Consider the following 113,697-nt stretch of genomic DNA (forward strand, 5'->3'; position numbering starts at 1 on the left):
GCTTCGCCGTTCTCCCCGGCGGGACCGCCGATCATCGCGGTGTTCATGCCGCCCTTGGCATCCGGGCCGGCATAGGTCGCTTCGAGATCGATGATGTCGCGGAGGAAGATCTTGCCTTCGTTGAGCTCGTCGCGCCAGATGATGATGGCCTGGAAGGTCAGCGGGCTTTCGCAGAGGCCAGCGATCATCGCCTCGCGGCCGGCCTCGATGCGTTTTGCAATTGCGATTTCGCCCTCACGCGAGAGCAATTCGACCGTGCCCATCTCGCGCAGATACATGCGCACGGGATCGTCGGTGCGCTCGCCCGGCTCGCTCTTCTTGACCTCGGTGACGGCCTTCTGGGTGACCTCGACGAGCTCGTTGTCGGTCTCGTCCTCGCCGCCCTCGTCCTTGTCCTCCTCGCCTTCGCTGTCGTCGGCTTCGGTGACGTTGATGCCCATGTCCGAGAGCATGGACATGATGTCCTCGATCTGCTCGGGCGAGGTCTGGTCGGACGGCAAGACTTCGTTAAGTTGATCAAAGGTCACGAAGCCGCGCTTCTTGGCCTGCTTGATCATCTTCTTCACTGCCGCGTCGGACAGGTCGAGCAACGGCGAGGGCGCGTCCTGGGAATCCTTCTCCGGAGCGTCCGCTGCCTTGTCGTCCTTTTCCTTGTCCTTCGCCTGCAGCGTCTTTGCCTTGGTGGCCATCCATTGCTCCTAAACGCGCTTCATACAGGCGGCTCGCACGGCGCCTGCCTGAATTCACTTGAACTTGTTTCGACGCTCTCGCTTCGTCAGATCTCGACACGGAAAGGGCGGCGCAAACCTCTATCGCCACCCTAGAACTTCTCTCGCCGGATTTGCCTAACGCTTCGTAAGCACCTTTGTCGCCGGCGAATGCAGGTAGAGTGCCAACAGCGAATGCGCGGATTTATTCCTGACGCGTCTGTTTTGCCTGCGGCCGCCTGTTGGCCAAAGTGCTACAAGACCGTTAAGCCTCGATTAACCCTGTTTCTGCCGCCAAACCTTGGATTTGGCGAGTCTTTTTGCGGTTCCGGCCCCGGCCGTCCGCATGATTCTTCGTTTCACACGCTCTTCTGAAACCGGCCCGACAGCTCGCCAAAACCCTCGATCAGGGCCTCGGTACCGTCGACCTCGGCCATCCTGGCCTTGACGTCACGCAGCCACGCCAAATTGGCCTCGCTGGGGTCTTCCCCCAAGGCCAGCTCGGCATCCTTCAGCTCCCTAAGTAGTGAATGCCACTGCCGATGCAAGGCGACGAGCTGATTCCATGTGGCAAGAACGTCATCCCGCGCCGCGCCCTCACGGGCCCCGAACACGGCCTGGGTCGTGATGGCTCGCTCAACCCTTTGAAGTAGCGGAGAAAATCCACTCCGATCGAGGTCGGCACGCATCTTCTCGGCCTGCTCCGAGGGGTCCGGGCTGTGGTGATGGTCGTTGGCGAAGGCCGCGATAATACCGGCGCGGAGCTTGTGGGCCTCGGGGTGGGCAAGCTCCAGCGCGGCCACCTCCTCCAGATGGTCGTGCAGCAGCCAGGGGTGGTTGATCAGGCTTTGCAGGATCAGCGCTTCCCGCCGGGAGATGGCGCTGCGCTGTCCTCGCATGATCGGGCTTGCCGCAAGCTGCGGGCTCGCCGCCTGGTAGGGGCCGGAGGGGAGCGAGGTGGGAATCGGGCCGCCGCGGCGCCCCTGGCCGGCGAATCGATTCGCACCGCTCCCGCCGCGAGGCTGGAAGGAGCGGCCGGGTTGCGAGCGGAAATTACCGCGACCGGCGAAGCCGCCGCGGCCACCGCCTTCAGGCGCAAAGGTGCGCTGGAGGCGCTCGGCCAGATCCTGGCGATAATAGCGGCGCACGACCTCGTCGCGGATGCCGTTGCTGAGTTCATTGATGCGCGCCTCCAGCGCAGCGCGGCGCTCGGGCGTGACAAAGCTGCCGCCTTCGAGCTCGCGCGACCAGATCACGTCCGCAAGCGGGCGCGCCGCCGCGATCACTTCCTCGACCGCGCCGCGGCCGCCGGAGCGCACCAGATCGTCTGGGTCCTGCCCCTCCGGCAGCAGCGCGAAGCGCAGGCTCTTTCCGGGCGCGAGGAATGGCAAGGCGAGGTCCGCAGCACGATAGGCCGCCTTCTGCCCGGCCTTGTCGCCATCGAAGCAAAGGATCGGCTCGTCCGCCATCTTCCAGAGCAGAGCGAGCTGGCTTTCGGTCAGCGCGGTGCCGAGCGGGGCGACACTGCCTGCAAAGCCCGCGGTGACCATGGCGATGACGTCGACATAGCCTTCGACCACGATCAGCGCCGCACCGTCATGCGCAGCTTTCCGCGCGGTGGCGTGGTTGTAGAGATTGTCGCCCTTGTGAAAGAGCGGCGTCTCCGGCGAATTCAGGTATTTGGCCGGGACGTCCTTCTCCAGCGCCCGCCCGCCGAAGGCGATGACGCGGCCGCGCAAGTCCGTGATTGGAAACATCACGCGATCGCGGAAGCGGTCGTACGGCACGGGGATATCGTTGCCTGCCACGAGCAGGCCGGTCTCGACCATGTCGTCGACGGAAACGCCCTGCTTGCCGAGATACTCCTTCAACGCGAAGCGCTCGGGTGGCGGCGGCGCATAGCCGAGGCGGAATTGCAACTGCGTCGCAGGCGAGATGGCGCGATCGGCGAGATAGCCCCGCGCCTTGGCGCCGAGGCGCGAGGCCAGCGTCTCGGCAAAGAACTTTGCGGCGAGCTCCATGACGTCATGCAGTGTCCGGCGCCGCTGCTCGTGCCGCGCGGCATCCGGGGTTGCCGCCGGCAGCGGCAGGCCGGCCATGTTGGCAAGCCGCTCGACCGCTTCGCCGAACGGCAGGCCGTCGGTCTCCATCACGAAGTTGATGATGTCGCCGTGCTTGCCGGAGGAGAAGTCGTGGTAAAAACCCTTCTGGTCGTTGACGTAGAAGGACGGCGTCTTCTCCTGCTGGAACGGCGACAGCCCCTTCCACTCGCGCCCCGCCTTCTTCAGCTTCACGCGCTTGCCCACGACCTCGGAGACCGAAAGCCGGGCACGCAGCTCGTCGAGGAATTGGGGCGTGAAGCGCATAAGGTGATTCTAGACGTGAGTCGGGGCCCTGTACCAGCCGGCTAGGCATATAGGGCTGGCTCACGGAAATACGACGGTCGTGGGGTTTCTCCCGGATATTCACAGGGGCTTTCCCGCCACGTCGCGCTTGAACCCCGCAGTGTTCCGCGCTTCCATGCTCCCATGTTCACGACCTTTCGAGGCGGCCACAGCGGGGGTTGGCGCGTCACCTCGATCTCACCCGTGAAGGGTGATCCCCTGCCATTCATGCCGGCGCTGTCGGTGGTCGACAGCGAGGCGGCCGCGCTGCCGCTTGTGCCCTCGCGCAATTCGTGGCGGCTGGTCGGCGTCGCAAGCTATCTCCGCTACACCGAGCGCGCCGAGAAGGAGCAGCTCGTCGCGGTGCAGGCCGGGCTCGGCCGCCCCGAGGCGACTTGCGCCGCGCTGATCCCGATCCGCAAATCGCAGGCCTGGTGGGACCTCACGGCCGAAGAGCGGCGCAGGATCTTCGAGGACAAGTCACACCATATCGCCAGCAGCCTGCGCTTTTTGCCGGCGGTCGCGCGGCAGCTCTATCACTGCCGCGATCTCGGCGAGCCCTTCGACTTCCTGACCTGGTTCGAATTCGCACCGGCACACGCCTCGCTGTTCGAGGAGCTGGTCGCAATGCTGCGCACGACCGAGGAGTGGTCCTACGTCGAGCGCGAGGTCGACGTGCGCGTGGTGCGCGAGGTGCTGGCGGGCTAGTCCTCGAGGAATCTGCCGGACGCGATGCGGGGCAGGTCCGTGACCGGCCAGTTGTAGACGTAGGTCCAGGCGTTCCCGGTTGCGCCATCTGCGAGCGTGACGTCGATGAGCGCGCGCAGATATTCGGTCGGCTCGGGAAAGCCCTCGCCGCAGGCCTCATACATGTCGAGCTCGCGCAGCAACTCGTCAGGCGCGCGGAGGCGAAAGAGTTCGCCGTGCACGAGGTCGGACGGTGTGTCCGATAGCAGGAGCCCCGGATAATGCTTCACGAGAACGAGCCGGCCGCGGCAGGTCGCATCCCCAAGGAAATCAGCATGCGCCGCCAAGAGCCGCGCCATCGGATGGTCGAAGCCGCGCATCAAGGTGCCGTAGACGAAGAGACGATCGGTCATGGGGTGTCTATAGCCGTCAATTCTACGGAACAACAGCGCCACCCCCTCAATGTCGTCCTGACGAAAGCCAGGACGACATTGGGAGGCATTGCCTATCACCGACGGTGGCGCGACGGCTCACGCCGCCTTCACCACCTCATCGCTGACCACCTCGAACTTCTTCAACTCCATCCGGCCAAAGCTCGTCGACAGCGCGACGTCGGCAGCGTCGCGTCCCGTCGCCATCAGGATGCGGCCGATGCGCGGGACATTGTGGCGGGCATCGAAGGTGAGCCACTTGCCAGAAAGATAGACCTGAAACCAACCGGAAAAATCCATCGGGAACGGCTCGGCCGGAATGCCGATGTCGCCCATGTACCCGGTGCAGTAGCGCGCCGGAATGCCCATGCAGCGGCAGAAGGCGACCGCGAGATGCGCAAAGTCGCGACAGACGCCGGAACGGCTTTCATAGACGTCGTGCGCTGACTTCATGTGATGGGCGTGCTCATAACCGAAGGTGACGTGCTGGTGCACGAACTCGGTGATCGCGCAGACGCGCTTCCAACCAGGTTCACTTTTGGCGAACAGCGACCAGGCGATGTCGGTGAGCTTGTCGGTCTCGCAATAGCGGCTCGGCATCAGATAGAGCAGCAGCTCGTTGGGCAGCTGCTCGATCGGCAATTGCTGCGCGGTCGGCATCACCTCGTCCGCCAGGCCGGTGTCGCGCACCAGCGCGCCGCCTTTCAGCGTGACGCCACCCGCGGGTGCAACCAGGCGGCCGCAAACATTGCCAAAGCTGTCATGATAGAAGCGGATCGGCACATCTGGCTCGGCCACCACCGTCTCCTTGCCGATGATGTCGGCCTGGCGCGAGGGGTGGATGTTGAGCATGATCACCATCGGCGTCGACTGTGGCGCAGCGTAAGCAATCTCGAAGCCGACCTTGATGTCCATCTACAATACCTCTGGCTCCAGCTCTTCGTCGGTCTCTTGGTCGTCCGAGACCACCTTGATGTTCACCTCCATGGCCTCGAACGCCTCGGCCGAGCCGAGATAGACCCCATGCAGCGGGATCGCCTGGCGCGGACGCGGGCCACCGCGACGCGGATCAGATCGCGCGTGCCGACGATGCCGTTGGTCGGGTCGAACTCGATCCAGCCCGCGCTCGGCAGGTACACCTGCACCCAGGCATGCGTCGAGCCGCCGCCGACATGGCGCGTCTCGAGATCCTCCGGCACGAAGATGTAGCCGGATACGAATCGCGCGGCGATGCCGAGCCGGCGCAGCGCCTCGATCATGAATAGCGCATAGTCGCGGCAGGTGCCGGTGCCCCTTTGCAGCGTATCGAGCGGATGCTGCGTGCCCTGCTCGTGACGCTTGCGATACTTGAAGGCCTTGCGGATGCCGTGCGTCATGCCGCTCAGGATCTTGAACGTCGGCGTCGGCGCCTCCTCGTCGAGGAAGCTGCGCGCCCATTCCGACAGCCCGCCGTCGGCATCGGCATATTGCGGCGTGATGTAGTGGCCGAGATCGGGGAATTCCTCGTCGTCATAGACGAAGGGATAGAAATAGGCCGGATCGTCCGGCGTCAGCGCGAACTCCTCGACCGGATTGTGCTCGACGGTGACGTGCCAGTCGAACGTCAAGACGTCCGCGCGCTCGTCGAAATTCGCGATCGCGACCGAGTTGCCGAACACGTCATGGATCCAGTGCAGCGACATCGGCTGAGGCGAGATGTCGAGCCGGCTGTCGAGCACGCGCAGATCATGACTGTCGCGCGGGCGCAGCATGATGCGATGCTCGCCGAACGCCACGGGGCGGTTGTAGCGATATTCGGTCTTGTGATGAATCGTGAGCAGCGGCATCGTAAGGCAATCATGGTGATTCTGGGCCGGCTAATCTATAGCGTTGGCTGCTCAATTTTAAGAGCGGGGTGCATTTTCCATAGGCAATCAGGATGGTTTTAGAGGCGGCCGGCACGACGAATCAGCTTCTCGGCAAAGGCGATAGTCCGCCGGTGCACGAGACGAATGCGGCAGGAGGCGCGCCCTTCCTGCTCACTTGCGATCATTACGGGCGCGCGCTGCCGCACGCGCTCGGCGATCTCGGCGTCGCCGAAAGCGAGCTGACACGACACATCGCCTGGGACATCGGGATTGCCGGCGTCGCCGAGCGGCTCGCTGGGATGCTTGATGCGCACCTTATCGCACAGCGCTACTCGCGGCTCGTGATCGACTGCAACCGCCCGCCGGGCGTCGCAAGCTCGATCCCCGTGATCTCGGAGGCAACGGCGATCCCGCGCAATGAGGGGATTTCGGAAGGAGAGCGCGAGGCGCGACGCCGCGAGATTTTCGATCCCTATCACGGCCGTATCAATGCGGTGATCGACGCGCGCGTTCATGCCAAGCGCCCGACCGTGCTGGTCGCGCTGCACAGCTTCACGCCGGTCTACGCCGGCGTTGCGCGCCCCTGGCACATCGGCACGCTCTATCACCGCGACACCGTGCTGCCGCACCTCCTGCTCAAACATCTACGCAGCGAGAGCGATCTCGTCGTCGGCGACAACGAGCCTTATGCGGTGAGCGACCTAACCGACTACGCCATCCCCGTCCACGGCGAGGCCCGCGGCCTCCTGAACACCGGCATCGAGATCCGCCAGGATTTGATCAACGACCAATCCGGCCAGCAGCGATGGGCGGAACGGCTGGCGAGGATTTTTGCCGAGGTCGAAGCGGAGCTGCGGGCGGAGAGGTTGGTGTAGCCCTCACTTCGCCCTTGTCAGCGCCAGCCAGATACCGCCACCGATCATGAAGCCGCCGGAGACGCGCGACATCATCCGCGTGCGGCGCGCCGAGAAGAATTTTCGCGCGCGGCCGGCAGCCGTGGCATAGAGCGCGTCCGTCATCGCTGCCGTCACCATAAACGTTGCACCCAGCAGCGCGACCTGCGGGAAGTGATCGCGGTTCATGTCCATGAACTGCGGAATGAAGGCGCCGAAAAACACCAGCACCTTGGGGTTCGACAGCAGCACCAAGAAGCCTTGCAGGAAGAAACCGCCGCGCGGCGGCGCCGGCGGCTCGTCGACCTTGACGCCCTCGACCGGCGCCCAGATCAGCTTGATGCCGAGCCAGATCAGATAGGCGGCACCGGCAAAGCGTACCCAGTCGAACCAGTAGCCCATGGTCGCCATCAGTGAGGTCAGCCCGATCGCGACGACGCCGATCACGATCGCCAGCCCCGCCTGCGCGCCCGCAACGTTGGTCAGCGCCGCCCGGGTTCCATGCCTGAGGCCATTGGCGATGACGAGCGTGACGATCGGACCAGGCAACAGCGCCAGCGCAATGCAGGCAGCGACGAAGGCGAGATAGGCTTGCAAGGACATCATGGGGCGGACTCGCTGAGGGAGTTGTCGTCGAATTAATGCACGTTTGGTGCGGCGGCGAAAGCTCGACGTGTGTCGCACGCAGAATCCACAAACGCCATCGTCATACCCCGCGCAGGCGGGGTATCCGGTACGCCGCGGCCCCTCCGTATCCCGTGACCGTCTCTACACTACTGGATCATCCGCTTTCGCGAAAGCGGGTGATGACGGCGGTGCGAGCGGCACGATCGTGCGCCTCTCACCTTCCGTCCAGTGCCGCAATCATCCATCGCTTCATCTCCTGCGTCTCCAAGAACTCAATCGCGGCGCGCTGCATCGCGCGCACCTCGCCTGCGCCCTGCACCACCGCGACCAGCAGATCGCAGCGACGCGACAGGGCAATGCCGATCGCCGCATGGCGCGCACCGTCCGACATGTCGAGATCGTAATGCCCGGCGCGGCCGTACAACTTGCCGACGCGCACCGCTTCGCCCGGCGCTGTCGCTGCAAAATGCGGGTTGATCAAGTCGAGATCGGCCACGCGATCGACCTCGTCATCATCGACGACGCCACGGTCGCAATTGCAGAAGCCGAGCTTTGCGCGGACGTAGAGCTCGGTGCCCGCGCAAGCCCCACCGCAGCGAAACGCACGGCCCGCAGGCCAGCCATCACGCGGGAACGGCCAGGCGGTCTCCCGCCAATGGACCGATGTCTCGGCCGGCACCGGCGCGAGTTGATACGCGCCGACCCCGGACGCGCCGAGCGCGATTGCGGAGGCCAATATGATCGCCGCGCGCCGCATCGTCAGTTCTTCGGCAGGCCGGCGACGGCGCGTGCGGAGCCCGTCAGCTCCAGAATGTGCAGGCCGGTGTTGGCGCGATCGACGATGTAGATGTAGCCGCGGTCATCGGTCTCGACATTGTTGGTCTGGATCGCGACCTTGCAGCGCTCGCCGCCTTCGATCGGGATGCAGCGCTTGTCGGTTGCCTGTGTGATCGCCGGGATGAAATAGCCGACCTCCTTGGGGTGGTAGGGATCGCGGATATCGAGCGCGCGTACGCCGGCATTGAAGAAGGCAATGAAGGCCATCCTCTTGTAGTAGACCGGCGCCATGCTCTCATTCGACGAATGTGAGCCGAAACGGCCCCCGCGCTGGCAGAACTGCCCGCTCGCCTCGGGCACCGTGTAGCTCGAAACGATCATCGGCCGCACTTCGGTCGTAACGTCGGCGAACCACACCATCTGCCGCGCCTCACCGCATTCGTTCAATATCGCCTCGTCGACGATCATCACGATATCACGCGTCTTGCCGTCCTTGTCCTCGGCGAACTCGGCGACGGGCATGTCGAGCATCGGGAACGTCGTATGCGCGCCGTTGAAGGCGGACATCGGCAGGCGCGCGATTTCGGGATAGCGCAGGTTCTCCGGCGTCGGCTCCTTGCCGCCGTTCAAGAGCTTCTCGCGATCGACGATCTGCAAGATGCCGCCCTTATTGGTGCCGTAGCCGAAATAGACGCGGTTGCCCGTGGGCCCGGTCGAAATCGGTCCGTGCAATTCGGTCGGCACCGCGCCGGTCGCGCCGGGCTCCTGGCCAGGCAAGCCGAAGTCGCGGACCTTTTGCGGATGTGCGGGATCGCTGAGATCATAGACCTGTGTCATGCGGCGCGTGCGCCAGTCCGGCGCACCCGAGACGAGATAGGCAATGCCGGTGTCGCATTCCCACCAGCTCTTGTGCGTGTCCTTCAGGCCGCCAAGGCGCGTGACGAGCACAGGATTGGCGGGATCGGCGACGTTCCAGATCTCATGCGCCTCGCTGCCGAAGGTGCGGAGCATGTAGACGGCATTGGCATCGCCCTTGGGCAACGACTTGCCGTCGCACACCCGCACCATCTGCGCGCCACCGGATTCGTACTTGCCCTCCTGACCCGGCAAATGGCGCAGATACTTGGGATGCGCGGGGTCCGTGACGTCGACGATCGAGGTGCCGTTCGGCTCGGCCTGACCCGTCAGCGGATTGACGGGATTGGGCACGTCGTCCGTGCCGCCGTGATGTCCGATATAGGCGATCCAGCGATCGCCCTGGTGATGAATGGTCGGCTGATAGGCGCTGCGCGCCTGGAGGTCGTTATACCCGACCAGCTTCATGTTGGAGGCTTCGGGCGGGGCGCCGATCATCTGCTGCTTCTGGGCGTGGACGGTGCTGCAAGCAAAAAGGACGAGGCAGGCAGCGAGTTGGACGCGACGAAACATGTTTCCCCCCGGAACCAATCTCCGTTGGCTGAGACAGAACGCTAACACAGGGACCGTGCCGAAAACATGATCTCGAGATCAAGGCAGTCATTCCGGAAACCATGCAGCGGTTATCCGGAATTGCGAGATTCCGGGTTCATCGCTGCGATGCCCCGGAATGACGACGCTTGACATGCAACTATTTGGTTGCCTATTATCCCGCCATGGATGAGGTCTTCAAAGCGCTGGCCGACGCCTCGAGACGGTCGCTCTTGGACAGGCTTCACGCCAAAAACGGCCAGACGCTGAACGAGCTCTGCGAGGGCCTGGAGATGACGCGCCAGGCCGTCACCAAGCACCTTGCCATTCTCGAAGAGGCCAACCTGGTCACCACCTTCAGGCATGGCCGCGAGAAGCTGCACTACCTCAACCCGGTACCGATCCATCAGATCGGCGAACGCTGGATCAAAAAATTCGAGCGCGGGAAACTCGCCGCGCTCAGCGAGTTGAAACGTCAACTGGAGAAGCGCGATGAGTAAGCCGAGTTATGAGTACGTGACCTATATCGAGACCTCGCTCGAGGCGCTGTGGCAGGCGTTGACCGATGGCGATTTCACCGAACGCTACTGGTTCGGCCATCGCATCACCTCGGACTGGAAGCAAGGCGCGCCCTACCGTTTGACCAACAACGGCAATCCGACGGTGGAGGGCGAGGTCATCACCTTCGATCCAACAAGGCGGCTCGCCTATAGCTGGCACAATCGCAAGCCCGAAGCCGCGGGCGAAGGGATCTCGCGCGTCACCTTCGATCTCGAACCACGCGGCAAGGTCGTCAAGCTGACGGTCACGCATGACCAGCTCGGTGAGGACGGCAAGACCCTGCGCGACATCTCCGGCGGCTGGCCGATGGTGCTGTCGAACCTGAAGAGCTTGCTCGAGAGCGGCCGCACCATCGAGATCGTGCCGCCAAGCTATTCAAAGAAGGACGTCGCGTAATGCCGCGGCCCGAATTCGTCTATGTCACTTATATCGGGACCACGCCGCCGGTGGGCATCGAGGGATTTGAATAATGAACATCGATCAGTTCAAACCGCTCACGGTCTACACCATTTACATCGCATCCACGCCTGAGAAAGTGTGGGAGGCGCTGACCTCGGCCGAGTTCAGCCGGATGTATTTCTTCGGCAATGCGGTCGAGGTCGAGCCACGGCTCGGCGGCGCGTTCACCGTGCGCACGCCGGACGGCGCGTTGCATATCAGCGGCGAGGTCCTCGCATACGAGCCGCCGCGAAAGCTCTCGGTCACCTTCAACGTCAACTGGCCCGAACTGATCGAGAAGCTCGGGCCGACGCTCGTCACCTACGAGATCGAAGAGGCCGGCGACGCCGTCCGGCTCACCATGAGCGAAGGCCACGACCGGCCGCTCAGCGACGACATTCTTGCGGGCGGACGGCAGGGCTGGCCCGCGATCCTGTCGAGCCTCAAGAGCCTGCTCGAGACCGGCAAGCCGCTGGTGGTCAAGATGGGCCCGCCGCAACGAATGCTGGACGCGCTGAAGGCGATGGGCATCAAGACGCCGTAGTGGCCGCAAGCTCCGCCGTCGTCCTGGACAAGCGAAGCAAAGCGGAGCGCTGATCCAGGACCCATTACCCCAGGGAGATATTTGGCGAAGACTCGTTGTTACGACGCGCCACGACTCCTTCCTGGGGTAATGGGTCCTGGCGTTCGCCAGGACGACAGCATGACTACGGCACCGGCGCGACGATGCGGCGGTAGAGATGCCAGGTCGCATGTCCGAGCACCGGCAGCGTCACGACCAGTCCAAGAAAGTACGGCAGCGCCGACACGATCAGGAGCATCACGATCACGGCGGCCCAGCCGATCATCGGCAAGGGGCTGGTGACGACCGCACGCACGCTCGTCACCATCGCGGTGACGAAATCGACATCGCGATCGAGCAGCAGCGGAAACGACACCACCGTTAGCGAGAACAGGATCAACGACAGCGCAGCACCGACCGCATTGCCAATGGCGAGGAACAACAGGCCCTCATTGGTGGTGAGCACTACCGTCATGAATTCCTGCAAGCTCGAGAAGGAAGCGTGCAGCCCGAGCAGCAGCGCGATCAACAGCCGCACCTGGTACATCCAGACCACAAACATGAACAGCGTGACGAAGGCCATCCACCCGATCTCGCTGCGCGAGCGTATCGTCGACCAGATCGCACCGAAAGAAACGGGCTCACCTCGCTCGCGGCGCCGGCTGACTTCGTAAAGACCGATGGCGACGAACGGTCCGATCAGCGCAAAACCTGCTGCAAGCGGATAGACGAGATAGATCAGCCCGAACGCGGTGAGGCAGAGCAGGATGGCGACGCCGCCGGCGGCATAGAGCACGCCGAAGCAAAGCCCGTACAGCGGCAGCGCCTGAAAATCTCGCAGGCCTTCGGCCAGCGCCTCCGCGATGTCGGTCGCGGCCACAGGGCGCACCACCGGATCGACTTTGCCCGAGATGGACATCGGCTTCCTCCGCGAATCCCCCTCGCGCGATCTTTGCCGCGCGCGGTATTCTTGGCGCCAATGATAGTCCGCTCTCGAAGAGCGTGCACGGGAGAGTTGAGCGGTCAGCAGATACCGCAATTGTCTTTCGGGCACTGTGCCGCTTGATCTTCGCCCTTGGTCAGGGGTGCGCCGCGAGCAGGAGCGCCACAGCGAGATTGGCCACGAACAACGCCGCGTCGATGACGAAGATCCTGAGCATCGGCCCCTTCAACACGGGCCAGTAAGCTACCCCGACGCGACCGCCGCGCATCAGGACCGGAAGATTATAAGCGAACTGGCTAAAGTGGCAGGCGGCGAAGAACAGGAACAAGACCAGTTGCGCTTCGATCGGCTGGAAGAACGGCGGCCGAACGACAAGATAGAGCGAAAGAATTCCGATCGGCAGATTGATCCCGCCCAAAAACGCCACGCTGGCCGACAAGGTCGGCGCGATCGGATTGCCCCGCTCCTCGCGCGGCACGAGAATCTTCAGTGTATTGCGCTGCGCTATGCTGAACTGGATGAAGGCACCGCCGAACCAGAGCGCGTTGAAGAGCAGAACGAAATCCGAAAATCGCATGGTTACTTTCCGTACCAATTCGCGCCCATGCCTCGACAGACTCTTCGGCGGCCGCGCGATCCATTGTCTGTCCGCTCTTGGCGCCGCCCTCCCCTGGTTCGCGACCAGGAGATTGGCAAAGGCCGCTTTTCATGTCAACTAAGTTGACTTGATATCAGTTGCTGTCGGCGATCGTCTCCATGACAGCCATCCATGCGGCAGCACCAGGCGCCCCGACGCGCTCGAACGCCTGGCGCAGTACCTTGCGCTCATGGTCCGATGCCCTTTGCTCGATGCGTTGCCCCGCCAGCGTCAGGCGCAACAGTTTGGAGCGATGCTGCTCGGGCGAGCGCTTCGCGGTCAGGAGCTTACGCTCCATCAACAGCTTGAGCGGCCGGTTCAAGGCCTGCTTGGAAATGCCGAGCGTCTCGATCAGCGAGCCGATTGCGATATCGGGCTGGCGGGCCACCACGTAGAGGATACGATGGTGCGGGCGCGACAGGCCCTGCTTCGCAAGATATTCGTCGGCCAGGAGCGTCATTCCGCGCCAGCCGTAATACATGAGCTCAAGCGCCGCATCCAGATCGTGCAGCTTCTCGAGTGAAGCGCGGTGAAGACCCGCGGCATGAGACATCTTTGGCATCATCTGACTGCGTCGATTGAACGAGTTCATCCCCGCATCCGCACCGTCGCGAAGAATTTTCGCACGTCGCGCACGAACAGGTCCGGTTGCTCGAAGGCGGCGAAATGGCCGCCCTTCTCCATCTCGCTCCAGTGCGTGATGTTGTGGAAATTGGGCTCCATCCAGCGGCGCACGGGCGCGATGATCTCCTTGGGGAACACCGCAACGCCCGTCGGCACCTTGACGACCGGCGTCGTGCGGCGCCTGCCAAAGCTCTCCCAATAGAGCCGCGCCGAGGAGGTCGCCGTTTCCGTCGCCCAATAGAGCATGACGTTGTCGAGCAGCTCGTCCTTACTGAAGATGTTTTCGGGATGGCCGTTGCAATCGGTCCAGGCCCAGAACTTTTCGAGGATCCAGGCCGCCTGCCCGCTTGGCGAATCCGTGAGGCCATAGCCGAGCGTCTGCGGCCGCGTCGATTGCTGCTTCGCGTAGCCGGCGTCGAGATCGACATAGTGCTTCAGCCCGGCGAGCGCCCGCTTCTCCTCGGCCGTCGGCTCGCCCTCGACCTTCGGCGCCGAATTGAAGGCGAGCGTGATGTGGATGCCGGCGCAATGCTCACCGTCCTGCGCGCCGAGAGAAGTCGTCACTGCCGAGCCCCAATCGCCGCCCTGCGCGCCGTAACGTGTGTACCCGAGGCGGTCCATCAGTTTCACCCAGGTCGCCGCGATGCGGTCAACGCCCCAGCCGGTCGCCTTGGGTTTCGCCGAGAAGCCGAAGCCCGGCAGCGACGGGCACACCACGTGGAAAGCATCAGCCGGATTGCCGCCGTGTGCGGCGGGATCAACCAACGGCGCTATCACCTTCTGGAATTCGACGATCGAGCCAGGCCAGCCATGCGTGATGATCAGCGGCAGCGCGGCCGGCTCTTTCGAGCGCGCATGGATAAAGTGGATGTCGAGCCCGTCGATCTCGGTGGTGAACTGATCGAAGCGATTGAGCTTTGCCTCCCGCGCACGCCAGTCATAATCGTTGGCCCAGTACCCGCAGATCTCCTTGATCCACGTCAGCGGCGCACCCTGGCTCCAATCGTCGACCAGTTCCGCCTCTGGCCACCGCGTGCGCGCAAGGCGCGATCTGAGGTCGGCGAGGATATCGTCGCTGATAGCGATGCGAAACGGCTTGATCGCGCTGATCATCGGTTGCCTCCCCCAGTTTTTTCATCATTCCGGGCGCGCCTCTTGGCGCGAACCCGGAATCCATTGATCAACGGATTCGGTGGCACGATGGATTCCGGGCTCGACGCTTGGCGTCGCCCCGGGATAACGGTCCTATCCAGTCAGCGCCGCCTTCACGAGTCCACTCGCCTTCGCGAAATCCATCTGCCCGGTGTACTTCGCCTTCAACGCGGCGATCACCTTGCCCATGTCCTTCATGCCGACGGCGCCGGTCTCGGCGATTGCATCGGAAATCGCCCTCTTCACGTCATCATCCGACATCTGCTTGGGCAGATAGGCCGAGATGACGGCGATCTCCTCGCGCTCCTGCGCGGCGAGTTCTGCGCGGCCGCCTTTTTCATAAAGTTCGACCGCCTCCTGACGCTGCTTGATCATCTTCTGGAGCACGCCGAGCAACTCGGCATCGCTAAGCGGCGGCTTGCCGTTGCCGCGCGCCTCGATGTCGGCGTTCTTGATGGTCGAATTGACCATGCGCAGCGTGCCGAGCTTGCGCTCGTCCTTGGCCTTCATGGCCTCTTTCACCGCAGCGTTGATGTCGTCGCGCATCATGGTCCTGGTTCCTTCAATTGTGTCGCGCCTGATTTAGGCCGTTCGCCCCGGGGAGGCCAGACCGGAAGATGAGAGGTTTCGGTCCATTATTTCCCCAGTCGGCGCCAATTTGGCGCAAAATTGCGGTTCGGACGCCGCTCCCGCCCGAGCGGGCCTGCCAAATATGCAAAAACGCATGTGAATCAGCGCTTCTCCGCTTTGACGGCAGCGCCGCGCCGGACTATGTAGCGGGCTCATGACACAATCCGAAAACGATCCCGCCTGGCCGGACCATAAACCGACCGCGCTCCTCGTGCTTGCCGATGGCACGGTGCTCGAAGGCTTTGGCCTCGGCGCCGAAGGACACGCCGTCGGCGAGGTCTGCTTCAACACCGCGATGACCGGCTATGAGGAGATCTTGACCGATCCGTCCTATGCCGGGCAGCTCATCACCTTCACCTTCCCGCATATCGGCAATGTCGGGACCAACGAGGAAGACATCGAGACGGTGAACATGGCCGCGACGCCCGGCGCGCGCGGCGTGATCCTGCGCACCGCCATCACCGATCCCTCGAACTACCGCGCCACCCGCCATCTCGACCAGTGGCTGAAGGCGCGCGGCATCATCGGCCTGTCCGGCATCGACACGCGCGCGCTGACCGCGCTGATCCGCAGCAAGGGCATGCCGAACGCCGTGATCGCGCACGCGAAGAACGGCGAGTTCGACCTGCACGGCCTGAAGGAAGAAGCGCGCGAATGGCCCGGCCTTGAGGGCATGGACCTCGTGCCCATGGTCACCTCGGGTCAGCGCTTCACCTGGGACGAGACGCCCTGGGAATGGAATCAAGGTTTCGGCCGCCTGGACAATCCTGCGTACAACGTCGTCGCCATCGACTACGGCATCAAGCGCAACATCCTGCGCCTGCTCGCCGGCGTCGGCTGCAAGGTGACTGTTGTGCCGGCGACCACATCGGCCGAAGACATCCTGGCGATGAAGCCGGATGGCGTATTCCTGTCGAACGGCCCGGGCGATCCGGCCGCGACCGGCAAATACGCCGTGCCGGTGATCCGGGAAGTGATCAAATCGGGCACGCCGACGTTCGGCATCTGCCTCGGGCACCAGATGCTCGGTCTCGCCGTCGGCGCCAAGACCAAGAAGATGCATCAGGGCCATCACGGCGCCAACCATCCCGTGAAAGACGAGACCACGGGTAAGGTCGAGATCACCTCGATGAACCACGGCTTTGCCGTGGACGAGAAGACGCTGCCGAAGGGCGCGACGCAGACGCACGTGTCGCTGTTCGATGGCTCCAATTGCGGCATCCAGCTCGACGGCAAGCCGGTGTTCTCGGTGCAGTACCACCCCGAGGCCTCACCCGGCCCACGCGACTCGCACTATCTGTTCCAGCGCTTTGCCGATCTGATGCGCGAGAGAAAACGGGCGTAAGCCCTTCGCGCAATCGCTGCCACGACATCATGCCCGGGCTGGTCCCGGGCATCTTTGTTCCGCCATTCCTCGGCGCACGAAGCGCGAGCCCGGAATGACGAGGGAACGTCAATTCACGAGGGTCGTTGAACCCTGCTATCCCAATGCAGGAGCCCGCGATGTCCGTCGTCCACGACAATGCCGAGCCGCTAGCGATCGTCTTCGAAGACGACGGCCTCGTACCGAACAACATCCTGCCGTTCCTGGTCTATCAGGACGCGGTCAAGCTCGATCCGAAGCGCCCCGAGGAAACCATCGAAGGCCTGTTCGCGGAGAACGGCTGGGGCGGCACGTGGCGTAACGGCGTCTACGATTATCTCCACTATCATTCGACCGTGCATGAGGTGCTCGGCGTCGCGCGCGGCCACGCCCGCGTGCGCTTCGGCGGCGATCACGGTCGCGCGCTGGAGATTTCCGCCGGGGACGTTGCGATCCTGCCGGCCGGCACGGGCCATCAGCGGCTCACCGCGAGCAACGATTTCTGCGTGGTCGGCGCCTATCCGCCGGGGCCGCCGATGGATCTGGTGCGGCCGACGCTGGAGGCGCATGCCAAGGCGCTGAAGACGATTCCGGTGGTCACGGTGCCGAAGACCGATCCGGTGATGGGCGCGAACGGGCCGTTGGTGCGGTTGTGGCAGCGGTGAGCGATCGGGCGTAGAATTACGCCTAGATTGTTCGCGCTGTGACGAGGAACCACCCATGGCCACGACCTTCACTCCGATCGCCGCGCTGATCGGCGGCGTACTGATCGGTCTCTCCGCGGTGATGCTGATGGCGGTCAGCGGCCGGATCGCCGGCGTCAGCGGCATCGCGGCGCGGCTGTTGCCGCCGGTGATCGATCGCGACTGGGCGGGACGCCTCGCGTTCCTAGCCGGTCTCGTCGCCGCGCCCATGCTTTGGCAGCTCGGGACCGGCGCGCTGCCGGCGCAGGCGATCGCGGCGGGCGGCATCATGCTCGCCAGTGCAGGCTTCCTGGTCGGCTTCGGCTCGGTCTGGGGCAATGGCTGCACCTCGGGCCACGGCGTTTGCGGCATCTCGCGGCTGTCGGTGCGCTCCATCGTCGCGACGCTCACCTTCATGGCCACGGGCGTTGCGACCACCTTCGTTGTCCGGCACCTGTTCTGAGGCGCGCACATGTCGATCCTGATCCAGTTCATCATCGGTCTCGTGTTCGGCGGCGGGCTCCTGATTTCCGGCATGGCCAATCCAGCCAAGGTCCTCAACTTTCTCGATCTCGCAGCCATCGCTGATGGCACGTGGGATCCGAGCCTGATGTTCGTGATGCTTGGCGCGGTCGCGACCGCCTTCATCGGCTTCCGCCTGGTACTGAAGCGGCCGCGGCCGCTGCTCGCCGACAGCTTTCAGCTGCCGACGAAAGCCGATCTCGACCAGCGCATCATCGCCGGTCCGGCGATCTTCGGCATCGGCTGGGGCTTTGCCGGCTTCTGTCCGGGCCCAGCCTTCGTCGCACTCGGCTACGGCACGCGCGCGTCCATGCTGTTCATGATCGGGATGCTGGTCGGCATGGCCGCCGCACGCATGCTCGCCGAGCGACAGCCGACACTTGCAACGCCATCCTACGAGTGAAAGACAGCGGAGCAATCGTCACGGGCTGTCATGCCACGAACCAATCAGCCACGCGTCGCTACCTCTCGATATCCGAGACCGACATCGCGGCCTTGCGGACATCGGACGGCGTCGCGCCGTGGAGGCGGCGAAACGTCCGATTGAAATAAGACAGGTCGCTGAAACCCGCCTCATAGGCGATCTGCGTGATACTCAGTCGCTTATGTCGCCGGTCGGTCAACATGCGAAGGGCCTTTGCCAATCGTTGGGCAAGGACGAAGGCCGAGAACGAACTGCCGGCCTGCTCGAACAACCTGCGCAAATGACGCGGCGAAATTCCCTGGTTTGCGGCGATCATGCTGGCCGACAGGTCGTGGCGGCCGAGCGCCAACGTGATGTCCGCCCGGATCGCGCTCAAGCGGACGTCCTCCTCGCTGCGTCGCCTTGCGGCGTCCGCGCGATCCCCCCGCGCGCCGATCGCGAGCGCTGCGAGGTCCGTGATGTGGGCGGACACACTGTCGGCAAGTTGCGGCGACACGAGATCGCCGCTGGCCTGCAGCAGTTCGACATATCGGCCCAGCAGCCGAAGTGCGGCATTGCCGGCCGGAATGGATCGGCCCAACGTCGACGAGAAATGCGGGACGATCGCTGCGATCAGCGGCCGCGACAGCGCCAATGTGATGAAGCTGCCGCGGTTGTGCAGGGTGCTTGTCGAGGCATCAGTTGAGGTCAGCAGACAGGCGCTGCCGACCCCAATGGCCGTCTCCTTGCCGAACTGCGTGACGGTGGCCGATCCGCCGCGCAGCATCGAGAGAACGATGCTATCCCTGCCCCTGCCCGCCAGCGCCCGTGTGACCTGGTAATGCGCCGCAGAGCGCGAGCCAACGGCGATTCCGACGCCCGGCAACGAATGAAACGTTACGTCGGCGTGGAACGGCCTATTGCCAATCGGCTCGATGTCGAAATTGCCGATATTGCGCCCGTAGATCTCGCGCCACATCGCGAGGCGCTTGTCCTGAGGAAATTCCAGCGTCGAAATGTGGACGGGCCGGAACGGCACCGGATTCGTCAAATCCCTCTCCTGCGATCGATGGTTGTTCCGTTGGGTCGACAGCCAACCGAATTTGGTTCGAACAATCCGTTGGTTGCCGTCTGGTCCGTATTGTCAGGGCCGCACAGTCCAAGCTGAGCGGCACTCGCGCCCCTAATGTCGGACATGCATCCATTTGCGGATGAAAAGGGGTGGGCATGATTGCAAATCGTATGGTCGCAGCGCTGGTTCTGGCCGGCGTCATTGGCGTTGAGGCCGAGGCATTTTCTGCCGATCTGCCGCCGGGGGCGCTGGTGACCAAGGCGCCTGCCGGTGTCGCCTACCGCTGGACCGGTTGTTATGTCGGCGCCAATGTCGGCGGCGGCTCCGGCCGTACGAGCTTCACCGACGTAAGGCCGCACCTTGCATCGCCGCTCGACCTCGGTAGCGAGCGCACCAGCGGCGCGCTCGGCGGCGGCCAGGTCGGTTGCGATTATCAGGCGGGCGGCTGGGTGTTCGGCGTTCAGGGCCTGTACGACGCCGCCGACCTGAAAGGCAGCCATCAGTTCGTCCCCGGACCGGCTCATCCGCTATTTCCCAATGTCTACGATCTCAGCTCGCGAATGTCGTGGTTCGCAACGGCGACCGCACGCATCGGCTACGCCATTCAGCCGCAACTCCTGATCTATGCCAAGGGCGGCGCCGCCTGGACGCAATCGACCGTCGACTATGCCGTTAACGGGATGGGCATCACCAGTCCATATGCGGGGGCCGGATCGCACGCCGGCTGGACGGCGGGAGGCGGGATCGAATACCTGCTCGCGCCGAACTGGTCACTGTTCGCCGAGTATAACTATCTGGATTTCGGATCGACGACGCCCACTCTGCAAGGTACCGGAGCGGCGACTGGCTTCACGACGCCGATCCAGCTGACCCGCCGGATCGACACCGCGATGTTCGGCGTCAACTACCGCTTCGGTCCGTTAGGGCCGTAGCGGGGGTCTACGCCGCGTTGCTGCCCTCCTGACGGCTCGCCTCGAACAGGAACCAGGTGCGGCGCTCGGTCTCATCGATGAAGACTTCGAGCAAGCTCGCGCTTGCGACGTCGCCGGCTTCGTCGCACACCTCGTGGGCTTTGCGCATAGCGGCTGCGACGTGCTTGTTGTCCTGCATCAGCTCGCGCAGCATCTCGCGGGGCGGGACGTAATCCTCGTCGTTGTCCTTGATGGTCTTGAGCTTGGCAACCTGGCCGATCGACTTCAGCGTGGCGCCGCCGATCTTGCGGACGCGCTCGGCGAGTTGGTCAGTGGTGGCGAAGATCGCATCCGACTGCTCGTCCAGCATCAGGTGATAATCGCGGAAGTGGCGGCCGCTGATGTGCCAGTGGAAATTCTTGGTCTTCAGGTACAGCGCGAAGGCATCGGCAAGCAGCACGTTGAGCGCTTCCGAAACCTTGTCGACCGAGGCGGATGCCAAATCGGTCGGGGTGTCGAGATCGGATGAGATCTTGTGGTTATCTGGCTTTTTGCTCACGGGAGACCTTCCTGTTAGGACGCGGACATTGACGACGTGTCGTCGCACCCCTAACGCAGGCGAGCAGCGCCGGTTCCTGCCCCGGGAACCGCTTTGCCGGGACCTTCGAAGACCATGGACGATTGGATCGACTACTACGACTCCACGCACACGATCTATGTCAGCAAGCTGCATCGCGATTTGCACTTCCAGATCATCGCGCGGGACATCGTCGGCTATATCTCCTCGCCCGACGCGACGGTGCTGGACTATGCCTGCGGCGAGGCTCTGTCGGCGAGCGAGGTCGCGAATGCCTGCGGCAAGCTGATCCTGGCGGAGCCCGCGCCGGGCGTGCGTGGCCGGCTGATCGCGCGCTTTGCGCCGAACACCAAGATCCGTGTCCGCTCGCTTGAAGACGTGCGCAAGATGGCCGAGCAGTCAATCGACCTCGTGGTGATGAACTCGGTCGTCCAATACATGACGCCGGCGGAGCTGGACTCCGCGCTCTCTGTGATCCGCCGGCTCCTGAAACCTTCAGGCAAGCTGGTGCTCGGCGATATCCTGCAGCCCGAGGTCGGCATGTTCAGAGACGTGCTAGCCCTGCTGAGCTTTGGCGCGCGCCACGGCTTTCTGAAGGATGCCCTGGTCGGACTGGTCTCGACCGCGCTGTCCGACTACCGCCACCTGCGCTCGCGCATTGGACTCCAGCGCTACAGCGAGGACGAGATCACCGCCAAGCTTACGGCGGCGGGGTTTTCCGTGCAGCGCGCGCACGCCAATATCGGTCACAACCGTTGGCGCATGACCTTCATCGCGCGCCCACCCTTTGCACGCAGTTAGGGTTAACAAGGAGTGGAGGTGGCCTGCCCGACTACGATCGGTAATGATCAGGTCGGCCCGGTGGCGGAAGCGTCAACGCGAGGGCGGTGCATCGCTCTTTATCCTGGTTCAAATCCAGGCCGGGTCTCCAGCCTTCGCTGGTTCGGCCAGCTTCGGCTCGGCAAGCCCCATCGTAGCGAAGGCTGCCTCGACGAAGCCCGAAGGCGGGCACGCTTCGACGGACCGTGCCAAACTCAAAATCTCGAAAACAACCCCATGCACAGTAGCCGGCGACTGCCGAGCGATGCCTCGCTGGATTTTGCGAAGGCTTTGACTCGTCGGGCAAATTGGGCGCTCTCGCGCGATCGGCTCAATTTTGGTCCGCGTCGACCACTTCGCACGCAGAGAGCAGCTGAAGCCGATCGGCATCCTTGGCGGCCGAGTTGATCACGGCATCGAGCAGGCCCGGGAAACGCGCTTCCAGATCCTCGCGGCGCAGCCGCATGAATCGGCTGGTCCCCACCACACGGGTCTGCATCAGCCCGCATTCGCGCAGCCTGGCGAAGTGATAGGCGAGATTCGACTTGGCCCCGAGGCCGCTGAAGTCGCCGCAGCGCAGTTCGCTGCTGACACGTTCCTGCTGTGCGAGCTGGTAGACGATCGCCAGCCGGATCGGATCGCTCAAGCAATCGAGAACCATCGGCAGTTCGATCTGCTCGCGCGTGGGATGCAAGGGCGTGCGGCTCATGGCAAGATCATAACCATGCGGCCGATTTGTTCAATAGTTCTTGAACCAATTGACATCGGAATTGTGTCAGCGAATAGTTCAATAAGCATTGAACTTAGGACCGAGAATAGGAAGATCTGGGTATGAGCATCTTCTGGCTGGCGCTTGCCGCATTTGCGATCGGGACGGAAGCTTTTGTTATTGCGGGACTTTTGCCGACCATCGCGACGGACCTGTCGATCTCGGTATCGGCGGCCGGGCAGTTGGTCACCGTGTACGCCCTTACCTATGCCGTGGGATCGCCGATCCTGGCGGTGACGCTGAACAATGTCGACCGCCGCACCGTGCTGACGCTGGCGCTCTCGACCTTCATTGCCGGCAATCTGCTGGCGGTGGTCGCCACCGGCTTCCCGTTGCTGCTGGCCTCGCGGATGCTGATGGCGCTCGGCGCCGGCCTTTGCATGCCCACCGCGCTCGGCGTTTCTGTCGCAGTTGCCTCTCCTGAGCGCCGCGGACGCGCGGTCGCGCTCGTCACCTCGGGCCTCACGGTCGCGACCGTCGTCGGTGTCCCCCTCGGCAATTTCATCGGCAGCCTGTTCGGCTGGCGCGCGACCTTTGCGATGGTCGCCCTGCTCGGCGCCATCGCGCTTGCAGGCCTGCTGTTCGGCCTGCCGCGGGGCCTGCCGCGAAACACGGCTTCGCTAGCCGATCGGCTGGCGGTGGCGCGTCACAGCAATGTCTTGATCGCCCTTCTGATCACGATTTTATGGGCGCTCGGCGGCTTCACCGTGTTCACCTATTTCGCAGTCCCGTTGCGCGGCCTCGGCTTCGATGCGTCGCAAATCAGCCTTGCGCTGCTGGTTTTCGGCGGGGCGGCCGCGATCGGGAACATGCTCGGCGGCATCCTAGCAGACCGGCTCGGCACGCTGACCACTGCAGCGCTCGGGCTCGCGGGCATGGCGACGGCGCTGATCCTGCATTCGGTGGTGCTGAAGCTGATGCCGGACCAGGCGCATTATGCGGTGCTCGGCGCGATCTTCCTCTGGGGCATTTCGGGCTGGGCGTTCTACCCGGCGCAGGTTGCCAGCATCATCCGGATCGAGCCGCAGGCCTCCATGATCGCGCTCTCGCTCAACGCGTCCGCCATGTATCTCGGCTTCGCCATTGGTGGTGCCTTGGGCGGGGCGGTGCTCGCGGCACTCTCGCCGACCGATCTCGGCTGGGTCGGCGGATCGAGCGTTGCGGCATCGCTTCTGGTGCATCTCGCCCGGGGTTGGCAGGCCCGGCCAAAACCCGTGAAAATTGCCGGTTGATGGGCATTTTTCGGGGTTTCGCCGCCCCGAAAACTGGTCTAAGACCCACCCGCGCGCGAGGGAAACCCGCGCTCTCGGCTCAGGGGACGCGCGACCAGCGCGCCCTTTTTTTGTGCCTAAATTCCAGCCCGCGAGCGGTGATGCCCAAACGAACCGACATCTCGACCATCCTGATCATCGGCGCCGGTCCCATCGTGATTGGCCAGGCCTGCGAGTTCGACTATTCCGGTACCCAAGCCTGCAAGACGCTGAAGGAAGAGGGCTACCGCATCGTCCTCGTCAATTCCAATCCGGCCACCATCATGACCGACCCGGAATTGGCCGATGCGACCTATATCGAGCCGATCACGCCTGAGATCGTTGCAAAAATCATCGAGAAGGAACGTCACGTCATTCCCGGCGGCTTCGCGCTGCTGCCGACCATGGGCGGCCAGACCGCGCTGAACTGCGCGCTCTCGCTGCGCCGGCAGGGCACGCTCGACAAGTTCGACATCGAGATGATCGGCGCGACTGCTGACGCCATCGACAAGGCCGAGGATCGCCAGCTATTCCGCAATGCCATGGAGAAGATCGGGCTCCAGACACCGAAGTCGCGGCTTGCCAACGCCTCCGAGCTGAAGAAGTCCTTCCGCGACAAGTATCTCGCCGAGCGCGAGAAGCTGTCCGGCGCAGCGCTGGAACAACTCGACCAGCAGTGGACGCTCGGCGAGAACGAGCGTCGCAAGCGCTACCAGGAATACGCGCTGGGCCAGGCGATGATGGCGCTGTCCGAGATCGGACTGCCCGCGATCATCCGGCCCTCCTTTACGCTGGGCGGCACCGGCGGCGGCATCGCCTACAACAAGGAAGAGTTCCTCGACATCATCGAGCGCGGCCTCGATGCGTCCCCCACCAACGAGGTCCTGATCGAGGAATCCGTTCTCGGCTGGAAAGAGTTCGAGATGGAGGTGGTGCGCGACAAGAAGGACAATTGCATCATCGTCTGCTCGATCGAGAATTTCGATCCGATGGGCGTGCACACCGGCGACTCCATCACGGTGGCGCCGGCGCTGACGCTGACCGACAAGGAATACCAGATCATGCGCGACGCCTCGCTGGCGGTGCTGCGCGAGATCGGGGTCGAGACCGGCGGCTCGAACGTTCAGTTCGGCATCAACCCGGCCGACGGCCGCATGGTCGTGATCGAGATGAACCCGCGTGTTTCTCGTTCTTCGGCGTTGGCGTCGAAGGCGACGGGCTTCCCGATCGCCAAGGTCGCAGCCAAGCTCGCGATCGGCTACACGTTGGACGAGATCGCCAACGACATCACCGGCGGCGCGACGCCGGCCTCGTTCGAGCCGACCATCGACTACGTCGTGACCAAGATCCCACGTTTCGCCTTCGAGAAATTCCCCGGCGCCTCCCACACGCTGACGACCTCGATGAAGTCGGTCGGCGAGGTCATGGCGATCGGCCGCACCTTCCAGGAAAGCCTGCAAAAGGCACTGCGCGGGCTCGAGACCGGGCTGACCGGCCTCGACGAGATCGAGATCGAAGGGCTCGGCCAGGGCGACGACAAGAACGCAATCCGCGCCGCACTCGGCACGCCGACGCCGAACCGGCTGCTCCAGGTCGCGCAGGCGATGCGGCTCGGCTGGTCCAACGACGAGATCTTCAACTCCTGCAAGATCGACCCCTGGTTCCTCGCCGAGATGCGCTGCATCGTCGACATGGAGGACAAGGTTCGCAAGAACGGCCTGCCGCAAAATGCCTTCGGCATGCGCACGCTGAAGGCCATGGGCTTCTCGGACGCGCGACTGGCGGTGCTCTCGGAGAGCACGGAAGCCGACGTGACGGCAAAGCGCCACGCGCTCGGCGTCCGCCCGGTGTTCAAGCGCATCGACACCTGCGCCGCCGAGTTCGCCTCGCCCACCGCCTATATGTATTCGACCTACGAGGCGCCGTTCGCGGGCGCAGTTGCGGACGAAAGCGAGCCGTCGGATCGCAAGAAGGTCATCATCCTCGGCGGCGGCCCGAATCGCATCGGCCAGGGCATCGAGTTCGACTACTGCTGCTGTCACGCCTGCTTCGCGCTGCATGACGCCGGCTACGAATCCATCATGGTCAACTGCAATCCGGAGACGGTGTCGACCGACTACGACACCGCCGACCGGCTGTATTTCGAGCCGCTTACGGCCGAAGACGTGCTTGAGATCATTGCGACCGAGCGCAGCAAGGGAACGCTGCATGGCGTGATCGTGCAGTTCGGCGGCCAGACCCCGCTGAAGCTCGCGCGTGCGCTGGAGGCCGCCGAAGTGCCGATCCTCGGCACCTCGCCCGACGCCATCGATCTCGCCGAGGACCGCGACCGCTTCAAGCGCGTGCTCGACAAGCTTCGTCTCAAGCAGCCGAAGAACGGCATTGCCTATTCGGTCGAGCAGGCGCGGCTCGTCTCCGCCGATCTCGGGCTGCCGCTGGTGGTGCGTCCGTCGTACGTGCTCGGCGGCCGCGCGATGCAGATCATCCGCGAGGAGAACCAGCTCAACGACTATCTGCTCGGCACGCTGCCCGAGCTCGTGCCGTCCGATGTCAAGGCGCGCTACCCGAACGACAAGACCGGGCAGATCAACACCGTGCTCGGCAAGAACCCGCTGCTGTTCGACCGCTACCTCTCCGACGCCACCGAGGTCGATGTCGACTGCCTCTGCGACGGCAAGGACGTCTTCATCGTCGGCATCATGGAGCACATCGAGGAAGCCGGCATCCACTCCGGCGACTCCGCCTGCACGCTGCCGCCCTACTCGCTCGATGCGAAGATGATCGAAGAGCTGGAGCGACAGACCCGCGAGCTCGCGCTCGGCCTCGACGTCGTCGGCCTGATGAACGTGCAATACGCCATCAAGGACGGCGAGATCTACGTGCTCGAGGTCAATCCGCGCGCCTCGCGCACGGTGCCGTTCGTCGCCAAGGTGATCGGCACGCCGGTCGCCAAGATTGCCGCTCGCATCATGGCCGGCGAGAAGCTCGCCGACTTCAACCTGAAGAAGGCCCAGCTCAAGCACGTCGGCGTCAAGGAGTCGGTCTTCCCCTTTGCGCGCTTCCCCGGCGTCGACACGGTGCTCGGCCCTGAGATGCGCTCGACCGGCGAGGTCATGGGCATCGACCGCTCCTTCGAGGTCGCGTTCGCCAAGAGCCAGCTCGGCGGCGGCACCCGCGTGCCACGCAAGGGCACGGTGTTCGTCTCGGTGCGCGACAGCGACAAGAACCGCATCGCAGAGGCGGTGCGGCTGTTGCAGTCCGTCGGCTTCAAGGTGCTGGCGACGTCGGGCACGCAGCGCTTCCTGGCCGACCAGGGCATTCCGACCGAGAAGGTGAACAAGGTGCTGGAGGGCCGGCCGCACATCGTCGACGCCATCACCAATGGCGACATCCAGCTGGTCTTCAACACGACGGAAGGTCCGCAGGCGCTGGCCGACAGCCGTTCGCTGCGGCGCGCGGCCCTCTTGCATAAAGTGCCGTATTACACCACTCTTTCCGGGGCCGTGGCGGCCGCGCAGGGCATCCGCGCTTATCTGGGCGGGGACCTTGAGGTTCGTACCCTGCAGAGCTACTTTTCGGAAACCTGATCGTTAGCGGGGGCGAGACCCTCGCTAAGTGATTGGCAATGAAGCTACAATGACCGGAGGAACTGTCCGGCCATGTGGTTGTTCTGTTCCGGCGCCAGCCCCACATAACGTTCCGGTGGCCGCATGTTCAGCCCCGGGATCACCGACGAATCAAGGTTGCTGCGCCTCACTTTTTTTGGGGGCGCGGGGCCGAAGGACGAGAGAAGAGATGGAAAAGGTTCCGATGACTTCGGCCGGATTTGCCGCGCTCGGAGAAGAATTGAAGCATCGCCAGTCCGTGGATCGTCCGCGGATCATCGAGCATATCGCCGAGGCGCGCTCACACGGAGACCTGTCGGAGAACGCGGAATATCATGCCGCGAAGGAAGAGCAGTCCCATAATGAGGGCCGCATCGCCGAGCTCGAGGACAAGCTCGCGCGCGCCGACATCATCGACATCTCCAAACTGTCCGGCGATACCATCAAGTTTGGCGCCACCGTGACGTTGGTCGACGAGGACACCGAGAAGAAGACGGTGTGGCAGATCGTCGGCGAGGTCGAGGCTGATGCCAAGAAGGGCCGCATCTCCATCACCTCACCGCTCGCCCGCGCGCTGATCGGCAAGAAGAAGGGCGCCTCCGTCGAGGTCAACACGCCAGGCGGCGCCAAGGCCTACGAGATCACCAAGGTCGAGTGGCGGTAACCCGTGCCGCAATAGATACCGAATGCAAAAGCCGCGCGGCCAGCGCGGCTTTTTTGTCTCGCGCTCGTTATGCGATTGTGAACGGCCGCGATTGTGAACGATGACGTCCTCCGTCATGCTCTCTTGGCTGCATCAAGGGAGGACACGATGGACGTCGATCGTATCGCCGCGCAGAGCCAGCCCTATCTGCTCAGCCTGTTCCGCTTCATCACCGGACTTCTGCTGTTCCAGTTCGGCGTGGCAAAACTGTTCAAGTTTCCGCCCGTCGAGATGTTCGCCGACGTCACGCCGCTGTCGCTCTGGGGCATCGCCGGCATGATCGAACTGGTGTTCGGCGGGCTGTTGATGCTGGGCCTCTTCACACGCCTCGTCGCCTTCATTCTGTCGGGCGAGATGGCGTTCGCCTATTTCATCGAGCATCTGCCGCACAGCTTCTTCCCGCTCGTCAATGAGGGGACGCTGGCGATCCTGTTCTGCTTTGCCTGCCTTTATCTTGCGTCAGCCGGCGGCGGTCCGATCAGCGTGGATGCGATGCGGCGAGGATGAGTCTCGCTTCAGCGCCGCCCCTTCACCTCCAGCGGCACGGCGGCTTCGTATTTCGAATTGTGCAGCACCAATGAGGTCCGGACGTTGCGCACATGCGGAGCCGCGGTGAGATGCGTGACGAAATCCTGGAACGTCGCCATGTCCGGCGCGACGCATTTCAGGATGAAATCGACCTCGCCCGACAGCATCCAGCATTCGCGCACCAGCGGTTCGGCGCGCACGAACTGCTCGAAGGCGCGCAAGTCCGCCTCCGCCTGGCTCGACAAATGAACGGCAGCGAACACCGTCACGTCGAAGCCGAGCTTTCGCGAATCGAGCAGCCCGCGATAGCCGTGGATATAGCCCTCCTCCTCGAGCGCCCGGACACGCCGCAGGCAGGGCGGCGGCGAAATGCCGACACGCTTGGCCAGTTCGACATTGGTGATTCGACCGTCGGCCTGGATTTCGGCGAGAATTTTGAGATCGATCTCGTCTAGGTTCCGCGACACGTGATTGGAACTCCTGGCCTTGTCTGCGGTATCGGGTGGGTTCGTCGCAATCCTCATACCCAGTCCCGCCGAGATGCGCAATTTTATTGCGCGTGCAGCGCAATGATCTTTTGTTCCCGGGGGGAAAAATCCGCCGACATGGGCTGCAATTCTTGCATAGCTCGCCAGAAGGCTTAGATTAGTACTGACATTTCAGCGCCTCCGCGGCGCCTTCCCAGGCACTATCCGCGCCCGCGCTGCAACTCCCCCAAGAGAGAGGCACCGGTCCACATGCGCGCGCCCATCCATGCCAAGGTCGTCATCATCGGCTCCGGCCCCGCCGGCTACACCGCGGCGATCTACGCCGCGCGTGCGATGCTTGAGCCGATCCTGATCCAGGGCATCCAGCCGGGCGGCCAGCTCACCATCACGACCGACGTCGAGAACTATCCCGGCTTTGCCGACGTGATCCAGGGCCCCTGGTTGATGGAGCAGATGGAGAAGCAGGCGGTCCATGTCGGCACCAGGATCGTCACCGACCTGGTCACCAAGCTGGAAACCGCGCAGCGGCCGTTCCGCCTTACCTGCGACAGCGGCGACGTCTACCTCGCCGACACCGTGATCCTCGCCACAGGCGCGCAAGCGCGCTGGCTCGGGCTGCCCTCCGAAGGGAAATTCCAGGGCGGCGGCGTGTCGGCCTGCGCCACCTGCGACGGCTTCTTCTACCGCGGCAAGGAAGTCGTGGTCGTCGGCGGCGGCAATACCGCGGTCGAGGAAGCGTTATACCTGACCAACCATGCCTCGCAGGTCACCATCGTGCATCGTCGCGACCACTTCCGCGCCGAGCGCATCCTGCAGGAGCGTCTGTTCAAGCACCCGAAGATCAAGGTGGTCTGGGACTCGGCTGTCGACGAGATCTGCGGCACCGAGAACCCGAACAAGGTCACGCATGTCCGTCTCAAGAACGTCAAGACCGGCGCGCTCACGGAACTGAAGGCCGACGGCATCTTCATCGCCATCGGCCACGCGCCGGCGACCGAGCTCGTGAAGGGCCAGGTGAAACTCAAACCGTCGGGCTATGTCGAGGTCGCCCCGAACTCGACCGCCACCTCGGTGCCCGGCCTGTTCGCGGCCGGCGACGTCGCCGATGAAACCTATCGCCAGGCCGTCACGGCCGCAGGCCTCGGCTGCATGGCCGCACTCGAAGCCGAACGTTTCTTGGCCCTGCGCGCCAGCGAGCGCGCGGCAGCGGAATAACGACCATGCCTCGAACACGCGACGGATTTACCGATATGGACTGGGACAAGCTGAAGGTCTTTCACGCGGCAGCGGAAGCGGGCAGCTTCACGCATGCGGGCGAGCAGCTCGGCCTGTCGCAGTCGGCGGTGTCACGCCAGGTCTCGGCGCTGGAGCAGGAGCTCTCGGTCTCGCTCTTCCACCGCCATGCCCGCGGCCTGATCCTCACCGAGCAGGGCGACCTGTTGTTCCGCACCGCGCATGACGTGTTCATGCAGCTCCAGGCGGCGCGCGCGAAACTGACCGACAGCCGCGAGCGGCCGAGCGGCGACCTCAAGATCACGACCACGCCCGGCGTCGGCATCAACTGGCTGATCCCGCGGCTCGGTGAGTTCACCTCGCTCTATCCGGAGATCCGCATCTCCCTGATCGTCACCGACGAGGAGCTCGACCTGTCGATGCGCGAGGCTGACGTTGCGATCCGCACCCGCAAGCCGACGCAGCCGGATCTCATCCAGCGCAAGCTTTTTGCGATGGGCTTCCACGCCTATTGCTCGCCGGAATACATCAAGCGCTTCGGTACGCCGCGTACGCTGGAGGAGCTCGACTCCCACCGCATCATCACGCTCAGCGACGGCAACTTCGCCCCGCATTTGCAGAACCGCAACTGGCTTGTCGAAGCTGCGCGTAACGGTTCGGGCCCGCGCGAGGCTTACTTCAAGGTCAACAACATCCTCGGTCTCGTGCGCGCGTGTCAGCAGGGCCTCGGGATTGCGGCGCTGCCGGATTATCTCGTCGAAGAAAACAGCCGTCTCGTGCAGCTGTTCGGCGAATCGGACTCGATTCAACTCGATACGTATTTCGTCTATCCCGAGGAGTTGAAGACGGTCGCGCGCGTGCAGGTGTTCCGCGACTTCGTGGTGAGCAAGGCGCAACGCTGGCCGTCCTGATTTCCGCATGACTGACATGCGACCTCGGCTGTTGCTGCAGGGCGCTCGGCAAGCCCATACTGTTTGCACGCTGAGCCTTCGCGTTGCGCATTTGTCCCCCTCCTCCAGTGGCGCGGGAGTTCAGTAATCCCTCTTGGAAGGTGATTGTGTCGGCCTCACGTGGCCAATACCTAAGCCGGGCCCTTCGGGTCCGGCTTTTTTTCTGCCAATTTGGTCTTCGCTTTCCGCGTGTATTGACAGTTCCACATATCCCACGCATCATTTGCACACCATGATCACGAATTCGTGCGCAATCCTCTCGAAGGCGATCGCCTCGAAAAAAGCCCCCCACCCGGGGCCAAGGGATATTTGCGCGCGCTAGACCTTCTCGTCGTCGCGATCCCGAAAAACCCCGCCGTCTGGACGGGGTTTTTTCATGTGCCTCCGTCTCAGACCTCAACTGAAGGAGATGGAACATGACCGACCTAAGACAACGATTGCAGGGCCTCTGGCTGCCTCTGGTGACGCCGTTTCGCGACGGCCATCTCGACGAGCGCTCGCTCCGGCAGCTCGCGCGACACTACGCGTGCGAGGCCATCGACGGCTTCATCCTCGGCGCGACCTCCGGTGAAGGCATGACGCTGAAGGGCGCCGAGCTCGAGCGCCTCGTCGCAACCGTGCGCGAGGAGCTCGCCGCGCAACGTCGCAGCGTTCCGATCGTTCTTGGCCTCTCCGGCGCGGACACCGCGCGGCTGAAGGAAAGCCTGGATGAAACCGCGGACTGGCCGATCGACGGTTATCTGATCGCGAGCCCCTACTACCTGCGGCCATCGCAGCGCGGCCTATGTGCGCATTTCGAGGCGCTCGCCGATCACGCTGCCTGGCCGATCGTGCTCTACAACATTCCCTATCGCACCTCGGTCAATCTCACCAACCAGACGCTGCTCCGCCTTGCCGAGCATCCGAACATCGTTGGCCTGAAGGATTGCTCCGCGAACCGCGAGCAATCGATCGCGCTGCTCCGCGACAAGCCGGACCACTTTCGTGTGCTGACCGGCGAGGACGCGCACACTCATGAAGCGCTGAGCGACGGCGCGGATGGCGCCATCTTGCTCTCCGCCCACATCGAGACCGCAACCTTTGCTGCGATTCATACCGAGCTGAAGCGCGGCAATGCCGACACCGCGCTCGCGCGCTGGCAGGAGGTTTCGGAGTTGACGCGGCTGTTGTTCGCCGAGCCGAGTCCGGCGCCGGCAAAGTACTGGCTGTGGCGATGCGGCCTCATCGACAGTCCGGAGGTGCGCCTGCCGATGGTCGAGGTCGGAAGCGAACTCGCCGCCGCGCTCGATAGCGAGATCGCGCGGAGGTTGGAAAAATCCGCCTATGGGGAATCGTCGGTGGCTCCGCGCCCTGACGGCCGCATGGCAACGCCTTTCATGCAGACCTGAGCACGGACGCGTCGAGACGTATCCGATGTCCGATTGGCTGCGCCGTGATATCGGCCTGACCGAAGACGTCGTGACATCGGCATTGGAGCGGCTTGACGGCATCAAGCGGAGGCACTGCGGATGGGTCTGATGGCTGCGAGGTCGTGCGGAAGACGCAGTCTCTTCGCCTCGCCCTGCGCACACGAAGCTACCCTCTCCCACACGGGAGAGGGTGCATCACAAGCTTGGCTCGATCTCGATCACGCCCGCGGCGCGCAGCGGACGTAGACCATGTTGCCGTAGCGGGTGGCGGCGTCCTTGTCGATGAATCGGGTGACCATGACGCGGCCGTCGAAGGAGACGATCTCGCGGTCCTGCTCGCCGGGAGTCGGTCCGGCCGGTCCGATATAGTTCTTTCCGCTTGGTGAGCCCTTCAGCCGCAGCTCCTGCGGCGTCGCCTGGTCGGCCAGGTGCATGATCACGCCGCCGCTCGATCCGGCGCCGATCACATAGGGATTCTTGCACTGCGCGCGGGCCGCAGCCTCGGTGCGGGCGCGGTCGGACGGGTTCTGGAACGAGGCAAGGCCCCAGCGGCCGACGATCTCGTCGGCGCGGATCGACGCCGGCATTTCCGGCCCAGTGCCGGGCTCGGCCTCCGGCGCCGGCGAGGACGATGAGAACGACGGCAGGCTCATGCCGCCGCCACATGCACCCAGCAGCAGCGCCAAGGCTGCGGCGGCGCCCAGCTTGGCAACCGTCCGCGCGTGAGCTGAACTGATCATGGCATTCCCCCGAGCAAAGCGCCCCCCAAACACGAGCCTGACAGCCCCCTCCCGCAGCCAAGCGCAAAACCGCTGCCGGGGCAATGACGTCGTAGAATACGCCAGCGTCCCCAATTCGTTTCGATCGTCAACATCCTATATCCGTCTCACCAATGGCTTAACCACCCTTTGCTTGACAGGATCGCGGCCAAGCCATATTTCCGGGCGCACTATTAGCACTCGGGAAGCCCGATTGCTAAAGCGCGCCGTTCGATCCCGGCATTCGATCCGGAGGTCGGACGGGGGCGCAGGCCCCTCTCCTAGTTCCGTCGCTTCCGAAGCGAGCTTCCAAAGGGAAACGTCATGGCTAAGTCCAAATTTCGTCCGCTGCATGACCGTGTCGTGGTCAAACGTATCGATGCCGAGGAAAAGACCAAGGGCGGCATCATCATTCCCGACACCGCCAAGGAGAAGCCGTCCCAGGGCGAAATCGTCGCCGTCGGCCTCGGCGGCCGCGACGAGGCGGGCAAGCTGATCCCGATCGACCTCAAGGTCGGCGACCGCGTGCTGTTCGGCAAGTGGTCGGGCACCGAGGTCAAGATCGACAATGAAGATCTCCTGATCATGAAGGAGTCGGACATCATGGGCGTGCTGGCCTAAGGCCACAACGTCCCTTCAAACGCCGCCGCGCTTCCCTCTTGTCATGCCCGGGCTTGAGCCGGGCATCCATCCTGCTTCGAAAGATGATGGATTGCCGGGTCAAGCCCGGCAATGACGATTAGGGTGCGCGGCCCATTTCCACATCATGCCAGGAGCAAAAAATGGCTGCCAAGGACGTCAAGTTTTCCGGAGAAGCGCGCGAACGCATGCTGCGCGGCGTCGACATTCTCGCCAACGCCGTCAAGGTGACGCTCGGCCCGAAGGGCCGCAACGTCGTCATCGAGAAGAGCTTCGGCGCGCCCCGCATCACCAAGGACGGCGTCACCGTCGCCAAGGAGATCGAGCTCGAGGACAAGTTCGAGAACATGGGCGCCCAGATGGTGCGTGAGGTCGCCTCCAAGACCAACGACCTTGCTGGCGACGGCACCACCACCGCGACCGTGCTGGCTCAGGCCATCGTGCGCGAAGGCGCCAAGGCGGTTGCCGCCGGCATGAACCCGATGGACCTCAAGCGCGGCATCGACACCGCGGTTGCGGCTGTCATCAAGGACATCGAGAAGCGCGCCAAGCCCGTCGCCGCCTCGTCCGAGGTCGCCCAGGTCGGCACCATCTCGGCCAATGGCGATGCCGCCATCGGCAAGATGATCGCGCAGGCGATGCAGAAGGTCGGCAACGAGGGCGTCATCACCGTCGAGGAGAACAAGTCGCTCGACACCGAAGTCGACATCGTCGAGGGCATGAAGTTCGACCGCGGCTATCTGTCGCCCTACTTCGTCACCAACGCCGAGAAGATGACCGCCGAGCTCGAGGACGCCTACATCCTCTTGCACGAGAAGAAGCTCTCGGGCCTGCAGGCCATGCTGCCGGTGCTGGAAGCCGTGGTGCAGTCCGGCAAGCCGCTCGTCATCATCGCAGAGGACGTCGAGGGTGAGGCGTTGGCCACGCTGGTCGTGAACCGTCTCCGCGGCGGCCTGAAGGTTGCCGCCGTCAAGGCCCCGGGCTTCGGTGATCGCCGCAAGGCCATGCTCGAGGACCTCGCGATCCTCACCGGCGGCCAGCTGATCTCCGAAGAGCTTGGCATCAAGCTCGAGAACGTCACGGTGAAGATGCTCGGCCGCGCCAAGAAGGTCGTGATCGACAAGGAGAACACCACGATCGTCAACGGCGCCGGCAAGAAGCCGGACATCGAGGCCCGCGTCGGCCAGATCAAGGCCCAGATCGAGGAAACCACCTCGGACTACGACCGTGAAAAGCTCCAGGAGCGTCTGGCCAAGCTCGCCGGCGGCGTCGCGGTGATCCGCGTCGGCGGCGCGACCGAGATCGAGGTCAAGGAGAAGAAGGACCGCGTCGAGGACGCGCTCAACGCCACCCGCGCGGCCGTGCAGGAAGGCATCGTCCCCGGCGGCGGCGTCGCGCTGCTCCGCGCCAAGAAGGCGGTGGGCCGTCTCACCAACGCCAATGCCGACGTGCAGGCCGGCATCAACATCGTGCTGAAGGCGCTCGAAGCCCCGGTCCGCCAGATCTCCGAGAACGCCGGCCTCGAAGGCTCGGTCGTCGTCGGCAAGATCCTGGAGAACAAGTCCGAGACCTTCGGCTTCGACGCCCAGACCGAGCAGTACGTCGACCTGGTCGAGAAGGGCATCATCGACCCCGCCAAGGTGGTGCGCACCGCGCTTCAGGACGCCTCCTCCGTGGCCGGCCTGCTGGTGACCACCGAAGCCATGGTCGCCGAGCTGCCGAAGAAGGAAGCAGCCCCCGCGATGCCGGCCGGCGGCGGCATGGGCTTCTGAGCCCGTCGCAGCAAAAAAATCGCGCGAAGGCCGCCTCCGGGCGGCCTTCTTTTTTGCCCAGAATGGCCTGCGCTTTCCGATTCAACCTCCGGCCAAAACCCACTACGGTGGCGCCGATTCTGATCTCTTGAGGGTTTCGTCGATGCGCGCGCTTTCGTTCTGCTCGATTGGTTTTTTGGCGGCATTGCTTGCAGTTTCGCCTGAGGTCGCGTCCGCCCAGATGAAGCTGTCGCCAAAGGCCGCCGCGCCCAGTGGAACCGAGACGCGCTATTTCACCTCGATCGACGGGCTCATGGACGGCAATGCCGATGTGATCCTGAAGGAGACCCGCCAGGGCAAGACGGTCACCGCGGCCGTGCTCGACGTCTGCTATCCCGCAGCGAAGAATTCCGACCGCAAGGACCGCTTCGTCGTCAACCTCACGGTCGCCGGCCAGCTCTTGTCGGGCACGACGCAGAGTCTCGGCGACAAGGCGCCGGTCACCGTCAAGCTGACGCGCAAGCCGACCAGCGATACCTTCGAATTCCGTGGCCAGATCTCGATCGGCGGCAACGTGACCGAGGTCGCCTCGCCCGACAATTCCGATCTCAGCGAGAAGGAGTTTCTGGACAACCAGACCTCCGACGACGGCATCACGCCACAGCCGAAGGATTTCACCGAGGTCTCGCCGGAAGCGATCGCGGTCAAGGTCAAGTTAGAGGCGGCGACCGACTTCCTGAAGAGCCTGAAGGGCCAGGATGTCGAGGTGACGCTGGCAAGCCTGTCGGTCGGCTGCGACGCGCTGCGCGCCGGCGAGCAGACCATCAACATGTCGGTCGATCCGGAACGGGCAGCTGCGCTGCTCGCCAAGTTCAAGGCGATGCCGGGCGTCACCGCAGTGGGCTGGACCGCCGGCATGATGGAGATGGACCGCACCATCCGCTTCGCCGCCGCCGACTGGCGCGACGGCGACAAGATCAGCCGGGACCGGCTCGCCGGCACCGTCGCCAACGTGCTGGCGAGGACGCTGACGGCAAAAACCGTCTCGCAAAGCTTCGACCCCGTCACCGGCAAGCTCAAGGTCGTCTTGAAGCGGCCGAACCAGGATTTCCCAGCGCTCGAGCTCACCGATACGATCGAGGTCGCGGGCCTGGTCTCGACCGACAAGCCCGGCAGCAGCGACCGCCTCCTGCTCTGGGTCGGCAGCCCCGCGATCACAACGGCCGACGAGAGCACCGGCGCCAAGCTCAACCTGTCGGATGAAGCCGGCACCGATGAAGAGGGCGATCAGACCGACGACAACGGCGCGATCGAGGCGCTGACGAAGGAATTGAAGGGCCAGCGCTGGGACGCCGACAAGTCGGTGTGGAAGTAGTCCGTACACCAACTCTTGGTCATCGCCCGGCTTGACCGGGCGATCCAGTACGCCGAGGCGGTCGTGATTGAATCGATGGGCCGCGGCGTACTGGGTGCCCCGGTCGAGCCGGGGCACGACAGCGAGTTGGTTTAATTCCCGTTCATCCGGAAGCGCAGCGGCTTGGGGCCGATCAGCGTGAGAAAGTCACCCTGGCGCTTCCAGGTCTCGACGCTGGCGAGCGCCGCGACGAGGTCGTCATCGGCCTGGGCCTTGGCCGGCGGACAGGAACGGTCCTGGATCTGGCCGGGTACGAAGATCACCGTGTTGCCGGCGACCGAGAACTGACCTTTGCCGCCCTTGCACCAGAGCTCCAACACCACCTCGCCATTGTCGCCGATCTCGATGTTGGGAATGCGCTTCGAGCCCTGCTGCGGCAAGGCTTCGAGCGTCATCTCGGATCCGAAGGGAAAGCCGTCCTCGGCGTGGCTTGCGCCCGCCATCAGCACCACCGCGGCCGCCGCGCACACCATCTGCTTGACCGAAACCATGAGACCTCTCGACCGTCCTTGAACCGCCGCACCTTCTATAAGACGGGAACGACGTTGAGAAGGTTCGCCGCACACGCAAAATCCCCGCGGGGTTTTTCCCGCGGGGATGTCGTTACGTTGAGAATGCGTCGCGCTACTTCAACACCAGCGCCGTGAACGGCCATACGTAGGCCTGGAGCGTCACGAGCACGCCGACCAAGCAGGCCAGCACGATCGAGTGCCAGAACACGAAGCGCAGGATCGTGCCCTCGTGGCCGTACCACCGCGTGGCGGTGGAGGCGACCACGATCGACTGCGCATCGATCATCTTGCCCATCACGCCGCCGGAGGAGTTCGCCGCCGCCATCAGGATGGGCGACAATCCGATCTGTTGCGACGTGATCTTCTGGAGGTTGCCGAACAGGATGTTCGAGGCGGTATCCGATCCCGTCAGCGCGACACCCAACCAGCCGAGCAGCGTGCCGAAGAAGGGATAGAGCACGCCAGTCGCCGCAAAGGCGAGACCGAGCGTCGCGTCGACGCCCGAAAGGCGGGTGAGCGTGCCGATCGCGAGCATCGCCGAGATCGTGATCAGCGAGATCGCGCAGAGCCGGATCGTGCGGCCATATTCGACCAGCAGCCGGCCGGGACCGACGCCCATCAGGAAGCCCGAGATGATCGCCGCGATCAGCATGCCCGTGCCGGTGAAGGACAGATAGGTAAAGTTGAACACCGCACCTTCCGGCGTGGGGCCAGCCGCAACCGGCGGCATCTTGTTGATCATCTTGTCGAGATCGGGAACTGCATACTTCCAGACGAACAACGAGTCCGCCCAGGACTTGAACCATCCACTGCCCCAGATCAGCATCACGACGCAGACGATGATCCACGGCAACAGCGCGCTCCACAGCTCGGCCTGCGTGAGCGGCGTCTTGTCGAGCGGTGCAGTCTTGCCCATTTCCGACACCGATTCATCGCGGCCGCGCAGCGCCGGCGACAGCCAGAGCTGCTTGGGTTGCCACACTTTCAGGAACAGGATCAGCGCCCCCATCGAAATCAGCGACGCCCCGATGTCGACGATCCAGGGATTGATGAAGTTGGAGATCACGAATTGCGGGATTGCGAAGGACACGCCGGTGACAAGGATCGCCGGCCAGATATCCTTCATGCCGCGCCAGCCCGCGAACGCCCAGACCACCCAGAATGGCACGATCAGCGAGAAGAACGGCAACTGCCGTCCGACCATCGCGCCGAGGATATACGGATCAAGTCCGGTGACGGAGGCAAGGCCCTGGATCGGCGTGCCAAGTGCGCCATAGGCGACCGGCGCGGTGTTTGCGATCAGCGACAGGCCGGAGGCGGCGAGCGGCGAGAAGCCGAGACCGATCAGCACGGCGCCGGTGATCGCGACAGGCGTGCCGAAACCCGAGGCGCCTTCGAAGAAGGCGCCGAAGGAGAACGCGACCAGCAGGAGTTGCAGGCGCCGGTCCTCGGTGACGCCGCCGACCGCGCGCTTCAACAGCTCGAAGCGCCCCGTCGTGACCGTCACCTGGTAGAGGAAGATGACGTTGAGGACGATCCATCCGATCGGGAAGAAACCGGTGACGACGCCGAGTGCGGAGGCGCGGACCGACATGTTCACCGGCATGGTGAAGATGACGATCGTGATCAGGTTGGTGATGATGACGGCAATCACGGCCGCGATGTGCGCTTTCACGCGCCCGCTTGCGATCATGATCAACAGCGAGACCACCGGGACCGCCGCCGCGATGGTCGACAACGCCGCATTGTTCAGTGGGTTATAAACTTGATTCCACATGCTCGTCCTCCCCCACGCATTGGTGCGGCAGGGCGGCCAGCGTGGATAGCCGAACCTGCTTGATGCGAGTCGCGATAGTCCCTGAGCCTGAGGCGGTCATGTCGCGAGTGCGGCGGTTCCCATCCGCTCACAAGCTCGCGAAGTTCCGAAGGCCCCCACCCCGCGCCGTTATGCCCATGCTAGGGTTGCCGGCCCGGACAACGCAAATCGCCGGATTTGCAACTTTAGTCTAAGCGCGCTTATTTGCGCCGTTGCATCAGGCGCTTGCGCCTACCCCGCAGGAGACCCCTATCTGTGAAGAACATCCGCGCGACGCTCGCGACCGTTTGGCGAATCGCCATCCCCTACTTCCGGTCCGAGGACAAATGGGCCGGCCGCGGCCTGCTCGCCGCAGTGATCGCGATCGAGCTGGCGCTGGTCGCGATCGACGTGCTCGTGAACCAGTGGCAGAACCGTTTCTACAGTGCGCTCCAGGCCTATGATCTGGACAGCTTCGTGCGCGAGATCTGGATCTTCATCGGCCTCGCCTCGGCCTTCGTCGCACTGGCCGTCTATCAGCTCTATCTGAACCAATGGCTCCAGATCCGCTGGCGGCAATGGCTGACGCGGCACTATCTCGGCGAATGGCTCGATGACGCCACGCACTACCGCATGCAGCTCACCGGCGACGCCGCCGACAATCCGGACCAGCGCATCACCGACGACGTCAAGAATTTCGTCGAGCAGACCCTGAGCATCGGCGTCGGCCTGCTGTCCTCGATCGTGACGCTGTTCTCCTTCGTGATCATTCTTTGGGGCCTCTCCAACGCCGCCCCCCTGCATCTCTTCGGCAGCGACTTCGCGATCCCCGGCTATCTGTGCTGGGGTGCCCTGATCTACGCGATCCTCGGCACCGCCCTGACGCACTGGATTGGTGTGCCGCTGGTCAATCTCAATTTCGAGCAGCAGCGCTTTGAAGCCGACTTCCGCTTCAACCTGGTCCGGGTGCGCGAGAATTCCGAACAGATCGCGCTGCTCAAGGGCGAGAGCGCCGAGCGCGGACGCCTCCTGCACCGCTTCAGCTTCGTGATCGGCAACTGGTACGCGATCATGAGCCGCACCAAGCGCCTCACCGCGTTCACGGCGAGCTATCAGCAGGCTGCCGTGATCTTTCCCTACGTGTTGGTGGCGCCGGCCTATTTCGCCAAGAAGATCCAGCTCGGTGACATGATGCAGACCGGCTCGGCCTTCTCGAGCGTGCAGCGCGCGCTGTCGTTCTTCGTGACGACCTACCGCTCGCTCGCCGAATGGCGCGCGGTGGTTGCCCGTCTCGACGGCTTCGAGATGTCGGTCAGCTCGGCCGCCAATCTCCCCGCGCACGAGCCGACCATCGGCGTCACGCCATCCACGGGCAGCGAGGCCATCGCGCTCGAGCAGTTGCTGGTGAAGCTGCCGAACGGCAAGCCGCTGGTCGCAGCCAACGCCTTTGCGATCCAGCACCCCGAGCGCGTGCTGGTGACGGGACCGTCGGGCTCGGGCAAGTCGACGCTGTTCCGCGCCATCGCCGGGGTCTGGCCGTTCGGCACTGGCAAGATCGCCATCCCCGGGAAATCCAGCCTGATGATGCTGCCGCAGCGGCCTTATTTCCCGATTGGCCCGCTCGGCGACGCCGTGATCTACCCGGCCGAGCACGGCACGGTTGCGCCCGACAAGATCAAGGACGCGCTGAGAGCGGTCGGCATGCCGCGGCTTGCCGAGCAGCTCGACGAGGAAGCGCACTGGAACAGGACGCTGTCGCTCGGCGAGCAGCAGCGGTTAGGGGTGGCACGGGCGCTGCTGCATGCGCCGGATTACCTGTTCCTCGACGAGGCGACTGCCTCGCTCGATGAGCCGTCCGAGGCCCTGCTCTACCGCCTCATGGAGGAAAGGCTGCCGTCGACCACGATCGTGTCGATCGGCCACCGCTCGACGCTCGATGCCTTCCACAGCCGCCATGTCAGGCTGGTCCAGGACGGCGAGATCCACGTGCTCGGCGGGGTCGGCGCACCGGCCTGGGCGGAGCCGAGCGAAGCGCGCTGAATGCTTCCACAGTGACCGTGCACTCCCTCTCCCGCTTGCGGGAGAGGGCTATCGCATTGATGTGAGAGCTTGAGGCGCTGAAGCTTCCATATCGTCATGGCCGGGCATAGCCGTCCGAAGGACGGCGTCGCTTCCGCTCGCCTATGTCCCGGCCATCCACGCCTTGCCTAACGGCACAAGGAACGTGGATGCCCGGGACAGGCCCGGGCATGACGCAGTTATCCGTGTAGCGCCCACGGGAGACGTTCACGCCCCCACAAAAGCAAAAGGGCGGCAGGTTTGTCCTGCCGCCCCTTCAGCCAGTCTCGGGATGAAACTTACTTCAGGTTGGTCATCGCCGTCAGGTCGAACGACAGCTTGGCGATGCCGGCCGCGCCGCACCAGTTGGAGCCGACGCCCGACGGGTTGATCGGGGTCACGAAGGTACCGGTGGAGGCGGTGATGTTACCGCGGGCCGACCAGTCGCTGGTGAAGGCGTTACAGTCACCCTTGGAGAGGTTGGTGTCGGAGTAGCGCAGATCCAGCGTGAAGACCTTGTAGGTGAAGCCGATGCCGACGTTCCAGGTGTTGTAGTCGGCATATTTGATGCCGTTCGGGAACGCGAGCGTGCCGTAGAAGCTGTCGGAGGTGCCCAGCCATTGACGGCCGAACTCACCCGACACGTACATGCCGACGCCGCTCGAGCCAAAGATCGTGCTGGGCGCGGTGTACTTGCCGGTGATCGAGGCGTAGTTGCCCCAGGCGCCCGAGTTCAGGTAGCTCGGAGTGTAGTACTCGGTGAAGCCGAACGCCCAGTTGTCGTTCACCGTATAGGTCCCCTTGCCATAGACTTCGAAGAAGCTCAGGTCCTTCTTGATCACGTTGGCATTGAGCAGGGCCTTCTCGGCGCACTCGGCGCCCTGGAAGTTGCCGGCGAAGTCGATGCCGGGCGCGCCGAAATAGCAGGTGCCGCCCGGATACAGGTAGCCCCAGACACCGATGTCGAGCGCGAACGCGCCGAAGGTCGGGCGGATACCGCCGTAGACGTCGACTTCTGCTGCGGCGCGGTTCGGGAATGAGATGCTCTCGGCCGAGACGCCGACATAGAGCTGGAGGTCCTTGGTGACGTTGTAGCGCGGCTCGAAATAAGCCGTGACCGACGGCTTGTGGTTCGACTGGGTGATGCCGCGGAAGATGTAATCGCTCATGATGCCGCCGCCGAAGGCGACGTCCCACGGGTCAAAGGCGGGCGGCGGAGGAGCCTTCACAGCCTTCACCGGCATATCTGCCGCCAGAGCCGAACCCGTCACCATTGCCAGCGCCGTTGCCAACAAAGCCACTTTCTTCATTTCGTTCCCCATCACCTTCCTAAGGCCAGTCCGATCCCGGCGCCCCCCGGGGCATGCGACCCTGACTGAAAAACTCTCGTAACAGCCGCAATCTGGAGTGCGACGCCCAAGCAGTGAAGCAAAAAACACGGGCATCTGCCGACTTTTTGGGCGTAATGGCAATTTCACGAAAGGTTGTCAGCGTGTGTTGCATCTCGAACACAATGATTTCGAGCCGAGGTGCCCCTGACCACGTGATGCTACGGGGAGATTGCCAGGCTGAGGCTTGGCCGCCACGCGTAGGCTCCCCGCGATTCGGCTTGGCTTCGGCCGATGCAAAAAGGCCGCAGCATCAGTGCCGCGGCCTTCCTGCTTGCAGGTTCGCAATTGAGGCCAGGAAGAGCGCCTAGCCCTGCCCGTCAGCAGCTGCGGACGGACCATCGCCGCTCGACGGAGTCGCCCAGCTCGCTTCCGGCGCGGGCTCGGGGGCGGGAGCTTCCACGGGGGCCGGTGGCTTGGGAGCCGGAGCCGCCCTCTTCGCGCTCTTCTTGGGAGCCGCCTTCTTCGCGGATTTCTTCGCGGCCTTCTTGGCCGCCTTCTTCGGTGCGGCTTTCTTTGCCGACTTCTTCGCTGCCTTCTTGGCGGATTTCTTCGCCGACTTCTTCTTGCCGGCCTTCTTCGCAGTCTTCTTCGCCGCTACGGCTTTCTTGGCCTTTTTGGCCTTCTTGCTTTTCTTCTTCTTCGCTTTCGCCATCGTGATCCTCCTGTTGCCGCCGAACAATGTCGATCGGGCCTTCAGTCGTCCACCTCCGGGCGCGGCGCAGTCGGCTAGCTTAATTCGACTAGTTCAATGCCGGCTGCGCGCCGCCCGTCGCCCAATCGAGAAGCTCAATCGTGTGCACGACCGGCACTGATGTCCCGCTGGCAATCTGCACCATGCAGCCGATATTGCCTGCGGCAATCATGTCCGGCTTGACGCTTGCGATGTTGGCGACCTTGCGATCGCGCAACCTGCCCGCAAGGTCGGGCTGGAGAATGTTGTAGGTCCCCGCCGAACCGCAACACAAATGGCTCTCTGGGATATCTTTCACCACGAATCCGTTCTTGGAAAGCAATTCTTTCGGAAGTCCAGTGATTTTCTGCCCGTGCTGCAGTGAACAAGCGGAATGATAGGCGACGACGATGTCGTCGTGTCGCCTCAAGGGCTGAAGCGCGAGACCTGCGACATACTCCGTGATGTCCTTGGCGAGAGCGGAGACGTTGGCCGCATCGCTCGCGAGCTCGCGGTCCTCGCGCAGCAGATAGCCGTAGTCCTTGATGACCGTGCCGCAGCCGGACGTCGTCACCAGGATGGCATCGAGACCGTCCTTTGCCGCCTCGCGACGCCATGCCGCAACGTTCGCCCGCGCCCGCGCGAGCGCATCGTCGTCACGTCCGAGGTGATGGGTCAGAGCGCCGCAGCATTGCTCGTCCCGGACCAGCACGACCTCGATGCCGTGGCGGGTCAGCAGGTTGATGGCGGCCTGGTTGATCCGCGGCGCGAGCACCTGCTGGGCGCAGCCCTGGAGCAGCGCCACCCGCCCCCGCCTCTTGCCGAGCGGCGCAAAGACGCTGCCCGCGGCGGGCCCCGGAGCCGGCAGCCGGCCTGGCGCGAGCGCCAGCATCGCCTTGATCCGCTGCGTCAGGCCGGGCGTAGCCGACGGCCGCGGCGTCGGCAGCAAAGCCGCGAGCGGCCGGGCAAGCCGCGCCAGCGACATGCTGACGCGAAAGCGCTGCGGGTCAGGCAGGACGAACGCCAGCACGGTGCGGAGCAGACGCTCGGCAAGCGGCCGCTCGTAACGCTCTTCGATCCGGACGCGGGCCTGGTCGACCAGGTGCATGTAGTTCACCCCGGACGGACACGTGGTCATGCAGGCAAGGCACGACAGGCAGCGGTCGACATGCTTGACGACCTCCGATGTCGGCGCCTGGTCCTTCTCCAGCATCTCCTTGATCAGGTAGATGCGGCCGCGCGGGCTATCGAGCTCGTCGCCGAGCAGCACATAGGTCGGACAGGTCGCGGTGCAGAAGCCGCAATGCACGCAGGCACGCAGGATCTTGTCTGCTTCCGCGATATCGGGATCGGCGAGCTGGGTGAGCGAAAATTCGGTCTTCATGCCGCGCCCCGCTTCAGCCGCCCGCGATTGAGGATGGTCTTCGGATCGAAGCTGACGCGAACCCGCTCGCTGAGCGCGGCGACACCCGGTGCTTGCGGATGGAACACGTCCACATTGCGCCGCACCTCCTCAGGTGCCCGGACCAGCATGGCGTGCCCGCCGACGGCTTCCGTGCGCCGGCGCACGATGGCGGCTTGCGCATCGTCCTTGGGCGGCACCGCCGCCCAGATCAGCCCGCCACCCCAGTCGTAGATCACGTCGCCGCCGGTGTCCTGCGCAAGCTGCCGGCCGACCGCGGCGCCAGAGGCCGGCGGACACACGATCCGCCACACCGGCCAGGCGCCAAGCGCGCCATCGGCCGCGAACGGCAGCACGTCCCGTATCGCAGTCCACAATGCGGCCGAGGCGCCATCCTCCACGATGGTGGCGGTTCCGAATGGCGCGAGCGTCTCGCGCAGCGCGACCGCGCGGTGAGCGGCCGAGGCGGTGATGCCCTCCAGCCGCAGCACGGTAAGCGGCTCGCCTCGAGTGGCGACGTCGCCGAGCCCTTCGGCTCTCTCCCGGACAGCGGATTTCGGCAGATGCGCCGCGCCCGATACGTCGAAGGGCGAACCGAGCGCCACGGTCATGGCCTTGTTGGCGCTACCGTCATCCAGCCCGCGCAACAGCAGCGTCCGCTCGCTCTCCGGCTTCGGCATGACCTTCAGCGTCACCTCGGTCATGACCGACAGTGTGCCCCAGGAACCGGCGAGCAGCTTGCAGAGGTCGTAGCCGGTAACGTTCTTCACCACCTTGCCGCCGGTCTTGAAGCTGTCGCCGAAGCCCGAGACGGCGTGCGCGCCGAGCAGATGGTCGCGCACCGCCCCCGCCTTGATACGGCGTGGCCCGGCGAGGCCCGCCGCGATCATCCCACCGATGGTGCCGAGCCCGGGCATTGTGCCGAGCCCGGGCATCGTGCCGAGCCCGGGCATCGTGCCGAGCCCGGGCATCGTGCCGAGCCCGGGCGTCCCGAGCAGGGGCGCGGTGTTCATCGGCTCGAAGGCGAACTGCTGGCTCTTGGCATCGATCAGCGACAGCACGTCGGCCAGCGGCGCGCCGGCCTGGAGCGTGATGATCAGCTCGTTGGGCTCATAGGAGGTGATCGCGTTTAGCGCGGAGACGTCGAGCACGGCGTTGGTCGCCATCACATGGCCGATGCCGCGCTTGGAGCCATGGCCGATGATCTCGAGCGGCTGCTCATTGGCAATCGCCGCGCGCACCACCTCTTCGACGTCTTTGGCGTCTCTGACCTTGAGCGTATCCACGGGAAAAGGCGGTAGCGAAATTCGCGTCGGAAATCAATTCGCGCGGGGCTCGCACACCTCATCCCAAAGAAGGTGCAGCCTTTCACCATGCGGTGCGCGGGCCGGTTTGCACCACCCTGCAAGGCACGATCTCACTTCGATCATCATCGAAACATTATCGCCCAAACTTCGCTATTGATCGAACAGTTCTCTCCCCAATGGAGTTCCAACATGAACCAACAGGCGATGAACCAACAAGCCATCCACCAGGCGATCAGTAGCGGGGGTCTTCTGGTCGTGGCGCAATGGGAAGCCAGGGCTGAAGAGGCCGACCACGTGGCCGAGATCCTGCGCACCTTCCTCCCGCAGGCGCAAAGCGAGCCGGGCGTGAAACTGTTCCTGATCAGTCGCGCCAAGGACAATCCGGCGCAGTTCCTGTTCTACGAGCTGTTCCGCGACGAAGCCGCCTTCAGAGCGCATCAGGACAGCGCGCACTTCAAGAGCCATATCGCAGGACAGGCGCTGCCATTGCTGGCAAAGCGCGAGCGCACCCAATACGCGTTGATGTAAGAAGCTCCTCGCACGCTGCGCGCGACTAGATGATCGCGCGCAGCGGCGACCTCCGCAGGATCAGCGCTGAGACGGCGAAGCTACCGGCCGCCGCCAGCATCGTCAGCAACAGTGCCTTCGTGAGTGCGAAGAGCGGTAGCCCATGCAGGAGCATGGCGAAGCCGATCAGGATCGGCGGGTGGATCAGGTAGACCCCGAACGCATTGTCCGAGAGCCACTTGGCGACCGGCCCCTGCCAGTCGAAATGGCGGCGATAGATGGCCAGAATGACAAGACCCATGCCCACACAGACGAGCGCCTCCCACAGGCACTTCCCCGCGCTGACGAGATTGAAGCCGCCGGAATAGAGCGACGTCTCGCCCTCGAGGCCGCCGCCAAGCAGCACCAGCGCCGCGAACAGCGGAACGGAGAGCATGAGCGCCAGCGCTCCCCAGCGCAGACAGGCCCCCTCGGCAAGTCCCGTCATCCAGTTACCGCGATAGCCATAGGCTCCGACCGCGAACATCAGGACGTATTGCGGCAGGTCACCGGGATGAACATTGAGCACCGAGGTGCCGGCCTGCACGACGATGCGCACGGCAAAGGTGGCCCCGGCCATCACCATCACGAAGGCGACGACCATCGGCCAACGCAGCACGACGTTGCGCTCTCGCCAGCCCGACAGGCGGATCATGCCGTAGGCAACCGAGAACAGGAGCAGGACGGCGCAGAACCACATCGGGCCGGTCTCGGACAACCACTCGCCATCCCCGAGATGAACCAGCCACTGATGGCCGAAGCCGCCGCGTCCCCAGGTCCGTGACAGGAAATACTGCGTGAGCGGGCCGATCACGAACATGTAGAGCAGGGTCGGCAAGCCCAGCCGGACGAAGCGGTCGCGGGCGAAGATCGGAAATTCCTTCCGGTCGCAGGATGCGGCGGCGAAATAACCGGCGATGAAGAACAGCACCGCCATGAAGAAGGCCTGGAGGAAGCTCTGGTAGACGCCGAAGAACAGCGCCGTGCCAAAGCCGGTCGCCTGCCGGTCGATGTAGTACCAATTGCCGAACGGGCTGTAGGTGTCGGCCGCGTGCATGCTCAGCACGAGGATGATCATCGACCAGCGGATGTTGTCGATGAACAGGAGCCGTGACTGGGCGTGCGCCCCCGCAGGTGCAGTCGTCGCCGCGCCTACCGGAATGTCCGCCATGCCGCCACCTCGACCGACATGCCAGATCCTCAGAACCGCGGAATGTCCGGAAACGCCAGCTTGCCCGCATGCACATGCATGCGGCCGAGCTCGGCGCAGCGGTGCAGGGTCGGGAACACCTTTCCGGGATTGAGCAGGCCCTGCGCGTCGAAGGCGCATTTCAGCCGCTGCTGCTGGTTGAGGTCGATCTCGTTGAACATATCCGGCATCAGGTCGCGCTTCTCGATGCCGACGCCGTGCTCACCGGTGAGCACGCCGCCGAACTCGACGCAGGCGCGCAAGATGTCGGCGCCGAACGACTCGGCGCGCTCGATCTCCCCGGGCTTGTTGGCATCGTAGAGGATGAGGGGATGCAGATTACCGTCGCCGGCGTGGAACACGTTGGCGCAGCCGAGGTGGTATTTCTCCGACAGCTCGCGGATGCGCGCCAGCGCCTTCGGCAGCGCGCCGCGCGGAATGGTGCCGTCCATGCAGAGATAGTCGGGCGAGATCCGACCGACGGCGGGGAACGCCGCCTTGCGGCCGGCCCAGAACAGATTGCGCTCGGCCTCCGAAGTCGAGATCTGGCAGGTGGTCGAGCCGCAGCCTTGCGCGATCGCCTCGACGCGCTTGATCAACTCGTCGACCTCGACGCCGGGACCGTCGAGCTCGATGATCAGGAGCGCCTCCACATCGAGTGGATAGCCGGCATGGACGAAGGCTTCGGCGGCGTGGATCGCGGGCTTGTCCATCATCTCCATGCCGCCGGGAATGATGCCGGCGCCGATGATCCGCGCCACGCATTCGCCGGCCGCCTCGACCTGCGCAAACCCGACCATCAGCGCGCGCCCCGTCTCGGGCTTTTGCAGAATGCGCACCGTGATCTCGGTGATGACGCCGAGCAGGCCTTCCGAGCCCGTGATCACGCCCATCAGATCGTAGCCTGGATTCTCCGCCGCCTTGCCGCCGATGCGCAGGATCTCGCCGCTCATCAGCACGAACTCGCAGCCGAGCACGTTGTTGGTGGTCATGCCGTATTTCAGGCAGTGCACGCCGCCGGAATTTTCAGCGACGTTGCCGCCAATCGAGCAGGCGATCTGCGACGAGGGATCGGGTGCGTAATAGAAGCCAGCATGCGCGACCGCCTGGCTGATCGCGAGGTTGGTGACGCCGGGCTCGGTGACGACGACGCGGTTGTCGAAATCGATCTCGCGGATGCGCTTGAACTTGCCGAGCCCCAAGAGCACGCCGTCTTCCAGCGGCAACGCACCGCCAGACAGCGAGGTGCCTGACCCGCGCGGCACCACCTTGATACCGTGCTCGGCACAATATTTCAGGACCAGCGAGACCTGCTCGGTGGTATCGGGCAGCACCACGACCATCGGCGGCTGCCGATAAGCGGTCAGCCCGTCGGACTCATAGACCCGCATCTCGGCGGCGCTGTCGATCACGCCCTCGCCGGGGACGATCGCGCGCAAGGCGGCGACGATCTCGCTGCGACGCGCCAGCACGGCCTGGTCGGATGCGGGCATCATGATGGCCATGTTACGAACCTTCGTCAGACGCTGGAAAATGTCCCGCCAAATCAATCATGTCCTGCCGGCTTTGGGTAGGTCCTCCGAAGGTCGCATTGCTTTGTTGCAGCGCAAGTTCTCTCTGGGGCAAGTCTGCTATCGCGAAACCTGTCAAACTTTCGCGGCTTGTCCACCTGCACCGGACCTGCCAAAACCACGACACTCAATCTGACCCCGGGAAGAGACGAAGAGCATCCTATGACAAAACTGACTTTCGGCGCGCTGGTTGCCCTCGCCATGACTGCCGCAGCGTCCACCGCCATATCTTCCACCGCCATGGCGCAGGACGCCGCAGCCGGCAAGACGTCGTTCAACAAGTGCCTCGCCTGCCACGCGATCGGCGAAGGCGCGAAGAACAAGGTCGGACCGGAGCTCAACGGCCTCGACGGCCGCAAATCCGGCACCGCGCCGGACTACAATTATTCAGACGCCAACAAGAATTCCGGCATCACCTGGGGTGAGGCGGTATTCAAGGAATATATCAAGGATCCGAAGGCCAAGATCCCCGGCACCAAGATGGCGTTCGCCGGCATCAAGAACGAGAAGGAGATCAACGATCTCTGGGCCTTCGTCTCCCAGTTCGACAAGGACGGCAAGGTCAAGCAATAACGCAGCGAGATTTGGCGGCCGCTAATCGGCGGCCGCCTTCTCGGCCATGATCGCGGCGATCAGCGCCTCGATCTCGGTCTTCACCAGGTCCGGCTCCGTGGTCTGCACCATGTGGCCGAGATTGGGCAGCACGATCAGCTTCGCATTCGGCACGGTCGCGGCGAACGGGCGGGCGTGGATATTGGTGGATACCGTCTTGTCGGGCTCGCCGGCGATAACCACGGTCGGCGCAAAAATCTCGCCATAGCGCGGAGCTTGCGCGGCCACCGACGCCTTCAGCGTCACCAGATCATAGGCATTGGCGATGAACTCGCGCGGGCGCAGCAGCAGCGGCGTCGCGGAGTCCTGCACGAAGCCGTCCGGCATCGTCTGCGGCAGGAAGACGTTCCGCGCGCCGGGCGTTGCAAGCAGATAGCCGAGCGGCAGCGTGATGGTGTAGGCGAGCAGCGGACCGATCACCGGCATTGCGATGATCTCATTGTAACGCCCGACGCCGCCGCGCCAGGGATGGGTGACCGGCGCAAGCATGACGAGACCTGCGACACGACCGGCATGATCGAGTGCAAGCCGCGCGCCGAGCGCACCGCTCCAGGAATGCACCACGAACACCGCGCGATCGATGCCGAGCTTGGCAAGCGCCTCGTCGACCATCCGCGCCTGCACCTCGGCCGTCGAATCCTCGAGTCGCGCCCGCGTGCTCCAGCCGTGGCCGGGGCGATCGATCAGGATCACGCGATGGTTTTCGGCGAGGAGATCGCCCAGCGGACGCCGCATCACCTCCAGATTCGAACTCGCACCATGCAGCATGACGATCGGCAAGGTAGCATCGCGCGGGCCGAGATCGACGACGTGCAGCGTTGCGCCGGCGACCTCGATCATCTCGCCCTGCGGCGGGAAGGCGCGCTCGACCGCCCAAACGCCGACCAGCGTGACGGCGACAAGCGCTACGAGCGCCGTCACGACGAGAAACACGATCATGAAGATGGTCCGGGCGATCCAGGGCACATGGCAGTTACGGTCTCAACGTCCGGCAGTTTCTTTTCGGCTTGCGCGCGCGGGTACGTCCTGCCTGTGGATATCAATAGAATTCAATTTGGGAAAATATCAACAAAATCAATGATGGCCTGAACGCATGGCACCAATCGGGCCGCTTCATGCAGCCGTCATCGCCGCCTCCATATAATCGCCACGGTCGGTTCCGCCTCTAAGCACGGGCGGGCGCCGATCCTCCACGCAATCCACAGGAACGCGGGAAAGACCGGCAGATTGTTCTGTTTTGGATTGGAGGTATTTCGATGAGTCTGCGATCTAAAGATGCTGCGATCGACGAGATCGTCGCGAGCTGCAGTGGTGATCTGCGCGGCGCGGTACGGGCGCTGCTACTGATCAACGAGCATCTCGAAGCCGAGCTTGCAAAACTCTATGCCGCTGCCGCGGACCGGAGCCTCGTCGAGCGCGGCGACCACATCCTGCATTAGGTGAACCTAGTTCTCGCTGTCGTCATCCTTGTCTTCGCCGGCATCTGGCCTCGGACAGGCACGGATCGTCGACCGCGCAAGCTTGGCGTCGGCCTTGGACTTGTAGGGACCGTCGCCGAACCAGATGTCGCCGATGATGACGGGATTGCTGGTCACGATCTCGCATTTGCCGGTGGCACGGTTGCCCACCACCCAGAATAGCCCGTCGGCAAGACAGACCGTCGCGGACGCCAGCACCAACGCACCCGCAAGGATCACGCGTTTCATCGCACGGCTCCACTTGTGGCTGTCATGCAGCTAATCCCGAAGGCGCGGGAAAAACATCCCCTCGCGGCGAGGCAACTCGACGCGTGGTTAATGGCCGCGCTCCGCAGTCGCTCAAAACAACATCGAGTTGGGGCTAGATATCCCGGCCTTCGACCTTCTCGGTCAGTGACTTGACCTGATCGGGGATCTTGTCGAGGTGCGGATTGATGGCGAGCGCCTTGCGGTAGGCATCGAGCGCACGCTTCTCGTCGCCGATCTCCTGCATGATCATGCCGAGACCTGCGAGCGCGCCGAAATGCCTCGGCTCCCGGATCAGTACCTCGCGAATGTCGGCGAGCGACCGGCCATAGTCGTTTTGCATGTAGTAGAGCGTGGCGCGCCGGTTCCAGGCCTCGATATAGTCGGGGCGAAGCTTGATGACGGCATCGAGCAGCTTGATCGCGACGTCGACCTTCTGCGCATCCACGGCCGCCTTGGCCCGCGTCATCAGGAGCGCTGCCGTATCGCTGGGGGTCTGGAGCCAGATCGCCCAGATCCGCGCCTCGACATGCTTGGCGCTGATATCATCGGGCGCGGCCTTCAGCGCGCCGAACAGGAAGTCGAGATTCTTGGTGCGGTCGACCTTGGGCAGCTTGGCCGGCGCCTCGGGTAGCTTCTTCTGCTTCACGGGCGGACCTGAGGGGTCATCCTGTGCGAAAGCCGGGGCGACGACCGCCAGCGCGGCCAGAAGGGCGGCCAGACGGAGGGAGTGCGCGGACAAGAATCTCACTGCCATGGCGAAAGTCTAAACGCGCAAAGCCGCCCTTGGGAAGCAAGGACGGCGTCAAAGTCGTGTGAGACCGTGGTCTTGCGGGGCCGCGCGCGAGGCCCTCGGCAGGGTCTTAGCCCTGGCGAGCCTTGAAGCGGCGCTGCACCTTGTTGATCACATAGACCCGGCCCTTGCGGCGGACCAGGCGATTGGCGCGGTGGCGACCGCGCAGCGATTTCAGCGAGTTACGGACCTTCATGGCAGAATCCTGAACGTTCGAAAGGCCGTGTTCGGCACTACCGTTTCGGCACGCGCGAATGTGGCAAAATGAGATTTTTCCCGCTGGCGGACTGACCGCCCGGGACGGGGCGGTTCTTAAGGCATGGCGGGAGGTGATGTCAATCTTAACTGCCCCGTTCCGCCCCACCAAATTCTTGAAAACAATCCCATGCAAAGTAGAAAGCGGCCGGATCGGCCCAAATCTATACCTCCTGCGACGCCTTGCCAAATTCGTTATATGATATAATCAATTTGGCAACCCTTCGGGAGGAAACCAATGCCCAAGCTGAAGCTGCCAAATATCGACGACGTCGTCGCGATCGACATCCACACCCACGCGGAGGAGCCCTGCGGCTGCCACCCCGACGACGGCTATGACGATTTCCAGGCGCAGATGGCGGAATACTTCAAGTCGCCGAACAAGCATCCGCCGACTGTGCCCGAGACCGCGGCCTACTACCGCGCCAAGAACATCGCCGCCGTGATCTTCCCGGTCGATGCCGAGCGCGAGACCGGCTTCCGCCGCTACAACAATTACGAGATGCTCGAGGTCGCCTCCGACCATCTCGACGTCCTCATTCCCTTCGTCTCGATCGATCCGCACAAGGGCAAGCTGGGCGTGCGCGAGGCGCGCAAGCTGATCGAGGAATACGGCGTCCGCGGCTTCAAATTCCACCCGACCATGCAGGGCTTCTACGCCAACGACCGCATGGCCTACCCGCTCTACGAAGAGATCAACAATGGCGGCGCGATCGCGCTGTTTCACACCGGCCAGACCGGCGTCGGCTCGGGCATGCCCGGCGGCATGGGAATGCGGCTGAAATATTCCAACCCGATGTACATGGACGACGTCGCGGCTGACTTCCCCGACCTCAAGATCATCCTCGCCCACCCCTCCTTCCCCTGGCAGGAAGAAGCGCTGTCGGTCGCGACCCACAAGCCGAACGTCTATATCGACCTGTCCGGCTGGTCGCCGAAATATTTCCCGCCGATCCTGGTGCGCTATATCAACTCGATCCTGCAGGATAAGATGCTGTTCGGCTCGGACTGGCCGGTGATCACACCAGACCGGTGGCTGGCCGACTTCGCCAAGATCGATATCCGCGACGAGATCCGGCCGAAGGTGCTCAAGGCTAACGCGCGCAAGCTGTTGGGGATCTAACGAAGAGGTCAGCGTGACGATCAAAGCCGTCGTCTTCGACGCCTACGGAACGCTCTACGACATCCAGTCGGTCGCAGAGATCACAGAGGATGCGTTCCCGGGCTACGGCGAGATCATCACGCAGGTGTGGCGGATCAAGCAGCTCGAATACACCTGGTTGCGCTCGCTGATGCAGCGCTACCAGGATTTCGCCGCCGTCACGCGCGACTCGCTTACCTATACGCTGCGTGTGCTTGGGCTCGCCTATGAGAGCGACGCCTTCGAGCGCGTGATCGCGAAATATCTGCATCTCGAGCTCTATCCGGACGCGGCCGACGCGCTTGCAGCGCTGAAGCCGCGCAAGCTCGCCATCCTCTCCAACGGCAGCCCGGACATGCTCGACGCGCTGGTGCACAATTCCGGTCTCGACAAGCTGCTCGACGCCACGATCAGCGTCGATGCGAAGAAGGTCTTCAAGCCGAGCCCGCAGGCCTATGCGCTGATCAGCGAGGTGTTCGGCACCAGGCCCGACGAGGTGCTGTTCATCTCGTCAAATCCGTGGGACGTCGCCGGCGCCAAGGCGTTCGGACTGAACGTCGCCTGGATCGAGCGGGTGACACCGGAAGCCATGGCACTGGCTTGCGTCGAAAGCGATCTCGTGGCACCGCTGACGATGTTCAAGGCGATCCGGACCCAGATGGACGAGCTGGGCCTTGCGCCGGATCATCGCGTCCGCTCACTTTCCGAACTGTCCGAGATTGCCGCCCGCCTATGAGCATTCAATCCGTTCGCGACTTCTTCGCCGAGAAAGCTCCAGACATCACCGTGATCGAATCGCCGATCAGCTCGGCGACGGTGACGCTCGCCGCCGAGGCCTATGGCGTCGAGCCCGGCCGCATCGCCAAGACGCTGTCCTTGCGGATCGGCGAGCGCGTCGTCCTGATCGTCGCCAGCGGCACCTCGCGCATGGACAATAAGAAGGTGAAGGCGCAGTTCGGCGGCAAGCCGAAGATGCTGGGGCTCGAAGAGGTCGCCGACATCACTGGCCACGAGGTCGGCGGCGTCTGTCCGTTCGGGCTGAAGGCGCCGCTGCCGATCTATTGCGACGTGTCGCTGAAAGCATTCGACGTCGTGGTGCCGGCCGCGGGCTCAACCCACAGCGCGGTGCGCATTGCACCCGATCGCATGGCCGAGCTGGTCGGCGCCGAATGGGTCGACGTCTGCGAGCACCGACCTTAGGCCGCGCTAATGCTTGCCGGTTCACCTCTCCCGAAGGGAGAGCTCGGATCGCAGCGACAGATGCGATCCGCGTGAATGGTTACGGCCTCTCTGAACGCTGCGGCCCTCACCCGGATTGCTTCGCAATCCGACCTCTCCCCGCTGGGGAGAGGTGAATTCGAGGCGATCGACCGCACTTTATCTCATCGGCTTTAATAGTTGTCATCGTAGTAAGGCCGCGGCGGGGGGACTGCAGGAGGCGGCGGCATATTGTCGTAGCGCGGCGGTGCGGGCCGGCCGCGCGGCAGCACTTGTGGCGGCTGCGCCTGGTTGTTGGTTTCAAACACCGCGCGGCATCCGCTGGAAAGCTGCGGCGTGTTGTGCCGCAGGCAGGCGACGATCCGGTTCACGTCAGGAATCTGGTCGCTGCACAGGCGCCAGACATCCGGCGTGCAGGCCATCTGTTGTTCCATGGTGCCGCGATATTCCTGAGCTGAGACGGCGCTCGCGGCGACCGTGCCGCCGATCGCAAGCGCCACACCGAGCGCAATCGGCCCTGTTCGCATGTCTCGATCCTTCTCATTTTCTCTCAAACGCTCCTCAATCAATGAGGCGCGCGAAGGTTCTGGACCAACAACAAAATGTGAAAGCCGGAACGGAACCTATTCCACCTTGCCGATCTTCTTGACCGCTGCGATCAGCCGCGCGCTGTCGGCCGCGACGAACTGTGAAAACTCGGGCGCGTCCTGATAGGCGACGAGACTGCCCGAGGCCGCGAATGTCTTGAGGACATCCGCGCTCTTCATCACCTGCTCCATCGCCTCGCGCAGACGACTGACGATCGGCTGCGGCAGCGCGCTCTGCCCGAACAGGCCGGCCCAGATGTACATCTCGACATCTCCAAAGCCGATCTCCCTGAAGGTCGGGATGTCGGGAAAGCTCGCGATGCGCTGCGCACCCCAGTTCGCCAGCACGCGCAGCTTGCCGTCATCGACCTGCGGCTTCAGCGTGCCGGGCGCCGCCGCGATTGCCTGCACCGTGCCACTTAGAATCGCGGTCAGCGCTGGACCGGCGCCGCGGAACGGCACATGCAGCAGCTTGATGTCGGCGCTGACGGCAAACATCTCCATCGCGACGTGCAGTGTCCCGTAAGGCCCCGACGAGCCGTAGGTGATCTGCCCCGGACGCTTCTTCGCATCGTCGACGAACTCCTGCACCGTCTTCCACGGTGCCGATGCCGGCACAGCAAGCAACGTTGGATCGGCGAGCACGCGCGCGATCGGCGTGAACTGCGAGACCTCGTAGGCGACGGGCCGGTTGAACAGCCGGTCCGCTTCCGGCAGCACCGCGAGCGAGGACAGCGTCATCAGCAGCGTGTGTCCATCCGGCTCGGCGCGCGCGGCAGCCGCATTGCCGACCGATCCGCCGGCGCCGCCAGCACGATTGTCGACGATGACCGACTTGCCGAGGATGCGCTCGAGCGCCATCGCAACGGGACGCGCCGCGAGATCGGCCTGGCCGCCGGCCGGAAACGGCACGATCATGGTGATGTTGCGCGAGGGATAGGCTTGCGCAAAGGCGACGCGCGTCAGCGCTGTCTGTGCAAGCGGTGTAAACGCCGCGGCGCGCAAGAGATCGCGTCGGTTCATAGCCAGCCCTCCCCGTCTTTGTTGTTCCCAGCAGAGTAGCGCGGCGATGCGAATGAACAAAGGTATCACCGTGCCGCATCTGTGCATTTTAGGCCGGACACAGCGCAACATTTGCGAACTGTTATCCCTGCATCTCAAAGTGCAGGAACGGATCCCGCCGCGCGTGATTGAATTGGCGGGAGACCACGGGATGAACGAGATTCGCACGATCGATGGTGCGCTGGACGAGATGCTGGTGAATCTCGCCGGCATTGTGCTGCGGCTGGCAAAACCGGATCTGACACGAACGCCGGAGGCGCGGCGCGCGCTGGTGTTATCGGTCAATCAATACTCAGCCTGCGCCGCGCGATCGAGCGATCCGCGGGTGCATGAGCTGAAGGCGCAGCTGAAAGAGACGCTGAAGCCAAGCCTGCAGGTGATCGCCAGCGACGGGATGAAGTCGTCGTAGGCGCAGTGTCGTAGGGTGGGCAAAGCGAAGCGTGCCCACCATCATTCGCCAAAATCTCCCGCGATTTCCCGCACGTTCCCTCCCCAATCGGGAGGGCGAATGCCTTGCGCGACGTAACGATGGAAGCTGCTGGGCAACCAATCGCCTACTCGCGCAACTGGTCCATGTTTCACAGGATTTGAAGTGGGTGTAGTCAATATGCCGTTCCAAATCCGCCTCGTCTCGAATCGCGTGCTCCCAATAGCGGCGTTGCCAGATCCCTTTTTCGCGCTTGGCAACCTTGCTTGCCGAACTCGGCCGTGAGTCCAAGCCTCGCGAAAAGGTGCCTTTGACCAGATTCCATCGGGACGAAAAGTCGGCATCGTCCTCTGGCAGTTCCCAAATGGCATGCACATGATCAGGCAAGATGCAGATTGCCACGGTCTCAAATGGGCGACGCTGCTGAACAGTGCGGTAGGCCCGCCTCAGACGATCAATCTCATCAATCAGTAACGTGCTCGAACGATCGGCAAGAACAACAGTGAAGAAGAATACCTTGCCGGTTGCTCGACGATACTGAGGCATTTGCAACTCTCTCACCGAAAGTGGTGGGCACGCTTCGCTTTGCCCACCCTACGAGAATCATTGCTCGTTCGCCAGAGAGCTACGACTTGCAAGAGACGCTGAAGCCGAACCTGCGCGTGGTTGTGCGTGATGTGGCTAAGGTACCACGGGCGAAGATGCAGTAGGGTGGGCAAAGCGAAGCGTGCCCACCGAAACTAACCCGCCTTCGCGCGCTTCTTCGTCTGCCGCTTGCATGTGCCCGGCAATTTCGCCGCAAGAAACTCGGCAAGCACCTCGACACGCGCAGGGCGCGGGCCGCCGGGTGGGGTGACGAGATGCACGGCGCCTTCGGCCTGCTTCCAGTCCTTCAGGATCACCTCGACCTCACCGGATGCGATGGCCTCACCGACGATGAATTCGGGAAGATCGGCAATGCCGAGCCCTGCGAGCAGCGCCGGCATCACGGCCTCGCCATTGTTGACGCGCAATTGTCCGGCCGGGCGCACGCTCGCCTGCTCGCCCGCGCTGTTGGTGTAATGCCAGACGTTCGGCGTGGTGAGATAGGCGTAGCTGAAGCATTTGTGCTCGGCGAGGTGCATCGGATGTGTCGGCCGGCCGTGGCGCTTGAGGTATGACGGCGCAGCGACCGTGTAGCGCGGCATGGTGAAGAGCCGCCGCGCGATCAGCGAGGAATCCGGCAGCCGCGCGATGCGCAGTGCGGCATCAAAACCCTCGCCGATCAGATCGACGGTGGCATCGCTCAAATGCAGGTCGACCGAGACCTCCGGATAGGTCTGGAAGAACTCCGGCAACAGCGGCGCGACCGCTTTGACGCCGAAGGTCATGGGCACCGCGAGGCGCACGAGGCCGCGCGGCGCGACGGATTGCGCCAAGGCCTCGTTCTCCGCCGCCTCGCCGTCGGCGAGCAGACGCGTCGCCCGATCGGCGAGCTTGTGGCCGGCGTCGGTGAGCGCGAGCCGGCGCGAGGTGCGATTGAACAGCCGCGCGCCAAGCCGCTCCTCCAGCCGGGTCACCGCCTTGGAGACGGTCGCCTTCGACATCGCAAGCTCGCCTGCGGCGGCCGCAAATGACCGTAATTCCACGACTTTTGCGAAGATCGCGAGTGCCTCGAAATCCGGGAGTTTTGCCATGGGAGCGCCCCGTCAGTCACGTTTATGGAAACAATGTGTTTCGACAGTTTCTATTTCTATACCACAAGCGGAAGCATATCAAAGGGGCATCAGACATTCAGGGAATGGAGAAATCCAATGACCAAGAAGCTCTCAGGCAAGGTTGCTCTCGTCACCGGCGGCTCGCGCGGCATCGGCGCGGCCTCCGCCCGCGCTCTCGCCGATGAAGGCGCCGACGTCGCCATCAGCTACGTCGCCTCGCCCGACAAGGCCGAGGCCGTCGTCGCCGAACTGAAGACCAGGGGCGTGAAGGCGCGTGCCTTCAAGGCCGACCAGGCCTCGGTCGCTGAGGTCGAACAGCTCGTGAAGGACGTCGCGAATGAGTTCGGCCGTCTCGACATCCTCGTCAACAATGCCGGCGTCGCCGCCGGCGGCGCCATCGACGATGCCAAGGCCGACACCGCGGCACTGGCGCGCCTCGATGCCGTCAACGTACATGGCGTGATCGCGGCGATCCGCACCGCTTCGCAAATCATGGGTGAAGGCGGCCGCATCGTCACCGTCGGCTCGATGCTCGCCGACCGCGCCTCGTTCCCCGGCCTTGCCGACTACGTCGCGACCAAGGCCGCGGTGGTCGGCTACACCAAGGGCGCAGCGCGCGACTTGGGGCCGCGCGGCATCACCGTCAACGTGGTGCAACCCGGCTCGATCGACACCGACATGAATCCGAAGGATGGCGGCGAGTTCGCCGAGACCCAGCGCAAGCAGCACGCGCTGCAGCGCTTCGGCCGACCCGAGGAAGTCGCAGCCGGCGTCGTCTTCCTGGCGAGCCCGGAAGCCTCCTTCGTCACCGGCACCGTGCTCAACGTCGACGGCGGCTTTGGCGCCTGATCGGACGCGGACAATTCAAGCAAGGAACCACGCACATGATTGAAATCAGACCCTTCGCAAAGCTCGGCAGCGCCGATCACGGCTGGCTCAAGGCCAGGCATCATTTCTCCTTCGCTGGCCATTACGACCCCGACAACATGGGCCACGGCGCCTTGCGCGTCTGGAACGATGACGAGATCGCGCCGAATACCGGCTTTCCCGCTCATCCCCATGCCAACATGGAAATCATCACCTATGTGCGCGAAGGCGCGATCACCCATCAGGACAGCCTCGGCAACGAGGGCCGCACTGAAGCGGGCGACGTTCAGGTGATGAGCGCCGGAAGCGGCATCCGCCACTCCGAGTACAATCTCGAGCCGACGAAGACCAAGATCTTCCAGATCTGGATCGAGCCGGTCGGAAGCGGCGGCCAGCCGACCTGGGGGTCAAAACCGTTTCCGAAGGCAAGCCGCAACGGCAAGCTCGTCACCATCGCGAGCGGCTTCAAGGATGACAAGGAAGCGCTGCCGATCCGCGCCAACGCGCGGGTGCTCGCCACGACGCTCAAGGCCGGCGAGAGCGCGCAATACGAGCCGATGCAGTCGCGTCACCTCTATCTCGTGCCGGCCGCTGGCGCAGTCGAGGTCAATGGGGTGCGCATCAACGCACGCGACGGCGCCGCAATCCGCGACGAAGCCAACCTGACGATCACGGCGCTTGAGGATTCCGAGCTCGTGCTCGTCGATGCAGCGTAAGGCGCTCGGACTCCGAACTCGTCATGCCCGGGCTTGACCCGGGCATCCATCACCTTCGGAAGACTCTTCGAGGGGTGATGGATTGCCGGGACTTCTGGCGCGAAGACGCGCTTCGCGCTTTTGCCCGGCAATGACACGAATTTCCAAACTCACCATCACTCAACGGAGACTACCCATGGCTAAAGTTCTCGTCCTCTATTATTCCGCCTACGGTCACATCGAAGCGATGGCCAATGCCGTTGCCGAAGGCGCGCGCGAAACTGGCGCGACCGTCGACATCAAGCGCGTGCCCGAGCTCGTGCCGGCCGAGGTCGCCAAAGCCTCCTACTACAAGGTTGACCAGGCCGCTCCGGTCGCCAAGGTCGACGACCTCGCGAATTACGACGCGATCATCGTCGGCACCGGCACCCGCTTCGGCCGGATGTCCTCGCAGATGGCAAACTTTTTGGACCAGGCCGGCGGCCTCTGGGCCAAGGGCGCACTGCACGGCAAGGTCGGCGGCGCCTTCTCGTCGACCGCGACGCAGCATGGCGGCCAGGAGACGACGCTGTTCTCGATCATCACCAACCTCCTGCATTTCGGCATGGTCGTGGTCGGCCTGAACTACGGTTTTGCCGGCCAGATGAAGCTGGACGAAGTGACGGGCGGCGCGCCCTACGGAGCCACCACGATCACCGGCGGCGACGGCAGCCGCCAGCCCAGCGCCAATGAGCTCGCCGGCGCGCGCTATCAAGGGCGCGTGATCGCGGAGACCGCCAACAAGCTGCATGGCTGATGCCTTCGGGGCGGCATTCTCCTTGCGGATGCCGCCCCATGTCAGCTTGCAGGAGCAACGTATGGCTTTCGAAATTCTCCTGATGGCGCAGATGATCCGCAAGCCCGTCGAGGCGCTGGCCCGGCGCTGGTATTGCCGCAGCCTGTTTCGCGCCTCGCGCGGCCGGCTGCACTGCGCCGAGTGCACCGGACGGTGAAGCACCTCGGCTAGCGCTGGGTCTTGCCCATCGCGCGATTCGCAAGAGCGGCAAGCCGTGGATGGCGGCGCAGGCCCTGGGCCGCATGATCGCGCAGCACATAGGGCACGCCGCGCCAGGACAACGCGACGCTGACGTCGGTCAGCGGAAGCGGCACGGCGCCGAAGCGGCGCTTGTAGTCGTGATTGCCGATGCTGAGATCGAAGCGGCGCACGCCTTCTCCATGCAAGGCCGCCATCGTGCATTCGGTCACGAGCAGGCCCGGCGAGCAGGCCGACCACGGCCTGCCAGCGTTGCCGATGCGCAGCAGATAGTAGGTCGCGCCGTATCTGAGGCCCAACGACGTCGCGATGATGCCCTCGTCGCACACCAGCGCAGAGACGATCGCATAGCCCTCGGCAACGCCCTGCCGGATCACGTCGCGATAGAATTTCGCGTGGCTCTCGTCGCTGAGGACGAACTTGACTCCGAGCTGCTTCATGCGCTGCTGCTGCTGGACGTCCATCGCATCGAGCAATCTCAGCGCATGGTCGACATCGCTCGCGATCTCGAAACGCGCGCCTGCGTGACGGCTGAAGACGCGCCAGCAGCGCGGCAGTTGCATGCGCTTGATCGAGGTGCGGTAGTCCGAATAATCGTCGCCCGTCAGCACCAGATTGCCATTGAGCGAACAGGATCCGACACGGCCGAGCGACACCAGCGGGTTCGGCTTGCCACCCACAAAGGCCGGCATCTTCTGCAGGCGCAACAGATCGATCTGATCCGGCAACGCGCGCAAGCCATTGACCAGCGCATCGCCGATGGCGCGCGCGCCGGCGGCATCGCATGCGGCGCCTGGCGCCAGGATCGGCGCGTTGTTGTCGGACACGCCGAGATCTGCGAACTCGACGATGCGTATGCCACCCTTGCTGCGGCTGATCATCGGCACCAGCGCGATGTCCTGGCCGGCTGCAGCATCGGAAATGATTGCGATCAGCGGAGAGACGTCGCGGAATGCGTCGTACCAGGCCGCGAGCCAGTCACCGTGCTGGAACGCCGTGCGGTGGCCCGCACCCAGGCGTGACGCGGCGTGCTTCCAGTCGCGCACAAAATCGATCGCGATTTCGGACGCGCTGGTCACCCGACCGTCTAGTTGCTCGACGCTGAGAAACGCCATCCGCCCTGGGCATACAGTTGCTGAACGTTTCCAGATGAATAGCGTTTTGTCGCCAACCACAAGTTACGTTGCTGCTTATCGTTAAGCCGATACCGTTGTGTCGGGCAAAACTGTTCATGTCCCGATACGGGACGTCGTCGGAGCCCATCCTGCGACAAACTGTCGGCGGCTCAGGCGTCCTCCTTGTCCAAGCATTGGAACCTGGCGAGGAAATGCAGACCGGCGACCGCGAGCACGAACAGGAACCAGGTGGGATTGATCCGATCGAACAGGAAGGTCTCGGTCGTCCCGAAGTAAAGACCGAACAGCCAGATCGTCAGGAACAGCTTGGCCAGCGGGCGGCTGCGGCTGTTGCCCTGGACGACCTGAAAATTCCTGAGCGGGGCGGTAACGAAAATGAGGATGCAGAGCAGGAGGCCCGGCAGGCCGATCGTGACCGCGAGGTCGAGGTAACTATTGTGACTATGCGCCGCGGTCACGGCCCACTCGGCACCCTTGGCGGTCTCGCGCTGGCTGACGTCGTCCCAGAATGCCGCGTAGCCATGACCCAGGATGGGCTTTTCCGCCACCGCCGCCAGCGCGAACTCCCAGATGTCGCTTCGGCCGGTGAAGGTCGGATCGACCGGAAGCTGCCTCGTGAGGGCCGCAAGAGTGGGACTTGCGACGCTGCCAACCGTCAGCAGGTTCATCACGATCAGCGGCGCGAAGCAGATCAGCCGCTTCAGCCAGAGGCTGCGGGTAACATAAACCAGCGATGCCAGAAGATAGATGACAAGACAGAGCGCTGACGAGGTCTTGCCGCCGGTGAAGATCAGGAACACGCTGGCAAGTACTGCGATCGCGGGCCCCATGACGAACGATCCGCCCGCGGCAAGATAGATGCCGAGATAAACCAGAATGGACATCACGGGCGATGCGACGTTCTTGTGCCCGAAACTACCGCGCCAATCGCCGGCAAGCTGCGGCTCTGCGATGTCGACGGCCGTATGCATCGCAAATTCCGGCGCCAGCATGACGCCGAGATAGCACAGGGCGAGCAGCACGAGGGCCGCGAGCCCGAGACATCGGTTGAAGCTCTTCTGCGTCGGTGGCAGCAGCGGCAGCAGGATGGCGAGCGCAGTCACGCTTCCCGTCAGCACGAAACGCTGCGTGGACACGCCCCGGTTCTCCGAGAAAACCAGATTGATCAGCATCCAGCCGATGAAGCAGAGATGCAGCGGCGTCAGGAGAGTCTTGAGCGACGGCCCATCCTGTGCGGCAGTCAGCAGCACGGCGATTGCGGCCAACCCCGCAAATGCAATGTAGGACAGCGCTAATCGACCCGAGGCGGCGTTGGCAAGGTCGGCATTGCGCAAATCCGGGAACGGTTCCAGGGTCACCAGCACCAGGAGCAACGCTGCGACCGCGACGACGCAGCGCGCGGCCTCGAGGACGCTGAGCCCGGCGACGAACGCGCGCAGCCCCTGACCGAGCGGCCGGGCCCCCACGCCAGTGATGTCGGCGGCACTGCGATCCATCGATCACCCTTAGCCGACCGGTGCTAACCTTTCGTCAACCAGCATGCTTCCCGGCCACGCCTCCGCGTCGGCCGCTTAACGCTAATATGCAAAAGCCGGCCTCGAGCCGCCTTTGCTGCAAAGCTTTGACGCTTATCTGGCTATCATCGAAGGCGACCCAAGCCGCCATCGCGCGGCGCCGGCGCCGATATACGGCCTGGTTAACGAACCATTAAAAACGCTGCTCCAGACGACGAGACGTCAATTGACCACCGCCGGCGCCATCCTTGATCCACCGCTGGGCGCGCCGTCCGTCGAGGCGCGCGCCAGTGCCACTGCGCGCTCGGCCAACTTCGTCTCCATCGTCATTCCCGCCAAGAACGCCGCTGCCTATATCCGCGAGACGATCGACAGCGCGCTCGCGCAAAGTGCCGATGTCGGCGAGGTCATCGTCATCGACGACGGCTCGAGCGACGAGACCGCAGCCATCGTCGGATCCATCCGCGACAGCCGGCTGCACCTTGTCGCGAACGAGCTCGCGGGCGTCTCGGCGGCGCGAAATCTCGGCGCACGAGCGGCGCGCGGAGGATGGCTGCTGTTCCTCGACGCCGACGATCGTCTGCGCTCCGGCGCGGTGGCGACGCTGGTTGCAGCCGCGAAGGCCGCGCCCGCCGCCGTTGTCGTCTATGGCGACTACGATCTGATCGACAGTGATGGGCGGCCGATCGGCCGGCGCGGCCTCCTAAAAGGGCGCAGCAAGCCGTCAGGCGATGTGCTCGCGCGGCTCGCACGCGGCAATTTCATCGTCAACGGCGGTATCATGCTGGTGCGCACTGACGCGTTCTGGACGGCCGGCGGTTTCGACGAGCGGCTCAGCCTGTGCGAGGACTGGCATTGCTGGTGCCGCCTGGCCGCGATCGGCGACTTCCAGTTCGTGCCCGCGCTGCTCCTCGACTATCGCCTCCACAGCGCGAACACCATGAATGCAGCCACGCGCTCGCCGCGCGACTTCTTTCCGGCCGTGGAGCGCGTCTTTGCCGACGAGCTGATCCTCGGCAAGCTCGCACCGGAGAGTCGGCCCGCCCTGCGGCAGGCCGCCGAGATCCATCTCATCACATATGCGGCGACCCAGGCGGTCCGCTTCGGCCGCCATCGTGATGCCCTGCGCTATATGCGCATGGTTGGGCAGCGGTCTCTCACCGCGCTGCCGCGATCGCTCGCGAAGCTGATTCTCGCCCGCTTCGGTATCTAAAGCATGATCCGGAAAAGTGTGAAGCGGTTTTCCGGAAAGATCATGCGCAAACAACAACCTAAAGCGCGATGACGGTTCATCCTAACCTCATCGCGCTTTAGCCGTCAGGAGACGATCTTCGAGGCCTCGTAAGGCCGCTGTTCGATGCCGAGGGCGGCAAGCGCGCTGCCGAACGCAACCATCACGGGATGCATCGCGACGACGGCTCTGGTCGAGAACGACAAGCGCGCCGCGCGAACCAGCGACAGCGGCAGTCTTCCGAGCATCGCCGCAAAGACACGCGCCCGCGCCGCCGCAGTCGTTGCCGCCTTGGATTGCACCCGATAATTGATCGCTCCGATGCGCAGGCCACGCTTTGCGATCCACCCCAAGCTCGTGCGGCTTTGCGACACCGTCTCGGTGATCACGGCTTCCGCGGTCCAGTGGAACGTCATGCCGGCGTTTCGGCACCGCATGAAGAAATCGCAGTCGCCGCCGCCGAGAAAGTTGAAGCGGAGGTCGAAGGCCGGACTGCCGAGCCGATCGAACACCGAACGCGTGATCAGGCAGTTGCCGCAGCCATAGATCAGCGGCACGGCACCGCTGTAGTCATAGGCCGGACAGAAGGCGGGATGGCGCGCGAGCCATGGCTTGCTGTCGTCGTCGAAGAGCGGCAGCACCGGACCGCCGACCACGTCTGCGCCGGTCGCTTCCGCGGTACGAACCATCAGCTCGAGCCAGTCGGGCGAGGCAATCTCGTCGTCGTCGATCATCAGGAAACGGATCGCGAGCGGAAACAATGCCTGCGCGGTCTCGAAGGCGGCGTTGATCGCCTGACAATTGCCCTGCCGCTTCTCGACCAGGCAGACGCCCTGAAGCTTTCCGGCAGCCAGGTACTCGGCGGCAACCGGCGCGCTCTCGCGCCGGGCGGCGTCGTTCTCCACCATGACCACCGCAAACGAGCGCGCAGTGCGCTGGGCCGCCAGCGACTCCAGCGTCAGGCGCAAATGCTGCGGGCGGCGAAAGCAGGGAATGCAGACGACGATGCCAACCGAGAGGTCGAGCACGCGCGAGCTCGCGGCGATCTCCCGGTTGGGGTCGCGCACGGCGCTCGTGATGCGGCTCGTGGACAGCTCGGTCGGGAGCAGGGTCATGATATCGTTGAATGACCGAGATGTGTTGAAAAACTCCTGCTCCACGACGGCACAGTAAACTTGCCGCGAAACACAGATGTCCCAATATGGCGCCGTCCGGCGGGACGTCTCCTCATGCCGAACAAGACCATTGCGCGCGGCGCAAGTGCCCAAGCCGCTGAATCCAGGCTCGCTTGCAAGCCAATCGTCATCCACATAACCGCTCTCACGCGCTTTTCCTTGCGAATCTGCGTCGAACTTCTCCTGCAATTTCCGATCCAACACGCAGCAGCAGTACGCGGCGGACGATGCCGTAGTTAACGGGACTTCGCATTAACCCAACCGTAAGCACCGCAACCAATGGCGCCCCAGCGGCATCGAATTTGCTCTTCGAGCGTGCGAGAGATTCCCTGTAATTTGAAACGAACCCGCGCGATTGAAGAACATGAATAAACAAGCCACGATCGACTTCGCGACCGCGACCCGCATCGATACCAGCGCTCCGCCAGCACACACCCAGGCCCTGCTCGACCTCGTCTCGGGCGAGGCGCGCGACAGCCTGCTCGCCGTTCACGACGTCCTGCGCCGCGAGCTGCCGCCGGGCCAGCTCGCGATCTATGAGGCCGGCGGCGGTTCGAGCAGCTTCCTGCCGCTGGAAATCCTGGGCCGCAGCCACGTCACCGTCGTCGATATCGACGAAGACCAGATCCGCAACAACGATTATGCCCAGGAAGCGATCCTCGGCGACGTCCAGACCTATCGCTTCAAGCCGGAGAGTGTCGATCTCGTCATCTGCTACAACGTGATCGAGCATCTGCCCGACGTCGAGGCCGCGTTGAAGAATTTCTGCGAGGCCTTGAGCCATGGCGGCATGATCTTGATCGGCGCGCCCAATCCGCGCTCGCTGTCCGGCGTCGTCACCAAATATTCGCCGCACTGGTTCCACGTCTGGTTCTACCGCCAGGTTCGCGGCATCAAGAATGCCGGCGAGCCCGGCGAGCCGCCGTTCCCGACCTTCTTCCATCCGCTGGTGACGCTTCCCAATCTCGAGGCGTTTGCCGACGCCAACGGGCTCGAGACGATCTACCGCCGCGAGGTCGAAAGCCCGCGCTATCCCGAGATGCGCAAGCGCAAGCCGCTGTTCGCGGCTCTCGTCGATGCCGGCGCCGCGGCCTTGAATTTCCTGCTGCCGCGCGGCACCGACGTGCGACACGGCGACTATCACGTCGTCCTGCGGAAACGCTGAGAATCATGACGCCGGCGCTCCCGGAATTCCGACATGCGGGCCCTGCCCGCAAGGCTGCGCCGTCGGACGCGTGCATGCTCCACGGCGTGCACGGTAACGATCCGTTAATCTCCAGGGGACTGCGGCGCTGGAAGCGTCACAACGACGCGCCACGCGCTCGCATGCGCTTAAACGCTTTGTTTGCCATTTCGGTGAATAGTCCCTCAATGAGTATGGTTAATTTTCCCTGTTGCGTTTGTTCAGCGCCTATATCAGGGGCGCATCGCGTAACCCGAAGAGTAGCCCCTCAGCCTGCGGCAGTTGGAGTGAAAGCTGGGGATCATGCTTGACTATGACCAGCCGATAGAGCGATCGAAGCGAGACGTCGGGCAGCCCGCGCCATCGGCCGGCTTCAACGTGCTCGAGCTCGTCCATCTGCTCTGGCAGCGCAAGGCCGCGATCGCAGCCGCTGGTCTGATCGGCGCGAGCCTCGCCGTCACCGTCGGCAAGAGCCTGACGCCCCGCTACACCGCAACCGCCCAGCTCTATGTCGATCCGCGCGAGCTGCAACTCGTCGATCGCGAGCTGACGCCGCGCGCCCAGGACGTTTCCGGCATGTCCATGGTTGTGGAGAGCCAGGCGCGCCTGATCACCTCCAACAGCGTGCTCTTGCGAGTCATCCAGCAGGCCAATCTCGACAAGGATCCCGAATTCGGCGGCGGCGACGGCAGGAGCCTGATGTCGTCGCTGCTTGGCCTGATCGGTCTCCAGGGCCGCGCTCCCTCCGCCGCCGACAACAGGGAAATTCAGCTTGGCGCTCTCGAAGCGCTGAACCGGCACATCACGATCCGCAAGACCGAGAAGAGCTTCATCGTCGACGTCGAGGTCTGGTCGACCGATCCGGCGAAGGCGGCGATGCTCGCCAATACGCTGACCAACGTCTATCTCACGGAATCGCGCAACTCGCAGGCTTTGGCGGCGCGGCGCGCCACCAACGACCTGTCCGGCCGGCTGAAGGAATTGCGCGAGCGGCTGCGTACGGCCGAGACGACGCTGGCGACCTACAAGGCGCAGAACAATTTCGTCGGCACCCAGGACACGCTGATCAGCGACCAGCAGCTTTCCGCCAGCAACCAGCGGCTTGCCGCGGCACGCGCGGCGACACTGGACGCGCAGGCGCGCTACGACCAGATCGAGGCGAGCCGGCGCGCCGCGACCGATGCCGGAGCCATTCCGGAGGCCCTGCAATCGCCGACCATCGCCAATTTGCGCGCGCAATATGCCGATGCGCGCAAGAAATACGCGGAGCAGACCGCCGAGCTCGGGCCGCGGCACCCGGCGCTGCGCCAGACCGAGAAGCAGGTCGAGGATCTCAAGCGCACCATCAACGAGGAAATCGACCGCTTCGCCCAGGCCGCCAGAAACGACCTGACGCGCGCGCGGGACTACGAGGCCTCGCTGAACCGGGCGCTGGAAACGCAGAAACGACAGAGCGTGCAGCTCAGCCAGGCCGCGGTGCGCCTGCGCGAGCTCGAGCGCGAGGCCGAGGCCAGCCGCGACGTCTATCAATCCTTCCTGAAGCGCTCGCGCGAGACGGAAGAGCAGGAAAGCCTGAACACGTCGGCCGCCCGCGTGATCGGCGAGGCCACGGTGCCCCAGCGACGTTCGTTCCCGCCGGGGATGAGCCTGTTCGCCATGATCGGCTTCGTGTTCGGCTCGTTCGCCGCCGCCGGCTGGTTCGTCGCCGCCAGGCAATTGTCCGCCGGCGCGGCGGAGCCCGAGCCGACCCGCCGCGAGCGCACGGCAGCACCGATGGCTCCCAAGGCATCGGTCGACGATGCCCCGACGCCACAGGCGCCACCGCTGACACTGGTCGAAAAGCCGCTGATCGCGCGCCTGCAGGAAGCCGACGTCCTGCGCACGCTCGGCGCCATCCTCGCCGTCGGCAATACGGTCGACCTCACCCGGCTGGGCTGGCCGACGCTGCGTCCCGGATTCCCGCTGACGACGCTGATCAACGCGATGCGCGATATGCGTGCCGCAGCGACGCGGCATGCGGCAGGCAAGGCCATGCCGGTGATTGCGATCGTCGGCGCCGACGCGACGGGCGATCGCAGCGTCGCCGCGTTGAACTTCGCGCTCGCCGCCGCCCGCGACGGCTCGCGCGTGCTGATGATCGACACCGATCACCAGGACCGCAAGCTCTCCAGCAAGATCAACCGCCCCGGCGAGAGCGAGCCGGTCCGGTTCGGCTGGCTCTCGATCGGCAGCAAGGCTTCACGCGAGATCAAGACCGCGAACGGCATTTCAGTGCTGCCGGTCGCCGACGGCGATGCCGGCAAGGCCACTGATGCCATCCGCAAGGCGGTGGCGCAGGCACGTTCCGCAGGCGGCACCGATCTCGTTGTTCTCGATGGGCCGGCGATTCCGCTCGCCGCCGATGACCGCAAGCTGCTCGACGCAGCCGATGCGCTGGTGGCCGTGCTGCCCACCCACCTCGACATCAACGATGCCATGGAAGACATCCTTACCGCGCTCGGCGGTGCCGAACGCAAGCTCGTCGGCGTCATCCTCAACGAGCTCAATCCCGCGACCCAATCGCGCCAGCGAGGCAAACAATATGCTTGAGCGCCGCGTCAATCTGGTCGGACGCACCGCGACCGCCGATGTGCCACGGATCACCGTCGGTGGTCTTCGCATGGCCGCGCTCGACCTGGAAGCGACCGCAGATTTCATGATCGAAGCGACTGACCCGCGTCATCGCGTCGGCCGCCCGCTGTATCTGACCTCCGCCAATGGTGAAGTGCTGGCGCGCTGCTCGACCGAACCGCAAACCGAGCGTCTGTTCCGCGGCGCCGACCTGATCAATGCCGACGGCCAGCCGCTCGTTGCGGCCTCCAAACTGCAGTCATGGTTCCCGCTGCCCGAACGCGTCGCGACCACCGATCTCTTCCATGTCGTCGCCCGCAAGGCCGAAGCCGCCGGCCGGACGTTCTACATGCTCGGGGCCAGCGAGGACGAGAACGCCGCTGCCGTCGCCCGGGTTCAGAAGATGTACCCGAACCTGAAGATCGTCGGACACAGCCATGGCTATCTGCGCGGCGATGTGCTGCGGGCCAAGGTCGACGAGATCAACGCGCTCGCACCTGATTATCTCTGGGTCGCGCTCGGCGTCCCCTTCGAGCAGGCCTTCGTCGAGGAGTACACGCCACATCTCACCAATGTCGGCGTCATCAAGACCGCCGGCGGCCTGTTCAATTTCCTGTCCGGCAGCCGCAGCCGCGCGCCGAAATGGATGCAGACGATCGGGCTTGAATGGGCCTGGCGCACAATGCTCGAGCCGCGGCGTCTGCTCTGGCGCTATCTGACCACCAATCCCCGCGCGCTCTATCTCCTGTTCAGCGGCAAGCAGTCGTTCAATCGCTAGCGTGGCGGCACGGCGAAGCTTCTGCTAAGCTGGGTTGGGCATCCGTAGACCCCGTACCTTGCCCGGCGGCGGTCTTGGCGGCCAAAGCGCCATGAGATCAGGATGAATCGTCATCGCGCTTCAGGTTATTGTTTGAGCATGATCTATTCGAACAACAACTTCACACTTTTCCGGATCATGCTCTAGAACACACCATCGCGGTCGGCACTGGCAAAAGCCCAGTCGCCTGTTTCTCGCGGGGCCGACGATGAGGTCGGCTTGAATGGCTCGCGAAGATTTGCGCGAGCGGATTTTCTCACCGCGGCAGGGCCGGCACCGGGCCCTCAACTGATCAGCCCGCTTTCGGGCGCGGAACAGGGAGCACCAAGCAATGCATCAGGCTCAACGCCTGGAGTTCGAGCGCGTGATGGAGGAGTTCGTCCGCTGGCACGCCGTGCCCGAGGAGGAGCGCTCGCCGGCGCCGGCGTGGTGGTGGGGGCCCGCCATGGCAGTGGTCGACGACAGCGAGCCGATGAGCGACACGTTGTGCTGCGCGCTTGGCTTGCGCGAAAGTGCGAGCTTCGCCGAAGGCGCGCGCACGATCCTCGCACTGTTCGTCGAGCAGACGTCGCTGACGGAGCCCCAGGATTTTCCAAGCAAGTCCGAGGGTGATGATCACGCCATTCGCGAGTTGCACCCGCTGCCGTCAGACGACAGCGCGTTTCGGCCGTGACGTGGTCTGCGCCTCACTGTCTGCGCCCTGCCCGGGCTGGAGCGGCGGCGCCATGGGTCGCAACAGCTCGGCCATCTGCCGCGCCGGCAGCGGCTTGGCAATCAGAAAACCCTGCATCTCGTCACAGCCATGGGTCCGCAGGAACGCCTCCTGCTCGGCATTCTCGACGCCCTCGGCGACCACCGTCATTCCAAGCGCCTTGCCCATGCTGATGATCGCCTGCGCGATCGCCTGGTCCTCGCTGTCATGTGGCAGGTCGCGCACGAAGGAGCGGTCGATCTTGATGGTGTCGATCGGAAAATGCTTCATCAGCGACATCGACGAATAGCCGGTGCCGAAGTCGTCGATAGCGAGGCGAATGCCGCGGCTCTGGACGGCGTCGAGTACCTTCAATGCGCGTCCGACGTTGCGCATCATCATGCTCTCGGTGACTTCGAGCTGGAGCAGCACGGGCGACATGCCGCTTGCCGCGAGCGCCTCGTCGACATCCTGCAACAGGTGCTCGTCGGCGAACTGCCGCGGTGACAGGTTGACCGCCATCGACAGCGGCAAGAGGCCGCGCCGCTGCCAGGCCATGGCCTGCGCACAGGCCTCCTTCAGCACCCAACGGCCGATCGGAACGATCAGGCCGGTCTCCTCGGCGAGCGGGATGAACTGCGCCGGCGATATGCTGCCGAGCTCGGGATGCGTCCAGCGGAGCAGCGCCTCGACGCCGGTGATCTGGCCGGTCTCGATGTCCACCTTGGGCTGGTAGTTCAGCGCGAACTGCTCGCGCTCCAGCGCCCGGCGCAGCGCGCTTTCCAGCGAAAGCCGCTCGATCGACTGCGTCTTCACTTCCTTGGAGAAGAAACGGTAGCCGTTCTTGCCGTCTTCCTTGGCGAGGTACATCGCCATGTCTGCATTCTTGGTCAACGTCTGCGCGTCGGCGCCGTTGGCCGGGTACATCGCGATACCGATCGAGGCCGTGGTGTGGCACTCGTGACCGGCAAGCTCCATCGGCCGCGCCAGGGCCGTCAGGAGCCCGGTTGCAATGCCCTGGACGTCGTCGATCTCGCCGCACTGGTCGAGGATGACCACGAACTCGTCGCCGCCGAGCCGCGCAATCACGTCGCTCGTCCGCAGCGCGCTGCGCAGCCGATCGGCGACTTCGAGGAGCAACAGGTCGCCCGCCTCATGGCCGAGCGAATCGTTGATGACCTTGAACCGGTCCAGGTCGATGAACAACAGGGCAAACCGGTGCTCGTGACGCTGCGCCGTATCGATCGCCGCGCGCAAGAGCGCGTTGAACGTCTCGCGATTCGGCAGGTTGGTCAGGCTGTCATGGGACGCCAGATATTCGATGCGCTCGTCGGCCTTGTTCTTCTCGTCGGCACGATCGAAATTCTCCATCGCGAAGGAAACGTTGTCGGCGAGGCGCTGGAGCAGCTCGACGAACTCGCCGGTGAACGCCGCGTGCTCGGTTGACATGTAGATCATGACGCCAACGGTCTGATCGTGTGCGATCAGCGGGAATGCGGCGCCCGACCGTGCTCGGTCGTTGCGAACGATGGCATGGAACGCGGCGACCCGGCTGTCGTTCAGATAGTCGTTGCTGATGCAGGGTTGCCGGGTGCGGAACGCCGTTCCGCTCATGCCACGGCCTTCGGGACGCGCGGCGTCGATGGACAGCCTGACGTTCCGCGTCGTCCCGGAGGAGGGACCGGCGGTAGCCACAATCTCGAGCTGGTCGCTGTCGGCACTGGCAAGTGCGATGGTGGTCGAGGTGAACTTGCCGCCGAGCACCGCCGCTTGGCAGACCAGCTCGTACAATTCGGCACGGGACTTCGCCCGCATGATCGCTTCATTGGTCGCGCTCAGCGCCGCGAACATGAGCGTCAGGCGCTCCTTCTGCTCCTCGGTACGAGCTTTCTCTTCGGCGCGGTCGAAATTGTCCAGCGCGAAGGAGACGTTTTCCGCGAGGCGCTCGAGCAGCTCGACGAGATCGGGCGTGAATGTGTTTTCCTCGGGCGCAAGGAACAGCAGGACACCGATCGGCTCGCGACCCGCGCGCAGCAGCGGGAAGCTCGCCGCCGCGCGGGTGCCGTCCTCGTTCGCCTTGGTGCGCCAATGCTCGGAGCGCGGATCGTTCAGATAGTCGTTCATCACGCATGGTCGCCGGGTCCGCACCGACGTGCCGATCAGGCCGTGGCCTTCGGGATGATCGGCGGAGATGACGCAGGTGCGACCGAGCATTCGCTCGTGCTTGCGCCCCTTGGCAGCGACGACACGGAGAACTTCATGCTTGGGATCCACGAGACCGATGGTGGTCGAGGCGAACATCCCGCCGAGGACGGCGGCCTGGCAGGCCACCTCGAACAGCTCCTCGCGCGTCTTGACGCGCATGATGGCTTCGTTCGTCGCGCACAGCGCCTCGAACATGCCGCTTAGCCTGTCGCGCTGCTTGTCGGCACGCGCCTTCTCCTCCGCGCGGTCGAGATTTGTCAGTGCGAACGACACGTTCCTGGCGAGCCGCTCCAGGAGCTCGACGAGTTCGGGCGTGAACGTGCCCTTCTCCAGCGAGTTGAAGAGGAAGACGCCTTCCGTGCGGCTGTCATTGAGCAGCGGCAGCGCGGCCGATGATTTGATGCCGATGCGGCGGGCGCTCTCGTGCCAGGGCTTGATCCGATCGTCGGCGAGAAGGTCGTTGCTGACGCAAGCCGCTCCGGTCCGGAACGCGGTCCCGGTCAGCCCCCTTCCCTCCGGGACCTGCTCCGAGATCGCGAATTTGAAGGTCCGCACCTCGTCTGCATTCGGGCCGACGCAGGCCACGACGCGCAGCAATTCGGTGTCGCGATCGGCGAGTGCGATCGTGGTCGAGCCGAACTTGGCGCCGTGCACCGAGGCCTCGCACACAAGATCGAACAGCTCGGCGCGCGACCGTGCCCGTATGATCGCCTCATTGGTGGCACTGAGCGCGGCATACATCCGCGCCAGCCGTTCTTCCTCTTCGGCAATCCGCGCCTTCTCCTCGTCGCGGCCGAAATTCTCGAGCGCAAAGGATACGTTCTCCGCCATGCGCAGCAGCAGGCCGACGATCTCCTGGTCCTTCGCCCAGGACCGGCTGATGAAGAACAGCACTACGCCGACGCTGTCGCCGCGCTTGATCAGGGGCGCGGCGACGCAAGCCGCGCTGCCGGTATTGACATTGACCTGCTCCCAGGGCGTTCCTTTGGTGCGGCTGGCGAGATCGTCCTCGACGCCCGGCTTCTGCGTCCGGAACACCTCGCCGGAAATGCCGCGGCCGAACGGATTGTCCGGATCTGTCGAGTAGTGCGCCTGCGTGACGAGATCGAGATTCTCGCCCGTTCCGGCCACCGGCTTCAACCAGTGCGAATTCGACTCGCGAAGCAGGACGATGGTCGCAATCGACTTGGCGCTGTGCACCGAGGCGTCGCATACGAGCTGGTACAGCTCGAGCTCGGTCTTGGCGCGCAGGATGGCTTCATTGGTCGCGCTGATGGCGCTGAACATGCGGTTCAGCCGCCGCATCGCCTTTTCGCCGCGAACGCGTGCCGTTTCGCGCTCGAGATTCTCGAGCGCATAGGAAATGTTGGCGGACATGCGCGTGAACAGCGAGACCATCTGCTCGTCGAGCGATCCGGCCTCGGTGCGGGTGGCGAACAGCACGCCGACGCTCTTGCCGTTACATATCAGCGGCAAGGCCGCGGCCGCACGAACGCCGGCCTTGACGGCACCCTCGCGCCAGGCCAGCGAACGCACGTCGTTCAGAAAATCGTTGCTGATGCACAGTCGCTGCGTGCGGAAAGCCTCGCCACCGACGCCTGATCCTTCCGGCGTTCCTTCCTCGACGGTGATGTTGATCGACCTCAGCCGGGGGACGTCCTCACCGCGGCCGGCCGCAAAGCGCAGCCGCCGGCCACCGGGCTCGAGCAGGAACACCGAGACCGCCAAGAAATCCCCGCTCGAAAACCCGGCGTCGCAGACCTTCTGGTACAGCTCGTCCGGCGATTTCGCATACAGGATGGCTTCGTTGATGGCACTCAACGCTGCAAATGTGCGCGCGAGGGTCGTCTGCAAGGTCTCAACTCCCGGGCATTCCTGCCGTTTTCCCGGGACTTTATCGGCGACGACCGCCTAAGTGGTCGTTATTGCTGCTTGCAAACCCGCAATCAGAGTGAACGAGCTGCGAACGAACGGCGCGAAACTATTCGCAAAACTACGGTGGACGCGGCCTTTCGCGCCAGCAGCGGCATCCGCGCACGGCTCCTTTACCAATTTGCAGCCCTGATTTGGTTTACGGGAGATTGATATCGCGCCTGCGCTTTGAGACGATGGCCCTCAACAGCCAACGCCCGCCAAGGGCGGGCATCGAGGGAACACCATGCCGATCGTCAAGGCCGACCGCCTCACGCGTGTCAGCGCCGCTCTGCTTCGGGCTGCGGGCGCATCCGTCGAGGAGGCCGATGCGGTTGCCGCCGGCTGCGTCGAACGACTGCGCGACGGCATCGCGGTCGAGGACGCGACGTGGGAGAAGCTGCGCGACCTGGCGCGCGACAACAAGCTCGACAGCGAATTCGGTCTCGCCTGACGGTCAACGGAGGGAGGCGGCATGACGCGGCAGATGGTACTGGTCGGCTTCCTTCAGGCGCAGAACTGCACCAATCTGCCGAGCTCGTGGCGGCATCCGGACTCTCGTTCGGATTCGATGTCGGCAGACTACTACCAGGAGATCGCGCGTATTCTCGAAGCCGGCAAGTTCCACATGGCGTTCTTCGACGATCGCCTGGCGATGCCGGACCGTTACGGCAACGATCACGCCCACACCGTCGAACATGGCATCCGCTGCGTGAAGATGGATCCGCTGATCGTGCTGACCACCATGGGCATGGTCACCGACAGGCTCGGATTGGGCGCGACCTGCTCGACCACCTATTACGAGCCGTTCGACGTCGCGCGCCGCTTTGCCACCCTCGACCTGATGTCGGGCGGGCGTGCGGGCTGGAATGTCGTCACCTCGCTCAATGACGGCGAGGCTCTCAACATGGGCAGGGACTCCCATCCCGAGCACGACGCTCGCTACGACCGCGCCGACGAATTCATGGAGGTCGTGCTCGGCCATTGGGATAGCTGGGAAGACGGCGCGCTGATCATGGACAAGGCGAGCGGCCGCTTTGCCGATCCTGCGAAGGTGAAGCGGCTCGATCACAAGGGGCCGTTCTTCAAATCGCGCGGGCCGTTCACCGTGCCACGCTCGGATCAGGGCCATCCCGTGATCATCCAGGCCGGCGCCTCCGGCCGCGGGCAGCGCTTTGCCGGACGATGGGGTGAGGTCATTTTCACCGCCTCGCGAAGCCTCGCGAGCGCCAAGGACGGATACGCAGCCGTGCGCAATGAGGCCGCCAAGGCTGGACGCGATCCTGATGCGATGTTCCTCTGCAATCTGACCACACCGGTCTGCGGGGCGACCAAGGCGGAAGCCGAAGACAAGATGGCGCTGATCAACAAGCTGCCACTCCAGATCGACGCGCTGTCGCTGCTCGCCGAAGCTCTCAACTATGATTTCGCCTCGAAGGGACTCGACGAGCCACTCACGACCGACGAGCTGAAGAGCATGCAGGGGATCCTCGGCATCCGCGACGGCGTACTGAAGCTGTCGGGCAAGAGCAACCCGACCGCGCGCGACTTCGTCACATTCTCCGGCCGCGGCGGCGTCCAAGATGCGATCGTCGGCGGGCCGAAGGAGATCGCCGACAGGTTCGAGGAGATGTTCATCGAGCGCGGCTGCGACGGCTTTGTCATCGCCGCGACCTGCGTCCCGGGCTCGTATGCGGACTTCGTCCGTCACGTCGTGCCGGAGCTGCAGCGACGAAGCCTGTTCCAGAAAGACTATCGCGGCAAGACGCTGAGGGACAATCTCGGGCTGAAGCGTCCGGCCGCTGGCGCGTGGAAGACCCAGCCGCGCGTGGCCGCGGAATGAGAACGAGGAAAGGCAATCGCTTCGTTCGCGAGGAGTCTTGGCAGGATGCCGTAGGGTGGGCAAAGCGAAGCGTGCCCACCATCCTTCCGCGATCTCGACAGAAGAGGTGGGCACGCTTCGCTTTGCCCACCCTACGAGAGCCCGATCAGAACGGCAGCGCCACGCCGGTCTTGATCTCCTTCAGGATCACGTTGCTGCGGACGTAGCGGATGCCGGGAATCCGGAACATGAACTCGTCGAGGAATTTGTTGTAGGCGGCCATGTCCTGCACCGCGACGCGCAGGTGATAGTCGGCATCGCCCGTCGTCGCAAAGCACTCCAGAACCTCGCGGCGCTTCGTCACCCGCGCGACGAACTCATCGACGAATTTTGCATCGTGCCGCTCCAGCGAGACATGGAGGACCGCGGACATTGCAAATCCTGCCCGCTCGCGCGCGACCAGCGCCGCATAGCCCTGGATGATTCCGGCCTCCTCCAGCGCGCGCACCCGGCGCCAGCATGCCGAGGTCGACATGCCGATCTCATCGGCAAGCTGCTGGTTGGTGGCGCGGCCATCCTTCTGGAGATAAGCGAGAATCCGCGAGTCCTGTTCTTCGATCATGGGAGCCTCTTAATACGGGTAACTCTACCATAAGTGAGTATGTAACGCAAAAATTTACCAATTATCGCCCTCCATTCGGGATGAATAGGTAAGATCTACCAGCCATCGGGGACTAACCTTCGGCTATCCGGCAGGGGCGCCGCGCGAGGTCCGCCATGGACGCCATTTCATCACTCGATGCTTACGAGCTTTCCGACCGCTACGACCGCGAGGACGGCCGCGTCTTCCTCACGGGCACGCAAGCGATCGTCCGCATCGCGCTCGATCAGGCCCGGCGCGATCGCGCAGCGGGGCTGAACACCGCCGGCTTCATCTCCGGCTATCGCGGCTCGCCGCTCGGCGGCGTCGACCTCGAGCTATGGCGTATCAAGGATCGCCTGAAGAGAGATCGCATCGAGTTCCTGCCCGCAGTGAACGAGGATCTCGCCGCGACCGCGGTGCTCGGCTCGCAGCAGGTCGAGACGCAAGCCGAGCGCGAGGTGCAGGGCGTGTTCGGGCTCTGGTACGGCAAAGGCCCCGGCGTCGACCGTTCCGGCGATGCGCTCAAGCACGGCAACGCCTACGGCTCCTCGCCGCACGGCGGCGTGCTGGTGGTCGCCGGCGACGACCACGGTTGCGTCTCCTCCTCGATGCCGCACCAGTCCGACGTCGCCTTCATGAGCTGGTTCATGCCGACGCTGCATCCGGCAAGCGTCAGCGAATATCTGGAGTTCGGCGAATATGGCTACGCGTTGAGCCGCTTCTCCGGCATGTGGGTCGGCTTCAAGGCGATCTCGGAGATCGTGGAATCCGGCGCCTCGGTGGCGCTGCGTCCGCCGCGCCTCTTCCGCACGCCGGACTTCACACCGCCGCCGGGCGGGCTGCACTATCGCTGGCCGGATCTGCCGGGGCCGCAGATCGAGGAGCGGCTGGAGGCGAAGAAGCACGCGGTCTATGCCTTCGCAAAGGCCAATCCGATCGACCGGCACATCTACGACATCCCGCACGCGACCTATGGCATCGTTACCACCGGCAAGGCGCATCTCGACCTGATGGAGGCGCTGCGCCTGATGGGCCTTGATGAGGGCGCATGCCGCAGCATCGGCATCGACATCTACAAGGTCGGCATGGTCTGGCCGCTGGCGCTGCACGACGCGATGGAGTTCGTGAAGGACAAGCGCGAGATCCTGGTGGTCGAGGAGAAGCGCGGCATCATCGAGAGCCAGTTCAAGGAGTATTTTTACGATTATCCTGGCTCGAAACCCGAGCGCATGGTCGGCAAGCATGACGAGCGAGGGGCGCGGCTGATCTCCTGGATCGGCGAATTGTCGCCACGCGCGCTCGCGGGCGTTTTGGCGCGGCGGCTCGACCCGATGTTTCCGGGGTTGAACCTCGCCGCGCGTGCGGCCGCGCTGTCGCCGGAGGCAGAGCGCGTGATCACCGTCAGCGGCGCGACGCGCACGCCCTATTTCTGCTCGGGCTGCCCGCACAATACGTCAACCAAAGTCCCCGAAGGCTCCAAGGCGCTGGCCGGCATCGGCTGCCATTTCATGGCGAGCTGGATGGACCGCGAGACCTCGTCGCTGATCCAGATGGGCGGCGAAGGCGTGAACTGGGCGGCTTCGTCAAGGTTCACCGGCCACAAGCACGTGTTCCAAAATCTCGGCGAAGGCACCTACTATCACTCCGGCTCGATGGCGATCCGGCAGGCGATCGCCGCGAAAGCCAACATCACCTACAAGATCCTGTTCAACGACGCGGTGGCGATGACCGGCGGCCAGCCGGTCGATGGCCCCGTCAGCGTGCACGCGATCGCGCACAGCGTCCGCGCCGAGGGCGTTTCGCGCATCGCGCTGGTGTCTGACAATCCCGCGCGGTTCTCGCCCGCGGATTTACCTGACGGCGTGACCATCCATCCGCGCGAGGAGATGGACGCCGTGCAACGCGAGTTGCGCGAGGTCGAAGGGGTCTCCGTGCTGATCTATCAGCAGACCTGCGCCACCGAAAAGCGCCGCCGGCGCAAGCGCGGTCAGATGGCCGATCCGAAACGCTTTGCCTATATCAACGATCTCGTCTGCGAAGGTTGCGGCGACTGTTCGGTCGAGTCCAACTGCCTGAGCGTCGAGCCGAAGGAGACGCCGTTCGGCCGCAAGCGCCAGATCAACCTGTCGGCCTGTAACAAGGATTTTTCCTGTCTCAACGGCTTCTGCCCGAGTTTCGTGACCGTCGAAGGCGCCGCGCGTCGCGCGAAGACCGCGAGCAATATCGACGCGATCGGCCGCGCGGCGACGCTTCCCCTGCCGGCCCCCACGTCGCTCGATCGGCCCTACGATCTCCTGGTGACCGGCGTCGGCGGCACCGGCGTGATCACCGTGGGCGCGCTGATCGGCATGGCCGCGCATCTCGAACGCCGCGGCGTCTCGGTGCTGGATTTCACCGGCTTTGCGCAGAAATTCGGCCCCGTGCTCAGCTACATCCGTCTTGCCGCGAGCCCGGAGGCGCTGCATCAGGTACGTATCGATCAGGGCGCCACTGACGCACTGATCGGCTGCGATCTCGTCGTCAGCTCCTCACCAAAGGCCTCCGGCACTTATCGCCGCGGCACGCGCGCCGCGATCAACACGGCGGAGATGCCGACCGGCGACGTCGTCCGCTTCCGCGACGCCGATCTCGCCTCGCCCGCCCGCCTGCACGCGATCCGCCAGGTCATCGGCGACGGCAACCTCGGCACCATCAACGCAAACGCGCTGGCCGAGCGTCTGCTCGGCGATGCCGTCTACGCCAACATCATCATGCTCGGATTTGCCTGGCAGCGCGGACTAGTGCCGGTCTCGCCGCAAGCTTTGCTGCGCGCGATCGAGCTCAATGGCGTCGCGGTCGAGCGCAACAAGCAGGCATTTGCCTGGGGCCGCATCGCCGCGGCCGATCCGGATTTTCTCTCGAGGCCGGAGGGCTCTCCCGTCGCCGAGACGCTCGATCAGGTGATCGACCGTCGTGCCGAATTTTTGACTGCGTATCAGGACGCGAGCTATGCGGCGCGCTATCGGGCAATGATTGCAAAGGTGCGCAGCGCTGAGAGGAGATTCGGCAGCGAGGCGCTGACCGATGCGGTCGCGCGGTCCCTGTTCAAGCTGATGGCCTACAAAGACGAATACGAGGTGGCACGCCTGCACATGCAGACCGGCTTTCTGGACACGCTCAAGCGCGAGTTCGACGGCGATTTCAGGGTCAACTATCATCTGGCGCCGCCCTTCCTCCCCTCAAAGCGCGACGCGCGCGGGCGGCCGCGCAAGCGCACTTTCGGGCAGTGGATCCAGATGCCGCTTGCCGTGCTCGCACGGCTGAAGACACTGCGCGGCACACCGTTCGATCCGTTCGGCTACACCGCCGAGCGGCGCGCGGAACGGGAACTGATCACCTGGTACGAGAGAACGATCGACGTGTTGCTCGGCAAGCTCGAGACTGCGTCCCTGACGGATCTTGTGGCAATAGCCAAGGCCCCCATGGACATTCGCGGTTATGGGCCGGTGAAGGATGCAGCAACCACGAAGGTCAAGGCCGAGGTCGCATCCTTGCTGGCGCAGCCGGCATCTGCCCGGGCAGCCTGAGGCGCGGCGTCCACAAAAATGAGGACAGGCACCGTCCTCGGCCTGAGGTAAGCTCCGGCGGTCACCTTCGCCGACGGGGAGCCGCATGGAACGCAGAACTGTTTCGCTGAATTCGACCATCGCCAGCCTCATCCTGTCTGTCGCCGTGCTGCCGGCGCCCGCGCTCGCACAGCAAGCGATCGATCTCGACCATCTGACGATGACCCAGGCCGCAGCGGACATCTGCGCAGGCAAGGTCACGAGCAAGGCGCTGACATCGGCAACGCTTGCCCGCGCCAGGGCCAATCCCAATCTGAATGCTTTCATCACGCTGGACGAGTCCGGCGCCATGAAGGCCGCGGAGGCCTTCGATGCGCGGCCCAGGAAGCGCCAGTGCCAGCCGCTTGGCGGCGTGCCCATCGTGATCAAGGACAATATCGAGGTCGCCGGACTGCCCTCCAGTGCCGGCACGCCGGCGCTGAAGAGTTTCATGCCGAAGAAGGACGCTGCCGTCGCGGCGAGGCTGCGCGCAGCCGGCGCGATCATCATCGGCAAGACCAACATGCACGAGCTGGCCTTCGGCATCTCCGGATACAATGGGGGCTTCAAAACCGGCGCCGAGCCCGGCGTCCGCAACGTCTATGATAACAGCAAGATCGCCGGCGGCTCCTCGTCTGGAACAGCCGCCGCGATCGGTGCGCGGATCGTGACCGCAGGCCTCGGCACCGACACCGGCGGATCGGTCAGAATCCCCTGCGCGCTCAATGGCTGTGCGTCGCTGCGGCCGACCGTCGGACGCTATCCGCAAGGGGGCATCGCGCCGATCTCCCACACCCGCGACACTGCGGGCCCGATGGCGGCAACCATCAGGGACGTAGCGGCGCTCGACCGTGTCATCGCCGGCGGCAGCGCGATCGCTCCCGCCGATCTGAAGCAGGTGCGTATCGGCGTCGTGAAAACCATGCAGGCCAATCTCGACGGCGATACGGATGCCGCCTTCAAAGGGGCGATCGACAAGCTCAAATCGCAGGGCGTCACCGTGGTCGATGTCGAGATGCCACAACTCGCCGAGCTCAACGGCAAAGTGAGTTTCCCCGTGGCCATCTATGAGGCCAGTGAAGACATGGTCGCCTATCTCAAGCACACCGGCACCGGCATCACCATCGAAGCGCTGGCCAAGGAAATTGCAAGTCCCGATGTAAAAGGCACCTATGATGGCCTGGTGATCCCGCACAAATTGCCTGGTCCCGACAACACGGTTGTTGATGGCAAGCCGGTCTACGACGCGGCTATGAAAACAGCTCGTCCGGCGCTCCAGGCGCTCTATCGCGACACCTTCGCGAAGAACAGGCTCGATGCGATCGCCTTCCCGACCACGCCGGAAGTCGCGATCGAGGCGAACCCCGATTCCAGCAGCCTGCCTAATTTCCTGCTCTTCATCCAGAACACCGATCCCGGCAGCAATGCCGGTGTTCCCGGCATCCAGATTCCGGCCGCACTGGGCGCTTCGAGCAAGCTGCCAGTTGGTCTCGAGCTCGATGGGCCCGCCGGAAGCGACCGCCGGCTGCTCGCGATCGGAATGGCGATGGAGAAGGTGTTCGGGCGGCTGCCGGCGCCGACGCACTGATCAAAGCGCGATGGGATCAGGATGAATCGTCATCGCGCTTGAGGCTAGTGCCTTAAGGCTAGTGCCTTGCCAGCAGGCTGGCGACGCCGCTGCGGCGGCGCACGCCGAGCTTCTCGAAGATGCGCTTCAGATAGGTGCGGACCGTCGACACCTCGACCTGGAGCCGGTGGGCGATCTCCTTGTCGCTGAGATCATCGCCGATCATGCGCGCGATTTCGAACTCGCGAACCGAGAGCTTGAGAACCGGTGATGCACCGCCCTCCACGGCGCCGCCGTTTGCGCGGACGAGCGCTCCCGTGAATGCCGGCTCGATCAGCCGCAGCAACTCCAGCGTATGGACGTCGAAATTGTCCCGCATACGGCCGCGCCAGATCCTGACATCGCCGATGTTGCGATTGCCGGCAAAAGTATAGGCGTTGACGCCCCAATGGAGACCGTCGCGGGCGAGGAAGTCGTTGAAGAACTCCGTGCGCATGAGGTCGCGTTGCGGCATCACCTGCGTCACCAGAGTTGCTTCACGGCGTGCCTGGAGCTTGAAGGTGATGGGATCGTGGTACTGGTAATAGGCGTCGTAGTTTGCAAGGTTCTTCGGATCCATGTGCAGGAACACGGCCTTGCCGAAAGTCTTCGTCGCGGCCTGCCAGACGAAAGATGCGTAGTAATCTGCCTGCAGCAATTCGAGCAGATGATGTCCGACCGCTTCACGGACGTCGCGTTCCGCCATGTCCTCGGACAACAGCCCGAAGATGCGCGCGAGGCCCCTGCTCTCTGCAGCGGTGACGTACATGGCGCCACCAGTCTAACGGGCAAATCTGAGCAGGGGAACCGGCTTCACCATCAATCGCGTCAGGCGTAGGGATTGATCAGCTTCTGCTGCTCGGCGCTGTGATGCACGAGCATGTCGATGAAGGTCCTGACCTTCGCCGACAGATGATGGCGATGCGGATAGACCGCGTTCATCGACAGCTCCATCGGCCGGAATTCCGGCAGCAGGCGAACCAGGCGGCCGGCTTCGAGATCGTCGTGCACCAAAAATCCCGCCGCCAGGCAAATGCCGGCGCCTTGCAGCGCAACGGTTCGCAAGGCCTCACCGCTGTTGGTCATGAGAGTGCCGGATACGCGAACCGATGCCGGGTTTCCCTTGCGATCGAGAAAGCGCCACTCGTCGAAGGGATAGTTCAGGTGACGCACGCAATTGTGCTCCGCTAGCTCCTCGAGCTGCTGCACGCGTCCGCGCGCCTCGATATAGGCGTGCGAGCAGCACAGCACGTGCCGCCAGGTCGCAAGGCTGCGAACGATCAGGCTTGAATCCGGCGGCGACGTCATGCGCAGCGCCAGATCAAATCCCTCCGCAATCAGATCGATATTGGCTTCGCCCATGCGCAAATCGACCTTCACCTCCGGATAGGCGGACAGGAATTCGGCCACCACGGGCGCGACGAACGGCACCATGTGGGTGGCGGAGTGGATCCGCAGCGTACCGCGCGGCGTCGATTGCAGCGCGCCTGCGATATCGTCGGCCTGTTCGAGATCGGCGAGGATCTGCGTCGAGCGGTCGTAATAGGCCTGGCCGATCTCGGTGAGACTCACTTTCCGCGTCGTGCGGTTGAGGAGGCGCACGCCGAGCCGGTCCTCCAGCGCCTGGACGTGGTTGCTCACCATGGTCGTCGACATGTTGAGCCGGCGGGCGGCGGCTGAGAAACCGCCGCTGTCGACCACCCGGACGAAGGCCGTGAGGCTGGTGAAGCGGTCCATGATCGAGGCTCCGATTATCCGCTGCGGCTGGATAATGCTTCCAGTTCTTCGTGGATTATCACAACGGATGGGACAGCGCACATTGGCAGCCAACGAGGGCGAGCTTCCCAGAGAGGACGCCCGGAGATCCGGAGAGTGCCATGTCGACCACCGCTTATGTTTCTGAACCGACTGCGAAAATCCGGCTTCGTCCCTCGCGCCGGGCAATCAAGCGGGCAGCCATTGCGCTCGCTCTGGCGCTCGGCGTCGCGGCGGCCGGCGATTTTGCCTACGACTACCTGACGACCGGGCGCTATCTCGAATCCACCGATGACGCCTATGTGAAGGCGGACTCCACGATCATCGCGCCGAAGGTCTCCGGCTACATCGCCCAGGTGCTGGTCGGCGACAATGAGAAGGTCAAAGCGGGTCAGGTGCTGGCCCGGATCGACGATCGCGATTTCAGGGCTGCGCTCGACCAAGCCCGCGCCGACGTCGCCGCCGGCGAGGCCTCGGTGCGCAATCTCGATGCGCAGATCGCGCTGCAGCAGCCCATTATCGAACAGAGCACCGCCGATGTCGCCGCGGCGGAGGCCAACCTGAAATTCGCGCAGGAGGAGCGTGCGCGCTACGACGACCTGATGAAGTCGGGGTCCGGCACGATCCAGCGCGCGCAGCAGACCGATGCCGCGCTCCGCGCCAGTGATGCGCAATTGCAGCACGCCAAATCGGGACTGTTGGCGGCGCAGCGCAAGGTCGACGTGCTCACCACCGAGCGCGCCAAGGCCGTTGCGCAGCTCGAGCGCGCACGCGCGGTCGCGGAGCAGGCCTCGCTCAATCTCTCCTACACCGAGATCACCGCGCCGGTGGACGGCACGGTCGGTGCCCGCTCGCTGCGCGTCGGCCAACTCGTGCAGGCCGGCACGCAATTGATGGCGGTGGTGCCGCTCGACGCGGTCTATGTCATCGCCAACTTCAAGGAGACGCAGCTCACCCACGTGCGCGCAGGCCAGCCGGTGGAACTGCAAATCGACAGTTTCCGCAATCAGACGCTGCGCGGCCATGTCGACAGCCTGTCGCCGGCGAGTGGCCTCGAATTCGCGCTGCTGCCACCCGATAACGCCACCGGCAACTTCACCAAGATCGTGCAGCGCGTGCCGGTGAAGATCGTGCTCGACGACCACAGCCTGAGCGGCCTGTTACGCCCGGGCATGTCGGCGGTTCCGACCGTCGACACCAAGCAGGCCGTCCTGGCCGAGCGTGACATCGGCAAGCGCGTCGCCGACACTACCGTGCGCGCGAACGGCGGCTGAGGCCGCCTCTTCGCCGATTATCAAGCTCTGCCGGACGATCCTTCCAAAACTTCCGCGATTATCGAAACCATCCGCCTAATGCATCCTGTCTCAGTAAACGAGACGAGGCTTCCATGAGCACGCTCCAACCCGCCCTCACCGCTACGTCCACTGCATCCACTCCGGTTCCAGCCGCGCCCCTCGCGCCGGCCGTTTCTGCAAAAACCTGGATCGCCGTGATCGGCGCAACCCTCGGCGCCTTCATGGCGGTGCTGAACATCCAGATCGTCAACGCCTCGCTCGCCGATATCCAGGGCGCGATCGGCGCCGGCATCGACGATGGCGGCTGGATCTCGACCTCCTATCTGATCGCCGAGATCGTGGTGATCCCGCTTTCCGGGTGGCTCGCGCAGGTGTTTTCGATCCGCGTCTACCTGCTGACCAACGCGGTGCTGTTCCTGATCCTGTCAGCCGCCTGCGCGCTGGCGCAGGACCTGCCGCAGATGATCGTGCTGCGCGCCGTGCAGGGCTTCACCGGCGGCGTGCTGATCCCGATGGCCTTCACGCTGATCATCACGCTGTTGCCGCGCGCCAAGCAGCCCGTCGGGCTCGCGCTGTTCGCGCTGTCGGCGACCTTTGCACCGGCGATTGGCCCGACCATCGGCGGCTATCTCACCGAGAATCTGGGCTGGCAGTACATCTTCTACGTCAACCTGGTGCCCGGTGCGATCATGCTCGGCATGCTCTGGTACGCGCTGGAACCACAGCCGATGAAGCTCGCGCTGCTGCGCGACGGCGACTGGGCCGGCATCATCACCATGGCGATCGGCCTCTCCGCGCTTCAAACCGTACTGGAGGAAGGTAACAAGGACGACTGGTTCGGCTCGCCCTTCATCGTCAAGCTGTCCGTCATCGCTGCGGTTGCGCTGACCGCGTTCGTCATCATCGAGCTGAGCGTCGACAAGCCGCTTCTGAACTTGCGCCTCCTGGTCCGCCGCAATTTCGGCTTCGCGATATTGGCGAACTTCCTGCTCGGCATCGCGCTCTACGGTTCCGTGTTCATCCTGCCGCAATATTTGTCACGCATCCAGGGCTACAATGCCGAGCAGATCGGCATGGTGCTGGCCTGGACCGGGCTGCCGCAGCTTCTCTTCATTCCGCTGGTGCCGCGCCTGATGCAGCGCTTCGATGCGCGGATCGTGATCGGAATCGGCTTCGTTCTGTTCGCGGCCTCCAACTTCATGAACATCTACATGACCAGCGACTACGCTGCCGATCAGCTCTTGTGGCCCAATGTTGTCCGCGCGATCGGCCAGGCGCTGGTCCTGACGCCGCTGTCGGCGGTCGCGACATCAGGCATCGAGCCGGAGAATGCGGGCTCGGCCTCCGGCCTGTTCAACATGATGCGTAATCTCGGCGGCGCCGTCGGCATCGCGTTGTTGCAGACCGTGTTGACCAAGCGCGAGCAGTATCACTCCAACGTGCTGATGCAGTCGGTCTCGATGTTCGAGCAGGCGACCCGGACGCGGCTCGAACAACTGACCCAGTATTTCGTCAATCACGGCGTCGTCGATCGCACCGATGCGGCGCACCGCGCCTATGTCGCGATCGGCCATGTCGTGCAGAAGCAGGCCTTCATCCTCGCCTTCAGCGACACCTTTTACCTGCTCGGCGCGGCGCTGATCGTCGCGCTGATCGCCTCCCTCTTCCTGAAGAAGCCCGGCCATGTTTCGGCGGGCGGAGCCCACTGACCAAACCAAGGAGAACGACCATGAAGCCGCGCATGAATTTCTTCCAGGCTGCCCCCGACACGATCAAGGCCCTGAACGCGCTGGAGACCCAGATCCAGTCGACGGGCCTCGAGAAATCGCTGATCGAGATCGTCAAGATCCGCGCCTCGCAAATCAACGGCTGCGCCTTTTGCATCAACATGCACACCGAGGACGCACGTAAGCGCGGCGAGACCGAACAGCGCATCTATCTGCTCAATGCCTGGCGCGAATCCCCGCTCTATACCGATCGCGAGCGCGCGGCACTGGCCTGGACCGAGTCGGTGACCCTGATCTCCGAGACGCACGCACCCGACGACGTCTACGAGCAGGTCCGCGCGCAGTTCTCCGAGGAGGAGACGGTGAACCTGACCATGCTGATTGCGACGATCAATGCCTGGAACCGGCTCGCGATCTCGTTCCGTTCGATCCATCCCGTGAAGGTGAAGGCGTCGGTGGCGTGAGGGGCGGGACGCCCCTCACGGGCAATTCTCGTAGGGTGGGCAAAGCGAAGCGTGCCCACCACTTCTATCGCACTCGTGGAGAGATGGTGGGCACGGCGCAAGCGCGCCTTTGCCCACCCTACGATAGCTGAGTATGTGGCTTAAACCCCCGTCGCTTTCGCAAACTCCACGTAGATCTCACGCAGCCGTGTCGCCATCGGGCCAGGCTTGCCGCCGCCGACCTGCTTGCCGTCGATCGCGACCACCGGCTGCACGAAGAGAGAGGCGCTGGTGATGAAGGCTTCCTTGGCGGCGAGCGCTTCAGCGACGGTGAAGGCGCGCTCCTCGACGCGGAGCTGGCGCTCTTCGGCGAGTGCAACCACGGCCTTGCGGGTGCAGCCGGGCAGGATGGAATTCGAATTCTGCCGCGTCACGATGACGTCGTCCTGGGTCAGGATGAACGCCGACGACGAGCCGCCCTCGGTGACAAAGCCGTCTTCGAGCATCCAGGCTTCACCCGCGCCGGCTTCGGCGGCGGCCTGCTTTGCCAAGACTTGCGCCAGCAGCGCCACGCTCTTGATGTCGCGCCGTTCCCAGCGGATGTCAGGCACCGTGATGACGTTGATGCCGGTCTTGGCCGAGGCCGCATTGACGATGTCCTTCTCGGACACGAACATGACCAGCGTCGGCTTGACGTCGCCCTTGGGGAAAGCGAAATCGCGCCCCGCGTCGGCGCCGCGCGTCACTTCGAGATAGACGAGGCCATTGGCAAGCTTGTTGCGTGCGACGAGCTCCTTCTGGATCCCGGTGATGCGCTCGACCGTCTCGGGCAGCTTGAGCTTGATCTCGCCGACGGAGCGTTCGAGGCGCGCCAGGTGCGAGGCATTGTCCACCAGCTTGCCGTCGAGCACGGCAGCGACCTCATAGATGCCGTCGGCGAACAGGAAGCCACGATCGAGGACGGAGATTTTGGCTTCCGAAAGCGGGACGAAAGAGCCGTTGACGTAGGCGATCGAGTCCAAGGCAGGTCTCCTGTCGGGAATGCGGGAATTGCCTGCTCCTATACGAAATTCGCGGGCGGCGATAAACCCTCAACTGTCATTCCGGGGCGCGACGAAGCAAATGAGCCCGGAATCCATAACCACCGCTCGCTGTCATGGATTCCGTGCCTGGCCGTGCGGGCCATCCCCATTGCGCAATGGGGATGAAGACGGAGTTAGTGAGAGAGAATCTTCGACAAGAACTTCTGTGCGCGGTCGCTTCTGGGCTTGCCGAAGAAGTCGTCCTTCGGGGCGTCCTCGACGATCTCGCCACGGTCCATGAAGATCACGCGGTTGGCGACCTTGCGGGCAAAGCCCATTTCGTGGGTGACGACCATCATGGTCATGCCTTCGCGGGCGAGGTCGACCATGACGTCCAGCACCTCGCTGATCATCTCGGGATCGAGGGCGGAGGTCGGCTCGTCGAACAGCATGGCGATGGGATCCATCGCGAGCGCGCGCGCGATGGCAACACGCTGTTGCTGGCCGCCGGAGAGCTGCGCCGGAAACTTCTGCGCCTGCTCCTTCAAGCCGACGCGCTCCAGAAGCTGCATGCCCTTGGCCATCGACTTGTCGTGACCCCGCCCCAGCACCTTCTCCTGCGCAAGGCAGAGATTGTCGATGATCTTCAGGTGTGGGAAGAGCTCGAAGTGCTGAAACACCATGCCGACGCGCGAGCGGAGCTTTGGCAGATCGGTCTTGGAATCATTGACCTTGGTGCCGTCAACCGTGATATCGCCCTTCTGGAAGGGCTCCAGCGCATTGACGCATTTGATCAGCGTGGATTTGCCCGAGCCCGAAGGGCCGCAGACGACCACCACCTCGCCCTTGGCGACATTGGTGGTGCAATCCTTCAGCACCTGGAACGAGGTGCTGTACCATTTGTCGACGTGACTGATCTCGATCATGTGTGACTCAAGCGTATCAACGAATGCGGATCACCTCTCCCATAGGGAGAGGTCGACGCGCAGCGTCGGGTGAGGGTTCAGGTCTATCGATGGAGCGAAACCCCTCACCCGGATCGCTGACGCGATCCGACCTCTCCCTATGGGAGAGGTGAGGGGCACCGCATTTCGAAATCTCAGGTTCACAATCCACCTAGCGGATGATGGCGATGCGCGACTGCAGGCGACGAACGCCGAAGGACGCAATGCAGGAGATGGTGAAGTAGACGACGGCGGCGAACAGGTACATCTCGACGAGACGCCCGTCGCGCTGCGCGACCTTGCTCGCCGCGCCCAGGAAATCCGTGATCGAGAGCACGTAGACCAGCGAGGTGTCCTGGAACAGCACGATGGTTTGCGTGATCAGCACGGGCAGCATGTTGCGGAACGCCTGCGGCAGCACGACGTAGCGCATGGTCTGCGCATAGGTCAGGCCGAGTGCGTTCGCCGCGGCCGGCTGCCCGCGCGAGATCGACTGAATGCCGGCGCGCATGATCTCGGAGAAATACGCCGCCTCGAACATGATGAAAGTGATGAGCGAGGAGGCGAACGCGCCGACCTTGATCGGCCGCGGCGCGCCGGTCAGCCACTGCCCGATATAGGGCACCAGGAAGTAGAACCAGAAGATGACCAGCACCAGCGGCAGCGAGCGCATGAAGTCGACATAGAGACCGGCGATGCGGCCGAGCAGCTTGTAGCCGGACAGCCGCATCAATGCGATTGCCGTGCCGAAGACCAGGCCGCCGAGCGCGGCGAGCGCGGTCAGCATCAGCGTGAACGTCATGCCCTCGTAGAACAGATAGGGCAGCGCGCGGCGGATGACGTCGAAATCGAAATTGCCGAGCATCGCTATTTCCCCGTGATGTAGCCGGGGATCGCGACCCAGCGCTCGAGGAAGCGCATTGCGGTCACGACAACGGCGTTGACGAGGAGATAGAGGATGGTCGCGGCGGTGAAGGCCTCGAACACCTGGAACGAGAATTCCTGCATCGAGCGCGCCTGCCCGGTCAATTCCAGCAGGCCGATGGTGATGGCCACCGCGGTGTTCTTGATGGTGTTGAGAAACTCGGAGGTCAGCGGCGGCAGGATGATGCGGAACGCCATCGGCAGCAGCACGTAGCGATAGCCCTGCACGGTCGTCAGGCCCAGCGCGGTCGCCGCCATCCGCTGCCCGCGCGGCAGCGAGCCGATGCCGGCCTGCAATTGCACGGCGACGCGCGCCGACATGAACAGGCCGACGCCGATCGCCGCCGTCCAGAACGGCGCGTTCGGCAGTTGCTTCAGCCACAGACCGGCGGCCTTCGGCAGCATTTCCGGCAGCACGAAGAACCACAGGAAGAGCTGCACCAGCAGCGGCATGTTGCGGAAGAACTCGACCCAGCAAAAGCCGAACCAGTAGGCGGCCTTCGACGGCAGCGTGCGCATCACGCCGACGATCGAGCCGGTGATCAGCGCGATGATCCAGGCCAGCACCGCGGTCTCGAGCGTCAGCACCAGTCCCGACAACAGCATGTCGAGATAGGTGCCTGTGCCCATCGGGTTCGGCTGGAAGAAAATTCCCCAGTTCCAGTTGTAGTTCACGAGTCCCCCGCGCGAACGCGACAATCACAGATACTGTTAGCGTCTATGCAAATGTCCGGCCATTCCCTCTCCAGAATGGCCGGACAATGCTCCTGATCCCTTGGGACCGAGGCTTACTTATAGTCGTCCGGGTTCGGCGAGTCCGACGGCTTGGCGAACTCGTTCTTCAATTCGGCCGAGATCGGCGTGTTGAGGTTCAGGCCCTTCGGCGGGATTTTGGCGGTGAACCACTTGTCGTAGATCTTCTGGCCCTCGCCGCTGGTGTAGAGCGCCGCGGTCGCCGCATCCACCACCTTCTTGAAGGCAGCATCGTCCTTGCGCAGCATGATGCCGTAGGGCTCGGGCTTGGAGAACGCGTCCTTGGAGACTTCATAATCGGCCGGGCTCTTCGAGCCGGCGACGAGGCTTGCGAGCAGGATGTCGTCCATCACGAAGGCGACGGCGCGATCGGTCTCCACCATCAGGAAGGCTTCGGCGTGGTCCTTGGCCGGAATGATGTTGGCGCCCAGGCCCTTCGCGACGTTGGCTTCGGTGAGCTGCTTGATGTTCGTGGTCCCGGCGGTCGAGACCACCGTCTTGCCCTTCAGATCGTCGATCGACTTGAGGCCGCTCGACTTCTTGTAGACGTAGCGGCTCGCGGTCAGGAAGTGGGTGTTGGTGAAGGCGACCTGTTTCTGCCGCTCGGCATTGTTGGTGGTCGAGCCGCATTCGAGGTCGATGGTGCCATTGGCCATCAGCGGAATGCGGGTGGCCGAGGTCACCGGGTTGAGCTTGACCTCGAGCTTGTCGAGCTTGAGCTCCTTCTTCACGGCGTCGACGATCTTGTAGCAGATGTCCATCGCAAACCCGACGGGCTTCTGGTTGTCGTCGAGATAGGAGAACGGGATCGAGGAATCGCGGAAGCCAAGCGTGATGGCCCCGGTATCCTTGATGTTCTTGAGCGTGCCGGTCAGCTCCTCGGCACTGGCCTGGCTCACGACCATAGTGGCGGCGAGCGCGAGGCCGAAGTTACGGAAATGTTTCACTTTTTTCTCCCCTTACGGAATGGCGGCCGGATGCTTGCATAAATCGGGCCGGATTAGAATGTGACTTTCGGAGCCCTTCACCTAGCCGAGCGGACGGGGTAGCTCCCCGAGGTCCCAGAACAGACCGGCCATGACGGTCAGCGCCTCCTCTGTCAATGGCATCAGGATGTGCTCGTTTGGCGCATGCTGGGAGCAGCCGGGATAGGAATGCGGCACCCAGATCGTCGGCAGGCCCAAAATCTCGGAGAACACGTCGTTCGGCAATGAGCCGCCGAAATTCGGCAGGATCGCCGGCGCTTTGCCGGTCGTCGCTTGCACGGAGTCCGCGGCCCATTTGATCCAGGGGCTGTCGAAATCGGTGCGCGAGGCGGCAAAGCTCTGCGCCGCCCGCACCTCGACCATCGGAAATCCCTTTGCGGCGAGATGGGCGCGGATCGCGTCGATCATACCGTCGATCTTCGTGCCGACCACGAAGCGCAGTTGCAGCACGGCGTTGGCGTGGCCGGGAATCGCATTTGCCGGCTTCTCGATGTTGCCCGACGACATCGCCAGCACTTCGAGTGTGTTCCAGGCATAGAGCCGCTCCGCTGCCGACAATCCGTCCTCGCCCCAGTTTTCGGCGAGCGTAGGCTCGTCTTCCGTCGGCTCGACTTTAACGTCAGCAAGGATGGTGCGGATCTGGTTCGTGAGGCGCGGCGGCTTCAGGGCCTCGAGCTGGAGGCGGCCATGGCCGTCGACCAGCGTGGAAATCGCGTTCACCAGGATCGTCGCCGGGTTGGCGAGCACGCCACCCCAATTGCCTGAGTGATTTCCGCCATCGCGCAGGTTGACGTCGAGGTGGATGCGGATGCCGCCGCGGCAGCCGAGGAACAGCGTCGGGCGATCCGCCGACAGGCGCGGCCCGTCGGAGGCCATGAAGAGATCGGCCTTCAGCGCCTCGCGGTTGAGATCGCAGACCTTGCCGAGATCGGGCGAGCCGATCTCCTCGCCCATCTCGACGACGAATTTGGCGTTGAAGCCGAGCTTGCCGCCGCGTGCCGCGCGCACCGCGCGAAGTGCGGCCATGTTGATGCTGTGCTGGCCCTTGTTGTCGGCGGTGCCGCGTCCATAGACGCGAATACCTGATGTCGTCGTGCGCCAGGGATCGCGATTGTCGCGCCACTCGCCCTCCATGCCGTCGACGACGTCGCCATGGCCATAGATCAGAACGGTCGGCGCGGACGCGCTCTCGATATGCTCGGCAATCAGGAACGGCGCCTTGCCGCTCGGCGATTCCACCAGCCGGCTCGCGAAGTCGAGCGCGGCAAAGGCAGGCTGCATCTCCTGTTCCAGATAGGCACGCAGCTCGGCGCCGCGCGAGGCGCTCTGGCTCTCGGTGCGATAGGCGACGCGGCGGTCGAGCTCTGCGAGGAACGCCCCGGATGAGAAATCCTCACGGGCGCGGGCGATGGCGTCGGCTCTGGTCATTTCGTTCTTTGTCAAGCCTGGATTTGGAACAAGCGTAGCGGGATACGCCGTCTTTCGGAAGTGGCGGGGGTTGGCAATTGACTCTTGCTAATGGCCGGAGCTTCTTGAATTTGGCCCTTGCCGAGAGCAAGCCGGATGCAAGAACTTGGCCAACTGCCCGGCACCGATAGCATCGAGGCAAGTCCAGGTATAGTGGCGCCGAGGGACAAGCATGGCAAAAGAAATTCGGCTCAACGCCTTTGCGATGAATTGCGTCGCGCATCAATCGCCGGGCCTGTGGACCCATCCGCGCGACCGCACCGCCGAATACAATCGCCTGCCCTACTGGATCGATCTGGCGAAGACGCTGGAGCGCGGCCGCTTCGACGGCTTGTTCCTGGCCGACGTGCTCGGCGTCTATGACGTCTATGGCAACAGCCCCGATGCCGCACTACGCAACGCAGCGCAAACGCCGTCGAACGAGCCGCTGCTGCTGCTCTCGGCGATGGCCGCGGTGACGCAGAATCTCGGTTTTGGCGTTACCTCCAACCTCTCCTTCGAGCCGCCCTATCCCTTCGCGCGGCGGATGTCGACGCTCGACCATCTGACCGAGGGGCGGATCGGCTGGAACGTCGTCACCGGCTATCTCGACAGCGCGGCGCGCGCCGCCGGCAAGGACAAGCAGACCGCGCATGATGATCGCTACGACATTGCCGACGAATATATGGAGGTCGTCTACAAGCTCTGGGAAGGAAGCTGGGAGGATGATGCGGTGCTGCGCGACCGCGCGCGCGGCATCTTCACCGATCCGGCAAAGGTGCATCGCGTCGCGCATGAGGGCAGGAATTTCCGGCTCAACAACACGATTCATCTGAGCGAGCCGTCGCCGCAACGCACGCCCGTGCTCTACCAGGCCGGCACCTCGCCGCGCGGCCGGCAGTTCGCGGCCCAGCATGCCGAATGCGTGTTCATGTCCGGACCATCCGCGAAGGTGATCGCACCGCGCGTTGCTGCCATCCGTCAGACGGCGGCCGAGCTCGGGCGCAACCCGGCCGAGATCCTGATGTTCTCGATGATGACGCTGATCCTCGGGCGGACCGAGACTGAGGCGAAGGAGAAATACGCCGACTACCGCCGCCACATCAGCCCCGAAGGCGCACTGGCCCTGATGTCCGGTTGGACCGGCGTCGATTTTTCCGGCTACGAGCTCGATCAGCAGGTCCGTCACGTGCAGAACGATGCCGGCCGCAGCGCGATGGACAACGTCACCCGCGCCGATCCCGATCGCGTCTGGACCGTGCGCAACGTCATCGAGCATGTCGGCATCGGCGGTGCCGGCCCGGTCGTGGTGGGAACGCCGGAGATGGTCGCCGACAGGATCGAGGAATGGTTCGAGGCCACCGACGTCGACGGGCTGAACGTAGCGTTTGCGATCTCGCCCGGCGATTTCGAGGATATCGCCGACATGCTGGTGCCGGAGCTGACCCGGCGCGGCCGCTACAAGGCGGAGTACGCGAAGGGCACGCTGCGGGAAAAACTGTTCGGAGGAGGCCGCGCCCGGCTCACCGCGCCGCACCCGGCCGCGGGTTATCGGGTGGGGAGGAAAGGGTAGGCTGGCTACTTTGCATGGGGTTGTTTTTCAGATTTTTGTCTCGATTGCGGGTCCTGGCTTTCGCCAGGACGACATTGGGGAAGCCTCGTACCCTACACCTTCCCGTCCACCATCACCTCGATCAGCTTGGTGCCGGGGCGGTTGAAGGCGGACGACAGCGTGGACTTCAACTCGGCAGGATCGTTCACCCTGATCGCCTCGCATCCCAGTGACCGCGCGATCCCGGCAAAATCCACCGGCGGGTCGACGAAATCCATGCCGACGTAATTGTCATCGCCGTGGAAGGCGAGCAGGCGTTGCTTGATGATGCGGTAGCCACCATTGTTGGCGATCACGATCGTCAACGGCAGCTTGTGGTGGGCGGCGGTCCAGAGCGACTGGATCGAATACATCGCGCTTCCATCGCCGGAGAAGCAGACCACAGGCCGCATTGGGTTGGCCAGGCTGATGCCGACGGAGGCCGGCAGGCCCCAGCCGATGCCGCCGGAGGCAAGGCCGTGATAGCCGTAGCGGTCGCGATGCGGGCGCAGGCTCGCGATCTGGCGGCCGGAGGTGAGGCCCTCATCCACGAGGATGGCGTTGTCGGGCATCGCCTCGACCATTTGCAACGTCAGCCAGTCGGGGTCGATAGGCGAGCGGTCCCTCGCCTTCGTGATCTGCTCGACCAGCGCGGCGCGGCGTGCGGTCCAGTTCTTCGGCGCAAGTTCGGCGAGACGTTCTTTCGCGCGCCGCTCCAGCGCCGCGCCACCCATTTCCTTGAGCACCGGCATCAACGCGCGCAGCGTTTCCCTCACGTCAGCCTTGAGCGCGATCTCCGCGCCAAAATTCTTGGCGATCTCCCAATCGGCGAGACCAACCTGCACGATGGATAGTCCATCCGGCAGCGGGTCGACCTCGCTGTAGACCGACATCCGCAACGGATCGCCGCCCAGCGCGATGAGCAGATCGTAAGACGCAAGCGTATCGCGCGCCACCTTCTGGAGGCGCGCAAGCGTACCGACGAAACTCGGGCTCTCGGAGAGAAAATGCGCGCCATAGGCCGTGGACGATTGATAGGCGGCTGCCCCCAAGAGCTCCGCGAGTGAGGCGGCTTCCTTCAGCGCGTCGCTCTTGACCACCTCGTCCATCGTGACGATGACGGGACGCTCGGCCTTCAGGAGTCGTGCGGCGAATGCCTTCAACGCCTCATCAGACGGCCTTGTGTGCGCATCGATGCGGGTGGAACGGCTAAGATCAATGCCCGCTTCGCTATTGAGGATGTCGCCGGGCAACGAGATAAACACGGGGCCGGTCGGCGGCGTGGTCGCGACCTTGGCGGCGCGGCGCACGATGCGCGGCAGGTCCTCCAGGCGCGTCACCTCGACCGCCCATTTCACCAACGGTTCGGCCATCCGCACCAAAGGCCCATAAAGCACCGGCTCCATCAGGCCATGCCCCTGCTCCTGCTGGCCTGCGGTCAAAATCATCGGCGTGCCCGTGAACTGCGCGTTGTAGAGCGAGCCCATGGCATTGCCGAGGCCGGGCGCGACATGGACGTTGCAGGCGACAAGTTGTCCGGAGGCGCGGCTGAAGCCGTCGGCGATCGCAACCACCAGGCTTTCCTGCATCGCCATCACATAGGTGAGATCGAGATGGTCCTTCAGCGCATGCATGATCGGCAATTCGGTGGTGCCGGGATTCCCGAACAGATGCGTGATGCCTTCGTCCTTGAGCAGCGCGAGAAAAGCAGAGCGGCCGGTGATACGGTTCTTCATGTTTCCTCCTGATCTCACGGACGTTGCCGGAGGGCGGGACATGATGGCCGAAGTCGAAGCACGCGCGCAAGGAAGCGCGGTCATGGCTGCGTTGCATGGAAGCGGCAAACTTTCGCTCGCGTGTCCCGGACGCGGCGCAGCATCATGAGCGCGTTTACGCGCATCTTCGACGCTATGGTGATGCGACGCTGAGCCGGGCCCCCTCGCGCACCGCTGTTGCATAGGCCCCGGCTCGGCAGTGCGGCACTTCGCGCCGCACTGCGTCCAGGGCACGAAAGCGGGGCTACATCTCCTCGCGCCCGAGTTCGAACGGGTCCTCGCCGCTAGCGCGCTTCTTCTTTTTCGAGCGCTGCCAGACCACGCCGGGAAAGCCCTTCAGCGGCACCAGCGGCTCGCCGGTATAGGCCCATTCCTGGAGCTCGTCGATCGCGATGTGATAGAGCGGCTGGCGGCCGGTGCGCTCGTTGAACAGTGCGCGGGGAATGTTGACCATGTGCGGGCCGCGCGGGCGCTCATAAGCGATCGGCGTGCCGCAATGCGAACAGAAGCTGCGCGCAGTCCTGGTCGCCTTGTCCTCATAGCGTGTGATCGCGGCTTTTCCGGAGGTGATGCGAAAGCGCTTCTTCCAGCTTCCGACGTAGGTCGCATAGGCCGCGCCATGGGCGCGGCGGCTGGCTGCGGAGTGATCGTGCCAGGCCCAGCGCGCAGGGATGTCGATCTCGAAGGTGACCTTGCCGCACAGGCATTGTCCGGTGGCGGTTCCTGCGGCGACTGCGGCTTTGGCCATGGTGCGTCCCTCATCGTCATTGCGAGGGCAGCGAAGCAATCCAGAAACGTATCCGCGGAAAGACTCTGGATTGCTTCGCTACGCTCGCAATGACGGAGATTGGGTTTTCCGTGGGAGCAATCAATGTAGACCCGTTACCCCGGAGGAGCGAAGCGCAATCCGGGCATGTCAGCGTCAAGCCGGCGTCAGCTCGTCATACACCGGATAATCCGTGTACCCCTTCTCCTCGCCGCCGTAGAACGTCGCGCGATTGTAGGGTGTGATCGGATAGTCGTGCTGGAGGCGGCGCGGCAGATCCGGGTTGGAGATGAAGATGCGACCGAACGCGACGATGTCGGCGTGGCCGTCGGCGATCGCGGCATTCGCCGTTTCGCCGGTGAAGCCTCCGGCAGCGATCAGGAGGCCGTTATAGAGCGGCCGCAACAGCACCATCGCCGATGGCACATTCTGCCAATTGACGTCGGCGCGGCCCGCGCCGCTGGAACGCGGCTCGATGACATGCAGGTAGGCAAGGCCGAGCTTGTCCAGCGCTTTCACGACAAGCGTGTAGAGCGGCATCGGGTCCGGCTCGCCGGAATCATTGGCGATGCCGTACGGCGAGAGCCGTACGCCGACGCGGTTCGCACCCCAGACGTCGATCGCGGCCTGCGTGACCTCGAGCAGCAGGCGCGCGCGATTTTCGATCGAGCCGCCATATTCATCGGTGCGCTGGTTGCTGCGCGACTGCAAAAACTGCTCGAGCAGATAGCCGTTGGCGCCATGGATCTCGACGCCGTCGAATCCGGCAGCGAGCGCGTTCTTCGCAGCCTGCCGGAATGCCTCAACGATGCCCTTGACCTCCTCGGTTTCGAGCGCGCGCGGCGTCTCATAGTCGGCGATCTTGCCGTCGGCGGTCATCGCCTTCATGCCCTCGGCCTTGATCGGAAGCGCAGATGGCGCAACAGGCAGCTCCCCGCCGTGGAAGGAGGAATGCGAGACGCGGCCAACGTGCCAGAGCTGGAGGAAGATGATGCCGCCCTTGGCGTGCACGGCGTCGACGACCTTGCGCCAGCCCGCGATCTGCGCATCTGAATAGATGCCCGGCGTGGCGGGGTTGCCGCGGCCGCGCGAGAGCACGGGCGAGGCTTCGGCGATGATAAGGCCGCCCGGCGTGGCGCGCTGGCCATAATATTCGGCATTGAGGTTGCGCGGCGCAAAGCTCTCGCGCTCGGCCCGCATGCGTGTCAACGGCGCCATCGCGACACGATGCGCAAGCTTGCATGGACCGACTTGCAACGGTTGAAACAACGCCGGGAATTTCATGCTGGCCCCGAATGGCTATGGAAGGATAGGGATCATATAGCGAGGGGCGGCCACCAGAAAAGGTGCCGCCCCTGCAAACGGAATTTTCCGTCCCACGAGATGTGGGACGGAAACGGGCATTACGCCGTCTTGATCCAGACGGCCTTCACGTTGAGATATTCCTCGACGTGCTGCTTGCCGGACTCCCGGCCATAGCCGCTCATCTTGTACCCACCGAACGGAACGGCCGGATCCATCGCCTGATAGCAATTCACCCACACCGAGCCGGCGCGCAGCGACTTTGCAACGTGATGCGCCTTGCTGACGTCACGCGTCCACAGACCCGAGCCGAGGCCGAACATCGTCGCATTGGCGCGCTTGACGAGCTCATCCATGTCCTTGAAGGCGATCGCAGAGATCACGGGGCCAAAGATCTCCTCCTGCGCGATGCGCATGTTGTCCTGGACACCTGCGAATACCGTCGGCGAGACGAAGTAGCCCTTGGCGAGCGCGCCTTCGGTGACGCGGCCGCCGCCGGCAAGCGCCTTGGCGCCTTCCTTCTGGCCGACATCGAGATAGCCGGTGACGCGCTCGAGCTGCTGCTCGGAGACCAGCGGGCCGATCTGGGTGTTGGGATCGAGACCGTTGCCGACCTGCAGCTTCTTGCCGAACTCGGCGACGCGGCCGACGAACTCGTCGTAGATCGCCTGCTCGACGAACAGCCGCGTGCCGGCGCTGCAGATCTGCCCGGAATTGGCGAACACCGCCATCGCCGCGCCCGGCACGGCCGCGTCGAGATCGGCGTCCGCAAACACGATGTCCGGCGACTTGCCGCCCAGCTCGAGCGAGACGCGCTTGAGGTTGCCGGCCGAGGCGCGGATGATCGATTGGCCCGTGATGTGCGAGCCGGTGAAGGCGACCTTGTCGACATCGTGGTGCGAGGCAAGCGCCGCGCCGGCGGTCTCGCCATAGCCCGGCACGACATTGATGACGCCGGGCGGCACGCCGGCTTCGAGCGCGAGCTCGGCGATGCGCAGCGAGGTCAGCGGCGCTTCCTCGGCTGGCTTCAGCACCACGGTGCAGCCGGTCGCAATCGCCGGCCCGATCTTCCAGATCGTCGCGGTGAATGGGCCGTTCCAGGGAATGATGGCGCCGACGACGCCGACCGGTTCCTTCAGCGTGTAGGAGAATATCGCGCCGGGCAGCGAGTTCTCGATGGTCTCGCCATGGATCGCGGTCGTCTGCCCCGCATAGTAGCGGAGCATGCCGAGCACGCGCAGCTTGTAGGAGCGGGTGCGGCTAACGGGCGCGCCCATGTCGAGCGTATCGAGCTGCGCCAATTCGTCGAAATTCTTCTCGATGAGGTCGGCGAGCTTGAGCAGCAGGTTCTGCCGCTCGAACGGCTTGACCTTGCCCCACTGTCCCTCGAAGGCTCGGCGCGCGGCCGCAACCGCACGGTCGATGTCTTCCTTGTCGCCCTCGGCGACGGTTGCGAGCAGCTCGCCGGTCGCGGGGTTGCGGGTCTCGAAGCGCTTGCCCGAGGCCGCATCGACCCATTTTCCGTCGATCAGCATCTGCTTGTACGACCCGTTGGCGAACGGATGGCGCGTGATCGGAATAGCCTGCGACACAGCCATGGCTGCACTCCCTCTGACTGACTTGATTGGGTTCGATCTGGGCGGGATCGTTAGATCGGCCAAAATACAGCGGTGCCGAATGGGCGTAAAGCCGGCGCGGAACGAAGACCTCCCATGCCGACTTGTGCATGGTCGCAGGATTGCCGTGCTATAGGTCGCTCGTCCTCTCATCTGCGCGCCGTGATCCGGAGTATTCCCATGCCGCACCCTGCCCTGTCAGCCAATAACGTTGCCGTGATAACGGGTGGTGCGTCCGGCATCGGTCTCGCCGCCGCGGAACAATTTGCAAGGCGCGGCATGAATCTGCATCGCCGACGTCGACTCGGTACGGCTGACGCAGGCCGAAACAAAGCTGTCATCGATCGCGCCCGGCGGCGCCGATCACGTGATGGCTGCCGTGGTTGATGTCAGCCGGCCGGAGAGCCTGACGGAACTGGAAGCCGCTGTGCAGAAACGCTTCGGCGGAACGGACGTGCTGATGAACAATGCCGGCATCCAGCCGGGCAGCACGATGTTCGGCGAGCCCGACACCTGGCAGCGCGTCGTCGACGTCAACATGTGGGGCATCATCAACAGTGCGCGCATCTTTGCGCCCAGCATGGCCGCACGCGGCAAGGCCGGCCTCATCATCAACACCGGATCGAAGCAAGGCATCACCACGCCGCCAGGCGATCCCGCCTACAACGTCTCGAAGGCCGGCGTGAAGGCGTTCACCGAGGCGCTCCAACACGAACTGCGAAACACCAGCGATTGCCGCATCACGTCACATCTCCTGATCCCCGGCTTCGCCTTCACCGGGCTCACCGCGCGCGGCCGCACCGAAAAACCGGCGGGCGCCTGGACGCCGGAGCAGACAGTCGATTTCATGATTGCTCGGCTCGAAGCCGGCGACTTCTACATTCTCTGCCCGGACAATGACGTGCCGCGCGAACTCGACGAGAAGCGCATGCTGTGGGCCGCCGGCGACATCGTCGAGAACCGCCCGGCGCTCTCGCGCTGGCATCCGGACTATGCGGAGGCGTTTGCAAAGTTCGTGAAAGGCAACTAGGCCTCGCCTCACCATAAGACCCTCATGGTGAGGAGCGCGAAACGCGTCTCCGGACGCATCGCCGGGCGAACCATGAGGCCCGACCGTGGCCAACATCCTTCGAGACGCCCGCTTCTCGCGAGCTCCTAGGATGAGGGGCCGAGCATTGATCGCGCGGGGTCGACTACAGCGTCTCTTGCTGCTGCCCGCATTGCTTGCAGGCGAACTTGACGCGGGTCTGGCCCTTGGGGGCCTGCACCCGGTTCGGTGCGCCGCACTTGCCGCAGAGCGTCTCGATGCGGGTCGTGCCCTGCTTGACGACGATGTTCTTCTTTTCCATCGTCTCGCGGATCAGGCGTTCGGCCTCCTCGCGCAAGGATTGTTTCGACAAAGCTCATCTCCGCCATGAATACGGGCGAGCCTTATCGCAGTTGCGTCGAAATCACAATCGGCAAAGCGGCCTCACACCTCGACGATCACATAGCTGTCTTCAATATGTACCGGAAAGGTCTCAGCGACATACGGGCCCTTCTGCAACTCCTCGCCGCGCTCCACCGCGACCGGATAAGACCGCACCTTTACCCGCGTCGGGTCGAACCAGGACTGGCCATTGCGCATGTCGAATTCCCAGCCGTGCCAGGGGCAGCGCAGGAGCTCGCCGACGCGTGAGCGCTGGTAGACGCCTGGCTCCGGGGAGGTGAGACGCGCGACGCAAGCCGCCTTGTCGAGCGGCGCGCCTTCATGAGGGCAGCGGTTCAACAGCGCGAAGAACTCGCCATTGACGTGGAACACGACGATGTCGCGGCCCGCGATATCGACGACCTTGTTGCCGCCGGGTGGGATCTCCGAGGTGCGGGCGACGATGTGACGGGCCATGCTGGTCTCAGAATTTGTAGACCGCGCGAGCGTTGGCGTTGAAGATCTTCCGCCGCTCGGCCTCGGAGAGCGGCGCCTTGAAGGCGAAGCGCGGATCGTCGAAGTCCCAGTGCGGATAGTCCGACGAGAACAGCAAGCGATCGATGCCGACCCATTCGATCAGCGATCGCAAATGCCGCGCCTCGTCGGGCTCGTCGATCGGCTGCGTCGTGAACCAGAAATGCTCGCGCACATATTCCGACGGCTTGCGCCTCAGATGCGGCACCTCGCGGCGGAAGCGCTCGAAGTGCTGGTCCATGCGCCACACCGCCGACGGGATCCAGCCAAAGCCGCCTTCGATGAAGACGATCTTCAGCTTGGGAAATCGTTCGGGCACGCCCTCGATGACGAGGCTTGCAAGCTGTGCCGCGACGGTGTGCGCATTCGACTGGTGCTCCTCGACGTAATAAGAGGGCCAGCCGCCACCCGTCGGCGCGTGCCCGCCATAGCCGCCGACATGGATGCCGAGCGGCAGGTCGAGCTCCTGTGCACGTTCGTAGATCGGCCAGTAGCGACGGCGCCCGAGCGGCTCGTTGGCACGCGGAGAGACGTTGATCTGGATGTATTCGCCGACCTTAGCGCAGCGATCGATTTCAGCGACCGCAAGGTCGGTGCCGTCCTGCCCGACCAGGATCGATGCCTTCAATCGGGGATCGCGATGCGACCAGAAGGCAAGCTGCCAGTCGTTGATGGCACGCTGGATCGCGGCGCCGAATTCGAGATTCTGCTGCGAGAAGATGAAGAGATCGAGCACCTGCAGGATCCCGAACTCGACGTCGAGCGGATCGAGATGCTGCTTGCGCATGAAGGCGAGATCGGAGCCCGGCGGCCCGCCGGTCGGCGGCCAGGCATCACGCCGCGCGATCAGGGGTGAGGAACGTGGATAGGGCGTCGTGAAGAGATAGGGCGTACGCAGATGACTGCCATATTCCCGGAGATGCTGCTGCCAGCGTTTCGGCAGAAACTCGTTGAGATCGTCAGCCGAGCGAAGGCTTGGATGAACGTCGCAATCGATGATCTTCAGCCGCGTCGCGGCGGACTTGTCTCCCTCCAGCTGCGGGCGGTCGATGACGTCGCTCATGCGATCCTCCGGATATTATTTTGCGCATGATCCTATCGGAAAACCGGCTCCCATTTTTCCGGATCATGCTAGTTCAGTTGCAACCGCCGAAATGTCTCCAGCGGATTGTCAACGCACATTTTCGCGATGATGCTCTTTGGCAGGTTCGGCGGGATCGGATCGTCGCCGTCAAACTGCCAATGCGGATAGTCCGACGCGAACAGGAACATCTTCTCGGAGCCGATCTGATCGATGATCTCCTCGACGCTTCTGGCATCCGCCGGCGCATCAAACGGCTGCATGGTGACGCGGACGTTGTCGCGAATGATCGCTGCCGGCTCGCGCTCGACCCAGGGCACCTCGACACGCACGCCACGCCAGGTCTTGTTGGCGCGCCACATGAAGGCGGGCAGCCAGCTCACGCCCGATTCCATCAGCACGACCTTGAGATCTGGGAATTTGCCGAACACGCCTTCATAGATCAGGCTGAGGAGCTGGGCCTGAAAGGCCTGCGCCTCGACGAAGTAATATTCGTAGCGATGCGACGGCCAACCGGCCGAACTCGGCGCGTAGCGATATTGCGTGCCGGCGTGGATCGCGAGCGGCAGGCTGTACTTCTCGGCAAGCCGATAGACTGGCCAGAAGTGGCGGCGGCCGAGCAGCGTCTCGCCCTGCGCCAGCACAAGGATGGACACAAAGCGGTTGTCGCCGGCACGCCGCTCGATCTCCTCCATGGCGAGATCCGGCGCCTGCATCGGCACGACGATGGACGCCCGCAGGCGCGGATCGCGCGACAGCCATTCGGCAGCGATCCAGTCATTGATCGCCTTGCAGAAGTCCGCAGCCATGTAGGGATCGTAGACGGCCTGCGCGCCATAGAGCACGTTGAGGATGGCGTGGCTGGCGCCGAGTTGATCGAACGTGCCCTTCTGCACCATCGCAAGGTCAGAGCCCGGCCTTGCGCCGCTCGAGGGGCGCCAGTCGGCGCGGCCGGAGAGCGGCATGCTCGGCGGATAGCTGGTGAGATCGAGCCCGTCGATCGCGCGGCTCACCACCTGCTCTTTCCAATGATCGCTGAGATAGGGGAGCAGCGTGGTGCGGGTGCCCCCGACCGCCGGGTGGACATCGCAATCGATGCGCGTCGCCGCCATGGAAAGCTTCCTCGGGCAATCTTTATTGGCGGCGTTGTTCACACCGCGTCCTCAGACTGCTCCGCCGAGGCAGGAATCGCAAGGCACGTGGCCGGAGCGTTAGACATGCCTCCGATGCGTGTTCGCACCTGCAACACGTCCCCGAGTACATCTGCACGCTCAACAACGCTCCAGCCAATGGCTAAAATTTCGCCTGTCGCATGGCGCCCCATGAGCTTAGCCTTCACGTAGCATCCGCCCCCTCCCTTCCCCGGAGTTCCCATGTCCCTCCTCATCCGCGGCGGCACTGTCGTCAATCATGATCATTCGCGACGTGCGGACGTGCTGATCGACGGAGACACCGTCGTCGCGGTTGGCGCATCGATCGATGCGCCGGCGGGCACCGAAATGATCGACGCCGGCGGCTGCTTCGTGATCCCGGGCGGCATCGATCCGCACACTCATCTCGAAATGCCATTCATGGGCACGGTCACGGCCGATGATTTCGAATCCGGCACCAAGGCGGCGCTGACCGGCGGCACCACCATGGTGGTGGATTTCTGCCTGCCCGATCCCGGTCAGTCGATGCTCGCGGCCTATCAGGAGTGGCGGCACAAATCCGAGAAGGCGGCAAGCGACTACGGCTTCCACATGGCGGTGTCGTCATGGTCGAAGCAGATCTTCGACGAGATGGAGACCGTGGTCAAAACCTACGGCATCAACACCTTCAAGCATTTCATGGCCTACAAGGGCGCGCTGATGGTGAACGACGACGAGCTGTACAACTCGTTCGCGCGCTGCGCCCATCTCGGCGCCATGCCGGTGGTGCACGCCGAGAACGGCGACGTCGTGGCGCTGATGCAGGAGGCGTTGATTGCGCGCGGCATCACCGGCCCCGAAGGCCACGCCTATTCGCGGCCGCCGGAGGTGGAGGGCGAGGCCACCAACCGCGCCATCATGATCGCCGACATGACGGGAACGCCGGTCTATATCGTGCACACGAGTTGCCGCGAGGCGCACGAGGCGATCGCGCGGGCGCGCGCGGCGGGAAAGCGCGTCTATGGCGAGCCGCTGATCCAGCATCTGCTGCTGGATGCCGGCGAATATGCGAGCAAGGACTGGGACCATTCCGCGCAGCGCGTGATGTCGCCGCCGTTCCGCGACAAGTCGCACCAGGACAGCCTGTGGGCCGGCCTGCAATCCGGCTCGCTCCAAGTGGTCGCGACCGACCACTGCGCCTTCACGACCGAGCAGAAACGGTTCGGCCGCGACGACTTCCGCAAGATCCCCAACGGCACCGGCGGGCTCGAAGACCGCTTGGCCCTGCTGTGGACGGCAGGCGTCTCCACGGGGCGATTGACGAAGGAAGAGTTCGTCGCGGTGACCTCGGCCAACATCGCCCGCATCCTCAACATCTACCCACGCAAGGGCGCGGTCGCCGTCGGTTCGGATGCCGACCTCGTCGTGTGGGATCCCAAAGCGCACAAGACGATCACTGCCAAACGCCAGATGAGCCGCATCGACTACAACGTCTTCGAAGGGTTTTCCTGCACCGGTGGACCTGCGGTGACGGTCTCGCGTGGCCGGATCGTCTGGAAGGATGGCAACCTGCGTGCCGAAGCCGGCGACGGCCGCTATGTCGAACGTCCGGCGTTCTCGCCGGTGCATGTCGCCAATTCGACCTGGAAGGAGCTGACCGCACCGCGCGGCGTGGAGCGCGGGGCGGTGACGCCGTAGCGCTGCCTTAAGGTTCAGTCGTCAGGCGAGCACGCCCGAGGCGCACTTCACTTGCGCGGAGCGCGGCAACGTCGACCCCGCCCCGTCGCGATCCCTCCGGCGCGCAGTCAAAAACCCGATGAAACTGCGCGGGGGAGCGCCAGTCGGACGCTTCCACCGGCCGAGCAGAAGACGTTCGTCGCCAACATCCTGTCCGATGCCGAGCGGCTGGAAGCGATGGCGCAGCGGCTGCGTGAGCTGGCACGGGCCGAAAGCCTGCCGCAGAACGAGCGCACCGAGCTGGCGCCCGTCATCGACGACCTCAAAAGCCGTTTTCCGGCAGGCACTATCTCCGCCACGGGCAGCCTCGACCGGCCAAGCGGCATGTCCAGCGAGAAGGCGCTGATCGTGCAGTCGCACCTCGCCGACAATGCGATGCGGCATCGCGCCAGACACATCAGGCTGGAAGCGGTCGACGAGCGCACGGCGGTTCGGCTGACCGTGAGCAACGACGGTGAGCCGATCTCAGCGCCGAACCGCGACAGAATCTTTGATGCGTTTTTGACCACCCGGCGGGAGTCGGGCGGTACCGGAATGGGGCTTGCGATTGCGCGCGCGGTAATGGCGAGCCATGGCGGCTCGATCGAGCTGAAGCCGACCGACGAAGGCGCGGCCTTCGAGCTGCAGTTTCCGGCGACCTAAGATGACCTCAGATCGCGAACACCCAGGCGGCGACGATGGTGCCGAGCGTGACCAAGCCTGCGATGGTCCAGCCCGCGGCATATTCCAGCTCGGGATGGCCGGTCGCCCGCATGATCTCGTTCGGATCGGCGGTGTGCTTCCAATGCTCTGCCATGACAGCCTCGCACGTTTCTGTGCTTGTCTTATTAAGTCGCGCGAGGGGCAATTTGGTTCCATCACGGAAATGCGAGGGATCGTACGCGCCCGCGCGGCGCGTAGCAGGACTGCTTTCCTACCGCCGGTGGCATGCTAGACTGCGCGAGCGCATTTCCGCGGCAGGAGGGACGCATGGCCGACAGCAAGTCCAAACGGGGCCGGGCCGATCGTGCCCTGATCGCGCTCGGCGAACGCTACGAGGTCGCCTACTGGTCGAAAAAGTTCAAGATCACGCCGGCCAAGCTGAAATACGCCGTCAAGAAGGTCGGCCACTCCGCCAAGAAGGTCGAGGCCTACATCAAGGTCCAGAAGCACCGCGCTGGCGACAGGATGCGGATCGCGCTCAACGAGCCCTACGAGGTCCGCTACTGGTCGAAGAAATTCAAGATCTCCCCGGCCAGGCTGAAGGCCGCCGTGGCCGCCGCCGGCCATTCTTCGACGAAGGTCGAGGCCTATCTCGTTGGCCAGAAAGCCACGAAGAAGAAGGCGGTCAAGAAAAGAAGAGCCGCGAAGAAGGCGTCCAAGCGCAGGAAGGCGGCCTGAGATGAAGCTCGGGAAGCTGATCCTTGCGGCGTCGCTCGCGTTGGGCGGCGGGTCAGCCGTGCGGGCTGCCGACACCAACTCGACGATCTCCGGCTCGACGGCGCTGGCGCTCGCCGGCGTCATCGCGCCGCTGTCGCCGATCCTGGCATCGGCCGAGAAAAAGGCGATCGCGATGCTGTTCGCCGCCAACAGCGACGTTCCCTACAAGAAACCGATCGTCGTGACCGCCGACCGCATCGTCTGCCGCACCGGCAATGTCGACATCACCGTGCGCAGCTGCGAGGTGACATTTGATAAAAAGGTCAAGACCGTGAACGGCTCCACGGCCAACGAGATCTATGCCACCGAGGCGCTCGCCGGCGTGGCGGCGGACGGCGCGGCGGGATCGAACTTCGAGAGTCTGTCGAAGCTGAGCTGCACGATCGATCCAAACGCCATCCGCCAGAAGGACGGCAGCGGCGCGAGCTGCAAGTTCCAGCCGGGGAATTAGGGCATGATCCGGAAAAGTGTTCCCTCGCCACAAACGCGGAACGCGTTTGCGCGGAGATCATGCTCAAACAACAACCTAAAACGCGTGCTTTGGGGGCGCCGTCAAATCGCCCCAACGGCAACCAATAAGGCTAATTGACGGGCCAAGCCGGAACGCGAGCCGGCGCTTGAGCACTCAGCACGGCACATAACAATGAAAAACTATCTCGCATTTTTCCTCTTGCTGACGATCACGACCGCCTCCGCGCACGGGCCATTTCCAGTCCGGCCGCAACCTCCGTCCGATTTGGCGCGCACAGGCCTCACCGACACTGACACGGCTGCCGGAGGCACGGCCCGGCTGTGCGATCAGGTCTCGTTCTCGCGGCGCCTGCGGTATGGCGATAGCGAGCAGAACGTCCTTGACGTCGCGACCAGCGAGACCAAGGCGGCAACGCCGCAGCCGATCCTGCTGTTCGTGGCCGGCGACAGCTTCACTGGCGATAGCGCCGCACCCGACACGGCGCGCGAGCTCCAGGACGAGGCAATATGCTTTGCCGCGCGCAACGGCATGGTCGGCGTGCGCGTGAACTACCGCCTTGCACCGGCGGCCCCTTGGCCTTCCGGCGCACGCGACGTCGCGGCCGCCCTGTCCTGGATCCACCAGAACGTCGATCTCTTCAACGGCGATTCCCGCGAGATTGTCGCGGTCGGCTATGCCGCCGGCGCCTTCCACGTCGCGAGCCTGCTCGCGCATCAGGAGTTGCAGGGCACCGACACCGATGTCGCCGGCGTCGTGCTGATCTCAGGCATTTATCGCCCGGGCAACGACGCGAGCGACAGCGAGATGGCCTATTTCGGCTCTGACGCCGCCCAATATGACGAGCGCTCCGCCTTTCCGGGCATCCTGAAAGTCGAGGAACCGATCGTGCTGGCCTGGGCCGCGGCCGATCCTGCAGGCCTGGTGACGCAGGGCGAAGCACTGAAGCAGGCGCTTTGCGGCGCCGGCCATTGCCCGCGCACGACCGTCCTGCACACCCGCGACGGCATCGCCTCCGTGTTCGGGCTCGATGGCTCCGCCGACAGCCTCGCCGAGCCGACGCTGCTGCTCGTCCGCCAGCTCGAGGCGCGCGGCTTGCCATAGCCGGCCGGTTTTCGACGTGTCAGCACGGCTGCCGCTTGGATCGACAGCGCTCGGGACACAGGAATGACAAACCCTTGACCTAGATCAAGCGCTCCTGATGCCGATTGCGCCGACCTCCACGAAGGGGTCCAAGATCAAGGTGTCGAACATGCGTGTGACCGGCAAGATGCTGTTCGCGTTGGTGGTCGCTGTCGCCTCGCTGGGCGCCATGTCGCAGCAGCGAGAGGACTCGGCGACCGTCTCCGAGATTCGCATCGGCAACGTCATGCCCTATTCGGGCCCGCTTTCGGAATTCGGGGCGATCGGCAAGGCGGAGGCCGCCTATTTCGACATGGTCAACGAGCGCGGCGGAATCAACGGCCGCAAGGTCCGCTTCATCACGCGCGACGACAATTCCGATCCCGCGACTACCATGGAGCTGACGCGCGGACTGGTCGAGAAGGACGACGTGCTGTTGATGTTCGGCTCGTTCGGTACCCCCGGCAATCTCGCCACGCGCTGGTATCTCAATGAGCGGAAGATCCCCCAGCTCTTCGTCGCGTCCGGCGACGAGGAGCTGAGCCGGCCCCGGGCGTTTCCCTGGACGATGGGCTGGCAGCCCTCCTTCAAGGCGGAGGGGCGCATCTATGCCAACTACATCCAGGCCTATTATCCCCGACGCAAGATCGTTGTGCTCTGGCAGAATGACCAGTTCGGGCGCGACCTGTTCAAGGGTATTGAGGAAGGACTGGGTGACCTCAACCGCTTCGTGGTCGTCGATATCGCCTTCGACATCGCCGACGAGCATCTCGACACGCATGTCTCGGTCCTGAAACAGTCCGGCGCGGAGGTGTTCGTCTTCGCCGGCGTGCCAAGCACCGCCGCCCGCGTCATCAAGCTGGCGGCCGGCTTCAACTGGCATCCGGTCATCATCCTGAACGATGCCGCCGCCTCGATCGCCAATGCGCTGACGCCGGCAGGAACGGAGAATTCGGCTGGCGTGATCTCGGCGGCCTTCCTCAAGGACCCGAGCGATCCGGCCTGGATCGACGATCCCGGCATGAAGGACTGGCTCGCCTTCATGGACAAGTACAACCATCCCGAAAGCCGCAACAACAGCGCCGCGCTGTACGGTTATGCGGCGGCGGAAGCCTTGGCGCAGGTGCTGAAGCAATGCGGCGACGACCTCTCCCGCGACAACGTCATGCGGCAGGCAGCATCGCTTCGGGATTTTCAGCCTTCGGTCGCGTTGCCCGGCATCAAGATGAACACCTCACCGGACAACTACCTGCCGATCAAGCAGATGCGGCTCGAACAGTTCGACGGCCGCTCCTGGCAGTCGTTCGGCGACGTGATCGAGACCGCGTTCACGGAAGGGCTGAAGCGCTGATCGCGCATCTCACGCCGGTTTGAGCGAGGCCAGCGCGTTTTCCAGGAGTGAGCGCACCCGCGCCGCATCGCTCGATTTCAGGACCGAGGGGTCGAGATAGAGCTCCAGGCCCGGAACCCGCTCGGTGATGACGCCGCCTTTTGCGGCGCCCCCATCGCTGAGCGCATCGACCGAATAGGGAATGACCTCGCGGCTGATGCCCTTCATGGTGATGGCCGGCAGCGCGTGCGCCGTGACGACGTCGCTGACCAGCGCGAAGGTCTCGTAGCTGAGCACGATGCCGCCGGGCTCGGCGATCGATTGCAGGCGCGCGGCGAGGTTCGCCTCGGCGCCGATGATCGTGTAGTCCATGCGATCGCTGCTGCCGAAATTGCCGACATTGCAATAGCCGGAATTGATGCCCATGCGCGACTTGAACGGCTGCTCGATGCCGGAGGCGCGCCATTTGGCATTGAGCTCGGCCAGCCGCTGCTGCATGCGCCAGGCCATCCGCAGGCAAGCCTGCGCATCGGCGCGGTCGCCCTTGGTCTCGGGATCGCCGAAGAAAATCAGCATGGCGTCCCCGATGAACTTGTCGATGGTTCCGCCATATTCATGCGCGATCGCCGACATCTCGGTGAAATATTCGTTGAGGAGCTGGGTCAGAAGCTCCGGCTGGAGCCGCTCGGCGGTCGCGGTGAAATTCTGGATGTCGGAGAAGAAGATGGTGAGCTTCTTGCGCTCGGTGTGGATGGTGACGTCCTTCTGCCCGCTGAAGATGCTCTTGTAGACTTGCGGCGGGATGTAGCGCGAGATCTTCATCGAGAGCGAGGCGAGGAAGTCGTTGGCGGATTCGAGCTCCTTGTTCATCGACTTGATGCGGTTGGCCTGGCGGCGCTGCATGGAGAGGAAGGAGAGCCCGCTGCCGGCCGCGATGAAGAGGTATGCGAGCAGGAATTTGAACGAGAAGATGTTGGCCGCGATCGGCTGTGCGATGATCACCTCCTGGATGCCTCTGACGTCGCCGACCTTCCAATCCTTTTTCGGGCTTTCGGGATGGCTGTTGTGGCAGCTCACGCAGGCCGGACCCATCGTCACGGGAGCCACCAGCCGGACCTTGTCGTTGAAGAGTGAAGTTTCCGTCTCGACGATTTTCTTCTCGGGGTCCGTGCGCAAGGCTTCCAGCGCATCCCTCTCGAACTTGTCGAGCTGGTGCGGCGCCCGGTTCTGGAACGGAAAGTCCGAGACG

106 protein-coding genes and 4 pseudogenes (1 of these 110 only partly in view) are annotated in these 113,697 nt (G+C 64.0%); 53 read left to right on the forward strand and 57 right to left on the reverse strand.

Translation table 11 applies throughout. From position 1 onward, the window contains the following. Positions 1-689, reverse strand: a 689-nt coding sequence (locus tag SO180_RS03475; protein ID WP_449377427.1) for an RNA polymerase sigma factor region1.1 domain-containing protein, incomplete at its 3' end; no start/stop codon positions are given. A 377-nt stretch (positions 690-1,066) separates the two neighbouring features. Then, on the reverse strand, positions 1,067-3,073 hold the full coding sequence (gene dnaG / locus SO180_RS03480) for a DNA primase (RefSeq protein ID WP_449377428.1): 2,007 nt from the start codon (positions 3,071-3,073) through the stop codon (positions 1,067-1,069). A gap of 162 nt (positions 3,074-3,235) precedes the next feature. Between dnaG and SO180_RS03485 the strand changes: the two genes are divergently transcribed. Then, the gene (locus SO180_RS03485) at positions 3,236-3,799 is read left to right on the forward strand and encodes a chlorite dismutase family protein (protein WP_449377429.1); all 564 of its coding nucleotides are present in this window, start codon (positions 3,236-3,238) and stop codon (positions 3,797-3,799) included. On the opposite strand, the gene SO180_RS03490 is transcribed toward SO180_RS03485, so the two are convergent. The 3 genes and pseudogenes from SO180_RS03490 to SO180_RS03500 all read right to left on the reverse strand — a co-directional run bounded on the left by SO180_RS03490 (position 3,796) and on the right by SO180_RS03500 (position 6,035). Next, positions 3,796-4,191 (reverse strand): gamma-glutamylcyclotransferase family protein, encoded by a 396-nt coding sequence (locus SO180_RS03490; protein ID WP_449377430.1) that lies wholly within the window; start codon positions 4,189-4,191, stop codon positions 3,796-3,798. The genes SO180_RS03485 and SO180_RS03490 overlap by 4 nt on opposite strands. Positions 4,192-4,308: 117 nt before the next feature. After that, complete coding sequence (locus SO180_RS03495) at positions 4,309-5,124, reverse strand: transglutaminase-like domain-containing protein (RefSeq protein ID WP_449377431.1); 816 nt, start codon at positions 5,122-5,124, stop codon at positions 4,309-4,311. Continuing rightward, positions 5,125-6,035, reverse strand: a pseudogene (locus SO180_RS03500) (transglutaminase family protein). Positions 6,036-6,127: 92 nt separating this feature from the next. On the opposite strand from SO180_RS03500, the gene SO180_RS03505 reads away from it, so the two are divergent. Next, entirely contained in the window at positions 6,128-6,931 is an 804-nt protein-coding gene (locus SO180_RS03505) for an N-formylglutamate amidohydrolase (protein ID WP_449377432.1), read from the forward strand. Between the two features lie 3 nt (positions 6,932-6,934). On the opposite strand, the gene SO180_RS03510 is transcribed toward SO180_RS03505, so the two are convergent. The 3 genes from SO180_RS03510 to SO180_RS03520 all read right to left on the reverse strand — a co-directional run bounded on the left by SO180_RS03510 (position 6,935) and on the right by SO180_RS03520 (position 9,781). Further along, entirely contained in the window at positions 6,935-7,555 is a 621-nt protein-coding gene (locus SO180_RS03510) for a LysE family translocator (RefSeq protein WP_084801570.1), read from the reverse strand. Between the two features lie 235 nt (positions 7,556-7,790). Next, positions 7,791-8,333 (reverse strand): hypothetical protein, encoded by a 543-nt coding sequence (locus SO180_RS03515; RefSeq protein WP_449377433.1) that lies wholly within the window; start codon positions 8,331-8,333, stop codon positions 7,791-7,793. A 2-nt stretch (positions 8,334-8,335) separates the two neighbouring features. Continuing rightward, positions 8,336-9,781, reverse strand: a complete 1,446-nt coding sequence (locus SO180_RS03520) for an LVIVD repeat-containing protein (RefSeq protein WP_449377434.1) — start codon at positions 9,779-9,781, stop codon at positions 8,336-8,338. Positions 9,782-9,984: 203 nt separating this feature from the next. Between SO180_RS03520 and SO180_RS03525 the strand changes: the two genes are divergently transcribed. From SO180_RS03525 to SO180_RS03535, 3 genes are all read left to right on the forward strand, one after another. Continuing rightward, a complete protein-coding gene (locus SO180_RS03525; protein ID WP_449377578.1) occupies positions 9,985-10,299 on the forward strand; it encodes an ArsR/SmtB family transcription factor in 315 nt (104 codons plus the stop codon). Beyond that, positions 10,292-10,756, forward strand: coding sequence for an SRPBCC family protein (locus SO180_RS03530; protein ID WP_449377435.1), 465 nt, complete (start codon positions 10,292-10,294; stop codon positions 10,754-10,756). Before SO180_RS03525 ends, SO180_RS03530 begins: the two co-directional genes overlap by 8 nt. Positions 10,757-10,829: 73 nt before the next feature. Then, positions 10,830-11,342, forward strand: a complete 513-nt coding sequence (locus tag SO180_RS03535) for an SRPBCC family protein (RefSeq protein ID WP_449377436.1) — start codon at positions 10,830-10,832, stop codon at positions 11,340-11,342. 163 nt (positions 11,343-11,505) lie between these two features. On the opposite strand, the gene SO180_RS03540 is transcribed toward SO180_RS03535, so the two are convergent. The 5 genes from SO180_RS03540 to SO180_RS03560 form a co-directional block, all read right to left on the reverse strand. Then, positions 11,506-12,279 carry a DUF2189 domain-containing protein gene (locus tag SO180_RS03540; protein ID WP_449377437.1) on the reverse strand — a complete coding sequence of 258 codons (774 nt, stop codon included), beginning with the start codon at positions 12,277-12,279 and terminating at the stop codon, positions 11,506-11,508. Between the two features lie 160 nt (positions 12,280-12,439). Beyond that, entirely contained in the window at positions 12,440-12,880 is a 441-nt protein-coding gene (locus SO180_RS03545) for a hypothetical protein (RefSeq protein ID WP_449377438.1), read from the reverse strand. A 154-nt stretch (positions 12,881-13,034) separates the two neighbouring features. Further along, positions 13,035-13,502, reverse strand: a complete 468-nt coding sequence (locus tag SO180_RS03550; protein WP_449377579.1) for a MarR family winged helix-turn-helix transcriptional regulator — start codon at positions 13,500-13,502, stop codon at positions 13,035-13,037. Positions 13,503-13,528: 26 nt separating this feature from the next. Further along, positions 13,529-14,674, reverse strand: coding sequence for an epoxide hydrolase family protein (locus SO180_RS03555; RefSeq protein ID WP_449377580.1), 1,146 nt, complete (start codon positions 14,672-14,674; stop codon positions 13,529-13,531). Positions 14,675-14,809: 135 nt separating this feature from the next. Further along, positions 14,810-15,265 (reverse strand): GatB/YqeY domain-containing protein, encoded by a 456-nt coding sequence (locus SO180_RS03560; RefSeq protein ID WP_449377439.1) that lies wholly within the window; start codon positions 15,263-15,265, stop codon positions 14,810-14,812. Between the two features lie 235 nt (positions 15,266-15,500). Between SO180_RS03560 and carA the strand changes: the two genes are divergently transcribed. From carA to SO180_RS03580, 4 genes are all read left to right on the forward strand, one after another. Beyond that, complete coding sequence (gene carA / locus SO180_RS03565) at positions 15,501-16,691, forward strand: glutamine-hydrolyzing carbamoyl-phosphate synthase small subunit (protein ID WP_449377440.1); 1,191 nt, start codon at positions 15,501-15,503, stop codon at positions 16,689-16,691. A 158-nt stretch (positions 16,692-16,849) separates the two neighbouring features. Beyond that, positions 16,850-17,374, forward strand: coding sequence for a hypothetical protein (locus SO180_RS03570; protein ID WP_449377441.1), 525 nt, complete (start codon positions 16,850-16,852; stop codon positions 17,372-17,374). Positions 17,375-17,429: 55 nt separating this feature from the next. Beyond that, positions 17,430-17,855 (forward strand): YeeE/YedE family protein, encoded by a 426-nt coding sequence (locus SO180_RS03575; RefSeq protein ID WP_449377442.1) that lies wholly within the window; start codon positions 17,430-17,432, stop codon positions 17,853-17,855. A 9-nt stretch (positions 17,856-17,864) separates the two neighbouring features. Beyond that, on the forward strand, positions 17,865-18,317 hold the full coding sequence (locus SO180_RS03580; RefSeq protein WP_449377443.1) for a DUF6691 family protein: 453 nt from the start codon (positions 17,865-17,867) through the stop codon (positions 18,315-18,317). Between the two features lie 58 nt (positions 18,318-18,375). Here SO180_RS03580 and SO180_RS03585 read toward each other — a convergent pair whose 3' ends face one another. Further along, positions 18,376-19,368: a helix-turn-helix domain-containing protein gene (locus tag SO180_RS03585; RefSeq protein ID WP_449377444.1), complete on the reverse strand. Its 993-nt coding sequence runs from the start codon at positions 19,366-19,368 to the stop codon at positions 18,376-18,378. A gap of 176 nt (positions 19,369-19,544) precedes the next feature. Between SO180_RS03585 and SO180_RS03590 the strand changes: the two genes are divergently transcribed. Next, on the forward strand, positions 19,545-20,321 hold the full coding sequence (locus SO180_RS03590; protein ID WP_449377445.1) for an outer membrane protein: 777 nt from the start codon (positions 19,545-19,547) through the stop codon (positions 20,319-20,321). Positions 20,322-20,328: 7 nt separating this feature from the next. Here SO180_RS03590 and SO180_RS03595 read toward each other — a convergent pair whose 3' ends face one another. Continuing rightward, positions 20,329-20,859 carry a Dps family protein gene (locus tag SO180_RS03595; RefSeq protein ID WP_449377446.1) on the reverse strand — a complete coding sequence of 177 codons (531 nt, stop codon included), beginning with the start codon at positions 20,857-20,859 and terminating at the stop codon, positions 20,329-20,331. A 114-nt stretch (positions 20,860-20,973) separates the two neighbouring features. On the opposite strand from SO180_RS03595, the gene SO180_RS03600 reads away from it, so the two are divergent. Next, positions 20,974-21,678, forward strand: a complete 705-nt coding sequence (locus SO180_RS03600; protein WP_449377447.1) for a class I SAM-dependent methyltransferase — start codon at positions 20,974-20,976, stop codon at positions 21,676-21,678. Positions 21,679-22,027: 349 nt separating this feature from the next. Here the strand turns inward: SO180_RS03600 and SO180_RS03605 are convergent, their stop codons facing one another. Next, a complete protein-coding gene (locus SO180_RS03605; RefSeq protein WP_449377448.1) occupies positions 22,028-22,405 on the reverse strand; it encodes an ArsR/SmtB family transcription factor in 378 nt (125 codons plus the stop codon). A 122-nt stretch (positions 22,406-22,527) separates the two neighbouring features. On the opposite strand from SO180_RS03605, the gene SO180_RS03610 reads away from it, so the two are divergent. From SO180_RS03610 to SO180_RS03625, 4 genes are all read left to right on the forward strand, one after another. Next, a complete protein-coding gene (locus SO180_RS03610; RefSeq protein WP_449377449.1) occupies positions 22,528-23,697 on the forward strand; it encodes an MFS transporter in 1,170 nt (389 codons plus the stop codon). Positions 23,698-23,837: 140 nt separating this feature from the next. After that, on the forward strand, positions 23,838-27,302 hold the full coding sequence (carB, locus tag SO180_RS03615; protein WP_449377450.1) for a carbamoyl-phosphate synthase large subunit: 3,465 nt from the start codon (positions 23,838-23,840) through the stop codon (positions 27,300-27,302). A gap of 208 nt (positions 27,303-27,510) precedes the next feature. Then, complete coding sequence (greA, locus tag SO180_RS03620; protein ID WP_027525218.1) at positions 27,511-27,984, forward strand: transcription elongation factor GreA; 474 nt, start codon at positions 27,511-27,513, stop codon at positions 27,982-27,984. Between the two features lie 147 nt (positions 27,985-28,131). Beyond that, positions 28,132-28,530 (forward strand): DoxX family protein, encoded by a 399-nt coding sequence (locus tag SO180_RS03625; RefSeq protein ID WP_449377451.1) that lies wholly within the window; start codon positions 28,132-28,134, stop codon positions 28,528-28,530. 8 nt (positions 28,531-28,538) lie between these two features. Here SO180_RS03625 and SO180_RS03630 read toward each other — a convergent pair whose 3' ends face one another. After that, positions 28,539-29,018: an Lrp/AsnC family transcriptional regulator gene (locus SO180_RS03630; protein WP_027525216.1), complete on the reverse strand. Its 480-nt coding sequence runs from the start codon at positions 29,016-29,018 to the stop codon at positions 28,539-28,541. A 270-nt stretch (positions 29,019-29,288) separates the two neighbouring features. On the opposite strand from SO180_RS03630, the gene trxB reads away from it, so the two are divergent. The 3 genes from trxB to dapA all read left to right on the forward strand — a co-directional run bounded on the left by trxB (position 29,289) and on the right by dapA (position 32,610). Then, the gene (gene trxB / locus SO180_RS03635; protein ID WP_449377452.1) at positions 29,289-30,254 is read left to right on the forward strand and encodes a thioredoxin-disulfide reductase; all 966 of its coding nucleotides are present in this window, start codon (positions 29,289-29,291) and stop codon (positions 30,252-30,254) included. 5 nt (positions 30,255-30,259) lie between these two features. Further along, positions 30,260-31,183 (forward strand): LysR family transcriptional regulator, encoded by a 924-nt coding sequence (locus tag SO180_RS03640; protein WP_449377453.1) that lies wholly within the window; start codon positions 30,260-30,262, stop codon positions 31,181-31,183. A 455-nt stretch (positions 31,184-31,638) separates the two neighbouring features. After that, positions 31,639-32,610 (forward strand): 4-hydroxy-tetrahydrodipicolinate synthase, encoded by a 972-nt coding sequence (gene dapA / locus SO180_RS03645; RefSeq protein WP_449377454.1) that lies wholly within the window; start codon positions 31,639-31,641, stop codon positions 32,608-32,610. Positions 32,611-32,849: 239 nt separating this feature from the next. Here dapA and SO180_RS03650 read toward each other — a convergent pair whose 3' ends face one another. Next, positions 32,850-33,371: a hypothetical protein gene (locus SO180_RS03650; protein ID WP_449377455.1), complete on the reverse strand. Its 522-nt coding sequence runs from the start codon at positions 33,369-33,371 to the stop codon at positions 32,850-32,852. 342 nt (positions 33,372-33,713) lie between these two features. Between SO180_RS03650 and SO180_RS03655 the strand changes: the two genes are divergently transcribed. The 3 genes from SO180_RS03655 (at position 33,714) to SO180_RS03665 (ending at position 37,154) form a co-directional block, all read left to right on the forward strand. Then, positions 33,714-34,010: a co-chaperone GroES gene (locus tag SO180_RS03655; protein WP_449377456.1), complete on the forward strand. Its 297-nt coding sequence runs from the start codon at positions 33,714-33,716 to the stop codon at positions 34,008-34,010. 161 nt (positions 34,011-34,171) lie between these two features. Further along, the gene (groL, locus tag SO180_RS03660; RefSeq protein ID WP_449377457.1) at positions 34,172-35,800 is read left to right on the forward strand and encodes a chaperonin GroEL; all 1,629 of its coding nucleotides are present in this window, start codon (positions 34,172-34,174) and stop codon (positions 35,798-35,800) included. Between the two features lie 142 nt (positions 35,801-35,942). After that, on the forward strand, positions 35,943-37,154 hold the full coding sequence (locus tag SO180_RS03665; protein WP_449377458.1) for a hypothetical protein: 1,212 nt from the start codon (positions 35,943-35,945) through the stop codon (positions 37,152-37,154). 131 nt (positions 37,155-37,285) lie between these two features. Here the strand turns inward: SO180_RS03665 and SO180_RS03670 are convergent, their stop codons facing one another. Together SO180_RS03670 and SO180_RS03675 are read right to left on the reverse strand one after the other, a co-directional pair. After that, complete coding sequence (locus SO180_RS03670) at positions 37,286-37,684, reverse strand: META domain-containing protein (RefSeq protein WP_449377459.1); 399 nt, start codon at positions 37,682-37,684, stop codon at positions 37,286-37,288. A 133-nt stretch (positions 37,685-37,817) separates the two neighbouring features. Then, entirely contained in the window at positions 37,818-39,482 is a 1,665-nt protein-coding gene (locus SO180_RS03675) for an L-lactate permease (RefSeq protein WP_449377460.1), read from the reverse strand. Between the two features lie 294 nt (positions 39,483-39,776). Between SO180_RS03675 and SO180_RS03680 the strand changes: the two genes are divergently transcribed. Next, on the forward strand, positions 39,777-41,540 hold the full coding sequence (locus SO180_RS03680) for an ABC transporter ATP-binding protein/permease (protein WP_449377461.1): 1,764 nt from the start codon (positions 39,777-39,779) through the stop codon (positions 41,538-41,540). 317 nt (positions 41,541-41,857) lie between these two features. Here SO180_RS03680 and SO180_RS03685 read toward each other — a convergent pair whose 3' ends face one another. From SO180_RS03685 to SO180_RS03700, 4 genes are all read right to left on the reverse strand, one after another. Beyond that, the gene (locus tag SO180_RS03685; RefSeq protein ID WP_449377462.1) at positions 41,858-42,868 is read right to left on the reverse strand and encodes a TorF family putative porin; all 1,011 of its coding nucleotides are present in this window, start codon (positions 42,866-42,868) and stop codon (positions 41,858-41,860) included. Between the two features lie 385 nt (positions 42,869-43,253). Next, positions 43,254-43,601, reverse strand: coding sequence for a hypothetical protein (locus SO180_RS03690; RefSeq protein WP_449377463.1), 348 nt, complete (start codon positions 43,599-43,601; stop codon positions 43,254-43,256). An 88-nt stretch (positions 43,602-43,689) separates the two neighbouring features. Continuing rightward, positions 43,690-45,003, reverse strand: coding sequence for a glycolate oxidase subunit GlcF (glcF, locus tag SO180_RS03695; protein WP_449377464.1), 1,314 nt, complete (start codon positions 45,001-45,003; stop codon positions 43,690-43,692). Continuing rightward, the gene (locus SO180_RS03700) at positions 45,000-46,307 is read right to left on the reverse strand and encodes an FAD-binding protein (RefSeq protein WP_449377465.1); all 1,308 of its coding nucleotides are present in this window, start codon (positions 46,305-46,307) and stop codon (positions 45,000-45,002) included. Before SO180_RS03700 ends, glcF begins: the two co-directional genes overlap by 4 nt. A 210-nt stretch (positions 46,308-46,517) precedes the next feature. Here SO180_RS03700 and SO180_RS03705 point away from each other — a divergent pair, with 210 nt between their 5' ends. After that, entirely contained in the window at positions 46,518-46,856 is a 339-nt protein-coding gene (locus SO180_RS03705; protein WP_449377466.1) for a putative quinol monooxygenase, read from the forward strand. A gap of 25 nt (positions 46,857-46,881) precedes the next feature. On the opposite strand, the gene SO180_RS03710 is transcribed toward SO180_RS03705, so the two are convergent. Both SO180_RS03710 and SO180_RS03715 read right to left on the reverse strand, forming a co-directional pair. After that, complete coding sequence (locus SO180_RS03710) at positions 46,882-48,045, reverse strand: acyltransferase family protein (protein WP_449377467.1); 1,164 nt, start codon at positions 48,043-48,045, stop codon at positions 46,882-46,884. A gap of 29 nt (positions 48,046-48,074) precedes the next feature. Continuing rightward, entirely contained in the window at positions 48,075-49,568 is a 1,494-nt protein-coding gene (locus SO180_RS03715) for an FAD-linked oxidase C-terminal domain-containing protein (RefSeq protein ID WP_449377468.1), read from the reverse strand. A gap of 228 nt (positions 49,569-49,796) precedes the next feature. On the opposite strand from SO180_RS03715, the gene cycA reads away from it, so the two are divergent. After that, positions 49,797-50,207 (forward strand): cytochrome c-550 CycA, encoded by a 411-nt coding sequence (gene cycA, locus SO180_RS03720; protein ID WP_449377469.1) that lies wholly within the window; start codon positions 49,797-49,799, stop codon positions 50,205-50,207. A gap of 21 nt (positions 50,208-50,228) precedes the next feature. Here the strand turns inward: cycA and SO180_RS03725 are convergent, their stop codons facing one another. Then, positions 50,229-51,185 (reverse strand): alpha/beta fold hydrolase, encoded by a 957-nt coding sequence (locus tag SO180_RS03725; protein WP_449377470.1) that lies wholly within the window; start codon positions 51,183-51,185, stop codon positions 50,229-50,231. 317 nt (positions 51,186-51,502) lie between these two features. Here SO180_RS03725 and SO180_RS03730 point away from each other — a divergent pair, with 317 nt between their 5' ends. After that, positions 51,503-51,685 (forward strand): hypothetical protein, encoded by a 183-nt coding sequence (locus tag SO180_RS03730; protein WP_449377471.1) that lies wholly within the window; start codon positions 51,503-51,505, stop codon positions 51,683-51,685. A gap of 6 nt (positions 51,686-51,691) precedes the next feature. Here SO180_RS03730 and SO180_RS03735 read toward each other — a convergent pair whose 3' ends face one another. From SO180_RS03735 to ykgO, 3 genes are all read right to left on the reverse strand, one after another. Beyond that, positions 51,692-51,952, reverse strand: a complete 261-nt coding sequence (locus tag SO180_RS03735) for a hypothetical protein (protein WP_449377472.1) — start codon at positions 51,950-51,952, stop codon at positions 51,692-51,694. A 133-nt stretch (positions 51,953-52,085) separates the two neighbouring features. Then, entirely contained in the window at positions 52,086-52,727 is a 642-nt protein-coding gene (locus SO180_RS03740) for a tetratricopeptide repeat protein (RefSeq protein ID WP_449377473.1), read from the reverse strand. Between the two features lie 106 nt (positions 52,728-52,833). Further along, positions 52,834-52,959 carry a type B 50S ribosomal protein L36 gene (gene ykgO / locus SO180_RS03745; protein ID WP_006611362.1) on the reverse strand — a complete coding sequence of 42 codons (126 nt, stop codon included), beginning with the start codon at positions 52,957-52,959 and terminating at the stop codon, positions 52,834-52,836. Positions 52,960-53,256: 297 nt separating this feature from the next. Between ykgO and SO180_RS03750 the strand changes: the two genes are divergently transcribed. From SO180_RS03750 to SO180_RS03760, 3 genes are read left to right on the forward strand one after another with little or no spacing between them, the layout of a single operon-like run. Then, entirely contained in the window at positions 53,257-54,141 is an 885-nt protein-coding gene (locus tag SO180_RS03750) for an amidohydrolase family protein (protein ID WP_449377474.1), read from the forward strand. A 13-nt stretch (positions 54,142-54,154) separates the two neighbouring features. Continuing rightward, positions 54,155-54,895: a haloacid dehalogenase type II gene (locus tag SO180_RS03755; protein ID WP_449377475.1), complete on the forward strand. Its 741-nt coding sequence runs from the start codon at positions 54,155-54,157 to the stop codon at positions 54,893-54,895. Further along, the gene (locus tag SO180_RS03760) at positions 54,892-55,359 is read left to right on the forward strand and encodes a YbaK/EbsC family protein (protein WP_449377476.1); all 468 of its coding nucleotides are present in this window, start codon (positions 54,892-54,894) and stop codon (positions 55,357-55,359) included. Before SO180_RS03755 ends, SO180_RS03760 begins: the two co-directional genes overlap by 4 nt. Positions 55,360-55,550: 191 nt before the next feature. Here SO180_RS03760 and SO180_RS03765 read toward each other — a convergent pair whose 3' ends face one another. Both SO180_RS03765 and SO180_RS03770 read right to left on the reverse strand, forming a co-directional pair. Continuing rightward, entirely contained in the window at positions 55,551-55,904 is a 354-nt protein-coding gene (locus SO180_RS03765) for a hypothetical protein (RefSeq protein WP_449377477.1), read from the reverse strand. 96 nt (positions 55,905-56,000) lie between these two features. Continuing rightward, entirely contained in the window at positions 56,001-56,987 is a 987-nt protein-coding gene (locus SO180_RS03770; RefSeq protein ID WP_449377478.1) for a tripartite tricarboxylate transporter substrate binding protein, read from the reverse strand. A 190-nt stretch (positions 56,988-57,177) separates the two neighbouring features. Between SO180_RS03770 and SO180_RS03775 the strand changes: the two genes are divergently transcribed. Then, the gene (locus SO180_RS03775; protein ID WP_449377581.1) at positions 57,178-57,435 is read left to right on the forward strand and encodes a hypothetical protein; all 258 of its coding nucleotides are present in this window, start codon (positions 57,178-57,180) and stop codon (positions 57,433-57,435) included. Between the two features lie 41 nt (positions 57,436-57,476). Here SO180_RS03775 and SO180_RS03780 read toward each other — a convergent pair. Both SO180_RS03780 and SO180_RS03785 read right to left on the reverse strand, forming a co-directional pair. Continuing rightward, positions 57,477-57,999: pseudogene (locus SO180_RS03780) on the reverse strand (REP-associated tyrosine transposase). A 194-nt stretch (positions 58,000-58,193) separates the two neighbouring features. After that, positions 58,194-59,129 carry a LysR family transcriptional regulator gene (locus tag SO180_RS03785; RefSeq protein ID WP_449377479.1) on the reverse strand — a complete coding sequence of 312 codons (936 nt, stop codon included), beginning with the start codon at positions 59,127-59,129 and terminating at the stop codon, positions 58,194-58,196. Positions 59,130-59,246: 117 nt separating this feature from the next. Here SO180_RS03785 and SO180_RS03790 point away from each other — a divergent pair, with 117 nt between their 5' ends. From SO180_RS03790 to SO180_RS03805, 4 genes are all read left to right on the forward strand, one after another. Then, entirely contained in the window at positions 59,247-59,999 is a 753-nt protein-coding gene (locus tag SO180_RS03790; RefSeq protein WP_449377480.1) for an SDR family NAD(P)-dependent oxidoreductase, read from the forward strand. A 35-nt stretch (positions 60,000-60,034) separates the two neighbouring features. Beyond that, entirely contained in the window at positions 60,035-60,733 is a 699-nt protein-coding gene (locus SO180_RS03795; RefSeq protein WP_449377481.1) for a pirin family protein, read from the forward strand. Positions 60,734-60,908: 175 nt separating this feature from the next. Continuing rightward, positions 60,909-61,508 carry an NAD(P)H:quinone oxidoreductase gene (wrbA, locus tag SO180_RS03800; RefSeq protein WP_449377482.1) on the forward strand — a complete coding sequence of 200 codons (600 nt, stop codon included), beginning with the start codon at positions 60,909-60,911 and terminating at the stop codon, positions 61,506-61,508. Between the two features lie 61 nt (positions 61,509-61,569). Continuing rightward, a complete protein-coding gene (locus tag SO180_RS03805; RefSeq protein ID WP_449377483.1) occupies positions 61,570-61,704 on the forward strand; it encodes a hypothetical protein in 135 nt (44 codons plus the stop codon). A 10-nt stretch (positions 61,705-61,714) separates the two neighbouring features. Here the strand turns inward: SO180_RS03805 and SO180_RS03810 are convergent, their stop codons facing one another. Together SO180_RS03810 and SO180_RS03815 are read right to left on the reverse strand one after the other, a co-directional pair. Continuing rightward, the gene (locus tag SO180_RS03810; RefSeq protein WP_449377484.1) at positions 61,715-62,860 is read right to left on the reverse strand and encodes a GNAT family N-acetyltransferase; all 1,146 of its coding nucleotides are present in this window, start codon (positions 62,858-62,860) and stop codon (positions 61,715-61,717) included. Positions 62,861-63,030: 170 nt separating this feature from the next. Further along, positions 63,031-64,377 (reverse strand): O-antigen ligase family protein, encoded by a 1,347-nt coding sequence (locus tag SO180_RS03815; protein ID WP_449377485.1) that lies wholly within the window; start codon positions 64,375-64,377, stop codon positions 63,031-63,033. Positions 64,378-64,621: 244 nt separating this feature from the next. Here SO180_RS03815 and SO180_RS03820 point away from each other — a divergent pair, with 244 nt between their 5' ends. Continuing rightward, positions 64,622-65,608, forward strand: coding sequence for a glycosyltransferase (locus SO180_RS03820; RefSeq protein WP_449377486.1), 987 nt, complete (start codon positions 64,622-64,624; stop codon positions 65,606-65,608). A 104-nt stretch (positions 65,609-65,712) separates the two neighbouring features. Here the strand turns inward: SO180_RS03820 and SO180_RS03825 are convergent, their stop codons facing one another. Then, positions 65,713-66,741, reverse strand: coding sequence for a glycosyltransferase family 2 protein (locus SO180_RS03825; RefSeq protein ID WP_449377487.1), 1,029 nt, complete (start codon positions 66,739-66,741; stop codon positions 65,713-65,715). Positions 66,742-67,165: 424 nt separating this feature from the next. On the opposite strand from SO180_RS03825, the gene SO180_RS03830 reads away from it, so the two are divergent. The 4 genes from SO180_RS03830 (at position 67,166) to SO180_RS03845 (ending at position 72,084) form a co-directional block, all read left to right on the forward strand. Further along, positions 67,166-67,966: a class I SAM-dependent methyltransferase gene (locus SO180_RS03830; RefSeq protein WP_449377488.1), complete on the forward strand. Its 801-nt coding sequence runs from the start codon at positions 67,166-67,168 to the stop codon at positions 67,964-67,966. Positions 67,967-68,287: 321 nt separating this feature from the next. After that, positions 68,288-70,573 carry a GumC family protein gene (locus SO180_RS03835; RefSeq protein ID WP_449377489.1) on the forward strand — a complete coding sequence of 762 codons (2,286 nt, stop codon included), beginning with the start codon at positions 68,288-68,290 and terminating at the stop codon, positions 70,571-70,573. Continuing rightward, positions 70,566-71,372: a WecB/TagA/CpsF family glycosyltransferase gene (locus SO180_RS03840; protein WP_449377490.1), complete on the forward strand. Its 807-nt coding sequence runs from the start codon at positions 70,566-70,568 to the stop codon at positions 71,370-71,372. Before SO180_RS03835 ends, SO180_RS03840 begins: the two co-directional genes overlap by 8 nt. A 370-nt stretch (positions 71,373-71,742) precedes the next feature. Next, positions 71,743-72,084, forward strand: a complete 342-nt coding sequence (locus SO180_RS03845) for a hypothetical protein (protein WP_449377491.1) — start codon at positions 71,743-71,745, stop codon at positions 72,082-72,084. On the opposite strand, the gene SO180_RS03850 is transcribed toward SO180_RS03845, so the two are convergent. Beyond that, positions 72,058-76,161, reverse strand: coding sequence for a bifunctional diguanylate cyclase/phosphodiesterase (locus SO180_RS03850; RefSeq protein WP_449377492.1), 4,104 nt, complete (start codon positions 76,159-76,161; stop codon positions 72,058-72,060). The genes SO180_RS03845 and SO180_RS03850 overlap by 27 nt on opposite strands. 304 nt (positions 76,162-76,465) lie before the next feature. On the opposite strand from SO180_RS03850, the gene SO180_RS03855 reads away from it, so the two are divergent. Both SO180_RS03855 and SO180_RS03860 read left to right on the forward strand, forming a co-directional pair. Then, positions 76,466-76,672 carry a hypothetical protein gene (locus SO180_RS03855; protein WP_449377493.1) on the forward strand — a complete coding sequence of 69 codons (207 nt, stop codon included), beginning with the start codon at positions 76,466-76,468 and terminating at the stop codon, positions 76,670-76,672. Positions 76,673-76,693: 21 nt separating this feature from the next. Further along, positions 76,694-78,061, forward strand: coding sequence for an LLM class flavin-dependent oxidoreductase (locus tag SO180_RS03860; protein ID WP_449377494.1), 1,368 nt, complete (start codon positions 76,694-76,696; stop codon positions 78,059-78,061). 145 nt (positions 78,062-78,206) lie between these two features. Here SO180_RS03860 and SO180_RS03865 read toward each other — a convergent pair whose 3' ends face one another. Beyond that, positions 78,207-78,662: an Lrp/AsnC family transcriptional regulator gene (locus tag SO180_RS03865; RefSeq protein ID WP_449377495.1), complete on the reverse strand. Its 456-nt coding sequence runs from the start codon at positions 78,660-78,662 to the stop codon at positions 78,207-78,209. Positions 78,663-78,817: 155 nt separating this feature from the next. Here SO180_RS03865 and SO180_RS03870 point away from each other — a divergent pair, with 155 nt between their 5' ends. Further along, on the forward strand, positions 78,818-82,249 hold the full coding sequence (locus SO180_RS03870; RefSeq protein WP_449377496.1) for an indolepyruvate ferredoxin oxidoreductase family protein: 3,432 nt from the start codon (positions 78,818-78,820) through the stop codon (positions 82,247-82,249). 178 nt (positions 82,250-82,427) lie between these two features. Beyond that, positions 82,428-83,855 (forward strand): indoleacetamide hydrolase, encoded by a 1,428-nt coding sequence (gene iaaH, locus SO180_RS03875; protein ID WP_449377582.1) that lies wholly within the window; start codon positions 82,428-82,430, stop codon positions 83,853-83,855. A gap of 58 nt (positions 83,856-83,913) precedes the next feature. Here the strand turns inward: iaaH and SO180_RS03880 are convergent, their stop codons facing one another. Beyond that, a complete protein-coding gene (locus SO180_RS03880; protein WP_449377497.1) occupies positions 83,914-84,642 on the reverse strand; it encodes a helix-turn-helix transcriptional regulator in 729 nt (242 codons plus the stop codon). A 59-nt stretch (positions 84,643-84,701) separates the two neighbouring features. Next, a complete protein-coding gene (locus SO180_RS03885; protein ID WP_449377498.1) occupies positions 84,702-85,610 on the reverse strand; it encodes a LysR family transcriptional regulator in 909 nt (302 codons plus the stop codon). 140 nt (positions 85,611-85,750) lie between these two features. On the opposite strand from SO180_RS03885, the gene SO180_RS03890 reads away from it, so the two are divergent. The 3 genes from SO180_RS03890 to SO180_RS03900 all read left to right on the forward strand — a co-directional run bounded on the left by SO180_RS03890 (position 85,751) and on the right by SO180_RS03900 (position 89,114). Next, positions 85,751-86,902 (forward strand): HlyD family secretion protein, encoded by a 1,152-nt coding sequence (locus tag SO180_RS03890; protein WP_449377499.1) that lies wholly within the window; start codon positions 85,751-85,753, stop codon positions 86,900-86,902. Positions 86,903-87,015: 113 nt separating this feature from the next. Continuing rightward, on the forward strand, positions 87,016-88,632 hold the full coding sequence (locus SO180_RS03895) for an MDR family MFS transporter (protein ID WP_449377500.1): 1,617 nt from the start codon (positions 87,016-87,018) through the stop codon (positions 88,630-88,632). Between the two features lie 20 nt (positions 88,633-88,652). Continuing rightward, on the forward strand, positions 88,653-89,114 hold the full coding sequence (locus tag SO180_RS03900; RefSeq protein WP_449377501.1) for a carboxymuconolactone decarboxylase family protein: 462 nt from the start codon (positions 88,653-88,655) through the stop codon (positions 89,112-89,114). 140 nt (positions 89,115-89,254) lie between these two features. Here SO180_RS03900 and SO180_RS03905 read toward each other — a convergent pair whose 3' ends face one another. The 6 genes from SO180_RS03905 to SO180_RS03930 form a co-directional block, all read right to left on the reverse strand. Next, positions 89,255-90,115, reverse strand: coding sequence for a D-amino-acid transaminase (locus tag SO180_RS03905; protein WP_449377502.1), 861 nt, complete (start codon positions 90,113-90,115; stop codon positions 89,255-89,257). A 194-nt stretch (positions 90,116-90,309) separates the two neighbouring features. Further along, positions 90,310-91,041 (reverse strand): amino acid ABC transporter ATP-binding protein, encoded by a 732-nt coding sequence (locus SO180_RS03910; RefSeq protein ID WP_449377503.1) that lies wholly within the window; start codon positions 91,039-91,041, stop codon positions 90,310-90,312. Positions 91,042-91,231: 190 nt separating this feature from the next. Beyond that, positions 91,232-91,924 carry an amino acid ABC transporter permease gene (locus SO180_RS03915; protein WP_449377504.1) on the reverse strand — a complete coding sequence of 231 codons (693 nt, stop codon included), beginning with the start codon at positions 91,922-91,924 and terminating at the stop codon, positions 91,232-91,234. A gap of 2 nt (positions 91,925-91,926) precedes the next feature. Beyond that, positions 91,927-92,658 (reverse strand): amino acid ABC transporter permease, encoded by a 732-nt coding sequence (locus tag SO180_RS03920; protein ID WP_449377505.1) that lies wholly within the window; start codon positions 92,656-92,658, stop codon positions 91,927-91,929. Between the two features lie 113 nt (positions 92,659-92,771). Further along, on the reverse strand, positions 92,772-93,683 hold the full coding sequence (locus tag SO180_RS03925) for an amino acid ABC transporter substrate-binding protein (RefSeq protein WP_449377506.1): 912 nt from the start codon (positions 93,681-93,683) through the stop codon (positions 92,772-92,774). Between the two features lie 81 nt (positions 93,684-93,764). Then, complete coding sequence (locus SO180_RS03930) at positions 93,765-95,150, reverse strand: M20 family metallopeptidase (protein WP_449377507.1); 1,386 nt, start codon at positions 95,148-95,150, stop codon at positions 93,765-93,767. Between the two features lie 211 nt (positions 95,151-95,361). Here SO180_RS03930 and SO180_RS03935 point away from each other — a divergent pair, with 211 nt between their 5' ends. Next, positions 95,362-96,741, forward strand: coding sequence for an LLM class flavin-dependent oxidoreductase (locus SO180_RS03935; RefSeq protein WP_449377508.1), 1,380 nt, complete (start codon positions 95,362-95,364; stop codon positions 96,739-96,741). A gap of 92 nt (positions 96,742-96,833) precedes the next feature. On the opposite strand, the gene SO180_RS03940 is transcribed toward SO180_RS03935, so the two are convergent. The 4 genes from SO180_RS03940 to SO180_RS03955 all read right to left on the reverse strand — a co-directional run bounded on the left by SO180_RS03940 (position 96,834) and on the right by SO180_RS03955 (position 102,200). After that, positions 96,834-98,495: a thiamine pyrophosphate-binding protein gene (locus SO180_RS03940; protein ID WP_449377509.1), complete on the reverse strand. Its 1,662-nt coding sequence runs from the start codon at positions 98,493-98,495 to the stop codon at positions 96,834-96,836. Positions 98,496-98,778: 283 nt separating this feature from the next. Continuing rightward, positions 98,779-99,282 (reverse strand): GFA family protein, encoded by a 504-nt coding sequence (locus tag SO180_RS03945; RefSeq protein ID WP_449377510.1) that lies wholly within the window; start codon positions 99,280-99,282, stop codon positions 98,779-98,781. A gap of 174 nt (positions 99,283-99,456) precedes the next feature. After that, positions 99,457-100,584, reverse strand: a complete 1,128-nt coding sequence (locus tag SO180_RS03950) for an alkene reductase (RefSeq protein WP_449377511.1) — start codon at positions 100,582-100,584, stop codon at positions 99,457-99,459. Positions 100,585-100,703: 119 nt separating this feature from the next. Continuing rightward, positions 100,704-102,200, reverse strand: a complete 1,497-nt coding sequence (locus SO180_RS03955; RefSeq protein WP_449377512.1) for an aldehyde dehydrogenase family protein — start codon at positions 102,198-102,200, stop codon at positions 100,704-100,706. 198 nt (positions 102,201-102,398) lie between these two features. On the opposite strand from SO180_RS03955, the pseudogene SO180_RS03960 reads away from it, so the two are divergent. After that, positions 102,399-103,248 (forward strand): annotated as a pseudogene (locus tag SO180_RS03960) (SDR family NAD(P)-dependent oxidoreductase). Positions 103,249-103,411: 163 nt separating this feature from the next. On the opposite strand, the gene SO180_RS03965 reads toward SO180_RS03960, so the two are convergent. The 4 genes from SO180_RS03965 to SO180_RS03980 all read right to left on the reverse strand — a co-directional run bounded on the left by SO180_RS03965 (position 103,412) and on the right by SO180_RS03980 (position 106,353). Further along, positions 103,412-103,618 carry a hypothetical protein gene (locus SO180_RS03965; RefSeq protein WP_449377513.1) on the reverse strand — a complete coding sequence of 69 codons (207 nt, stop codon included), beginning with the start codon at positions 103,616-103,618 and terminating at the stop codon, positions 103,412-103,414. Between the two features lie 71 nt (positions 103,619-103,689). Further along, complete coding sequence (locus SO180_RS03970) at positions 103,690-104,103, reverse strand: Rieske (2Fe-2S) protein (protein ID WP_449377514.1); 414 nt, start codon at positions 104,101-104,103, stop codon at positions 103,690-103,692. 7 nt (positions 104,104-104,110) lie between these two features. After that, positions 104,111-105,223 (reverse strand): amidohydrolase family protein, encoded by a 1,113-nt coding sequence (locus SO180_RS03975; RefSeq protein WP_449377515.1) that lies wholly within the window; start codon positions 105,221-105,223, stop codon positions 104,111-104,113. Positions 105,224-105,291: 68 nt separating this feature from the next. Beyond that, positions 105,292-106,353, reverse strand: coding sequence for an amidohydrolase family protein (locus SO180_RS03980; protein ID WP_449377516.1), 1,062 nt, complete (start codon positions 106,351-106,353; stop codon positions 105,292-105,294). A gap of 261 nt (positions 106,354-106,614) precedes the next feature. Here SO180_RS03980 and hydA point away from each other — a divergent pair, with 261 nt between their 5' ends. Both hydA and SO180_RS03990 read left to right on the forward strand, forming a co-directional pair. After that, complete coding sequence (gene hydA / locus SO180_RS03985; protein WP_449377517.1) at positions 106,615-108,069, forward strand: dihydropyrimidinase; 1,455 nt, start codon at positions 106,615-106,617, stop codon at positions 108,067-108,069. Positions 108,070-108,219: 150 nt separating this feature from the next. Further along, positions 108,220-108,750 (forward strand): annotated as a pseudogene (locus tag SO180_RS03990) (sensor histidine kinase); the annotation flags it as partial. Positions 108,751-108,757: 7 nt separating this feature from the next. Here SO180_RS03990 and SO180_RS03995 read toward each other — a convergent pair. Next, on the reverse strand, positions 108,758-108,904 hold the full coding sequence (locus SO180_RS03995; RefSeq protein ID WP_254098688.1) for a hypothetical protein: 147 nt from the start codon (positions 108,902-108,904) through the stop codon (positions 108,758-108,760). Positions 108,905-109,077: 173 nt separating this feature from the next. On the opposite strand from SO180_RS03995, the gene SO180_RS04000 reads away from it, so the two are divergent. From SO180_RS04000 to SO180_RS04015, 4 genes are all read left to right on the forward strand, one after another. Further along, the gene (locus tag SO180_RS04000; RefSeq protein WP_449377518.1) at positions 109,078-109,488 is read left to right on the forward strand and encodes a DUF3606 domain-containing protein; all 411 of its coding nucleotides are present in this window, start codon (positions 109,078-109,080) and stop codon (positions 109,486-109,488) included. A gap of 1 nt (position 109,489) precedes the next feature. Further along, positions 109,490-109,978 (forward strand): hypothetical protein, encoded by a 489-nt coding sequence (locus SO180_RS04005; protein WP_449377519.1) that lies wholly within the window; start codon positions 109,490-109,492, stop codon positions 109,976-109,978. A 192-nt stretch (positions 109,979-110,170) separates the two neighbouring features. Beyond that, positions 110,171-111,100: an alpha/beta hydrolase gene (locus SO180_RS04010; protein ID WP_449377520.1), complete on the forward strand. Its 930-nt coding sequence runs from the start codon at positions 110,171-110,173 to the stop codon at positions 111,098-111,100. 148 nt (positions 111,101-111,248) lie between these two features. Next, positions 111,249-112,469 (forward strand): ABC transporter substrate-binding protein, encoded by a 1,221-nt coding sequence (locus SO180_RS04015; protein WP_449377583.1) that lies wholly within the window; start codon positions 111,249-111,251, stop codon positions 112,467-112,469. Between the two features lie 9 nt (positions 112,470-112,478). Here the strand turns inward: SO180_RS04015 and SO180_RS04020 are convergent, their stop codons facing one another. After that, positions 112,479-113,697: the 3' portion of an adenylate/guanylate cyclase domain-containing protein gene (locus tag SO180_RS04020; RefSeq protein ID WP_449377521.1), read on the reverse strand. It continues 344 nt past the right edge of the window; only the last 1,219 of its 1,563 coding nucleotides appear in the window; its start codon lies beyond the right edge, outside the window; the stop codon is at positions 112,479-112,481.

This window comes from Bradyrhizobium sp. UFLA05-112 (genome assembly GCF_053572325.1).

Coding starts and splice junctions, on each gene's coding strand:
- SO180_RS03485 (WP_449377429.1), top strand. CDS start 3,236: ATGTTCACGACCTTTCGAGGCGGCCACAGCGGGGGTTGGCGCGTCACC.
- SO180_RS03830 (WP_449377488.1), top strand. CDS start 67,166: ATGAATAAACAAGCCACGATCGACTTCGCGACCGCGACCCGCATCGAT.
- SO180_RS03590 (WP_449377445.1), top strand. CDS start 19,545: ATGATTGCAAATCGTATGGTCGCAGCGCTGGTTCTGGCCGGCGTCATT.
- SO180_RS03895 (WP_449377500.1), top strand. CDS start 87,016: ATGAGCACGCTCCAACCCGCCCTCACCGCTACGTCCACTGCATCCACT.
- SO180_RS03710 (WP_449377467.1), bottom strand. CDS start 48,045: ATGGCGGACATTCCGGTAGGCGCGGCGACGACTGCACCTGCGGGGGCG.
- dapA (WP_449377454.1), top strand. CDS start 31,639: ATGACCGACCTAAGACAACGATTGCAGGGCCTCTGGCTGCCTCTGGTG.
- SO180_RS03550 (WP_449377579.1), bottom strand. CDS start 13,502: ATGCCAAAGATGTCTCATGCCGCGGGTCTTCACCGCGCTTCACTCGAG.
- SO180_RS03945 (WP_449377510.1), bottom strand. CDS start 99,282: ATGGCCAAAGCCGCAGTCGCCGCAGGAACCGCCACCGGACAATGCCTG.
- SO180_RS03570 (WP_449377441.1), top strand. CDS start 16,850: ATGTCCGTCGTCCACGACAATGCCGAGCCGCTAGCGATCGTCTTCGAA.
- SO180_RS03715 (WP_449377468.1), bottom strand. CDS start 49,568: ATGGCCATCATGATGCCCGCATCCGACCAGGCCGTGCTGGCGCGTCGC.
- SO180_RS03860 (WP_449377494.1), top strand. CDS start 76,694: ATGACGCGGCAGATGGTACTGGTCGGCTTCCTTCAGGCGCAGAACTGC.
- SO180_RS03840 (WP_449377490.1), top strand. CDS start 70,566: ATGCTTGAGCGCCGCGTCAATCTGGTCGGACGCACCGCGACCGCCGAT.
- SO180_RS03675 (WP_449377460.1), bottom strand. CDS start 39,482: ATGTGGAATCAAGTTTATAACCCACTGAACAATGCGGCGTTGTCGACC.
- SO180_RS03655 (WP_449377456.1), top strand. CDS start 33,714: ATGGCTAAGTCCAAATTTCGTCCGCTGCATGACCGTGTCGTGGTCAAA.
- SO180_RS03805 (WP_449377483.1), top strand. CDS start 61,570: ATGGCTTTCGAAATTCTCCTGATGGCGCAGATGATCCGCAAGCCCGTC.
- SO180_RS04005 (WP_449377519.1), top strand. CDS start 109,490: ATGAAGCTCGGGAAGCTGATCCTTGCGGCGTCGCTCGCGTTGGGCGGC.
- SO180_RS03750 (WP_449377474.1), top strand. CDS start 53,257: ATGCCCAAGCTGAAGCTGCCAAATATCGACGACGTCGTCGCGATCGAC.
- SO180_RS03610 (WP_449377449.1), top strand. CDS start 22,528: ATGAGCATCTTCTGGCTGGCGCTTGCCGCATTTGCGATCGGGACGGAA.
- SO180_RS03935 (WP_449377508.1), top strand. CDS start 95,362: ATGGCAAAAGAAATTCGGCTCAACGCCTTTGCGATGAATTGCGTCGCG.
- SO180_RS03650 (WP_449377455.1), bottom strand. CDS start 33,371: ATGATCAGTTCAGCTCACGCGCGGACGGTTGCCAAGCTGGGCGCCGCC.
- SO180_RS03605 (WP_449377448.1), bottom strand. CDS start 22,405: ATGAGCCGCACGCCCTTGCATCCCACGCGCGAGCAGATCGAACTGCCG.
- SO180_RS03640 (WP_449377453.1), top strand. CDS start 30,260: ATGCCTCGAACACGCGACGGATTTACCGATATGGACTGGGACAAGCTG.
- SO180_RS03685 (WP_449377462.1), bottom strand. CDS start 42,868: ATGAAGAAAGTGGCTTTGTTGGCAACGGCGCTGGCAATGGTGACGGGT.
- SO180_RS03535 (WP_449377436.1), top strand. CDS start 10,830: ATGAACATCGATCAGTTCAAACCGCTCACGGTCTACACCATTTACATC.
- SO180_RS03625 (WP_449377451.1), top strand. CDS start 28,132: ATGGACGTCGATCGTATCGCCGCGCAGAGCCAGCCCTATCTGCTCAGC.
- SO180_RS03955 (WP_449377512.1), bottom strand. CDS start 102,200: ATGGCTGTGTCGCAGGCTATTCCGATCACGCGCCATCCGTTCGCCAAC.
- SO180_RS03520 (WP_449377434.1), bottom strand. CDS start 9,781: ATGTTTCGTCGCGTCCAACTCGCTGCCTGCCTCGTCCTTTTTGCTTGC.
- SO180_RS03915 (WP_449377504.1), bottom strand. CDS start 91,924: ATGCTCGGCAATTTCGATTTCGACGTCATCCGCCGCGCGCTGCCCTAT.
- dnaG (WP_449377428.1), bottom strand. CDS start 3,073: ATGCGCTTCACGCCCCAATTCCTCGACGAGCTGCGTGCCCGGCTTTCG.
- SO180_RS03505 (WP_449377432.1), top strand. CDS start 6,128: ATGGTTTTAGAGGCGGCCGGCACGACGAATCAGCTTCTCGGCAAAGGC.
- SO180_RS03560 (WP_449377439.1), bottom strand. CDS start 15,265: ATGATGCGCGACGACATCAACGCTGCGGTGAAAGAGGCCATGAAGGCC.
- SO180_RS04010 (WP_449377520.1), top strand. CDS start 110,171: ATGAAAAACTATCTCGCATTTTTCCTCTTGCTGACGATCACGACCGCC.
- SO180_RS03930 (WP_449377507.1), bottom strand. CDS start 95,150: ATGACCAGAGCCGACGCCATCGCCCGCGCCCGTGAGGATTTCTCATCC.
- SO180_RS03665 (WP_449377458.1), top strand. CDS start 35,943: ATGCGCGCGCTTTCGTTCTGCTCGATTGGTTTTTTGGCGGCATTGCTT.
- wrbA (WP_449377482.1), top strand. CDS start 60,909: ATGGCTAAAGTTCTCGTCCTCTATTATTCCGCCTACGGTCACATCGAA.
- SO180_RS03910 (WP_449377503.1), bottom strand. CDS start 91,041: ATGATCGAGATCAGTCACGTCGACAAATGGTACAGCACCTCGTTCCAG.
- SO180_RS03835 (WP_449377489.1), top strand. CDS start 68,288: ATGCTTGACTATGACCAGCCGATAGAGCGATCGAAGCGAGACGTCGGG.
- SO180_RS03580 (WP_449377443.1), top strand. CDS start 17,865: ATGTCGATCCTGATCCAGTTCATCATCGGTCTCGTGTTCGGCGGCGGG.
- SO180_RS03725 (WP_449377470.1), bottom strand. CDS start 51,185: ATGATCGTGTTTCTCGTCGTGACGGCGCTCGTAGCGCTTGTCGCCGTC.
- SO180_RS04015 (WP_449377583.1), top strand. CDS start 111,249: ATGCGTGTGACCGGCAAGATGCTGTTCGCGTTGGTGGTCGCTGTCGCC.
- SO180_RS03785 (WP_449377479.1), bottom strand. CDS start 59,129: ATGGCAAAACTCCCGGATTTCGAGGCACTCGCGATCTTCGCAAAAGTC.
- SO180_RS03880 (WP_449377497.1), bottom strand. CDS start 84,642: ATGTACGTCACCGCTGCAGAGAGCAGGGGCCTCGCGCGCATCTTCGGG.
- SO180_RS03490 (WP_449377430.1), bottom strand. CDS start 4,191: ATGACCGATCGTCTCTTCGTCTACGGCACCTTGATGCGCGGCTTCGAC.
- cycA (WP_449377469.1), top strand. CDS start 49,797: ATGACAAAACTGACTTTCGGCGCGCTGGTTGCCCTCGCCATGACTGCC.
- ykgO (WP_006611362.1), bottom strand. CDS start 52,959: ATGAAGGTCCGTAACTCGCTGAAATCGCTGCGCGGTCGCCACCGCGCC.
- SO180_RS03890 (WP_449377499.1), top strand. CDS start 85,751: ATGTCGACCACCGCTTATGTTTCTGAACCGACTGCGAAAATCCGGCTT.
- SO180_RS03845 (WP_449377491.1), top strand. CDS start 71,743: ATGCATCAGGCTCAACGCCTGGAGTTCGAGCGCGTGATGGAGGAGTTC.
- trxB (WP_449377452.1), top strand. CDS start 29,289: ATGCGCGCGCCCATCCATGCCAAGGTCGTCATCATCGGCTCCGGCCCC.
- SO180_RS03525 (WP_449377578.1), top strand. CDS start 9,985: ATGGATGAGGTCTTCAAAGCGCTGGCCGACGCCTCGAGACGGTCGCTC.
- SO180_RS03970 (WP_449377514.1), bottom strand. CDS start 104,103: ATGGCCCGTCACATCGTCGCCCGCACCTCGGAGATCCCACCCGGCGGC.
- SO180_RS03995 (WP_254098688.1), bottom strand. CDS start 108,904: ATGGCAGAGCATTGGAAGCACACCGCCGATCCGAACGAGATCATGCGG.
- SO180_RS03670 (WP_449377459.1), bottom strand. CDS start 37,684: ATGGTTTCGGTCAAGCAGATGGTGTGCGCGGCGGCCGCGGTGGTGCTG.
- SO180_RS03795 (WP_449377481.1), top strand. CDS start 60,035: ATGATTGAAATCAGACCCTTCGCAAAGCTCGGCAGCGCCGATCACGGC.
- SO180_RS03540 (WP_449377437.1), bottom strand. CDS start 12,279: ATGTCCATCTCGGGCAAAGTCGATCCGGTGGTGCGCCCTGTGGCCGCG.
- SO180_RS03810 (WP_449377484.1), bottom strand. CDS start 62,860: ATGGCGTTTCTCAGCGTCGAGCAACTAGACGGTCGGGTGACCAGCGCG.
- SO180_RS03940 (WP_449377509.1), bottom strand. CDS start 98,495: ATGAAGAACCGTATCACCGGCCGCTCTGCTTTTCTCGCGCTGCTCAAG.
- SO180_RS03690 (WP_449377463.1), bottom strand. CDS start 43,601: ATGGCGAAAGCGAAGAAGAAGAAAAGCAAGAAGGCCAAAAAGGCCAAG.
- SO180_RS03600 (WP_449377447.1), top strand. CDS start 20,974: ATGGACGATTGGATCGACTACTACGACTCCACGCACACGATCTATGTC.
- SO180_RS03870 (WP_449377496.1), top strand. CDS start 78,818: ATGGACGCCATTTCATCACTCGATGCTTACGAGCTTTCCGACCGCTAC.
- SO180_RS03770 (WP_449377478.1), bottom strand. CDS start 56,987: ATGAACCGACGCGATCTCTTGCGCGCCGCGGCGTTTACACCGCTTGCA.
- greA (WP_027525218.1), top strand. CDS start 27,511: ATGGAAAAGGTTCCGATGACTTCGGCCGGATTTGCCGCGCTCGGAGAA.
- SO180_RS03510 (WP_084801570.1), bottom strand. CDS start 7,555: ATGATGTCCTTGCAAGCCTATCTCGCCTTCGTCGCTGCCTGCATTGCG.
- SO180_RS03980 (WP_449377516.1), bottom strand. CDS start 106,353: ATGGCGGCGACGCGCATCGATTGCGATGTCCACCCGGCGGTCGGGGGC.
- SO180_RS03495 (WP_449377431.1), bottom strand. CDS start 5,124: ATGGACATCAAGGTCGGCTTCGAGATTGCTTACGCTGCGCCACAGTCG.
- SO180_RS03900 (WP_449377501.1), top strand. CDS start 88,653: ATGAAGCCGCGCATGAATTTCTTCCAGGCTGCCCCCGACACGATCAAG.
- SO180_RS03865 (WP_449377495.1), bottom strand. CDS start 78,662: ATGATCGAAGAACAGGACTCGCGGATTCTCGCTTATCTCCAGAAGGAT.
- glcF (WP_449377464.1), bottom strand. CDS start 45,003: ATGAAGACCGAATTTTCGCTCACCCAGCTCGCCGATCCCGATATCGCG.
- SO180_RS03740 (WP_449377473.1), bottom strand. CDS start 52,727: ATGGCAGTGAGATTCTTGTCCGCGCACTCCCTCCGTCTGGCCGCCCTT.
- groL (WP_449377457.1), top strand. CDS start 34,172: ATGGCTGCCAAGGACGTCAAGTTTTCCGGAGAAGCGCGCGAACGCATG.
- SO180_RS03545 (WP_449377438.1), bottom strand. CDS start 12,880: ATGCGATTTTCGGATTTCGTTCTGCTCTTCAACGCGCTCTGGTTCGGC.
- hydA (WP_449377517.1), top strand. CDS start 106,615: ATGTCCCTCCTCATCCGCGGCGGCACTGTCGTCAATCATGATCATTCG.
- SO180_RS03530 (WP_449377435.1), top strand. CDS start 10,292: ATGAGTAAGCCGAGTTATGAGTACGTGACCTATATCGAGACCTCGCTC.
- carB (WP_449377450.1), top strand. CDS start 23,838: ATGCCCAAACGAACCGACATCTCGACCATCCTGATCATCGGCGCCGGT.
- SO180_RS03575 (WP_449377442.1), top strand. CDS start 17,430: ATGGCCACGACCTTCACTCCGATCGCCGCGCTGATCGGCGGCGTACTG.
- SO180_RS03775 (WP_449377581.1), top strand. CDS start 57,178: ATGAACGAGATTCGCACGATCGATGGTGCGCTGGACGAGATGCTGGTG.
- SO180_RS03950 (WP_449377511.1), bottom strand. CDS start 100,584: ATGAAATTCCCGGCGTTGTTTCAACCGTTGCAAGTCGGTCCATGCAAG.
- SO180_RS04000 (WP_449377518.1), top strand. CDS start 109,078: ATGGCCGACAGCAAGTCCAAACGGGGCCGGGCCGATCGTGCCCTGATC.
- SO180_RS03705 (WP_449377466.1), top strand. CDS start 46,518: ATGAACCAACAGGCGATGAACCAACAAGCCATCCACCAGGCGATCAGT.
- SO180_RS03760 (WP_449377476.1), top strand. CDS start 54,892: ATGAGCATTCAATCCGTTCGCGACTTCTTCGCCGAGAAAGCTCCAGAC.
- SO180_RS03790 (WP_449377480.1), top strand. CDS start 59,247: ATGACCAAGAAGCTCTCAGGCAAGGTTGCTCTCGTCACCGGCGGCTCG.
- carA (WP_449377440.1), top strand. CDS start 15,501: ATGACACAATCCGAAAACGATCCCGCCTGGCCGGACCATAAACCGACC.
- SO180_RS03885 (WP_449377498.1), bottom strand. CDS start 85,610: ATGGACCGCTTCACCAGCCTCACGGCCTTCGTCCGGGTGGTCGACAGC.
- SO180_RS03855 (WP_449377493.1), top strand. CDS start 76,466: ATGCCGATCGTCAAGGCCGACCGCCTCACGCGTGTCAGCGCCGCTCTG.
- SO180_RS03825 (WP_449377487.1), bottom strand. CDS start 66,741: ATGACCCTGCTCCCGACCGAGCTGTCCACGAGCCGCATCACGAGCGCC.
- SO180_RS03765 (WP_449377477.1), bottom strand. CDS start 55,904: ATGCGAACAGGGCCGATTGCGCTCGGTGTGGCGCTTGCGATCGGCGGC.
- SO180_RS03730 (WP_449377471.1), top strand. CDS start 51,503: ATGAGTCTGCGATCTAAAGATGCTGCGATCGACGAGATCGTCGCGAGC.
- SO180_RS03515 (WP_449377433.1), bottom strand. CDS start 8,333: ATGCGGCGCGCGGCGATCATATTGGCCTCCGCAATCGCGCTCGGCGCG.
- SO180_RS03815 (WP_449377485.1), bottom strand. CDS start 64,377: ATGGATCGCAGTGCCGCCGACATCACTGGCGTGGGGGCCCGGCCGCTC.
- SO180_RS03735 (WP_449377472.1), bottom strand. CDS start 51,952: ATGAAACGCGTGATCCTTGCGGGTGCGTTGGTGCTGGCGTCCGCGACG.
- SO180_RS03975 (WP_449377515.1), bottom strand. CDS start 105,223: ATGAGCGACGTCATCGACCGCCCGCAGCTGGAGGGAGACAAGTCCGCC.